At 44.7% G+C, this 111,881-nt stretch carries 122 protein-coding genes, 4 tRNA genes and 1 pseudogene (1 of these 127 running past the window's edge); 82 read left to right on the forward strand and 45 right to left on the reverse strand.

Features of this window, described 5'->3' with window-relative positions; genetic code table 11:
• The 3 genes from ACHKAR_RS11055 to ACHKAR_RS11065 form a co-directional block, all read left to right on the forward strand.
• The coding region (locus ACHKAR_RS11055; RefSeq protein WP_395417470.1) for a PKD domain-containing protein at positions 1–2,452 on the forward strand (2,452 nt) is incomplete at its 5' end.
• A gap of 109 nt (positions 2,453–2,561) precedes the next feature.
• Positions 2,562–3,050: an Lrp/AsnC family transcriptional regulator gene (locus tag ACHKAR_RS11060; RefSeq protein ID WP_159585235.1), complete on the forward strand. Its 489-nt coding sequence runs from the start codon at positions 2,562–2,564 to the stop codon at positions 3,048–3,050.
• Positions 3,047–3,553, forward strand: coding sequence for a phosphoribosyltransferase family protein (locus ACHKAR_RS11065; RefSeq protein WP_395417471.1), 507 nt, complete (start codon positions 3,047–3,049; stop codon positions 3,551–3,553). Before ACHKAR_RS11060 ends, ACHKAR_RS11065 begins: the two co-directional genes overlap by 4 nt.
• Positions 3,554–3,567: 14 nt before the next feature.
• On the opposite strand, the gene ACHKAR_RS11070 is transcribed toward ACHKAR_RS11065, so the two are convergent.
• The 8 genes from ACHKAR_RS11070 to ACHKAR_RS11105 form a co-directional block, all read right to left on the reverse strand.
• Positions 3,568–4,611: a hypothetical protein gene (locus ACHKAR_RS11070; protein WP_395417472.1), complete on the reverse strand. Its 1,044-nt coding sequence runs from the start codon at positions 4,609–4,611 to the stop codon at positions 3,568–3,570.
• Entirely contained in the window at positions 4,611–5,684 is a 1,074-nt protein-coding gene (locus tag ACHKAR_RS11075) for a glycosyltransferase family protein (RefSeq protein WP_395417473.1), read from the reverse strand. Before ACHKAR_RS11075 ends, ACHKAR_RS11070 begins: the two co-directional genes overlap by 1 nt.
• Positions 5,685–5,716: 32 nt before the next feature.
• On the reverse strand, positions 5,717–7,090 hold the full coding sequence (locus ACHKAR_RS11080; RefSeq protein WP_395417474.1) for a sensor histidine kinase: 1,374 nt from the start codon (positions 7,088–7,090) through the stop codon (positions 5,717–5,719).
• Complete coding sequence (locus ACHKAR_RS11085; protein ID WP_159585230.1) at positions 7,080–8,459, reverse strand: sigma-54-dependent transcriptional regulator; 1,380 nt, start codon at positions 8,457–8,459, stop codon at positions 7,080–7,082. Before ACHKAR_RS11085 ends, ACHKAR_RS11080 begins: the two co-directional genes overlap by 11 nt.
• Positions 8,460–8,610: 151 nt before the next feature.
• Positions 8,611–10,044 carry a TolC family protein gene (locus ACHKAR_RS11090; RefSeq protein ID WP_395417475.1) on the reverse strand — a complete coding sequence of 478 codons (1,434 nt, stop codon included), beginning with the start codon at positions 10,042–10,044 and terminating at the stop codon, positions 8,611–8,613.
• Positions 10,041–11,393, reverse strand: a complete 1,353-nt coding sequence (locus ACHKAR_RS11095) for an HlyD family secretion protein (RefSeq protein ID WP_395417476.1) — start codon at positions 11,391–11,393, stop codon at positions 10,041–10,043. Before ACHKAR_RS11095 ends, ACHKAR_RS11090 begins: the two co-directional genes overlap by 4 nt.
• 1 nt (position 11,394) lies before the next feature.
• On the reverse strand, positions 11,395–13,569 hold the full coding sequence (locus ACHKAR_RS11100) for a peptidase domain-containing ABC transporter (RefSeq protein WP_395417477.1): 2,175 nt from the start codon (positions 13,567–13,569) through the stop codon (positions 11,395–11,397).
• The gene (locus tag ACHKAR_RS11105) at positions 13,566–14,240 is read right to left on the reverse strand and encodes a TetR/AcrR family transcriptional regulator (RefSeq protein WP_159585226.1); all 675 of its coding nucleotides are present in this window, start codon (positions 14,238–14,240) and stop codon (positions 13,566–13,568) included. The genes ACHKAR_RS11100 and ACHKAR_RS11105 overlap by 4 nt, the downstream gene beginning before the upstream one ends.
• Before the next feature lie 318 nt (positions 14,241–14,558).
• Between ACHKAR_RS11105 and ACHKAR_RS11110 the strand changes: the two genes are divergently transcribed.
• The 3 genes from ACHKAR_RS11110 to ACHKAR_RS11120 all read left to right on the forward strand — a co-directional run bounded on the left by ACHKAR_RS11110 (position 14,559) and on the right by ACHKAR_RS11120 (position 17,976).
• Entirely contained in the window at positions 14,559–15,809 is a 1,251-nt protein-coding gene (locus ACHKAR_RS11110; protein WP_159585225.1) for an efflux RND transporter periplasmic adaptor subunit, read from the forward strand.
• A 36-nt stretch (positions 15,810–15,845) separates the two neighbouring features.
• The gene (locus ACHKAR_RS11115) at positions 15,846–16,559 is read left to right on the forward strand and encodes an ABC transporter ATP-binding protein (protein ID WP_159585224.1); all 714 of its coding nucleotides are present in this window, start codon (positions 15,846–15,848) and stop codon (positions 16,557–16,559) included.
• A 67-nt stretch (positions 16,560–16,626) separates the two neighbouring features.
• Complete coding sequence (locus ACHKAR_RS11120; protein ID WP_395417478.1) at positions 16,627–17,976, forward strand: TolC family protein; 1,350 nt, start codon at positions 16,627–16,629, stop codon at positions 17,974–17,976.
• On the opposite strand, the gene ACHKAR_RS11125 is transcribed toward ACHKAR_RS11120, so the two are convergent.
• Genes ACHKAR_RS11125 through rsfS form a run of 4 tightly spaced genes read right to left on the reverse strand, consistent with a single transcriptional unit; the run spans position 17,971 to position 22,129 of the window.
• Positions 17,971–18,768 (reverse strand): hypothetical protein, encoded by a 798-nt coding sequence (locus ACHKAR_RS11125; RefSeq protein WP_395417479.1) that lies wholly within the window; start codon positions 18,766–18,768, stop codon positions 17,971–17,973. The genes ACHKAR_RS11120 and ACHKAR_RS11125 overlap by 6 nt on opposite strands.
• Complete coding sequence (locus tag ACHKAR_RS11130; protein ID WP_395417480.1) at positions 18,758–19,522, reverse strand: UDP-2,3-diacylglucosamine diphosphatase; 765 nt, start codon at positions 19,520–19,522, stop codon at positions 18,758–18,760. The genes ACHKAR_RS11125 and ACHKAR_RS11130 overlap by 11 nt, the downstream gene beginning before the upstream one ends.
• Before the next feature lie 51 nt (positions 19,523–19,573).
• Positions 19,574–21,703 (reverse strand): ATP-dependent zinc metalloprotease FtsH, encoded by a 2,130-nt coding sequence (gene ftsH / locus ACHKAR_RS11135; RefSeq protein WP_159585220.1) that lies wholly within the window; start codon positions 21,701–21,703, stop codon positions 19,574–19,576.
• 45 nt (positions 21,704–21,748) lie between these two features.
• Positions 21,749–22,129, reverse strand: a complete 381-nt coding sequence (rsfS, locus tag ACHKAR_RS11140; RefSeq protein WP_159585219.1) for a ribosome silencing factor — start codon at positions 22,127–22,129, stop codon at positions 21,749–21,751.
• Between the two features lie 86 nt (positions 22,130–22,215).
• Here rsfS and ACHKAR_RS11145 point away from each other — a divergent pair, with 86 nt between their 5' ends.
• From ACHKAR_RS11145 to ACHKAR_RS11155, 3 genes are all read left to right on the forward strand, one after another.
• Positions 22,216–22,935: a biotin--[acetyl-CoA-carboxylase] ligase gene (locus tag ACHKAR_RS11145; RefSeq protein WP_395417481.1), complete on the forward strand. Its 720-nt coding sequence runs from the start codon at positions 22,216–22,218 to the stop codon at positions 22,933–22,935.
• A gap of 49 nt (positions 22,936–22,984) precedes the next feature.
• Positions 22,985–24,292 carry an adenosylhomocysteinase gene (gene ahcY / locus ACHKAR_RS11150; protein WP_159585217.1) on the forward strand — a complete coding sequence of 436 codons (1,308 nt, stop codon included), beginning with the start codon at positions 22,985–22,987 and terminating at the stop codon, positions 24,290–24,292.
• 63 nt (positions 24,293–24,355) lie between these two features.
• Complete coding sequence (locus ACHKAR_RS11155) at positions 24,356–25,429, forward strand: glycosyltransferase family 4 protein (protein ID WP_395417482.1); 1,074 nt, start codon at positions 24,356–24,358, stop codon at positions 25,427–25,429.
• Here ACHKAR_RS11155 and ACHKAR_RS11160 read toward each other — a convergent pair.
• Positions 25,426–26,184: a glycosyltransferase family 2 protein gene (locus ACHKAR_RS11160; protein WP_395417483.1), complete on the reverse strand. Its 759-nt coding sequence runs from the start codon at positions 26,182–26,184 to the stop codon at positions 25,426–25,428. The genes ACHKAR_RS11155 and ACHKAR_RS11160 overlap by 4 nt on opposite strands.
• Positions 26,185–26,418: 234 nt before the next feature.
• On the opposite strand from ACHKAR_RS11160, the gene ACHKAR_RS11165 reads away from it, so the two are divergent.
• The 4 genes from ACHKAR_RS11165 to nadD are packed head-to-tail and all read left to right on the forward strand — an operon-like array spanning position 26,419 to position 28,450.
• A complete protein-coding gene (locus ACHKAR_RS11165) occupies positions 26,419–27,003 on the forward strand; it encodes a sigma-70 family RNA polymerase sigma factor (protein WP_159585214.1) in 585 nt (194 codons plus the stop codon).
• A 37-nt stretch (positions 27,004–27,040) separates the two neighbouring features.
• Positions 27,041–27,307 (forward strand): anti-sigma factor, encoded by a 267-nt coding sequence (locus ACHKAR_RS11170; protein WP_159585213.1) that lies wholly within the window; start codon positions 27,041–27,043, stop codon positions 27,305–27,307.
• 4 nt (positions 27,308–27,311) lie between these two features.
• Entirely contained in the window at positions 27,312–27,881 is a 570-nt protein-coding gene (gene gmk, locus ACHKAR_RS11175; protein WP_395417484.1) for a guanylate kinase, read from the forward strand.
• Entirely contained in the window at positions 27,878–28,450 is a 573-nt protein-coding gene (gene nadD, locus ACHKAR_RS11180; protein ID WP_395417485.1) for a nicotinate (nicotinamide) nucleotide adenylyltransferase, read from the forward strand. The genes gmk and nadD overlap by 4 nt, the downstream gene beginning before the upstream one ends.
• A gap of 8 nt (positions 28,451–28,458) precedes the next feature.
• On the opposite strand, the gene frr is transcribed toward nadD, so the two are convergent.
• From frr to ACHKAR_RS11195, 3 genes are all read right to left on the reverse strand, one after another.
• Positions 28,459–29,019: a ribosome recycling factor gene (frr, locus tag ACHKAR_RS11185; RefSeq protein ID WP_159585210.1), complete on the reverse strand. Its 561-nt coding sequence runs from the start codon at positions 29,017–29,019 to the stop codon at positions 28,459–28,461.
• A 4-nt stretch (positions 29,020–29,023) separates the two neighbouring features.
• On the reverse strand, positions 29,024–29,728 hold the full coding sequence (gene pyrH, locus ACHKAR_RS11190; RefSeq protein ID WP_159585209.1) for a UMP kinase: 705 nt from the start codon (positions 29,726–29,728) through the stop codon (positions 29,024–29,026).
• A 75-nt stretch (positions 29,729–29,803) separates the two neighbouring features.
• A complete protein-coding gene (locus ACHKAR_RS11195; protein WP_221413416.1) occupies positions 29,804–30,385 on the reverse strand; it encodes a biotin/lipoyl-containing protein in 582 nt (193 codons plus the stop codon).
• Positions 30,386–30,514: 129 nt separating this feature from the next.
• On the opposite strand from ACHKAR_RS11195, the gene ACHKAR_RS11200 reads away from it, so the two are divergent.
• The 50 genes from ACHKAR_RS11200 (at position 30,515) to ACHKAR_RS11445 (ending at position 64,404) form a co-directional block, all read left to right on the forward strand.
• A tRNA-Tyr gene (locus ACHKAR_RS11200) sits at positions 30,515–30,597 on the forward strand.
• Positions 30,598–30,611: 14 nt separating this feature from the next.
• Positions 30,612–30,684 (forward strand) — tRNA-Gly (locus ACHKAR_RS11205).
• 29 nt (positions 30,685–30,713) lie between these two features.
• Positions 30,714–30,785, forward strand: a tRNA-Thr gene (locus ACHKAR_RS11210).
• Between the two features lie 95 nt (positions 30,786–30,880).
• Complete coding sequence (gene tuf / locus ACHKAR_RS11215; RefSeq protein ID WP_159585207.1) at positions 30,881–32,068, forward strand: elongation factor Tu; 1,188 nt, start codon at positions 30,881–30,883, stop codon at positions 32,066–32,068.
• 105 nt (positions 32,069–32,173) lie between these two features.
• Positions 32,174–32,246 (forward strand) — tRNA-Trp (locus tag ACHKAR_RS11220).
• 18 nt (positions 32,247–32,264) lie between these two features.
• Entirely contained in the window at positions 32,265–32,456 is a 192-nt protein-coding gene (gene secE, locus ACHKAR_RS11225) for a preprotein translocase subunit SecE (RefSeq protein ID WP_159585206.1), read from the forward strand.
• Between the two features lie 3 nt (positions 32,457–32,459).
• A complete protein-coding gene (nusG, locus tag ACHKAR_RS11230; RefSeq protein WP_159585205.1) occupies positions 32,460–33,017 on the forward strand; it encodes a transcription termination/antitermination protein NusG in 558 nt (185 codons plus the stop codon).
• 4 nt (positions 33,018–33,021) lie between these two features.
• Entirely contained in the window at positions 33,022–33,465 is a 444-nt protein-coding gene (rplK, locus tag ACHKAR_RS11235; protein WP_159585204.1) for a 50S ribosomal protein L11, read from the forward strand.
• A gap of 8 nt (positions 33,466–33,473) precedes the next feature.
• Positions 33,474–34,172 carry a 50S ribosomal protein L1 gene (gene rplA, locus ACHKAR_RS11240; protein WP_395417486.1) on the forward strand — a complete coding sequence of 233 codons (699 nt, stop codon included), beginning with the start codon at positions 33,474–33,476 and terminating at the stop codon, positions 34,170–34,172.
• Positions 34,173–34,178: 6 nt separating this feature from the next.
• Positions 34,179–34,706 carry a 50S ribosomal protein L10 gene (gene rplJ / locus ACHKAR_RS11245; protein ID WP_159585202.1) on the forward strand — a complete coding sequence of 176 codons (528 nt, stop codon included), beginning with the start codon at positions 34,179–34,181 and terminating at the stop codon, positions 34,704–34,706.
• A 30-nt stretch (positions 34,707–34,736) separates the two neighbouring features.
• Positions 34,737–35,114 (forward strand): 50S ribosomal protein L7/L12, encoded by a 378-nt coding sequence (gene rplL, locus ACHKAR_RS11250; RefSeq protein ID WP_159585201.1) that lies wholly within the window; start codon positions 34,737–34,739, stop codon positions 35,112–35,114.
• A gap of 133 nt (positions 35,115–35,247) precedes the next feature.
• Positions 35,248–39,117, forward strand: a complete 3,870-nt coding sequence (gene rpoB / locus ACHKAR_RS11255) for a DNA-directed RNA polymerase subunit beta (protein WP_159585200.1) — start codon at positions 35,248–35,250, stop codon at positions 39,115–39,117.
• Between the two features lie 51 nt (positions 39,118–39,168).
• Positions 39,169–43,473 (forward strand): DNA-directed RNA polymerase subunit beta', encoded by a 4,305-nt coding sequence (rpoC, locus tag ACHKAR_RS11260; RefSeq protein ID WP_159585199.1) that lies wholly within the window; start codon positions 39,169–39,171, stop codon positions 43,471–43,473.
• A gap of 2 nt (positions 43,474–43,475) precedes the next feature.
• Entirely contained in the window at positions 43,476–43,811 is a 336-nt protein-coding gene (locus ACHKAR_RS11265; protein WP_159585198.1) for a DUF3467 domain-containing protein, read from the forward strand.
• A gap of 97 nt (positions 43,812–43,908) precedes the next feature.
• Entirely contained in the window at positions 43,909–44,289 is a 381-nt protein-coding gene (rpsL, locus tag ACHKAR_RS11270; RefSeq protein ID WP_159585197.1) for a 30S ribosomal protein S12, read from the forward strand.
• A 10-nt stretch (positions 44,290–44,299) separates the two neighbouring features.
• Positions 44,300–44,767, forward strand: a complete 468-nt coding sequence (rpsG, locus tag ACHKAR_RS11275) for a 30S ribosomal protein S7 (RefSeq protein ID WP_159585196.1) — start codon at positions 44,300–44,302, stop codon at positions 44,765–44,767.
• 15 nt (positions 44,768–44,782) lie between these two features.
• Positions 44,783–46,888 carry an elongation factor G gene (fusA, locus tag ACHKAR_RS11280; protein ID WP_159585195.1) on the forward strand — a complete coding sequence of 702 codons (2,106 nt, stop codon included), beginning with the start codon at positions 44,783–44,785 and terminating at the stop codon, positions 46,886–46,888.
• 12 nt (positions 46,889–46,900) lie between these two features.
• A complete protein-coding gene (gene rpsJ / locus ACHKAR_RS11285; RefSeq protein WP_159585194.1) occupies positions 46,901–47,206 on the forward strand; it encodes a 30S ribosomal protein S10 in 306 nt (101 codons plus the stop codon).
• Between the two features lie 168 nt (positions 47,207–47,374).
• Positions 47,375–48,007 (forward strand): 50S ribosomal protein L3, encoded by a 633-nt coding sequence (gene rplC / locus ACHKAR_RS11290; RefSeq protein ID WP_159585193.1) that lies wholly within the window; start codon positions 47,375–47,377, stop codon positions 48,005–48,007.
• A gap of 2 nt (positions 48,008–48,009) precedes the next feature.
• Positions 48,010–48,636, forward strand: coding sequence for a 50S ribosomal protein L4 (gene rplD / locus ACHKAR_RS11295; RefSeq protein ID WP_159585192.1), 627 nt, complete (start codon positions 48,010–48,012; stop codon positions 48,634–48,636).
• Position 48,637: 1 nt separating this feature from the next.
• Positions 48,638–48,925 carry a 50S ribosomal protein L23 gene (rplW, locus tag ACHKAR_RS11300; protein ID WP_159585191.1) on the forward strand — a complete coding sequence of 96 codons (288 nt, stop codon included), beginning with the start codon at positions 48,638–48,640 and terminating at the stop codon, positions 48,923–48,925.
• A 13-nt stretch (positions 48,926–48,938) separates the two neighbouring features.
• Complete coding sequence (gene rplB / locus ACHKAR_RS11305) at positions 48,939–49,760, forward strand: 50S ribosomal protein L2 (protein ID WP_159585190.1); 822 nt, start codon at positions 48,939–48,941, stop codon at positions 49,758–49,760.
• Entirely contained in the window at positions 49,760–50,038 is a 279-nt protein-coding gene (gene rpsS, locus ACHKAR_RS11310; RefSeq protein WP_159585189.1) for a 30S ribosomal protein S19, read from the forward strand. Before rplB ends, rpsS begins: the two co-directional genes overlap by 1 nt.
• Positions 50,039–50,157: 119 nt before the next feature.
• Positions 50,158–50,517 carry a 50S ribosomal protein L22 gene (gene rplV, locus ACHKAR_RS11315; protein WP_370519088.1) on the forward strand — a complete coding sequence of 120 codons (360 nt, stop codon included), beginning with the start codon at positions 50,158–50,160 and terminating at the stop codon, positions 50,515–50,517.
• A complete protein-coding gene (rpsC, locus tag ACHKAR_RS11320) occupies positions 50,518–51,279 on the forward strand; it encodes a 30S ribosomal protein S3 (protein WP_159585187.1) in 762 nt (253 codons plus the stop codon).
• A gap of 21 nt (positions 51,280–51,300) precedes the next feature.
• Positions 51,301–51,723 carry a 50S ribosomal protein L16 gene (rplP, locus tag ACHKAR_RS11325; protein WP_159585186.1) on the forward strand — a complete coding sequence of 141 codons (423 nt, stop codon included), beginning with the start codon at positions 51,301–51,303 and terminating at the stop codon, positions 51,721–51,723.
• Positions 51,720–51,914, forward strand: a complete 195-nt coding sequence (rpmC, locus tag ACHKAR_RS11330; RefSeq protein ID WP_159585185.1) for a 50S ribosomal protein L29 — start codon at positions 51,720–51,722, stop codon at positions 51,912–51,914. Before rplP ends, rpmC begins: the two co-directional genes overlap by 4 nt.
• 7 nt (positions 51,915–51,921) lie before the next feature.
• Positions 51,922–52,176, forward strand: coding sequence for a 30S ribosomal protein S17 (gene rpsQ / locus ACHKAR_RS11335; protein ID WP_159585184.1), 255 nt, complete (start codon positions 51,922–51,924; stop codon positions 52,174–52,176).
• Between the two features lies 1 nt (position 52,177).
• Positions 52,178–52,546 carry a 50S ribosomal protein L14 gene (gene rplN / locus ACHKAR_RS11340; RefSeq protein ID WP_159585183.1) on the forward strand — a complete coding sequence of 123 codons (369 nt, stop codon included), beginning with the start codon at positions 52,178–52,180 and terminating at the stop codon, positions 52,544–52,546.
• On the forward strand, positions 52,546–52,890 hold the full coding sequence (gene rplX / locus ACHKAR_RS11345) for a 50S ribosomal protein L24 (RefSeq protein ID WP_370519087.1): 345 nt from the start codon (positions 52,546–52,548) through the stop codon (positions 52,888–52,890). Before rplN ends, rplX begins: the two co-directional genes overlap by 1 nt.
• Positions 52,883–53,437 (forward strand): 50S ribosomal protein L5, encoded by a 555-nt coding sequence (gene rplE, locus ACHKAR_RS11350; RefSeq protein ID WP_159585182.1) that lies wholly within the window; start codon positions 52,883–52,885, stop codon positions 53,435–53,437. The genes rplX and rplE overlap by 8 nt, the downstream gene beginning before the upstream one ends.
• Before the next feature lie 5 nt (positions 53,438–53,442).
• Positions 53,443–53,712, forward strand: a complete 270-nt coding sequence (gene rpsN / locus ACHKAR_RS11355) for a 30S ribosomal protein S14 (protein ID WP_159585181.1) — start codon at positions 53,443–53,445, stop codon at positions 53,710–53,712.
• Between the two features lie 85 nt (positions 53,713–53,797).
• On the forward strand, positions 53,798–54,196 hold the full coding sequence (gene rpsH / locus ACHKAR_RS11360) for a 30S ribosomal protein S8 (RefSeq protein ID WP_159585180.1): 399 nt from the start codon (positions 53,798–53,800) through the stop codon (positions 54,194–54,196).
• A gap of 14 nt (positions 54,197–54,210) precedes the next feature.
• Entirely contained in the window at positions 54,211–54,762 is a 552-nt protein-coding gene (gene rplF / locus ACHKAR_RS11365) for a 50S ribosomal protein L6 (protein WP_159585179.1), read from the forward strand.
• An 8-nt stretch (positions 54,763–54,770) separates the two neighbouring features.
• Positions 54,771–55,118 (forward strand): 50S ribosomal protein L18, encoded by a 348-nt coding sequence (gene rplR, locus ACHKAR_RS11370; RefSeq protein WP_159585178.1) that lies wholly within the window; start codon positions 54,771–54,773, stop codon positions 55,116–55,118.
• A gap of 8 nt (positions 55,119–55,126) precedes the next feature.
• Positions 55,127–55,645 (forward strand): 30S ribosomal protein S5, encoded by a 519-nt coding sequence (rpsE, locus tag ACHKAR_RS11375; RefSeq protein WP_159585177.1) that lies wholly within the window; start codon positions 55,127–55,129, stop codon positions 55,643–55,645.
• Between the two features lie 4 nt (positions 55,646–55,649).
• A complete protein-coding gene (gene rpmD / locus ACHKAR_RS11380) occupies positions 55,650–55,829 on the forward strand; it encodes a 50S ribosomal protein L30 (protein WP_159585176.1) in 180 nt (59 codons plus the stop codon).
• A gap of 1 nt (position 55,830) precedes the next feature.
• On the forward strand, positions 55,831–56,280 hold the full coding sequence (rplO, locus tag ACHKAR_RS11385) for a 50S ribosomal protein L15 (RefSeq protein WP_159585175.1): 450 nt from the start codon (positions 55,831–55,833) through the stop codon (positions 56,278–56,280).
• A 3-nt stretch (positions 56,281–56,283) separates the two neighbouring features.
• Positions 56,284–57,606 carry a preprotein translocase subunit SecY gene (gene secY / locus ACHKAR_RS11390; RefSeq protein WP_159585174.1) on the forward strand — a complete coding sequence of 441 codons (1,323 nt, stop codon included), beginning with the start codon at positions 56,284–56,286 and terminating at the stop codon, positions 57,604–57,606.
• Positions 57,606–57,824, forward strand: a complete 219-nt coding sequence (infA, locus tag ACHKAR_RS11395) for a translation initiation factor IF-1 (protein ID WP_159585173.1) — start codon at positions 57,606–57,608, stop codon at positions 57,822–57,824. The genes secY and infA overlap by 1 nt, the downstream gene beginning before the upstream one ends.
• Before the next feature lie 5 nt (positions 57,825–57,829).
• The gene (rpmJ, locus tag ACHKAR_RS11400) at positions 57,830–57,946 is read left to right on the forward strand and encodes a 50S ribosomal protein L36 (RefSeq protein WP_009034194.1); all 117 of its coding nucleotides are present in this window, start codon (positions 57,830–57,832) and stop codon (positions 57,944–57,946) included.
• 3 nt (positions 57,947–57,949) lie between these two features.
• Positions 57,950–58,327: a 30S ribosomal protein S13 gene (gene rpsM / locus ACHKAR_RS11405; protein ID WP_159585172.1), complete on the forward strand. Its 378-nt coding sequence runs from the start codon at positions 57,950–57,952 to the stop codon at positions 58,325–58,327.
• A 9-nt stretch (positions 58,328–58,336) separates the two neighbouring features.
• On the forward strand, positions 58,337–58,729 hold the full coding sequence (gene rpsK / locus ACHKAR_RS11410; protein WP_159585171.1) for a 30S ribosomal protein S11: 393 nt from the start codon (positions 58,337–58,339) through the stop codon (positions 58,727–58,729).
• Positions 58,730–58,751: 22 nt separating this feature from the next.
• Positions 58,752–59,354: a 30S ribosomal protein S4 gene (rpsD, locus tag ACHKAR_RS11415; RefSeq protein WP_159585170.1), complete on the forward strand. Its 603-nt coding sequence runs from the start codon at positions 58,752–58,754 to the stop codon at positions 59,352–59,354.
• A gap of 27 nt (positions 59,355–59,381) precedes the next feature.
• A complete protein-coding gene (locus ACHKAR_RS11420; RefSeq protein WP_159585169.1) occupies positions 59,382–60,371 on the forward strand; it encodes a DNA-directed RNA polymerase subunit alpha in 990 nt (329 codons plus the stop codon).
• Entirely contained in the window at positions 60,371–60,970 is a 600-nt protein-coding gene (rplQ, locus tag ACHKAR_RS11425; protein WP_395417487.1) for a 50S ribosomal protein L17, read from the forward strand. The genes ACHKAR_RS11420 and rplQ overlap by 1 nt, the downstream gene beginning before the upstream one ends.
• Positions 60,971–61,063: 93 nt before the next feature.
• Positions 61,064–62,173, forward strand: coding sequence for a glutamine-hydrolyzing carbamoyl-phosphate synthase small subunit (gene carA, locus ACHKAR_RS11430; RefSeq protein ID WP_395417488.1), 1,110 nt, complete (start codon positions 61,064–61,066; stop codon positions 62,171–62,173).
• Positions 62,170–63,450: a phosphopyruvate hydratase gene (eno, locus tag ACHKAR_RS11435; RefSeq protein WP_159585166.1), complete on the forward strand. Its 1,281-nt coding sequence runs from the start codon at positions 62,170–62,172 to the stop codon at positions 63,448–63,450. The genes carA and eno overlap by 4 nt, the downstream gene beginning before the upstream one ends.
• Positions 63,451–63,565: 115 nt before the next feature.
• Positions 63,566–63,868, forward strand: a complete 303-nt coding sequence (locus ACHKAR_RS11440; RefSeq protein WP_159585165.1) for an FtsB family cell division protein — start codon at positions 63,566–63,568, stop codon at positions 63,866–63,868.
• Positions 63,865–64,404, forward strand: coding sequence for a hypothetical protein (locus tag ACHKAR_RS11445; protein WP_395417489.1), 540 nt, complete (start codon positions 63,865–63,867; stop codon positions 64,402–64,404). Before ACHKAR_RS11440 ends, ACHKAR_RS11445 begins: the two co-directional genes overlap by 4 nt.
• On the opposite strand, the gene ACHKAR_RS11450 is transcribed toward ACHKAR_RS11445, so the two are convergent.
• Complete coding sequence (locus ACHKAR_RS11450; RefSeq protein WP_395417490.1) at positions 64,401–66,119, reverse strand: helix-turn-helix domain-containing protein; 1,719 nt, start codon at positions 66,117–66,119, stop codon at positions 64,401–64,403. The genes ACHKAR_RS11445 and ACHKAR_RS11450 overlap by 4 nt on opposite strands.
• A 5-nt stretch (positions 66,120–66,124) precedes the next feature.
• The gene (locus ACHKAR_RS11455) at positions 66,125–67,207 is read right to left on the reverse strand and encodes an Ldh family oxidoreductase (protein ID WP_395417491.1); all 1,083 of its coding nucleotides are present in this window, start codon (positions 67,205–67,207) and stop codon (positions 66,125–66,127) included.
• A gap of 136 nt (positions 67,208–67,343) precedes the next feature.
• On the opposite strand from ACHKAR_RS11455, the gene ACHKAR_RS11460 reads away from it, so the two are divergent.
• Entirely contained in the window at positions 67,344–68,924 is a 1,581-nt protein-coding gene (locus tag ACHKAR_RS11460) for a mucoidy inhibitor MuiA family protein (RefSeq protein ID WP_395417492.1), read from the forward strand.
• Here ACHKAR_RS11460 and ACHKAR_RS11465 read toward each other — a convergent pair.
• A complete protein-coding gene (locus ACHKAR_RS11465) occupies positions 68,919–69,860 on the reverse strand; it encodes a Ppx/GppA phosphatase family protein (RefSeq protein ID WP_395417493.1) in 942 nt (313 codons plus the stop codon). The genes ACHKAR_RS11460 and ACHKAR_RS11465 overlap by 6 nt on opposite strands.
• A gap of 172 nt (positions 69,861–70,032) precedes the next feature.
• Between ACHKAR_RS11465 and ACHKAR_RS11470 the strand changes: the two genes are divergently transcribed.
• The 4 genes and pseudogenes from ACHKAR_RS11470 to ACHKAR_RS11485 all read left to right on the forward strand — a co-directional run bounded on the left by ACHKAR_RS11470 (position 70,033) and on the right by ACHKAR_RS11485 (position 73,980).
• Positions 70,033–71,619 (forward strand): acyl-CoA carboxylase subunit beta, encoded by a 1,587-nt coding sequence (locus ACHKAR_RS11470; RefSeq protein WP_159585160.1) that lies wholly within the window; start codon positions 70,033–70,035, stop codon positions 71,617–71,619.
• A gap of 86 nt (positions 71,620–71,705) precedes the next feature.
• Positions 71,706–72,773 (forward strand): M42 family metallopeptidase, encoded by a 1,068-nt coding sequence (locus tag ACHKAR_RS11475; RefSeq protein ID WP_159585159.1) that lies wholly within the window; start codon positions 71,706–71,708, stop codon positions 72,771–72,773.
• 116 nt (positions 72,774–72,889) lie between these two features.
• Positions 72,890–73,530: pseudogene (locus tag ACHKAR_RS11480) on the forward strand (helical backbone metal receptor).
• Between the two features lie 105 nt (positions 73,531–73,635).
• Positions 73,636–73,980, forward strand: a complete 345-nt coding sequence (locus tag ACHKAR_RS11485) for a hypothetical protein (protein WP_395417494.1) — start codon at positions 73,636–73,638, stop codon at positions 73,978–73,980.
• 240 nt (positions 73,981–74,220) lie between these two features.
• On the opposite strand, the gene ACHKAR_RS11490 is transcribed toward ACHKAR_RS11485, so the two are convergent.
• The 11 genes from ACHKAR_RS11490 to ACHKAR_RS11540 form a co-directional block, all read right to left on the reverse strand.
• Positions 74,221–75,048, reverse strand: coding sequence for an ABC transporter permease (locus ACHKAR_RS11490; protein ID WP_159585156.1), 828 nt, complete (start codon positions 75,046–75,048; stop codon positions 74,221–74,223).
• Positions 75,045–75,938, reverse strand: a complete 894-nt coding sequence (locus tag ACHKAR_RS11495; RefSeq protein ID WP_395417495.1) for an ABC transporter ATP-binding protein — start codon at positions 75,936–75,938, stop codon at positions 75,045–75,047. The genes ACHKAR_RS11490 and ACHKAR_RS11495 overlap by 4 nt, the downstream gene beginning before the upstream one ends.
• On the reverse strand, positions 75,935–76,444 hold the full coding sequence (locus tag ACHKAR_RS11500; RefSeq protein ID WP_395417496.1) for a hypothetical protein: 510 nt from the start codon (positions 76,442–76,444) through the stop codon (positions 75,935–75,937). Before ACHKAR_RS11500 ends, ACHKAR_RS11495 begins: the two co-directional genes overlap by 4 nt.
• Entirely contained in the window at positions 76,434–76,952 is a 519-nt protein-coding gene (locus ACHKAR_RS11505; protein WP_159585153.1) for a DUF4252 domain-containing protein, read from the reverse strand. Before ACHKAR_RS11505 ends, ACHKAR_RS11500 begins: the two co-directional genes overlap by 11 nt.
• Before the next feature lie 36 nt (positions 76,953–76,988).
• Positions 76,989–77,411, reverse strand: a complete 423-nt coding sequence (locus tag ACHKAR_RS11510) for a hypothetical protein (protein ID WP_159585152.1) — start codon at positions 77,409–77,411, stop codon at positions 76,989–76,991.
• Complete coding sequence (locus ACHKAR_RS11515) at positions 77,395–77,907, reverse strand: RNA polymerase sigma factor (protein WP_159585151.1); 513 nt, start codon at positions 77,905–77,907, stop codon at positions 77,395–77,397. The genes ACHKAR_RS11510 and ACHKAR_RS11515 overlap by 17 nt, the downstream gene beginning before the upstream one ends.
• Positions 77,908–78,076: 169 nt before the next feature.
• Complete coding sequence (locus ACHKAR_RS11520) at positions 78,077–78,664, reverse strand: hypothetical protein (RefSeq protein ID WP_395417497.1); 588 nt, start codon at positions 78,662–78,664, stop codon at positions 78,077–78,079.
• Between the two features lie 148 nt (positions 78,665–78,812).
• The gene (locus tag ACHKAR_RS11525) at positions 78,813–79,436 is read right to left on the reverse strand and encodes a hypothetical protein (RefSeq protein WP_395417498.1); all 624 of its coding nucleotides are present in this window, start codon (positions 79,434–79,436) and stop codon (positions 78,813–78,815) included.
• Positions 79,437–79,483: 47 nt separating this feature from the next.
• A complete protein-coding gene (locus ACHKAR_RS11530) occupies positions 79,484–79,918 on the reverse strand; it encodes a GNAT family N-acetyltransferase (RefSeq protein ID WP_395417499.1) in 435 nt (144 codons plus the stop codon).
• 119 nt (positions 79,919–80,037) lie between these two features.
• Positions 80,038–82,482, reverse strand: a complete 2,445-nt coding sequence (locus tag ACHKAR_RS11535; protein ID WP_395417500.1) for a PspC domain-containing protein — start codon at positions 82,480–82,482, stop codon at positions 80,038–80,040.
• Between the two features lie 5 nt (positions 82,483–82,487).
• Positions 82,488–82,829 carry a PadR family transcriptional regulator gene (locus tag ACHKAR_RS11540; RefSeq protein WP_159585147.1) on the reverse strand — a complete coding sequence of 114 codons (342 nt, stop codon included), beginning with the start codon at positions 82,827–82,829 and terminating at the stop codon, positions 82,488–82,490.
• A 240-nt stretch (positions 82,830–83,069) separates the two neighbouring features.
• On the opposite strand from ACHKAR_RS11540, the gene ACHKAR_RS11545 reads away from it, so the two are divergent.
• Positions 83,070–84,149, forward strand: a complete 1,080-nt coding sequence (locus tag ACHKAR_RS11545) for a putative type IX sorting system protein PorV2 (RefSeq protein ID WP_395417501.1) — start codon at positions 83,070–83,072, stop codon at positions 84,147–84,149.
• Positions 84,136–89,133, forward strand: a complete 4,998-nt coding sequence (gene porU2 / locus ACHKAR_RS11550) for a putative type IX secretion system sortase PorU2 (RefSeq protein WP_395417502.1) — start codon at positions 84,136–84,138, stop codon at positions 89,131–89,133. The genes ACHKAR_RS11545 and porU2 overlap by 14 nt, the downstream gene beginning before the upstream one ends.
• A 16-nt stretch (positions 89,134–89,149) precedes the next feature.
• On the opposite strand, the gene ACHKAR_RS11555 is transcribed toward porU2, so the two are convergent.
• The 3 genes from ACHKAR_RS11555 to ACHKAR_RS11565 all read right to left on the reverse strand — a co-directional run bounded on the left by ACHKAR_RS11555 (position 89,150) and on the right by ACHKAR_RS11565 (position 91,910).
• The gene (locus ACHKAR_RS11555) at positions 89,150–89,446 is read right to left on the reverse strand and encodes an SCP2 sterol-binding domain-containing protein (RefSeq protein WP_159585143.1); all 297 of its coding nucleotides are present in this window, start codon (positions 89,444–89,446) and stop codon (positions 89,150–89,152) included.
• Between the two features lie 15 nt (positions 89,447–89,461).
• The gene (locus ACHKAR_RS11560; protein WP_395417503.1) at positions 89,462–90,529 is read right to left on the reverse strand and encodes a glutaminyl-peptide cyclotransferase; all 1,068 of its coding nucleotides are present in this window, start codon (positions 90,527–90,529) and stop codon (positions 89,462–89,464) included.
• 109 nt (positions 90,530–90,638) lie between these two features.
• Positions 90,639–91,910, reverse strand: coding sequence for a cation:proton antiporter (locus ACHKAR_RS11565; protein WP_159585141.1), 1,272 nt, complete (start codon positions 91,908–91,910; stop codon positions 90,639–90,641).
• Positions 91,911–92,157: 247 nt separating this feature from the next.
• Here ACHKAR_RS11565 and ACHKAR_RS11570 point away from each other — a divergent pair, with 247 nt between their 5' ends.
• The 5 genes from ACHKAR_RS11570 (at position 92,158) to ACHKAR_RS11590 (ending at position 95,532) form a co-directional block, all read left to right on the forward strand.
• On the forward strand, positions 92,158–92,688 hold the full coding sequence (locus ACHKAR_RS11570; RefSeq protein ID WP_395417504.1) for a DinB family protein: 531 nt from the start codon (positions 92,158–92,160) through the stop codon (positions 92,686–92,688).
• Between the two features lie 151 nt (positions 92,689–92,839).
• Positions 92,840–93,466, forward strand: a complete 627-nt coding sequence (locus ACHKAR_RS11575; RefSeq protein WP_395417505.1) for an ABC transporter ATP-binding protein — start codon at positions 92,840–92,842, stop codon at positions 93,464–93,466.
• Positions 93,463–94,698, forward strand: coding sequence for an ABC transporter permease (locus tag ACHKAR_RS11580; RefSeq protein WP_395417506.1), 1,236 nt, complete (start codon positions 93,463–93,465; stop codon positions 94,696–94,698). The genes ACHKAR_RS11575 and ACHKAR_RS11580 overlap by 4 nt, the downstream gene beginning before the upstream one ends.
• A gap of 2 nt (positions 94,699–94,700) precedes the next feature.
• Entirely contained in the window at positions 94,701–95,135 is a 435-nt protein-coding gene (locus tag ACHKAR_RS11585; RefSeq protein WP_395417507.1) for a hypothetical protein, read from the forward strand.
• A gap of 4 nt (positions 95,136–95,139) precedes the next feature.
• On the forward strand, positions 95,140–95,532 hold the full coding sequence (locus tag ACHKAR_RS11590) for a hypothetical protein (protein ID WP_395417508.1): 393 nt from the start codon (positions 95,140–95,142) through the stop codon (positions 95,530–95,532).
• On the opposite strand, the gene ACHKAR_RS11595 is transcribed toward ACHKAR_RS11590, so the two are convergent.
• From ACHKAR_RS11595 to ACHKAR_RS11605, 3 genes are read right to left on the reverse strand one after another with little or no spacing between them, the layout of a single operon-like run.
• Positions 95,529–95,993 carry a c-type cytochrome gene (locus ACHKAR_RS11595; protein ID WP_395417509.1) on the reverse strand — a complete coding sequence of 155 codons (465 nt, stop codon included), beginning with the start codon at positions 95,991–95,993 and terminating at the stop codon, positions 95,529–95,531. The genes ACHKAR_RS11590 and ACHKAR_RS11595 overlap by 4 nt on opposite strands.
• The gene (locus ACHKAR_RS11600; RefSeq protein ID WP_395417510.1) at positions 95,980–96,633 is read right to left on the reverse strand and encodes an SCO family protein; all 654 of its coding nucleotides are present in this window, start codon (positions 96,631–96,633) and stop codon (positions 95,980–95,982) included. Before ACHKAR_RS11600 ends, ACHKAR_RS11595 begins: the two co-directional genes overlap by 14 nt.
• Complete coding sequence (locus ACHKAR_RS11605) at positions 96,630–97,169, reverse strand: CopD family protein (RefSeq protein ID WP_159585133.1); 540 nt, start codon at positions 97,167–97,169, stop codon at positions 96,630–96,632. The genes ACHKAR_RS11600 and ACHKAR_RS11605 overlap by 4 nt, the downstream gene beginning before the upstream one ends.
• A 122-nt stretch (positions 97,170–97,291) precedes the next feature.
• On the opposite strand from ACHKAR_RS11605, the gene ACHKAR_RS11610 reads away from it, so the two are divergent.
• Positions 97,292–97,972: a Crp/Fnr family transcriptional regulator gene (locus ACHKAR_RS11610; RefSeq protein ID WP_159585132.1), complete on the forward strand. Its 681-nt coding sequence runs from the start codon at positions 97,292–97,294 to the stop codon at positions 97,970–97,972.
• A gap of 9 nt (positions 97,973–97,981) precedes the next feature.
• Here ACHKAR_RS11610 and ACHKAR_RS11615 read toward each other — a convergent pair whose 3' ends face one another.
• From ACHKAR_RS11615 to ACHKAR_RS11640, 6 genes are read right to left on the reverse strand one after another with little or no spacing between them, the layout of a single operon-like run.
• Positions 97,982–98,854 (reverse strand): hypothetical protein, encoded by an 873-nt coding sequence (locus ACHKAR_RS11615; RefSeq protein ID WP_395417511.1) that lies wholly within the window; start codon positions 98,852–98,854, stop codon positions 97,982–97,984.
• Positions 98,838–99,473, reverse strand: a complete 636-nt coding sequence (locus tag ACHKAR_RS11620) for a TIGR04282 family arsenosugar biosynthesis glycosyltransferase (protein ID WP_159585130.1) — start codon at positions 99,471–99,473, stop codon at positions 98,838–98,840. Before ACHKAR_RS11620 ends, ACHKAR_RS11615 begins: the two co-directional genes overlap by 17 nt.
• Positions 99,466–99,969, reverse strand: a complete 504-nt coding sequence (locus ACHKAR_RS11625; protein ID WP_395417512.1) for a rhodanese-like domain-containing protein — start codon at positions 99,967–99,969, stop codon at positions 99,466–99,468. Before ACHKAR_RS11625 ends, ACHKAR_RS11620 begins: the two co-directional genes overlap by 8 nt.
• Positions 99,953–101,257 (reverse strand): glycosyltransferase 87 family protein, encoded by a 1,305-nt coding sequence (locus ACHKAR_RS11630; protein ID WP_395417513.1) that lies wholly within the window; start codon positions 101,255–101,257, stop codon positions 99,953–99,955. The genes ACHKAR_RS11625 and ACHKAR_RS11630 overlap by 17 nt, the downstream gene beginning before the upstream one ends.
• Positions 101,238–102,695: a cellulose synthase family protein gene (locus tag ACHKAR_RS11635; RefSeq protein WP_395417514.1), complete on the reverse strand. Its 1,458-nt coding sequence runs from the start codon at positions 102,693–102,695 to the stop codon at positions 101,238–101,240. The genes ACHKAR_RS11630 and ACHKAR_RS11635 overlap by 20 nt, the downstream gene beginning before the upstream one ends.
• A gap of 14 nt (positions 102,696–102,709) precedes the next feature.
• A complete protein-coding gene (locus ACHKAR_RS11640) occupies positions 102,710–103,399 on the reverse strand; it encodes a glycosyltransferase family 2 protein (protein ID WP_395417515.1) in 690 nt (229 codons plus the stop codon).
• A 163-nt stretch (positions 103,400–103,562) separates the two neighbouring features.
• Here ACHKAR_RS11640 and ACHKAR_RS11645 point away from each other — a divergent pair, with 163 nt between their 5' ends.
• The 3 genes from ACHKAR_RS11645 to ACHKAR_RS11655 all read left to right on the forward strand — a co-directional run bounded on the left by ACHKAR_RS11645 (position 103,563) and on the right by ACHKAR_RS11655 (position 106,633).
• Positions 103,563–104,651 (forward strand): PQQ-dependent sugar dehydrogenase, encoded by a 1,089-nt coding sequence (locus ACHKAR_RS11645; RefSeq protein WP_395417516.1) that lies wholly within the window; start codon positions 103,563–103,565, stop codon positions 104,649–104,651.
• Positions 104,652–104,661: 10 nt separating this feature from the next.
• Positions 104,662–105,012 (forward strand): arsenate reductase family protein, encoded by a 351-nt coding sequence (locus tag ACHKAR_RS11650; RefSeq protein ID WP_395417517.1) that lies wholly within the window; start codon positions 104,662–104,664, stop codon positions 105,010–105,012.
• A 106-nt stretch (positions 105,013–105,118) separates the two neighbouring features.
• Positions 105,119–106,633 (forward strand): FMN-binding glutamate synthase family protein, encoded by a 1,515-nt coding sequence (locus tag ACHKAR_RS11655; protein WP_395417518.1) that lies wholly within the window; start codon positions 105,119–105,121, stop codon positions 106,631–106,633.
• 47 nt (positions 106,634–106,680) lie between these two features.
• Here ACHKAR_RS11655 and ACHKAR_RS11660 read toward each other — a convergent pair whose 3' ends face one another.
• Positions 106,681–107,388 carry a VOC family protein gene (locus tag ACHKAR_RS11660; protein WP_395417519.1) on the reverse strand — a complete coding sequence of 236 codons (708 nt, stop codon included), beginning with the start codon at positions 107,386–107,388 and terminating at the stop codon, positions 106,681–106,683.
• Positions 107,385–107,894: an SRPBCC family protein gene (locus ACHKAR_RS11665; protein ID WP_395417520.1), complete on the reverse strand. Its 510-nt coding sequence runs from the start codon at positions 107,892–107,894 to the stop codon at positions 107,385–107,387. Before ACHKAR_RS11665 ends, ACHKAR_RS11660 begins: the two co-directional genes overlap by 4 nt.
• Before the next feature lie 93 nt (positions 107,895–107,987).
• Between ACHKAR_RS11665 and mltB the strand changes: the two genes are divergently transcribed.
• Positions 107,988–108,995: a lytic murein transglycosylase B gene (mltB, locus tag ACHKAR_RS11670; RefSeq protein WP_395417521.1), complete on the forward strand. Its 1,008-nt coding sequence runs from the start codon at positions 107,988–107,990 to the stop codon at positions 108,993–108,995.
• Between the two features lie 29 nt (positions 108,996–109,024).
• Here mltB and ACHKAR_RS11675 read toward each other — a convergent pair whose 3' ends face one another.
• Complete coding sequence (locus tag ACHKAR_RS11675; protein WP_395417522.1) at positions 109,025–109,414, reverse strand: hypothetical protein; 390 nt, start codon at positions 109,412–109,414, stop codon at positions 109,025–109,027.
• 86 nt (positions 109,415–109,500) lie between these two features.
• Between ACHKAR_RS11675 and ACHKAR_RS11680 the strand changes: the two genes are divergently transcribed.
• The gene (locus tag ACHKAR_RS11680; protein WP_395417523.1) at positions 109,501–110,013 is read left to right on the forward strand and encodes a D-glycero-alpha-D-manno-heptose-1,7-bisphosphate 7-phosphatase; all 513 of its coding nucleotides are present in this window, start codon (positions 109,501–109,503) and stop codon (positions 110,011–110,013) included.
• Between the two features lie 174 nt (positions 110,014–110,187).
• Positions 110,188–111,881, forward strand: partial view of a SusC/RagA family TonB-linked outer membrane protein gene (locus tag ACHKAR_RS11685; RefSeq protein WP_395417524.1) — the 5' portion only. It continues 1,258 nt past the right edge of the window; only the first 1,694 of its 2,952 coding nucleotides appear in the window; the start codon lies at positions 110,188–110,190; its stop codon lies beyond the right edge, outside the window.

Consider the following 111,881-nt stretch of genomic DNA (forward strand, 5'->3'; position numbering starts at 1 on the left):
TTTCGATAATGGATGTAGTTCTACGATAAAAGAGAGCACCTCGTATGAGCCAATCGAGGTGAGTTACGGATCTTCAGGGACTTATTATGTGAGTTTGGCTGCCATAGATGAGTCAGGAAATGTATCATATGATGTAGATACAGTTACGGTGACCGGAGATGTAGCTCCGGACATCAGCTTCACAGTAGATGAAAACCGCTGTATAGCGAATGCGAATACCTTTACCTCAGTGAGTAGTACTCCAGAGGACATAGTGAGCTATAGCTGGGATTTTAATGGGGATGGCATAGAGGACAGTAGCGAGCCTAATCCTACTTATCAGTATATAATTGCGGGTGAGTATAGGGTCATACTTACCATCGGAGATAGTTCCTCTTGTGGCAATACAGCGAAGAAAACTATTACAATTTATCCAGGACCACCTGAGCCTGACTTCTCCACAGACCAAACCACCTACTGTGTGGGAGACGGGGTTTTTATTACCAATCTGGCAGATGATTCGGATTACGGGGACGGAGTAAGTTACTACTGGTCTACAGAGCTCGGGGATACGGTCTCCACATCTCCGGTGTTCAACTTTGATCAGCCAGGGGAGAAGACCATATCACTGTATTCATCTATTCCCGGGTGTGACTCGGAGATTATTACCAAAACCGTAACTATCCTTCCTTTACCAGAGATCGCCTTTCAGGCGGATACCGCCTGCCATGGAGAGTTTACTGAGTTTACCAATTTTTCAGAAGGGACTTCATTTGCATGGACGTTTGGGGATGGATTTATCAGTAAAGCCGAAAACCCAGAGCATTTTTATACCGAACCTGGCTTATATGATGTGACTGTCTCCAATGTTGACGAGAATGGATGCGAAAATTTCCTTACCAAACAGGTAATAGTGGGAGCCATTCCTGAGCCAGAGTTCGAATATGATATAGCTTGCCAGGGTGATGAGACCATATTGTCCGACGTGTCTATCGTCAATGGTGCCGACATTGTGGAGTGGGAGTGGTACATTGAAGATATACCGGTTTCGCAAGATAAAAATCCGGGCGTGTACTTTGACCGGGAGGGTTCACAAACCGTGACGATGACAGTTTTTTCCTCCAATGGTTGCTCTGCTACTTATAGCGAGTCTATCGAAGTACTGGGTCAGCCTCAAGTCGATTTTTCCATAACAAAGGCCTGCCAGGGAGACTTCTCTTCGTTTGTAGATCAAACCAAGAACCCTGATCAGATTATCAGCCGAACCTGGCAGATCAATGGAGTGACTCAAGCCTCTGACGATGACACTTTGACCTATGCTTTTGTGGAGCCGGGCCTCTATGAAGTGAGCCTGATGGTGAATAACAGGAGCCTTTGCACAGCAGAACAAGTCAAAACTCTAGAGATACTGGCATTGCCAGAGCTGGATTTCCTCATCGATGGAGTGTGTGAGAATGAGGTCATTACGGTATCTGACCAGTCTGTAGCAATAAACGATGCGATTATCTCGAGGAGATGGCTTTTGAACGGAGGGTTTGTGGGCAATGGACGTAAAATCGAAATACCTGCAGATGTCAGTGGTCTGCATGATGTGACATTAGAAGTGGAGACCGCATTTGGCTGTATGGTTTCCCACACGGAGACTTTGGAGGTTTACGCCAAACCTGAGGTGGCTTTCACTCCTGCCAATGACTTTGGGGTGCCGCCATTTTCTTTGGTTTTTGAAAACGAAACGGTGAATGGACAGACCTACAAATGGTATGTGAATGGAGAGCTCACCTCTGAAGAGATGACCCCATCGCTGAGCTTTGGGACAGAAGGCTTGCAAACGGTGAAATTAGTAGCCACAAATGAGAATGGCTGTAGGGACAGTGTGAGCACTCAGATTGAATCTATTTTGCCTGTTGTAGATTTGGTGGTAAATGAAATACAGCTCATAGAAGACGGAGGCCTCCAGAAAATCCTGCTGGATGTGAGCAATAAAAGTAACCTGCCTGTTGAGCTGTTTGAGGTGCAAATTACCCTTGAAAATGAATTTACCCTTTCGGAAAATGTAACCAAACGGATCAATAAAGGGAAAGATGCGATCATTGGTTTAAGTGTCAGCCTTCCATCAGTGTCCAAACTAGGGTACCTGTGTGTGAGCCTGGTGGCTCCGTATAATGTGCCGGATCAAATACCAGAGAATAACGAAGGGTGTATTAACCTGGAAGCCCGAACGATTTTTGAGCCTGCGTTTCCAAACCCGGCAACAGAGCGTACACATATCCGGATGATTTTGCCTTTGGATGGTGATGTAGAACTGACCATACTCGATCTTTCCGGACAGGTGAAACAACAGAAAACCCTCTATAACCGCCCTTCAGGGCTAACTACCTTCACCATAAACCTTCAGACCTTACAGTCTGGCACCTATTTTATTTCGATCAAATATAATGGTGGAACCCATCGGGCACGTGTAATCAAGCAATAATCGCTGCTTTTAGGGGAAACGGCAAATCGATTGTTTATTCGAAGAGAATTAGTCGAAAGAATCCAAATATTTATAATTATTATTACCTTTGCAGCAAATAAAATTTGGAATGAAGTTAAATTCACTGCACTTAAAGCTAGACGAAATAGACAGGAAGATTTTAGAGATTTTACAATCAAACGCTAAGATCACCAACGCCCAATTATCAAAAGATATAGGCCTGTCCCCAGCCCCAACGCTGGAAAGAGTGAAAAAGTTGGAAAATTCAGGTATTATCAAGAGTTACCATGCCAAACTGGATACAGAGCGCATAGGCCTTGGTGTTCACACTTTTGTACAGGTTACTTTGAAGGGCCATAACAAAAAGAACATCGATATCTTTTTGGCTGAGATCAATCAGATTCCTGAAGTGATCGAGTGCCATCACATCACGGGCTCTGGAGATTTTATTTTAAAGGTTATTTCTAAAGATATTACCTCCTATCAGCGCCTCATGCTGGAAAAAGTAAGTGAGATCGATGTGGTAGACAGCTTGCAGTCTATGGTGATTCTTTCTACTTTCAAGGACAGCAAAGTGATGCCTGTGCCATTGTCATGATAGCTACACAAAATCTTATTTTATCTGAAGTACAAGTCAATCAAATCATCAGGCGGATAGCCTTTGAGATTTATGAAAACAACTTTGATGAAAAGAACATCGTGGTTGTGGGCATTTATGACAAAGGCTATTTACTTGCTGAAAGGATTGTGCGTGAGCTCTCGGCGATAGCGGAAGGCGTAAAGATCAGCTTGATCAAGCTTGAGATAAATAAAGAGAAGCCACTTTCTTCGGAGGTCACACTGGATGTGCCCTCCAAAAACCTGAAAGGGAAAGTGATCATCCTGGTAGATGATGTGCTCAATACCGGCAAAACCATGGCGCATAGTATGAGCGCATTGCTGGAAGTGGAAGTCAAGAAGCTTCAGATTGCAGTGTTGGTCAATAGAAGCCACAAACAGTTTCCCCTTTCTGCCAACTACAAAGGATATGAGCTATCCACTACCATAGACGAACACGTGGATGTGAAGCTGGAAGATCCAGTAGGCGTGTTCCTGTATTAAAAGACCTATGCCCTTTAGTAATCTTTATAGAGTTCGGGCTTTTTGATGAGCATTTCCAGACTCATTTCCACCAATTCACCCATGTTCTTGCAGTGAATGAATTCCGTTTCTTCATAAAATTCTGCTAACTCTTCCCCAAGCCGAGCCACGTTCCCGGGTTTAGATATCCGGTCATGGGTCATAGCGCTAAGCAGGTCGTCCACTCTGATCTTCTCTACTTTCACCCTATTGGCGATCAGCGAACGCTCCTCCCGCTGGTACTGACGCACGGTTTCGGGTGTCAGAGACTTCAGTCCAATTTTAATGATGGGGTTATTTTGCTTAAAATACTGCGGTAAATAGATCGCTCGACGCCCTTCATAGGACTGTTGATCAAAATCTATGGCCCTCAGGCGGTAGTCTACCTCTTCAAAATCAGGGGTGATATCAATCACAAAATTGCTGGAGTGCATGTCTCCAAGGAGCCTTACAAAGCACCGTTCGTTGAACTTCACAAATTCTTTGGCCAGCCTGGTCTCATTCAGGTTAGGGTCTTTGAGGTGATTTTTGATAAACTGTTCAGCTGGGATGCCCACAATGTGTTCTTCTATCAGTGTGTCTTTATAGACCACATAACTGATTTTATTGGGGGAGAGCAAGTGCTCCAGCTCCAGCCCGTAGAGACGGGAAGCATCAGCATTTTTGATATAGAAATAGTCAAAGTTGTCGTTGATGCGATTGACAATCCTCACTCTAAAGGGTTGTGTATTGCCGTAGACGCACAGATCCACCCGGTCAATGAAAAGGTGGTCCATGACTCCCACGTCACCATCTGCTTTCATGATCGAGTAAATCTTTTTCAGCGCAAAATAAATATCCGCCATATCATCTTGCGGATATAGCACGGTCTCCCACAGGGTATCGTTACCATTTCTGTCATACAAGGGTATGGAATTGTCATACCTCAGGAGTGAGTCATATGCGATGGGCAAGGCAATTTCCCGGTCATACTTATTCAGATATGCCCTCAGCCTAGTGCTGATCTTATAGGGAATTTTTTTCTTGCTGATGATGGCCATTACTTCAGGTGTTTGGGAAACATTTCGGTTGCCTGGTCTGCCCATTGCTGGAATGGCCGACTAATATCGACATGATTGGGTAGATATTGATACAGCTTTTCAATATTAAAAGATTCACTGAAAGTACCTGCCCCGGCCTTCATGGCATCCACGGCATTGCAGGCCTGCTCATAGTGGCCTTGCACAGGCACCATCAGTACAGGCTTACCCATATACATAGCCTCACATACTGATTCGAAGCCCGCGGTGGTGACGTATCCTTTTGCGCTGGCCATTTTAGAGATGAATTTCTCATCATTGAGCTGGTGATAGGTAAGGGTGGCATCTATTTGGTGCTCTTCGGGCATTTCTTTTTTGTCCCAAAAGCAATGCAGGGCCTGCTCTGGGTAAGTTTGATGAAAGTTTTCTACCTCGGCTGAGTACCCGGGGTTAACCATATAGACCAAAAAATGATCTCCGCTGGTTACCTGCGCCTCTTTTACCTCATCCCTGAGCAATGGGGGCACTACATACAGCTTTTTCTTTGGTACATCCTGAAACAGCTGAAAGGAGAGCGCCAATATCTTGTTGGCACCCAGGCTGGTGATTTTATTTCCCATTTGTAGAGAGAGTTTATCCAGCTTTCTCTTTGGAGGAAAATCAAATTTCGGATGACTAATGAGGTACTGGTGCGCAATACAGATAAACAACGCCTTAGGTCGCCGCGAAAAATTATAAAGCCCACCCAGGAAATCGTAAAAATTGACAATTACATCAGGCTGATCTTCACGCACGATCTCATCCATCCGATCCATTGATTTCTTGTAAATGGGAGCTTTGAGCAGGGAATAGACTATCGTCCGAAAGGGTTTTACGGACTTCTGCTGCTTGTCTGTGACAAAGTTTGGGCTTTCCAGTGGCACCACCTCGGTGCCAATTTTGTCAGTGAAGAACTGTGGAATGGATCTGCGCTCACTTTTGCCCACAATTACCCTGGTAATTTCATGGCCATGATGCCTGAGTATTTTAGCGAGTGAAAGTGCCTGGGTCATGTGACCTCTGCCTTCGCCTTGTATGATGAAGATGTATTTCAATTGGTTTCGGATTGAGAAATTAAGATAGTGATTTACTGAGAAAATTTCAGGGTAAACTCTGTACCGTCATTGATCACAGAGCGTACAGCTATGGACCCACGGTGATTTCTCATGATCTGTTTGGAAAGACTTAGCCCAATTCCGGATCCACTTTTCTTGGTGGTGTAGAATGGGATGAAAATCTTTTTGAGTGCTTCCTCTTCGATGCCAGGCCCATTGTCTCTGATGGAAATGAGTGCGCCGCCCTCGGGCCGCTCAGAAGCTTTGATCCACAGGGTTTTTTGGATGCCTTCATCGTCTACTTCTCCAAGTGCCTGAATGGCATTTTTCACAATATTGATGACTACCTGCTCTATTTGCTGTTCGTCTATCTGAATGCAAAGCGAATCAGGTACGTCCTGCACCAACTGCACCCCGGTTTGCTGAAAATCGTGTTTGAGTAGCGAAACCACATGCCCTATCAGCTCTTTGATACATACCTGAGACAGGTTGGGGAGCGTGATATGGGTCATATTTCTAAAATCACCCACAAATTTGATCAGACTCTCACTTCTCCTGTGGATGGTGTGTAGGGCAGTGTGGAAGTCACTAATCTGCTCATTGTTGATCTGATTGATGTCCTGCCCATTATCGAGCCACTCCTCCATCTCCGATTCTATGGTGCGTGCCAGTGAGGAGATCGGAGTGACAGAATTCATAATTTCATGGGTGAGTACCCTGATCAGATTTTGCCAGGCTTCCATTTCCTTTTCTTCCAGCTCACTTTGGATGTTTTGGAGGGAGATCAGCTTGAATTCTTTACCTCGCAGGGACAATTCAATCGCATAGATGGCCAGCTGTATTTCGTCCTCATCCGTTTTGGAGATTTTCACCAGATCCCTTCCTCCGGTGCGAAGCTCCCGAAGCGTTGTTACCAGTTCCTCGTTGATAACCTTTAGCTGTTTGATATTTTTGAGGTGTTTTACACCCAAAAGGGTGCGCGCCGTGGTGTTGATGATCTGCACTTCGCCCTGAGCATCAAATGTAACAATGCCTATCCCCACATGCTGAACGATGGTTTTGAGGTACTGATAGCTGGCCTCCTTTTCGGCTCTTATTTCTCTGAATTTTTTGATTACAGCGTTGAACTCATTGTAAAGTTCATCAATGCTCGACCCCTCCTTTCGCTCCGGATAAGTGTGCGAGAAGTCGTCCCATTTGATGCTTTGTAAAAAACCAATGATTTCCCTATTGGACTTTTCCAGAGAATAAAAGAGGTAATACCCCTGCACACAAATGAGCAGGAATATGAGAATTTTACTGAATGTATAACTCTCGGTATAAAAGAGATTGGCAAACAGAAAGATGGTGAGGCCGAGCAGGATTACCCGGCCGATTAGTTGATATCGAAATTTGTTATAACCCATATTTCTCCAGCCTTCTGTAGAGTGAGGCTCTGGTCAGACCCAGTTCTTTTGCTGCTTTCGAGATGTTCCCATTGTGCTTGTTCACAGCCCGCTGAATCACATTTTTTTCTACCTCATCCAGATTGAAATTATCAGCTTCTACGGTGTTATTATTTTCTGGCTTTTGGGCCAAAAAGAAGAAATCATCCGGGCTTAGGACTTCCGTGTCACTCATGATGATCGCTCGCTCAATGGCATGCTGGAGTTCCCTGATGTTACCGGGCCAGCTGTATTTTTGGAGTTTTTTGATCGTATTTGGAGCAATCTTGGAAATGTTCTTTCGATACTTCTGATTGTAGGTTTCCAGAAAATGATTAGCCAGCAAAGGGATGTCATCCAACCGATCTCTCAATGGGGGCAAATGGATCTCTACGGTATTGATACGATAAAGTAAATCCTGTCTGAAGGTGCTTTCTCCCACCATTTCATAGATGGGCATGTTGGTGGCACAGATGAGTCGGATGTCTATGGGCAGCGACTGGTTGCTGCCGATCCGTGTGACTTCACGCTTCTGCAGAGCGGTGAGTAGTTTGGACTGGAGCGGCATATTCAGGTTGCCAATCTCGTCCAGAAAAAGGGTGCCATTGTTGGCGATCTCAAACCGCCCTGCACGATCCTCTTTGGCATCTGTATAGGCCCCTTTTTTATGACCGAACAACTCGCTTTCGAATAAACTTTCGGTGATGGCACCCATGTCTACCCCAATGAATACATTGTCTTTTCTCAAAGATTTTTGGTGAATAGCTCTGGCGATAAGCTCCTTACCGGTACCGTTCTCACCCAGGATCAAAATGTTAGCATCCGTTCCAGCTACCTTATCGATGATTTTGAAGACTTCTTTGATTTCGTTGCTCTCACCTATGATGTTCTTGAAAGCCAAGTTGCTGTCTTCCTGCAGCTGCTTGCTGGTTTGCTTGAGTTGTGAAACCTCCTTATAAGACTCCTTTAGTTTGGCGGCACTATTGAGTGTGGCGATCAATTTTTCATTTTGCCATGGCTTGAGCACAAAATCAGTGGCACCAGCCTTCAGGGCCCTCACAGCCATTTCCACATCGCCAAAAGCTGTAATGAGCACCACTACGGCCTGTGGGTCTTTATCCAAAATCTGCTCCAACCAGTAAAAACCTTCCTTTCCACTAGTGATGTCCTTGCTGAAGTTCATATCCAGCAAAATCAGGTCATAAGTGTCGTTGTTGAGCAGAAAAGGGATTTTCTTTGGGTTCTTTTCTATCAGGACTTCTTTGGCATGTTTCTTCAGAAGCATTTTGGCTGCCAACAGCACATCCTCATCATCATCGATTATTAAAATTTTACCTAGTTCTTTATCCACGGGTAGCAGTGTTTTGTGTATTGATTTGAAAATTACACCGAATGAAAGCCAGAAACTATGCCAACTAAGAAAAAGTGATCAGCTTTGGTTGCAAGGCTATTTTCGGAGTTTTTGCTTGTCCGTAAATGTACACTTATTTCATGAGGTGTCCTTATTCGTACAGTGCTTGATAGGAAAGATAGGGTAGCCCTACCTCGTAAGGCAGCTGGTACCTCATTTTTTCAAACTTCACCAAAGCTTCAAGGGCTTTGATCTGGGCACCGATGTATTTTTCCTGCTGGATGTTCAATTTGAAGAGATCGCTTTCTCCGCTTTCCAGATTAAAGATCTCCGCTTCAAATAGCTGCCGATACCCTTGGGACATATTTGAAAATTGTTGAGCAAGGGTCTGGTTCGTCTTGAGTTCAGCATAAGTGCTTTGGAGCTGGTTGCTGAGGGTCAGTCTGGTTTGAGACATTTCAAATTCAATTTGCTCCTGGTACACTCTGTTTTTTTGTATTTTCCCACGTTCTTTTCTGAGCAAGATGGGGATGCTAAAATCCACACCAAGTTTATAGTTGTTCTCCCAGTCTGGGGACTCGAATCCGTCGGCATTGAACGGGGCATCGATTAGCGAATAGCTCAAATTCAGCTCTGGCTTCAGACTTTCTTTGTTCCACCTTTGCTCTACTTCGAGTTGGTCTCTTTTGGTACTGAGCTTTTGCAGGTCCGGGTGGTTATTGAGTGCCCATTCTACCAGTGTTTGAAAGCCTGAATCTGATGGCACCATGAAATCCGAATCTTCTGAGACCGGGAAGGAGCCGCTTGAAAGCTCCAGTGGAATCCCCTCTTCACTCCAGAGGTGAATCGAAAGTGCCAACTGCGACTGTAAGAGCTCTAACTTGGCCTTTTCAAAATCGGTTTGACGACCTTGATAAGTTATTTTGGCCTGAATGGTGTCCACTACTGCCGCCTCTCCAAACCCATAATCCAGTTGAGTCCTCGCCAACACCTCGCGGGCTATTTCAATGGCAGATGAAGTGAGCTCATATTTTTTGTAAGCCAAATACCAGTCCCAGTAGGACTTGGATATGGTAAGTAGGGTCTTGTTGATAAGCTTTATCTTTTCGGCTTGAGCCAGCCCGGAGTAGAGTCGGGCCTGAGTCACCAGCATTCTTCTTTCATCTATAAAGAGTCCTTTTCCAATGGGTAAGCTTACACCAGCGGCGACTTGCCAGTAGTCCTGGCTGCTGCTCACATAGCTCTCCGGGTTCAGATATGCTCCCTGATTTCTGTAAACTTCTATTTTCGGATCAAGTGGAAACCAGGTGGGTATTTTCAGTGCGTTATTAAACTTTTGGTAGTACTCCGTTCCGTTAAGGTTTTTGACATTGTAATTGGATTGAACCTTCGGGTCAAATTGTCCTTTCGTATACAGGAGTTCAGCTACGGCCATGTCATCTTGCAATTTCGCTTGCCTGATGATGGGGTGGTTGGCCTTGGCTAGCGCGAAAATATCGCCCAGGCTGAGTGCCACCGAATCAGGCACCTGAGAAAACCCTGTGAAAGCTGGCAGCAGGAAGAGAATGATCCATTTAACCCTCATTTTTTGGAAGTATTTGTCGTGGTTTGCTGATTTTCATAGATGCTGGGAGGGAAGCCATTGAGTTGCCTCCATAGCTCAAACCAGATGGGTACGTCGTTGAGCATGACCCAGCCCTTTATTCCGGATCCCATCCGAATTTGCTCGGGCCAGGCTTCATCCTCAGGGTCTGGGGCTACAAGTATTCTAAAGGATCCCGGTTTGCTGTCTACCCGATCGATGACACTTACTATTCCTCCAAAAGTCCCCACCGATGCATTGGGCCAACCAGAAAACTGTAGTGATGGCCAGCCGTCAAACTCGATCCTCACCTTACGCCCGGTGCTGATGAATGGCAGATCCATCGCTCTTACATGCATTTCGGCTGCCAGGTCGTCGCTATCAGGAATGATGGTCGCCACAGCTTCACCCTCTTTGATGGTTTCTCCAATTCCAGCTTTGAGGGCCCGTACAATGTAGCCCGTTTGGGGCGCAATAATTTGATACTGCTGATTTCGAATTTCCATATTGGAAAATTCGTTTTTGATTTTGGCGATCTCTCCCTCTGTGGCATGTATATCCGCTAGCGTTTCACTTACTGTGGACTGAGCCTTGCTGATCTTATCCAGGTATTCTGCTTCGGTACCTGCTATGCTGATGCGGTAGTTGATAAGTTCGGTTTTGCTTTGAAGCCATTTATTTTCTGCTGAGATCAATTTGGCTCTGCTGGCCTGAAACTTGGATTCTATTTCCTGAAATTTTGTGAGCGTGATGTTGCCTGCCTGGTAGCGTTTTTGGTTTCGATCGAAAGTATTCTCGGAGTTGGCGAATTGAATTTTTTCAGATTCAAAAGCGATACTGTCAATTTCCAACTTAAGAATGCTTTGCTGGAAATAGTTTCTGGCCTGGCGCAGCTTGATAGCGCGAGTCTCTTGCAGGGCGATGATTTGCCTTTCCAGAGCTTCTTTTTTGGACATTTTGGCGGCAAGTCCCTGTTCCTTGGCTTCCAGCTGCTGGCTAAGCCGTGTCAGTAGATTTGGGTCAAAGTACTTATCCTTTACCTCCGATAGGGTAAGGATGGTGTCCCCTTGGGTTACATGCTGACCTTCACTTATTTTCCAGACTTTTATTCTTCCTGAGATTGCGCTTTCAATGGTTTGAGGCCGATTTTGAGGGTTGAGTGCGGTCACTTTGCCTGAGCCCCGAATGTTTTGCTGCCAAGGTAAAAACAGGAAAAGACAGGCGGATACCACTAAGGTCAGGCTGACCTTCGCCAGAAGACGCCCCATACCTGGTGTTTTTAGGGTATGGAGGGAGTAAAAATCCCCTTCCTCCAACATATCGTCTATTTTATCGTCAGTTATATTCAGCATCTCAGTAGATATTTTTAAGAATATTTTCGTTTTTCAAGACGTTTTCAAAAGTGTCATCAGCGATGATTTTACCTGCGTCCATATAGATCACCCTGTCCATTGCGGCCATAATGAGGGGATCGTTTGATACCACTATGAGTGTTCGCTTTATTTCCGGATTGGTGAGTATTTCTATTAGTTTGAGTCGTTCATGTTTTTGTGCGCTATTGAAGAAGTCGTTGAGGATGAGAAGGGAGGGCTGCTTGGCCAGACAGCGGGCCAGTATCAGTTTGTTGATAAAAGAACTACTAAACCCTTTCCCGGCACTTCGAATAGGGGTGTTGAATCCTTCCGGCCATTCATGGATTTGGTCCATGAGCCCAACTTTGTCCATAGCTTCCATGGCCATACTCATATTAGAAAAGGGCTTACCTACCAGGATATTATCAAGTATGGTTCCTTCAAAGATGTCTTCCTGAGATACATTTTTACCAATCTGATCTCTCAGATGGGTTCTGTCAAGATCCTTCAGATTATAACGGTTGTAGGTGATCACTCCTTCGTATTTGGTGTGTATGCCGGCGATCACATTGGTGAGGGTGGTTTTGCCAGAGTTGCCCCCTCCCGAGATACAAATTTTTTCGCCTGGAGCTATACTGAGATTGATGTCTGAGATCGAAGGATGATCTCTGTCTGGGTAGGTATATTGAAGGTTTTTTATTTCTACCGAAAGCCCTTTTTCATTGAGTTGGCTCGCGGGAATGTCAATTCCCCCTGAAGGCTCCAGAGGTAAGTCTGTTACCTGGGCAATTTTATCAACAGCCGTGAGCATGTCATAGACCACATCCATGTACATGATGATTTTCTCCACCGAATTGATAATCAGGATAATGATCACCTCTGAAGCCACAAATTGGCCCAAAGTGATCTCCCGATTGATGACGAGGATAGTTCCAATAATCAGGAGCCCACCTGTCACTACCACCTTAAAGAGTAGAATGAAGGAGTATTGTTTGATCAGTACTTTGAAGTGAGCACTCCGATGTTTGAGGTAGCTGTTTACATTCAAATCGGTGTTTTTGATCGGAAGGTTAGTGTTACCTGACAGCTTGAAAGAATATAAGGTGCGAGCCATTTCTTCCAGCCAATAGACGACTTTGTATTTATACTTAGACTCTACAATGCTTGATTTCAGTCCCTGCGGACCTGTGAGATAGAAGATACTGAATAGAGTGCCCAAAAGCCCCAGACCAAAAAACACAAAAAAGGGATGGTAAAATGACAGCAAGATCAGTCCGAATATGATTTGAATGATACCAGTGGATAGATCGATTAGCAGCTTTGGTAGACCTTTTTGAAGAGTGATCACATCAAAGAACCTGTTCATCAATTCAGGCATGTGGAGATTTAGCACAGACTCCATCTGTATTCGAGGCACTCTGAATGCAAACTCAAAAGCTGCTTTGGTAAATACCCTTCTTTGCAGGTATTCCACAATGGTGATTTGAAATACCTGCAGCACCCCCGTGGCAATGACACCCAGGATGATGAATGCTATGAGCACATAGACTGAACTAAAGAGCACGCCCCCACTGATCAGTTCTATTGCGGCTTGTATACCAAGAGGCAGACTTAATCCCAGTAGTCCTATGAGAGCGGCATAGATGTAGACATACAGGATATCCTGACGTTCAGCGGCGAGTAGCTTGTAGAGTCGGTAGACAGCAGAGACCGGGGTCTTATCCAGATAATCCTTGTCTGAGCTCACCAAACTTTGATGATCAAAAATGGCCAGAAAAATGACTTCAAGTTTTTCTGTACAGGCCATGTCCAGTGCTGTCAGATCATCCCCTTCCCACTTTTCCACTCCCTCTTCCCGTATTTTTGTGAAGAGGTATTTTTTTCCTTTTCGAGTGATGAGGACCGGAGCCAGCTCATCGTCTTTGGCAAATACCATGACCGGAGCACTGTGGCTACTCATGGATTTCAGAAAAAGGGATTCTTTGAGGTGCTTCTCCAGGAAAATAATGCCGCAATCATTTCCCGACTCCACCGTATCCCGAATGAACTCAATGAGATCGAGGTTATCATACTCCCTGAAGTTCCTCTCCAGAGATTGAACAACATCACTTGACACTTCTAGATTTAAGTAACCTGCACACTCCTGGATTACTTTGATGATCTGATGATTATTCATGCTTCAATAGTTTGAAAGATCATTGATTTCAGAAATTCGTAATTGGCCATATATGGATCGTCCTCTTTACTAAGCTCAGTGAGTGAAGGCAGGTGTTCCGCAAAGAATATTTGCTGATTGGCCACCATCATTGCCGTGCTTACAATGGTACTGGGGTACGGGTAAGACGGATTTATTTCTGTGATAAACTCAGCGATCTTTTTACATAGAGACTTGTATCCTCTGAAAAAACCGTCTTTATTATCCTCATCCACCTGCTTGGCAAGATATATTTTGTGCGACTCGGCAATCACAATTTTATGCAGCGCTTCCTCATTGATATCAGGAAAGGCTGGATCTTTCATCTTTTTCTCGGTAATGATCCGTAGCGCACGGCTGAGTTTTGTCTTTGGATCTTCCAGATTATGCGTTTCATATTCGATCCGATAGTCCAACCACGCCCAATACCAGGTGATGAGATAAACTAAAAGTCGGTGCTTATTTTCAAAGTATCTGTACACGGAAGCTTCGGTGCAATCTATCCTGTCAGAAAGCTTTTTAAAGGTGAACCCTTCGAATCCCAGTTGGTGGATCATTTCTATACTGTGCTCGGTAATCCGTTGCCCCAATTCTGAAGACTGGGGATCTTTTGAATAGAGATTTTTATTGAGTACCAATTGTAATACCACCATACTAAGTTTTTTTACTTATAAATATAATAGTAATACTATCAACTTTTCCTATGACACTTTGTTTAAAACTTTGAATTGTCATAAAAAAGGTTATTTTTGATATCTATTAGTTCTTTTATTTTGAGTTTTTGACCTTTAGGTTCAGTCCGGGAGCGGATTGAACCTTTTTTTATGCCCGCTTGCGGACAGTTTCCTGTTCCATTTTGTACAAGCGCACAGATGCTTCATAATCCCATAATCCCCTAACTCGTTATATTTCAGCAATTTACAATCATTGGCACTTTAATTGGCATAGGGGGGACAGACTAGACAAAGAATATGGACCGAAAGATTCAAAAGAAAAAGTGGACGTTAAAGCGTATCGCTACCTGGGGTGGAGCCAGTGTGTTCGTCATCTTCATTTTATACAGTTTCATTTTTGCCGATGGAGGCTCCCGCCTGAATGTGGAACGTGAGAAAGTGAACATTGCCACTGTGATGGAGGGTGAATTCAGAGAGTTTATTCCTGTGGATGGCTCGGTGATGCCCATCAAAACGATTCGCCTGGATGCGATAGAAGGTGGCGTGGTAGAGAAGAAATATTACGAAGGTGGGATATTGGTGGACAAAGGTGACACTATTCTGAAGCTTTCAAACAATGACCTCTTGCAAAACTTCGTGCGGGAAGAGACTCAGGCATTTATCCTGATGAACAGCCTGGAAAACACCAAGTTGAGCCTGAAGAGGAACCAGTTTGAACTGAAACGCAACCTTATAGAGCTTGATTACCAGATCGATGAAGCTAAAGATGCGTATGTCAGAGGACAGGAGCTCTATGACGAAAAGATCATTTCTGAACAAGAGTATCTGAATTTGAAGCGGGCTTATGATCGACTGATTGACAGTAAGGTTATTCAGATAGAGTCAGCCAAGTTTGATTCACTGAATGCCCGACTGCAGATAGCACAGGCCGAATCTACCCTCAATCGGACCAGAGATAATCTGGAAATGATCAAGAAGAATCTGGATAACCTGTACTTCAAAGCACCTATATCAGGGAGCCTGAGTACTGTGAATGCGGAAGTGGGCGAATCCATCTCTCCTGGACAGAACATTGGGCAGATCGACGACCTGAATGGCTTCAAAGTAAGGGCAGCGATAGACGAACACTACATTGCCAGAATTTATCAGGGTCTTTCAGGTACTTTTGATTTCGCGGGAGGTTCTTATACGCTGCAGATTTCGAAAGTATACCCTGAAGTGGCTAATGGTCTGTTTTCTGTGGATATGGTATTTACTGACACCATCCCTCAGGGTATCAGAAGAGGCCAGACCCTGCAGATCAGGTTGCAGTTGAGTGAAAATATTACCGCAGTACAGATACCAAGAGGAAGCTTCTATCAAACCACCGGAGGCAATTGGATTTTCGTGCTGACCGCTGATGAATCAGAGGCCGTAAGAAGACAAATCAGGCTGGGCAGACAGAACCCAAGATATTATGAAGTCATAGAAGGCTTGCAACCTGGGGAGAAAGTAGTAGTCTCTTCTTACGAAGGCTACGACGACAAAGACAAACTAGTATTTAAATAATAAACCTAATCGACATACAAAATAAAATTTTAGACAATGGAAAACTCTGAAGCGTTAATCAAAACTGTGGGACTGAAGAAGTTCTACTATACAGACGAAATAGAAACAACAGCCCTGGCTGGTGTGAACCTGGAGGTCAAAAAAGGTGAATTTGTGGCCATAATGGGCCCGTCTGGTTGTGGTAAATCCACTTTGCTCAACATTGTGGGCTTATTGGACAACCCATCTGAAGGGGAGTTTCATTTTACAGATCAGGAAATCTCAACCTACTCTGAGCGTAAAAGAGCGGAGCTTAGAAAAGCCAATATCGGCTTTGTGTTCCAGAGCTTCAATTTGATTGATGAATTGACGGTTTATGAAAACATTGAGCTGCCGCTTATTTACCTGAAATACTCATCTTCTGAGCGCAAGAAGCGGGTGGAAGAAGTGATGGAGCAGATGAAGATCATGCACCGTAGAAATCACTTCCCACAGCAGTTATCTGGTGGTCAGCAGCAGCGTGTGGCCATTTCGCGAGCTGTGGTGGCCAAGCCTAAACTGATTCTGGCGGATGAGCCAACAGGTAATCTGGATTCTGCCAACGGACAGGAGGTAATGAACCTACTGACCGAACTGAATGAAAACGGGACCACCGTAGTAATGGTGACACACTCTCCGTTGGATGCTGAGTACGCACACAGGGTTATTCACTTGTTTGACGGACAGATCGTTTCTGAAAACATGAATGCCAAAGACAACGCTTTAGTTTAATTCACTTTTTGTATACTCAAGGCCGATCCTCTTTGGACGGCCTTTTTTTGATCTAAATAAACTGAAAATGAGGAAGACTTTGATTTTCATGATGATTACTATGTCTGTACTGGCCCATGCACAGGATACAGAAGAGGTGACCGTCCTCACGCTGGATGACTGCATCCAGACCGCACTGGAGAGAAACATTCAGTTGAAGCAGGCGCGCAATAGTCAGCTCATGGCTGAATCTAATCGGCTACAATCCATCATGAATTTTTTCCCTTCGCTATCAGCAGGGGTGAATTATGACTATTTCTTCGGTAACTTCTTTGATCCCAATGCGGCTCGCCAGGTATCTGAGACCACAAGCAGTTCGGCTCCCAATATTTCTTCCAATATGGTCTTGTTCAATGGTTTTTCAAACCATTTTCAATTGAGTCAGCGTAAACATGAGTTGGTTGCTGCATCAGAGACCATTAAGAATACAGAGATCAATGTAGAAAGTAATATTCTGGCTTACTACCTCAGTGTGATCCTGGACAAAGAGAACATTAAAATAGCCAGAGAACGTGTGGAGTTATTGGAAGCACAACTGGAAAGAGAGAAGAAAAGAGAATCTGTGGGGGTGGGTAATCTGGAGTCAGTATATAATTTTCAAGGGCAGCTGGCCAATCAAAAACTGACGCTCAACAATCTGGAAAATACCCTGAGAAGAGATTTGCTTACTCTGTTTCAGTCCATGCAGCTCAACCCCAATGATGGAGAGGTGGAAGTGCAGGCTTATGATGTGCAGGAGGAAGAGCTTCTGCTCGAGGCAGATCCGTTTGAGGTAGTGTTGGAAGAAACGCTGAGCAGTAGCCCGGCACTGAAAGCGGCAAGCTCTTCCTACGAAGCGTCGAGGTATCAGTTTAAGTCTGCCAAAGCCCAATTGTACCCTACGATTACGGCTTTCGGAAGAATAGGATCTAACTATTCATCTAACGGAGCCCGAAACCCCACCAATGGTGACTTTGAACCTGACGCCAGTTTTTCCAGACAAATGGAGTTTAACGAATTTGAGTATGTGAATTTTTCACTAAATATCCCCATCTTTTCCAGATACCAAACCAGCAATAATATTCAGATTGCCAAAGTGCGAATGGCCAATGCTGAATTGGGGGTATCGCAGGCTATGAACACGATCACCAACCTGGTACAAACTGCTTACCTGGATTTGGTTTCGGCCCAGAACACCTACATTTCTGCTAAGGAAAACCTGGCGGCTACCACACAGACCTTCGAGTTTATGAAAAAGCGGTTTGAGACGGGGAATACTGATTTTTATACTTATTTGGAAAGCCTGAATAATAAGAATAGGGCCGAACTGGAGCTCATCAACTCCAAGTACAGCATCGTTTTTAGAAAGAAAATTTTGGAATTGTACAGAGGGTCATAACCTAAGTTGGTAGATCAATACCTGATCTTTTCCGATAAAGTAATATCGATCCCCCCATTTCAGCACATTATTAAAGCCCCCTGGTGGGGCTTTTATTTTGGTGATGTTTCCTGGGCGAAAAACATCAATTGTAGTAATCCATGCTCCGGCCAAAAAGACCAATTGGTCATTGACCACTTGAAAATAGGAGACACCTTTTTCGGGATGGCTGAACTGTAAATTCCCATACTGATCGAAAAAATGAATGCCCTGCTGCGTATCACTGATGAGCACCAGATTTTGATAGGCTTGCATGTAACTAGCGTTACTCAGGTTTATTTGTAAGGGATTACTCAGGAGTACATTGGAGTTTTGAATGTTGTATTTTCTCAGTTCATTGTAGTCTGCTGACAGTGCCCATACGCTATTGTCAATGCCGGGAGCACAAAGGGTTACCAGGGGACGCTGATAGTCTGCAAGCGAATAGGTGATGGGAGAAGTGCTGAAGCGGTCCAAGAAAATGAATTGTTGAGGACTTTTTAAAAAAAGAAATACCTTAAATCGGTTCCAGGCGCTGATCAGTGTCACAGGGAAATTACCAACAGCAGAGTAGAGCTCAGTCTCGTTTCCATCCTGATCATAGCGAAGCATATCTCCGGCCATCGTACCGAGGTATATCTTCCCGTCCGTATCTACAGACTGTGCAGTGATTTCATTTTTGAGCTTTATGGTTTTGACATGCGTCCACTCCTGAGCGAGACAGCATATGCTCGCTTGTAATAATAGAGTGCAGATCAGGAGTTTAGTTTTCAAAGGTTTTTAAGATTGCGTTGTCCCGGGTCATTTCAAGGTAGGTGCTTCCGTTGATCCATTCTCCTAGGTTGAAATAAGTAGAATGGGTGCTGATGGGTGCTTCTATGGCCAGGTGTCTGTGTCCAAAAATGTAAAAATCATGATGAGTCTTGGCTTCTACTTCCTTGCAATATTGGATGAGCCATTCCTCGTCTCCCTTAAAAGGGGGATCGGAGCAGGTATCTCTGCTGTGGTCAGACCATTTGTTGGCAAGCCAGATGCCCAGGTCAGGGTGGAGCCATCTAAAGGCCCATTGGGCCAGGCCATTGGTGAATATTTTCTTGAAAAATTTGAATTTCTCATCTCCGGGACCCAGACCGTCTCCATGGCCAATATGCACGATATGAGGGCCGATCTGGAAAGACTGAGGTTGGTGAATGATGGGAATGTTCAGCTCCCGGGTAAGGTAGTCCGCCATCCACAGGTCATGATTACCGGTGAAAATGATGATCGGGATACCCTTGTCTTTGATTTCGGCGAGTTTACCCAGAAACCTCAAATACCCTTTGGGGACTACATGCTTGTACTCAAACCAGAAGTCAAACAGGTCTCCGGCCAGGAAGATACCAGCAGCGTGTGAGCTCACTTCAGTGAGCCATCGCACGATTTTCTTCTCCCGCTCCATGCTGGATATCCTATCTGGAGCTCCCAGGTGAAAATCACTGGCGAAGTATATTTTTTTTTGAGGGTCTAAATCAGAAAACTGTAAGTCCATAAAAAAAGGGAGCCTTTTAGGGCTCCCAATTTAAGCAATGTATTTATGTTTTTAGGACTGCTTTTTGTCCTCCAGTTCTTCCTCTGTTTCGGTGTCTACCGCACCATCTTCTTTTTGTACCTCCTGGATTACGTTGCTTTTCAGCTTAGCCAGCTCTTCTTGCTTCGCTTTTTCAGCCTCTAGCTTTTCAAGTGCCTCTTGTTCATCCCTTTCGTCGTTTACATTTTTATTATTAGTAAACCGCTCATAGGTAGTTTGATTCTCAAAAGGACGCTTACCAATCAGCCTGTCAAGATCACCCTGAAAAATAATCTCTTTTTCAAGCAGCTCCTTCGCTATGATCTCCAGTTCCTTGCCTTTTTCTTTAAGCAGCTCCTTGGTGCGGGCGTAGGCCTGATCTATGAGGCTCTTCACTTCCTTATCTATCAGCTCAGCCGTGGCATCAGAATATGGTTTGGTGAAATTATATTCTGATTGTTTACTGTCGTAAAACGAGACGTTCCCGATCTTATCATTCATACCGTACACAGTGACGATGCTGTAGGCCAGTTTGGTGATCCTTTCGAGATCGCTGAGCGCGCCAGTAGAGATTTTTCCGAAAACCAAATCCTCTGCCACTCTGCCACCCAGTGCCATACACATCTCATCCATGAGCTGCTCAGTCTGATAGAGAAACTGCTCTTTGGGTAGATACTGCGCATATCCCAGCGCGGCTACACCACGTGGCACGATACTCACTTTCACCAAGGGGTCTGCATGCTCCAGAAACCAACCCGCCACCGCGTGACCTGCTTCGTGATATGCCACGATTTTTTTCTCTTCAGGAGAGATGATTTTATTCTTTTTCTCCAGTCCACCAATGACTCTGTCAATAGCATCCTGAAAATCGGCCATATCAACGGCCTTTTTGTCACGTCGGGCAGCGATGAGTGCTGCTTCGTTACATACATTGGCGATTTCAGCTCCTGCAAACCCGGGGGTCTGTGCTGCCAGTTTTTTAGCATCCACATTTTCGTGCTGCTTGATTGGCTTCAGGTGTACTTTGAAAATAGCTTCTCTGCCGATAATATCTGGTTTGTCAATACTGATTTGTCTGTCAAATCTACCAGGTCTCAGCAGGGCAGAATCCAGTACATCAGGACGGTTAGTTGCCGCCAGTATGATTACTCCCGAGTCTGTGGAAAAGCCGTCCATCTCCACCAACAGGGAGTTGAGGGTGTTTTCTCGCTCATCGTTGGAGCCTGGCATTTGCCCCTTTCCACGGGATCTGCCGATGGCATCTATTTCATCAATAAAGACAATACAAGGTGCTTTTTCTTTGGCTTGCTTAAAGAGGTCCCTTACCCTGGCAGCACCCACACCCACAAACATTTCCACGAAATCAGATCCTGAAAGTGTGAAGAAAGGCACGCCGGCTTCACCAGCCACCGCTTTGGCAAGTAAGGTTTTACCTGTTCCGGGAGGGCCTACAAGTAAGGCTCCTTTCGGAATTTTACCACCCAGCGTGGTGAATTTCCCTGGGTTTTGAAGGAAGTCAACAATCTCTTTGATTTCCTCCTTGGCCTCTTCAAGACCGGCGGCATCATTGAATGTGATTTTGACTTTATTTTCAGCATCGAAAAGTGCCGCTTTTGATTTCCCGATATTGAAAATCTGACCACCGGGGCCACCACCACCTGTCATTCTTCTCATCAGAAACCAGAACCCGAAGATGATCAGGAATAGGAATCCCCAGTTGAAGATAAAAGTGGTAAAGTCCTGTCGTTCGTCTACTTCATACCCGATCTGCTGATCCTTGGGCAGTTTATCCATCAACTCATTAAACTTCTGATTGAAGATTGTTGGGTCTACAATTTTGAATTTATAATGAGGTCCGCTATTGGTAGAAAACGGGGATTGTTCCTCTAACTCTATTTTGTATTTGGTGTTCTGCAGGGCCTCTGGTTTCAGTGTGACCTCCACCTCATCCTGATTTTTGATGAGAACGACCTTTTTCACATCGTTAGCTAAGACCATCTGCTCAAATCGCTTATCAGAGATTGAAACTGTGGTGTTGCTACGGCTGAAATATGTAAATCCAAAAACCACAGTAATCAAGCCTACTATGATCAGTAGTTGATAGTTGGGTTTATTTGGCTTTCCACCCATTAGTGGGTTTTTCTGTCTCGGTTTATCCGCCATTATCTATTTGTAAAAGTTTAATTCGTACAACGCTCAGAAGGTGATTTAGTTCTCTTTGTCTATTTGGGTGACTTTAGCATCGCCCCATAGCTCCTCCAGACCGTAAAATTTCCTCTTTTCTTTATTGAAAACATGAGCGACTACATCTACATAATCAATGATGATCCACTCTCTGCTTTCTTTTCCTTCTCTTTTCCAGGGATTTTGAGTAGAATGCTTAAAGACCTCATCCTCTATAGAATCGGCAATTGCATCTATTTGAGTGTCAGAATTTCCAGAACAGATGATAAAGTAATCCGCTACAGCGTTTTTCACTTCCCGAAGATCCATCACCACTACATCAGAAGCCTTCTTCTCCACCATACCCTGCGCCACCAGTTCACTTAATTTACTGGAATTAATTGCTTCTTTTGTTTTTACCTGCATTCAATCATTTTTTAGTCTTACTTTATCTTCAAAAATACTAATATACTTTGCATAAATACTTTGCCAAACCGCTATTTCTAGGCAAAATGCTCGAATTCCTGCCAGAATGTCACAGTACCAATGAGGAGCTGCTGCTAAGAATCCGTCTCGAAACCCTTAATGAGGGCTATGTATTACACACCGGACACCAAATAGCTGGAAAAGGACAACGAGGCAACGCCTGGCTGAGCGAACCCGGTAAAAACCTTCTTTTTTCCATTTATCTGACACCAAAAGTACTCTTGCCCAAACAGGCATATCTATTAAATATCATCTCAGGATTGGCGGTGGTAGATGCCTTAGCCCCAAGGGTAAGTGACAAAGTTGAATTGAAGTGGCCAAATGATGTCTATGTGGGTGATAAAAAAATCTCGGGCATTTTGGTAGAGACCATGATTGAAGGTGGTGTGATAGCAGATGCGGTAGTAGGAATAGGCGTAAATGTCAATCAATCCCACTTTCCTCTTGCAACCGCCACTTCCATTCTGATGGAAAGTGGTGTGACTTGCGAACTAGAGGAGTTACTGGAGCAGATCATTCAGCAGTTGGAAAAGTATTACCTGAAATTGAAATCAGGAGATACCAGAGGCCTTCTTGGGGCCTATTACAAGCTGATGAGGTGGCGTGGAGAAATCCACTCTTTCCGGGATAAAGAAGGGACATTTGATGGCGAAATTATTGGCATTGACGATACTGGCAGGCTTACAGTCAAAACAAACAATATCGTCAGGCGTTTCGATGTGAAGGAAATAGCATTCCTCTATTAACAACCCAATACTTTTAATTTATTAATTTTGCGCTTGTAAAAATTGAGTCATGATTGAAGAAAAGCTGAACTACAAAGTAAAAGACATTAACCTGGCCGAATATGGCCGGAACGAAATAAGGTTGGCAGAGGCTGAAATGCCTGGTCTGATGGCCTTACGAGAAGAATACGGACCTTCAAAAATACTGAAGGGAGCCCGCATAGCAGGTTGTTTGCATATGACCATACAAACGGCCGTTTTGATAGAAACCCTCGTGGAGTTGGGAGCTGAAGTATCCTGGTCTTCATGTAATATATTTTCAACACAAGATCACGCCGCTGCGGCGATTGCTAAGGCTGGTGTGCCGGTATTTGCATGGAAAGGCCTCAATGAGGAGGAATTTGACTGGTGCATAGAGCAAACACTATTCGCGTTTGAGGGTGGTAAGCCTCTGAACATGATTTTGGATGATGGTGGAGACCTTACCAATATGGTTTTGGATAGATACCCTGAGTTGGTAGAAGGGATCAATGGCCTTTCTGAAGAGACTACCACTGGTGTCCATAGGCTTTATGAGCGCATGAGAAAAGGGACACTACCAATGCCTGCTATCAACGTAAACGATTCGGTTACCAAGTCGAAGTTTGATAACAAATATGGCTGTAAGGAGTCTTTGGTAGATGCGATCAGAAGAGCTACAGACATCATGCTGGCGGGTAAAGTAGCCGTGGTTGCCGGGTATGGCGATGTAGGGAAAGGCTCAGCAGCTTCGTTGCGTGGTGCTGGAGTGAGAGTGATCGTGACTGAAATAGACCCAATCTGTGCGCTGCAGGCAGCGATGGACGGCTATGAAGTAAAGAGAATGGTGGATGCTGTGCCTAGAGCAGATATTATTGTTACTGCCACTGGTAACAAAGACATCATCCGCGGAGAGCATTTTAAACTCATGCATGACAAAACGATCGTTTGCAACATCGGCCATTTTGACAATGAGATTGATGTAGCCTGGTTGAATGGAAACTACGGAAGTACCAAGGTGGAGATTAAGCCTCAGGTAGATTTGTATAATATTGATGGTAAGGAAATCATTCTTCTGGCAGAAGGCAGACTGGTGAATCTCGGATGCGCTACCGGACACCCTTCTTTTGTGATGAGTAATTCATTCACCAACCAGACACTGGCTCAGATAGAGCTGTGGACCAACGTGAAGAATTATGAAAATGCCGTTTATACGCTTCCTAAGCATTTGGACGAGAAAGTAGCAGCGCTTCACCTTGCCAAAATAGGAGTGGAGCTTGAAACCCTATCTCAGGAGCAGGCAGAGTACATTGGAGTGACAGTGGCCGGGCCATTTAAACCGGATACTTACCGATATTAATCGCTCAACTTTAAATACCTTAGAAGGCGGCTTTTCTTAGTGGAAGGCCGCCTTTTTTATGCCATGAAAATACTCTTCACCACATGCCAGGGCGGAGTAGCCGGATCTACCCATTCTATTTATTATCTCGTTAGAGGCCTTGTCCAAAAAGGGCATGAGGTTCATCTGGCCTGTAGGAGGGGCTCTTTACTTTGGGATTTGGTCCAGAGACTGGGAAGTGTTGAATGTCATGATGTGCCTTTTGCGTCCTATATGGATTTGGGCTCAGTCCGGGCAGTTGGTCGCATCGTCAGAAAGCATCAGATCGACCTCATCAATGCACAGGGCGGGAAAGACCGCAACCTCACCATCCTTGCTAAGTGGGCATTCGCATTGGATGTGAAAATTGTTTTCACCAGAAGGCAAAGGCCACGAAATGAGCCGTGGATCAAACGATGGTTTCATACGGCCGGGACTTCAGGTATTGTGATGGTAAGCAAAGGATTGAGAGATATTTTTTTGGCGAAAGGCTATAGTGAAGCTCACCTGAAAGTAATATTCAACGGCGTTCCAGAGGATCTTTTGCTGAATGTAAAGAAGGAAAACGTGGAGGAGCTCAGGAGGGTACATGGCCTGACCGGTAAGGTCATTTGTTGTATCAGTAGGAAAAAACTGCAAGGAGAAATCATTAGCGCACTGAAATACCTTCCGGAGGATTACAGTATTTTGTTTGTAGGAATTAATGAGGGCGATTTTGCCGAATGGCTAGCCAGGGAAAGCCCTAAACAACGCATCCTATTTACAGGCGTGGTGAGCCATGAGGAGGCACTTCATTACCTGCAGTTGGCCGATGTGAAGGTGTTGCCCTCTCATATGGATGGGTTCGGCCTGGCACTGGTAGAGGCCATGCTCAGCAGGGTTCCGGTGATTGGTTCCAGATTCGGTGGGATTCCCGATCTTATACAAGATGGAGTGAATGGTTTCCTTTTTAACAATGGGGACTCTCAGGATTTGGCTGTGAAAATTCAGCGGCTGGCGGAGGATGAGGCTTTGCGAGAGCAATTTGTGAATAGGGCCTATAAAGATGCCATTGAAAAGTTTTTAGTAGAAAGAACAGTCACAGAGTATGAAGCGTACTTTACGGAGCTTATTGGCTAATGCTTTATTTTTTGAAGTTGATGAAGCTTCTTGTATTTTAAATATTTCTCCATCATAGCCAGTCTGATGATTTGCCAGCCGTGTCGGCCGTCTAAAAAACCAGCCTTAAAAAGATAACTTTTCACAAAGGAAGTGATGGGGCTCAGGATCATGCGGGCAAGTGCAAATTTTCTATTGCTGCCAAAGTATGTGGTGGCACTGATCTCTGCATACTTTTTGACCTGCCTTTGATGCTCCTGGAGCGTTGAAAAAGTGAAATGAAGCAGGTCCCCTTTAAGTTTTTTAGGTTTAATCCCTTTCCTTGGAAAAACCCTGTCATGCGGATTGCTCCCACCCCAGTGCGCCTCATGCTTATTCCATAACCGCACTTTCCAATCGGGGTACCAGTCACCATGTCTTATCCACTTCCCACAATAGAACGATAGCCTGTTGAGTAAATAGGCCTGGTCCGGGAACCCCAGATCTTTTTCATGAAGTATACTGCCTGCCAGTTCCTCACTGAGGGCTTCGTCACCATCCAGTGAAAGCACATGATCGTATTGCGCCAGGGCGAGGACATGATTTTTCTGATCAATTTGGTTTAAGTAAGCTTTTTGCTCAAAACGTACACCGAGGCTTCTGCAAATGTCTGGTGTACGATCCGTAGAGAACGAATCAAGGATCACCACTTCATCAGATACTTGCTGCAAACTCCGAATGCAACGCTCGATGTTTGGGGCTTCGTTGTAGGTAATGATGATGGTGGAGAGCTTCATTTTATTCCTTTCAGAAATCCAGAGGGTACGTCGGGTCGTAAATACAGAGAACGCAAATTAATGAGTACCGAGGTAACTCCGTTTTGTTGGGTAAATAAGTTCATTCTTATTTAGAATAAGTATAAACTATTTGAAGAGTGTAATCGTAAAAAGGTGTAGGTACATTGAAATGACCTTAAACAAATTGGTGTAGAGTTCGATTTTATTATTAGGCAAACAGAGGAGACTAAAGAAATGAGCGAGGAACAAGTAATCAGGCGTAAGTATTCCGATAAAGAACGAAAAAACATTTTCGACAATGAGTTTCTGCCTCATTTAGATGCTATGTACAATTTCGCCTACAGGCTCACCTTCGACCAGGACGATGCAAAAGACCTGGTTCAGGATACTTTCATGAAGGCATATCGGTTTATCAACTCTTTTCAGCAAGGCACCAATGCCAAGGCGTGGCTGTATAGAATTCTCAAAAATAGCTTCATCAATGATTTCAGAAAGCGGAGTAAACAACCTGCCAAAGTAGATTATCAGGAAGTAGAGAACTTCTACAATTCGGAAGATGTTGATGAAAGCAGAACAGTAGACCTGAGGATAGATGCGGTGAAGGATATGATCGGGGATGAGGTGTCCAATGCGCTCAATGCATTGGCCGTTGATTTCCGGACGGTAATTATTCTCTGCGATCTGGAGGGGTTTACTTATGAGGAAATGGCGAAGATTCTGGACATTCCGATAGGTACTGTGAGGTCCAGATTGCACAGGGCCAGAAACCTTCTGAAGGAGAAACTGAAGTCATATGCCTTAACAATGGGCTACAAATAATATTTATTTATTTAGTTTGTGAAATAATTGCATCACCATGTCAGACAACTCTGAGAAGAAAGGATCGAATGATTGTAATGAGTTTGCGAAATGCCTCCAGTATCTCCATCTAATGTTGGACAATGAAGCCACTGAGGAGCAGGAGATTTATCTGAAAAACCATATTCATAAGTGCATGGTTTGCTTCGAGCAGTACGAAGTAGAGAAACAAATCAGAGAACTATTGCGAAGTAAACTTACCAATCAAAAAGTACCGGCTGACCTGGCGCAAGCTATAAGAAATAAAGTTTTTCAATCAGCCTGATCATATGAGCCGAGGCAAGGCAGTAATTTTCTGCGCACCATCAGGTGCCGGTAAGACCACCATTGTAAAGCATCTCATCGAGACCATTCCCAATTTGAAATTTTCGATTTCCGCGACTACACGTGCCAAAAGGGCTGGTGTGGAAGAAGACGGAAAAGATTATTATTTCCTTTCGCAGGCAGACTTTCGCAAGAAGCTTGAGGCAGGAGAGCTGTATGAGTGGCAGGAGGTGTACCCCGGGGTATTCTACGGTACGCTCAAAGCTGAGGTAGAGCGTCTTTGGGCAGAAGGTCATCATGTAATTTTTGATGTGGATGTCATTGGAGGGGTCAATCTGAAGGAAGCACTTGGAGACAGGGCACTATCTGTTTTCGTAAATGCTGAAAGTGTGGATGTGCTTCGCGAGCGTTTGGAGAAGAGACAAACAGAAACCAAAGAATCGTTGGAGCGTAGGGTCGGCAAAGCAGAGGCTGAAATGCAATACGCTGAGAAATTCGATTATGAGCTGATCAATAGAGATTTGAAGACCGCTTTCAGGGAAGCTGAGCAGGTTGTAAATGATTTCCTCAAATGAAAGTTGGACTCTTTTTCGGATCTTTCAATCCTATCCATGTTGGGCATTTGATTATTGCCAATGTGGCTCATCAGTCCACGGAGCTGGATCAGGTGTGGTTTATCGTATCACCTCAAAATCCATTCAAAAAAAATAAGAACCTCTTACACGAGTTTGATCGATATGATTTGGTACAAGCCGCCATTGAGGATGACTACCATTTCAGGGTGAATGATGTGGAGTTTCAGATGCCCAGGCCCAGCTACACAGTGGACACCCTGGCCGTATTGACTGAAAAGCATCCCGATCATAGCTTTACTCTGATCATCGGGGAGGATAACCTGGGCTCGTTCACCAAGTGGAAGAATCATCAAGTAATTTTAGATCACTATGGGCTGATTGTTTACCCCAGGCCCAATGCTCAGAAATCAGATTTGACGGAGCATGCAAATGTGCGGTTGATAGAAGCGCCGGAGATGGACATATCGGCTACCCTTATCAGGAAAATGATAAGAGCAAACCGATCTATCAAATATTTGGTACCAGCACGTGTGGAAGAAATAATTCAGGCACGTAAACTGTTTATTTGACCGTCAATTTAGAGGGTCATTATATCCTTCTCCTTCAGCTCCAGTAGGTCATCCAGCTTTTTGGTGTGGAGATCTGTGATCTTCTGCACTTCCTCTTCAGCTCCTTTTATGGCATCTTCAGAGGCTCCGTCTTTTAAGAGCTTCTTGAGCGAATCCATTACCTCTTTGCGCACATTTCGCACACTGATTTTGCCGTTTTCAGTCTCTGATTTGGCTTGCTTCACCAATGAGATTCTGCGCTCTTCGGTAAGGGGCGGTATGTTGATCCTGATTAATTCACCGTCATTCTGAGGGTTGAAACCAAGGTTAGAATTGATGATGGCTTTTTCTATTTCAGGGATCATCTTCTTTTCCCAGGGCTTAATACTCAAAGTTCTGGCATCCGGTGTGGTCACTGAGGCTACTTGCTGTAGCGGAGTGCTTGCTCCGTAATATTCCACAGTGATTCCATCCAGCATGTTAGGCATGGCCTTACCAGCTCTTATTTTGGCCAGTTCGGAGTTGCAGTGGCTCACTGCTTTGTCCATCATTTCTTGTGAGTGATCTAAATAAAAGTCGATTTCCTCCATTGTGTTAATTGATTAAAGTACCCACCTCTTTTCCATCTATGATATCAAATAGATTTCCAGGCTTATTCATGTCAAATACGATAATTGGGAGATTGTTTTCCATGCAAAGGGTAAAAGCCGTCATGTCCATGATGCTCAGTCCTTTTTCGTAGGCCTCCTGAAAAGACACGTGAGTGTATTTGGTCGCGGTAGGATCTTTCTCAGGGTCAGCCGTGTAGACTCCATCAACGCGTGTGCCCTTTAGTACCACGTCAGCTTCAGTTTCGATGGCCCGAAGACTGGCAGTAGAGTCAGTGGTGAAGTAGGGGTTACCTATACCAGCGCCAAAGATGACAATCCTGTTTTTCTCCAAATGTCGAATCGCTCTTCGTCGGATGAAAGGCTCACATACCTGTTCCATTTTCAGTCCTGACATCAGTCGGGTGTACATTCCGTGCTTTTCCAGCGTACTTTGCAGCGCCATGGCGTTGATGACAGTGGCCAGCATACCCATGTAGTCTCCCTGTACCCTGTCTATTCCTGACTTCTCTCCATCCACTCCTCTGAAGATGTTTCCTCCTCCAATCACTATGGCCAGTTCAAGGCCTTTTTCATGGACTCGTTTGATTTCCATAGCATATTGTTCCAGTCTGTTGGGGTCTATGCCATGTTGATTTTCTCCCATGAGGGCTTCGCCGCTAAGTTTGAGGAGTATCCTTTTATATTTCATGCAGGGCTATATAATTGTTTGTTGATTAAAATTTCACAAAAGTATAAAGATTACCATATCAAGCGCCCATGATCCTTAAAAAGATACCAGAACTTGATTTTTTTCCACGTTTTGACCTTTTCCAATGTGTATTTTCTGAATCGTGGCATTCACAGGAGATTTAATGATGTTCTCCATTTTCATGGCTTCCAGGATTAGAATGGTATCTCCTTCCTGAATCTCCTGACCCTCAGATACCGCTATATCGATGATGGTGCCTGGCATTGGAGCATTGATTTCATTGATTACCTCGTTGGTGATCACGTCCATTCCCAGGTCTTCCAGGATTTGGGCAATGTGATCTTTGGTGCTTACGCTGAATTCCTCTCCATTAATATTTAAGGTCAAGGTGCTGTCATGTGACTCCACTACCGAGATCTGATAGACGTGTTGATTTTGGTAAAGGAGAAATTCATTAGAAGACTTCTTGTGTAGGCTATAAGATGTTTCTTCGCCATTGATGAATGCCCCCCCTTCACGTTCCGCAATTTGAAACTCATTGCGCCCATTTACTTCTACTTTTAGTTTCATATCGGTCATATCATTTTCCAGGCCACTATAATAATGAAAATCAATGAACCTGGGCTGCGAAAAAGGGCCTCGGAAGGTTAAAAACATGCTTTGAAAAAATGATTCCAGATTTAACGGTAAAAATTTGATTAAAATAAAAAAGCGTATAATTTTGCATTCCCTTTTTCAAGGAGAACCGAAAAAGGGGAGTACTTTGATAGAGTATAAATGTTAGTTGGGGGGATACCAAAGCGGCCAACTGGGACGGACTGTAAATCCGTTGACTTATGTCTTCGAAGGTTCGAATCCTTCTCCCCCCACAAAATGTTAAAAAGCGGGTGTAGCTCAGTTGGTAGAGCGACAGCCTTCCAAGCTGTAGGTCGCCGGTTCGAACCTGGTCACCCGCTCGAATTATCAACCTTTTGAAATTCCCAAAGCCGATGTAGCTCAGGGGTAGAGTGCTTCCTTGGTAAGGAAGAGGTCACGGGTTCAAATCCCGTCATTGGCTCTTGTATCCTCAAGGGGAACACCATTTGGTTGGTGATATTTGGAATATTTTATTTTGACTTATTTATTTAATATTTAAACCGAGGATTATCAGACATGGCTAAAGCAACCTTTGATCGTTCAAAACCGCACGTTAATATCGGTACTATTGGTCACGTTGACCATGGTAAAACCACATTAACTGCTGCTATTTCTTCTGTACTTGCCTCAAAAGGCCTTGCAGAAATGAAAGACTTTTCTTCAATTGACAATGCACCTGAAGAAAAAGAAAGAGGTATTACTATTAATACTTCACACATTGAGTATCAGACAGAAAAAAGACACTACGCGCACGTGGATTGTCCTGGTCACGCTGACTATGTTAAGAACATGGTTACTGGTGCGGCCCAGATGGACGGAGCTATCATTGTGGTAGCAGCGACTGACGGTCCTATGCCACAGACAAGAGAGCACATCCTTCTTTCTCGTCAGGTAGGTGTTCCTGCTTTGGTTGTTTTCATGAACAAAGTGGATTTGGTTGATGATCCTGAGCTTCTTGAGCTTGTGGAAATGGAAATCAGAGAGCTTCTTTCTGATTATGATTTCCCAGGTGATGACATTCCAGTTATCCAGGGTTCTGCTCTTGGTGCACTTAACGGTGAGCCTAAGTGGGTAGAAAAAGTAGAAGAACTGATGAATGCAGTGGATGAGTTTATTCCACTTCCTCCTAGAGCAGTTGATAAAGAATTCTTGATGCCTGTAGAGGATGTATTCTCAATCACTGGTCGTGGTACTGTAGCTACTGGTAGAATCGAAAGAGGTGTAATCAACTCTGGAGATCCAGTTGACATCATCGGTATGGGTGCTGAAGGTCTTAAGTCTACCATCACTGGTGTGGAGATGTTCAGAAAGATATTGGACAGAGGTGAAGCTGGCGATAACGTTGGTTTGCTTTTGAGAGGTATTGAGAAGAGCGAAATCAGAAGAGGTATGATTATTTGTAAGCCTGGTTCTGTGACTCCTCACGCTAAATTTAATGCTGAGGTATACGTTCTTTCTAAAGAAGAAGGTGGTCGTCACACTCCTTTCTTCAACAAATACCGTCCTCAGTTCTACGTAAGAACAACAGACGTAACTGGTGAGATCATGCTTCCTGCGAATGTGGAAATGGTAATGCCAGGCGATAACGTAACTATCGAAGTAAATTTGATCAACCCTATCGCTCTTGAAAAAGGTCTGCGATTTGCGATCAGAGAAGGTGGTAGAACTGTTGGTTCTGGTCAGGTTACTGAGATCCTTGACTAATTGAATTTCAAAACATTGCCATCTGGAAATTAATTTCAGATGGCATTTGTTTATAAATATTGATTCATCTAACTTTGCAGTCCTTTTGGGCTGCATGGTTTTTTTACGGGTGTAGCTCAATTGGTAGAGTAGTGGTCTCCAAAACCATTGGTTGGGGGTTCGAGTCCCTCCTCCCGTGCAATCTTTAAACATAACGATGGATAAGGTAATATCTTTTTTTAAAGAGGCTTACGATGAGTTGCTTCACAAAGTAACCTGGCCTAAATACGCTGATCTGCAAAACAGTAGCATCCTCGTTTTGGTCGCTTCTTTGATTTTCGCTCTGATGATAGGGCTTTTCGACTTTGGATTCGAAAATGCCATGAAATGGTTTTATAACGAATTTTAAGGGATGTCTGAGTTCAAATGGTACGTAGTACGGGCTATTAGTGGCCGTGAGAAGAAGGTAAAGGGTTACCTGGAACAAGAGATCGCTAGAAATGGCATTGAGCAGCTGGTAACCCAGGTGCTGATTCCGTCTGAGAAAGTATACGAAATGAGAAATGGAAAGAAGCGTGTACGTGAGCGCAACTTTTTTCCAGGATATATCCTCATACAAGCTGATTTGAGCAATGGCGAGACTCAGCATATTATTACCAATACACCAGATGTTATTGGTTTTCTTGGTGAAGGTTCTACCAGCGCTTCCAAGGATCCTGTTCCACTTCGTCAAAATGAGGTGAACAGAATTTTAGGTAGAGTCGATGAAGCCGAGGAGTACGAAGAGAAACTTGATACACCTTTTATAGTGGGTGAGTCGGTAAAAGTTATGGATGGTCCATTCAGTGGCTTTACCGGTACTGTAGAAGAGGTATTTGAGGATCGAAAGAAGTTAAATGTTACAGTTAAAATTTTTGGAAGAAACACTCCTGTAGAGTTGAATTACATACAGGTAGAAAAACAAGAATAATCTAATGGCTAAAGAGATAACAGGTTATTTGAAACTCCAGGTTAGGGGAGGGGCGGCAAATCCTTCTCCTCCAGTAGGACCAGCACTTGGTTCTAAGGGACTAAATATCATGGAGTTTTGTAAACAGTTCAATGCAAGAACTCAAGATAAGCAGGGTCAATTGCTCCCGGTAGTTGTTGCGATCTATACTGACAAGTCTTTCGATTTTGTAATTAAAACACCTCCAGCTCCAATATTGATTATGGAAGCTGCTAAGTTGAAAAAAGGTTCTGCTGAGCCAAACCGTGCGAAAGTAGGTTCTATCAGCTGGGATCAGGTGAAGGAAATTGCCGAATTGAAAATGCAGGATTTGAATGCTTTTCAAATTGAAGCAGCGATGCGTCAGGTAGCTGGTACAGCAAGAAGTATGGGAGTAAGAGTTTCTGGTAAAGCGCCTTGGGCTAACTAAATAGTACAATGGGAAAGATTACGAAAAATCAGAAAAAAGCTGCAGAGCTTGTTGACGTAAATAAGGAATACTCTATCGAAGAGGCTGCTCAATTGGTAAAGGATATTACCTTTTCCAAATTCGATGCGTCTGTTGATATTGATATTAGACTGGGTGTAGACCCACGTAAAGCGGACCAGATGGTTCGTGGAGTGGTGGCTCTGCCTAACGGGATTGGCAAGGAAGTGAAGGTGCTAGTGCTTTGTACTCCAGATAAGGAGGAAGAGGCTAAGGCAGCTGGAGCGGACTATGTAGGTCTTGACGACTTCATCACCAAAATAGAAGGTGGATGGACAGCGATCGATGTGATCATCACAATGCCAACAGTAATGGCTAAAGTGGGTAAGTTAGGTAGAGTACTCGGACCAAGAGGATTGATGCCTAACCCTAAGTCAGGTACTGTAACCATGGATATTGCTCAGGCGGTAACCGAGGTAAAGGCAGGTAAGATCGACTTCAAAGTTGATAAAACAGGAATTATTCATACAAGCATTGGTAAGATCTCCTTTGATCCAGAGAAGATCATGCAAAATGCAGTAGAGATGATTCAAACTGTGGCGAAGTTGAAACCTTCTTCAGCCAAGGGTACATATTTTAAATCAATCACACTATCCAGTACGATGAGTAAGGGAATAGCTGTTGATAAAAATAGCATAGCTGGACTATAAGACGTTATGACTAGAGAAGAAAAAGCACAAGTGATTGCTGGTTTAACAGAAAAATTTCAGCAAACAGACCACTTCTACATCACTGACACATCAGGACTTACTGTTGAGCAAATCAACAAGTTCAGAGAGATGTGCTTCAAGAAAGGCGTGGAGTATAAGGTTGTGAAAAATACTTTGATCAAGAAAGCTCTTGAAAATCTTGACAATGACTATTCATCATTGGATAGTACACTTAAAGGATTCTCAGGGATCATGTTTGTGAATGAAAACGCAAACATACCTGCCAGAGTCATTAAAGACTTCAAGAAGGAAGATAAAGATCAGAGACCTAAGTTTAAGGCTGCTTCCATAGATTCAGATATTTTCATCGGTGAAGACCAGTTAGAGATTTTGAGTAAGCTCAAGTCTAAACAGGAACTTATTGGTGAGGTTATTTCATTACTTCAGTCGCCTGCTAAGAATGTTATTTCCGCTCTACAGAGTGGTCAGCATACAATAGCCGGACTGGTAAAAACACTTTCAGAAAGAGAATAAGATTTTTAACAAAATTAATTGACAATTAAAATGGCAGATTTAAAAGAATTCGCTGAGCAACTAGTAAACCTTTCAGTAAAAGAGGTAAGTGAACTAGCTACAATCCTTAAAGATGAGTATGGTATTGAGCCTGCAGCCGCAGCAGCTCCTGTAATGGTAGCTGGTGGTGGTGATGGTGGAAGTGCTGCTGAAGAAAAATCATCTTTTGATGTTGTACTTAAGTCAGCTGGTGCCGCTAAGCTTGCAGTTGTGAAACTAGTAAAAGAACTTACAGGTCTTGGACTGAAAGAAGCTAAGGAATTAGTGGACGGTGCTCCAAGTAACGTAAAAGAAGGCGTAGCTAAAGATGAAGCTGAGGCGCTGAAAAAGCAGCTTGAAGAAGCTGGTGCCGAGGTTGAGCTAAAATAATTTGATTTTCATCAACTAAGGTTTAGGCCTGGCTCCCATCCCGATATCCATCGGGATAAGGATCAGGTCTTTTCCTGTTTGTATCTACCACATATTGTTCTTGATCCTTATTTTGAACTAAACAGATAAAGCTTTGGCTAAAAATACATCTGAGAGAGTTAATTTCTCTTCTATAAAATCTGTAATCGATTATCCTGATTTCCTTGACGTACAGCTAAAGTCATTCGTTGACTTTTTCCAGCTGGACACTCCTTCTGAAAAAAGAAATTCCGAAGGACTGTATAAAGTGTTCATGGAGAACTTTCCTATCAGTGATTCCAGAGAAAATTTCGTGCTGGAATTTGTCGATTATACTGTTGACCCTCCAAAGTACTCAGTTGATGAGAGCATCGAGAGAGGTTTGACGCACTCTGTTCCCCTCAAAGCTAAGCTTCGTTTGCTTTGCAATGATGAGGAGAATGAAGATTTTGAGACCATTGAGCAGGAAGTCTTTTTGGGGAATATCCCATATATGACCGCTAAGGGGTCTTTCGTAATCAATGGAGCCGAACGAGTGATCGTTTCGCAGTTGCACAGGTCACCAGGTGTGTTCTTTGCTCAAAGCAAGCATACAAATGGTACCCACCTGTATTCTGCAAGGATTATTCCTTTCAAAGGATCCTGGATCGAATTTGCTACGGACGTTAACAATGTGATGTATGCCTATATCGATCGAAAAAAGAAGTTTCCTATTACCACACTTCTGCGATCAATAGGATATGGATCTGATAAAAAAATATTGGACCTTTTCGGCCTGTCCGAAGAGATCGACGCTACTGAAAAGGAGCTTAAGAAAGTAATTGGCCGTAGACTGGCTGCCAGAGTACTGCGTACCTGGACTGAGGATTTTGTGGATGAAGATACCGGAGAGGTTGTATCTATTGACAGAAATGAAGTGATTCTCGAAAGAGATGGTATTATTTCTGAAGATGATATAGAGACAATTCTGGAATCGGGCAGTAAGTCAATTGTCCTTCACAGAAAGGATGTTAACATCACGGATTACTCTATTATATATAACACCCTTCAGAAGGATAACTCAAACTCCGAGAAGGAGGCTGTTGAGCAGATCTATCGTCAACTGAGAAACACAGATGCTCCGGATGAGCAGACTGCACGGGATATTATTCAAAACCTCTTCTTCAGTGACAAACGTTACGATCTGGGAGAGGTAGGTCGATACAGAATCAACAAGAAGCTTGGTTTGGATATAGGGTACGATAAGAGAACCCTTACTACAGAGGATATTATCCTTATTGTGAAGTACCTGATCGGGTTGATCAATAGCAAGGCTGTTGTCGATGATATTGACCACTTGAGTAATAGAAGGGTAAGAACTGTGGGCGAACAATTGTACGCTCAATTTGGTGTGGGCCTTGCCAGAATGGCCAGAACGATCCGCGAACGAATGAATGTTCGTGACAATGAGGACTTCAAGCCAGTTGATCTGATCAACGCTCGTACATTGTCTTCTGTGATCAACTCATTCTTTGGTACTAACCAGCTGTCTCAGTTCATGGATCAAACCAATCCACTGGCTGAGATTACGCATAAGAGAAGAATGTCTGCACTCGGACCAGGTGGTCTTTCGAGAGAAAGAGCAGGTTTCGAAGTACGTGACGTTCACTACACTCACTACGGTAGACTTTGTACGATTGAAACTCCTGAGGGACCAAACATTGGTTTGATCTCTTCACTTTGCGTACACGCCAAAGTGAACCAGATGGGTTTCATCGAAACACCTTATAGGGATGTGGTAGAAGGCACTGTGGATATGACAGGTAGTGTAAACTACCTCACTGCAGAGGAAGAAGATACTTATAATATTGCTCAGGCCAATGCGCCTTTGGATGATAAAGGTAACTTCCTCAACGATAAAGTAAAGGCGCGTTTCGAAGGGGATTTCCCGGTAGTGGACCCCAAAGATTTGAAATACATGGATGTGGCTCCGAATCAGATTGTATCGGTAGCGGCCTCTATGATTCCGTTCCTTGAGCATGATGATGCCAACCGTGCATTGATGGGCTCTAACATGCAGCGCCAGGCAGTTCCATTGTTGAAGCCACAGGCTCCAATCGTTGGAACTGGTTTGGAGAAGCGTGTAGCCATTGACTCACGAGCGTTGGTGATTGCTGAAGGTGATGGTGAGATTGAATATGTAGACGCTAAGAAAATAGTTGTCAGATATGAGCGTACAGAAGAAGATTTGCTCATCTCTTTCAATAGTCCAAGTGTTACTTATGAACTGATTAAGTTCAGAAGAACTAACCAGGATACTTGTATCAACCTGAAGCCAATTGTGACTAAGGGAGATAAGGTAACCAAAGGCCAACCTCTGTGTGAAGGTTTTGCTACTGAGAACGGCGAGCTGGCCCTTGGAAGAAATCTGATGGTGGCATACATGCCATGGCAAGGATACAACTTTGAGGATGCAATTGTAATTTCTGAAAAAGTGGTAAGAGAGGATATATTCACCTCTATCCACATTGATGAATACGATCTCGAAGTAAGGGATACCAAAAGAGGTGAAGAGGAACTTACCTCGGAGATTCCAAACGTGAGTGAGGAAGCCGTTAAGAACCTTGATGAAAATGGTATTATCCGAATCGGTGCTGAAATCAAAGAAGGTGATATCCTGATTGGTAAAATCACACCAAAAGGTGAGACTGATCCTACTCCGGAAGAAAAACTATTGCGCGCCATCTTTGGAGACAAAGCCGGTGACGTAAAAGATGCTTCATTGAAAGCTTCTCCTTCATTGAGAGGTGTGGTGATTGACACTAAACTCTTCTCAAGACCTAAGAAAGATAAAGATCTTAGATCAAGAACGAAGAAAGAAGTAGAGATGCTGAAAAACCGCTACAGCGGAGAGCTTACTGAGATCAGAAATCAAATGATCGATAAGTTGGCAAAGCTTCTCGAAGGGAAAACATGCCAGGGAATCAAACATAAGTTTGGTGAAGAGGTCATGTCTAAGGGGACTAAGTTCAACAGAAAGAACATCGAGGCAAATCTTTTCCCACCTAAGAATGCTTATAGGGATGAGAGTAACTACAATGTACCTGAAGAAGCCAATTTGATTTCAGATTTGATCATCGAAGATTGGGCAACCGATCAGCATACCAATGATCTGATCTTCAAAATGGTGAAGAATTATATCAATGCTAGAAACGAAGTGTCGGGAATCTTCAAAAGAGAGCGTTTTACGCTTGAGGTTGGGGATGAGCTTCCTGCAGGCATTGTTCAGTTGGCCAAAGTCTACGTGGCTAAAAAGCGTAAACTGAAAGTTGGTGATAAGATGGCTGGTCGTCATGGTAACAAGGGTGTTGTAGCCAAAATTGTTCGTGATGAAGACATGCCTTTCATGGAAGACGGAACTCCGGTGGATATTGTATTGAACCCGCTTGGTGTACCTTCTCGTATGAACATCGGTCAGATTTATGAAACAGTTCTTGGATGGGCTGGACTAAGGTTGGGTAAGAAATATGCCACTCCAATTTTTGACGGTGCTACTGAGGATGAAGTTCAGAATGAACTGAAAGAAGCAGGGTTGCCCTCATTTGGTCGTACTTATCTATACGATGGTTTGAGTGGAGTTCGCTTTGATCAGCCTGTTACAGTAGGTGTGGCATATATGCTGAAACTTGGTCACCTGGTAGATGATAAGATGCACGCAAGAAGCATCGGACCATACTCACTCATCACTCAGCAACCACTTGGTGGTAAAGCGCAGTTTGGTGGTCAGAGATTTGGAGAGATGGAGGTATGGGCACTTGAGGCATTTGGTGCCGCCCATGTTTTGCAAGAGATCCTTACCATTAAGTCGGATGACGTGATTGGTAGAGCAAAAGCCTACGAGGCAATTGTGAAAGGTGAGAATATGCAGAAGCCAAACATCCCTGAATCGTTCAACGTATTGGTTCACGAGCTTCGTGGATTGGCACTTGAAATTACCTTAGACTAATAAATTGGATAACAGCCCCGCTCTGCGGGGCTATACATAGATCATTTAATTATGGCGTTCAGAAAAAATAAAAAACTGTCTAACGATTTTTCTAAAGTAACGATTAGTCTGGCATCACCAGAGTCGATTTTAGAAAGCTCGCATGGTGAAGTTACTCAGCCTGAAACGATTAACTACAGAACCTACAAGCCTGAAATGGGTGGATTGTTCTGCGAGCGAATCTTTGGTCCCGTTAAAGACTGGGAATGTCATTGTGGAAAATATAAGCGAATCCGATACAAAGGAATTATTTGCGACCGTTGTGGAGTAGAGGTGACGGAGAAGAAGGTCCGTAGAGAGCGAATGGGTCATATCGAATTGGTGGTACCTGTTGCACATATCTGGTATTTCCGATCACTTCCTAACAAAATAGGTTATCTCCTGGGTCTTCCTACGAAGAAGCTGGATCAAATCATATACTACGAGCGATATGTAGTGATCCAGTCAGGTATCAAAGAGGAAGATGGAATCAATGAGATGGATTTCCTTACAGAAGAGGAGTATCTCGATATTCTGGATAAACTTCCACGAGAAAATCAACTGCTGGATGATGATGATCCTCAGAAGTTCATTGCAAAAATGGGTGCTGAGGCTTTGGAAATGCTTTTGTCGAGAATTGAACTTGACGAGCTTTCTTATCAGCTTCGTCATCAGGCAGCTACTGATACCTCACAGCAAAGAAAAGCTGAGGCACTTAAGAGACTAAGGGTGGTTGAAGCCTTCAGAGATGCCAAAACCAGAATTGAGAATAAGCCAGAATGGATGATCATTAAAATGGTTCCGGTGATACCACCAGAGCTACGTCCTTTGGTACCTCTTGATGGTGGAAGATTTGCTACCTCGGATTTGAACGACCTTTACAGAAGGGTAATTATCCGTAACAATCGTCTGAAGAGATTGATCGACATCAAAGCACCAGAAGTAATCCTTAGAAATGAGAAGAGGATGCTTCAGGAAGCTGTGGATTCACTGTTTGATAACTCTAGAAAGGTGAATGCTGTAAGGTCTGATGGAAACAGAGCGCTGAAGTCTTTGAGTGATATGCTCAAAGGAAAGCAAGGTCGATTCCGTCAAAACCTGTTGGGTAAAAGGGTTGACTACTCTGGGCGTTCGGTAATTGTGGTTGGACCGGAGCTGAAAATGCACGAGTGTGGTCTTCCTAAGGATATGGCCGCTGAGCTTTTCAAGCCTTTTGTGATCAGAAAGCTGATCGAGAGAGGTATTGTAAAGACCGTGAAGTCCGCTAAGAAGATAGTTGACAGAAAGGATCCGGTAGTTTGGGATATCCTGGAGAATGTATTGAAAGGGCACCCTGTTCTTCTTAACCGGGCTCCTACACTTCACAGGTTGGGTATTCAGGCTTTCCAGCCTAAGTTGATTGAAGGAAAAGCGATTCAGCTACACCCTCTGGTTTGTACAGCATTCAACGCCGATTTTGACGGTGACCAGATGGCTGTTCACGTTCCACTTGGACACGAGGCGGTTTTGGAAGCGTCATTGTTGATGCTTTCTTCCCACAATATTCTAAACCCTGCCAATGGAGCTCCTATTGCGGTGCCTTCACAGGACATGGTATTGGGACTCTATTATATCACCAAGGGACGAAGAAGCACTCCTGAAAAGCCGGTAATTGGTGAAGGACTTTCTTTCTACAGTGCAGAGGAAGTGATCATTGCCATCAATGAAGGCAAAGTTTCTCAGCATGCTTACGTGAAAGTAAGAACAAAAGTGAGAAATGAGAATGGCGAGCTTGAGACCAAGGTCATTGAGACGGTGGCAGGACGAGTATTGTTCAATTTGCACGTACCAGAAGAGGTTGGTTTCGTGGATGAACTTCTTACTAAGAAAAAACTACAGAAGATTATATCTACTGTATTCAAAATCACAGGAATGGCTAAGACAGCTCATTTCCTTGATGATATTAAGGAATTAGGATTCCAGACAGCCTACAAAGGTGGACTGTCAATGGGTCTTGATAACATTCAGATTCCAGCAGAAAAAGAAGCACTCGTGGCGCAGGCCAAAGAGGAAGTGGAAGCTGTATGGAATAACTATTTGATGGGTCTGATCACAGACAATGAGCGTTACAATCAGGTAATTGATATCTGGACGAGAACGAACACATTGCTGACTAACACGCTGATGCAGCAGTTGGAAGAAGATGATCAGGGATTCAACTCTATCTACATGATGATGCACTCTGGAGCCCGAGGTTCAAGAGAGCAGATTCGTCAGTTGGGGGGAATGAGAGGACTGATGGCCAAGCCTCAAAAGAATCTTCAGGGTTCTGTAGGTGAGATCATCGAAAACCCTATTCTTTCTAACTTCAAAGAAGGACTGGATGTAATTGAGTACTTCATCTCTACTCACGGTGCGAGAAAAGGTCTTGCGGATACGGCTTTGAAAACAGCGGATGCTGGTTACCTCACCAGACGATTGGTGGATGTGGCACAGGACATGGTTGTGAACGAAGAAGATTGCGGTACTTTGAGAGGCTTGTCAGTACAGGCATTGAAAGACAATGAGGAGATAGTCGAATCACTTTTCGAAAGAATCCTTGGTAGGGTTTCAGTACACGATATCTATGATCCGATTACCGAAGAACTCATCGTTGAGTCTGGAGCGGAGATCACTGAGGAAGTGGCTGTAAAAATTGACGAAACAAGCATCGAAGAAGTTGAAATCAGGTCTGTATTGACTTGTGAGACTAAGCAAGGTGTGTGTGCAAAATGTTATGGACGTAACCTGGCAAGTGGTCGTATGGCCAATATGGGTGAGTCTGTGGGTGTTATTGCTGCACAGTCTATTGGAGAGCCTGGTACTCAGCTTACCTTGAGAACTTTCCACGTTGGGGGTACTGCCTCGAACATTGCGGTGGATGCCAACATCAAAGCTAAGTTTGATGGATTTATCGAGTATGATGAGCTGCGAACTGTGGATTCTGAAGATGAAGAAGGCAACAAGGTGAAGAAGGTGATGGGCCGTTCTGGAGAGATCAAGATCCTTGACAATAAGAAGGAAAGAGTATTGATTACAAACCATGTGCCTTATGGTGCCATCCTGAAAGTAAGTGATGGAGATAAGATTGCCAAGGGTGACGAAATCTGTAACTGGGATCCATACAATGCCGTGATCATGGCGGAGTTTGATGGTAAGGCAGAGTTTGATTCCATCATTGAGGGCGTGACCTACAAAGAGGAGTCTGACGAGCAGACAGGACACAGAGAGAAAGTAATTATAGATACTAAAGATAAAACCAAGAACCCGGCTGTTGTGGTCGCGGGTAAGGATGAGTCCAAAGGGTATAACATACCAGTGGGCGCTCACCTTGCTGTGGATATTGGTGATAAGATCAAAGCGGGTCAGGTATTGGCTAAGATTCCTAGAAAAACAGGTAAGTCGAGAGACATCACCGGGGGTCTTCCTAGGGTTACAGAGCTTTTCGAAGCACGAAACCCATCTAATCCGGCAGTAGTAAGTGAAATCGATGGAGTGGTGACTTATGGAGGGATCAAGCGTGGTAATCGTGAGATCTTCATCGAGTCAAAAGATGGCGTGAAGAAGAGATATCTCGTGCCTTTGTCTAAGCACATCCTTGTACAGGATAATGACTTTATCCGTGCAGGTGATGCACTCTCAGACGGAGCGATTACACCAGCCGATATCTTATCGATTAGCGGACCTACAGCAGTTCAGGAATACCTCGTGAATGAAATTCAGGAAGTATACAGACTCCAGGGTGTGAAAATCAACGATAAGCACATTGAGGTAATCGTGAGACAGATGATGCAAAAGGTTATTATCATCGATGCCGGTGACACTAGCTTCTTGACCAATCAATCGGTTGATAGATTCGCTTTCATGGAGGAAAATGATAATATCCTTGACAAGAAGGTGGTTATGGATCCAGGAGATTCAGAAACCTTGAAAGCAGGGATGATCATTACCAGCAGAAAGCTGCGTGATGAGAATTCTAACCTGAAAAGAAGGGACATGAAGATTGTTGAGGTACGAAATGCCGAGGCAGCCGTTTCTAAGCCTATTCTTCAGGGGATTACCCAAGCTTCGCTTGGAACCGAAAGTTTCATCTCTGCGGCTTCATTCCAGGAGACAACCAAGGTACTTAGTGAGGCCTCTATTAGAGGTAAAGCAGATTACTTGAGCGGACTTAAGGAGAATGTGATTGTAGGACATCTGATTCCAGCAGGAACCGGAAACAGAAACTTCCTGAACCACATAGTAACCTCTAACGAGGATTATGAAAATCTGGTAGCAGCTAAAGAACAGTTTGCGAATTCAAAAGAACTGGAGTCTTAAGTATGGATCCTAAAGATGAAAAAAAGGGAGGCAATAAGCCGTCCAATCAAATCAATATTGAATTGTCCGAGGAAACAGCCGAGGGCGTTTATGCAAATTTGGCGATGATAGCTCACTCTAGTAGTGAGTTTGTCATCGATTTTATTCGGCTCATGCCGGGTGTGCCAAAGGCAAAGGTGAAGTCACGAATTGTGATTACTCCCGAACATGCAAAACGCCTCTTAAAGGCCCTGGAAGACAATATCAATAAGTTCGAAAGCTCATATGGAGACATCAAAAGTGTGGAAGAAACACCAAAGTTTCCAATGAATTTCGGAGGAACTATGGGAGAAGCATAAAATTCTCTACGATAATTCGCATTTGGATTGTGATATAATACCAACTATTTCTATCTTTGCGTTCCCAAAAAATTTGGATAATAAGAAATAAAGCATAATGCCAACTATTCAGCAATTAGTAAGAAAAGGCAGAAAGAAGTTAACTTCTAAATCAAAGTCTCCTGCTCTGGATTCATGTCCACAGCGAAGGGGGGTGTGCACAAGAGTGTATACTACCACGCCTAAGAAGCCTAACTCTGCCATGAGAAAAGTAGCCAGAGTTAGACTAACTAACGGAAAAGAAGTAAATGCCTATATCCCTGGCGAGGGTCATAACTTGCAGGAACACTCTATCGTGCTTATACGAGGTGGAAGGGTGAAGGATTTACCTGGTGTGAGATATCACATTATTCGTGGAGCTTTGGATACTGCCGGAGTGAATGGGCGAACACAAAGAAGATCTAAATACGGAGCTAAAAGGCCTAAGGATAAAAAGTAAAATCTGAGAAATGAGAAAAGCTAAGCCAAAGAAGAGGTACATCCTTCCTGATCCTATTTATCAGGATACCTTGGTGACTAAATTTGTTAATAACCTCATGTTGAGTGGGAAGAAGAGTATAGCCTATTCTATTTTCTACGATGCCATCAAATTAGTTGAATCCAAAACCAAAGAGAATGGAATTGAGACTTGGAAAACTGCATTGAATAATGTTTGCCCAGGTGTGGAAGTAAAAAGCCGACGAGTGGGTGGGGCTACTTTCCAGGTGCCGATTGAGGTTCGTCCCGAAAGGAAACTTTCTTTGGGTATCAAATGGATGATCAAATACGCCAGACTTAGAGGAGAGAAGACGATGATGGAGCGTTTGGCAGGTGAAATTATTGCTGCATCGAAAGGTGAGGGTGCTTCTATCAAAAAGAAGGACGATACTCACAGAATGGCCGAGGCTAACAAGGCGTTCTCACATTTCAGATTCTAAAAATCAAAATCACTAATGGCTAGAGATTTAAAATACACAAGGAATATAGGTATCGCTGCGCACATTGATGCGGGTAAGACCACTACAACTGAACGTATCCTGTTTTATACTGGGGTAACTCACAAGATTGGTGAGGTTCATGATGGAGCGGCTACCATGGACTGGATGGAGCAGGAGCAAGAGCGAGGTATTACTATTACCTCTGCAGCTACCACTGTATTCTGGAAATATAAGAACGACGATTACCATATTAATATTATTGATACTCCGGGTCACGTGGATTTCACCGTTGAGGTGAACAGGTCTTTGAGAGTATTGGATGGTTTGGTATTCCTTTTTAGTGCGGTAGATGGTGTAGAGCCACAGTCGGAGACTAACTGGAGACTTGCTGACAATTACAAAGTAGCTCGAATTGGATTCGTCAATAAGATGGACCGACAGGGTGCAGACTTTTTGAATGTTTGTCGACAGGTGAAGGAGATGCTTGGAACCAAAGCAGTTCCGTTGCAATTGCCAATCGGATCAGAGGATAAATTCCAGGGTGTTGTTGATTTGGTTTCAAACACAGGGATGGTTTGGAACGAAGAAGACTTTGGAATGACTTGGAGTGAGGTGCCGATTCCTGAAGACATGTTGGATGAGGTGGCTGAGTACAGACAAGCGCTTCTGGAGGCAGTTGCAGACTATGATGAGACCCTTCTTGAGAAGTATTTCGAAGATCCAGAGTCCATTACTGAAGACGAAATTATAGCTGCACTTCGTGCCGCTACTATTGACCTGGCCTTTGTGCCAATGCTTTGTGGTTCTGCTTTCAAGAACAAAGGAGTACAAACGATGCTCAACTATGTGATGGAATTACTTCCTTCACCGCTTGATAGAGACAACATTACCGGAACAGATCCGGACACAGAAGAGAAGATTTCAAGAAAGCCTTCTGAGAGCGAGCCATTTGCTGCGCTAGCTTTCAAAATTGCTACCGATCCATTTGTGGGCAGATTGTGTTTTATCAGATCCTATTCAGGATTGCTTAATTCAGGTTCATATGTTCACAACATGCGTACGGATAAGAAGGAGCGTATCTCCCGTATTTTCCAGATGCATGCTAATAAGCAGAATCAAATTGATGCCTTGCATTGTGGAGATATTGGAGCGGTAGTTGGGTTTAAAGATATTAAGACCGGTGACACCCTTTGTGATGAGAAGCATCAAATCATATTGGAGTCAATGGTATTCCCAGAACCAGTTATTGGTTATGCTATTGAGCCTAAACAACAGGCGGATGTAGATAAGTTGGGAATGGCGATCTCTAAGTTGGTAGAAGAGGATCCTACCTTGCAGGTGGAGACGGATCAGGAGACTGGTCAGACCATCCTGAGAGGAATGGGTGAGCTTCACCTTGATATCATCATCGATAGACTTAAGAGAGAGTTTAAAGTAGAGATCAATCAGGGAGCTCCTCAGGTGGCTTACAAGGAGGCGATCAATACTACTGTTGAGCACAAGGAGGTTTATAAGAAACAAACTGGTGGTCGAGGTAAGTTTGCAGATATCGTATTCGAACTAGGGCCTGTGGATGAAGACTTCACTGGTGAAGGTCTACAGTTTCAGAATGACATTGTAGGTGGTGTGATTCCTAGAGAATTCATCCCGGCGATTGAAAAAGGATTTAAGGAAGCTATGAAAAACGGTCCTTTGGCCGGTTTCCCTCTGGATTCTATGAAGGTAAGACTTTTCCATGGTTCTTTCCACGATGTGGATTCCGATGCACTATCTTTTGAATTGGCTGCAAGAGCCGGTTTCAGAGCCGCAGCGAGCAAGGCTAAGCCTGCTCTTCTTGAGCCTATCATGGCTGTAGATGCAGTGACGCCAGATGAGTACACAGGATCCATCACAGGCGATTTGAATAGAAGAAGAGGAATGATGAAAGGAATGGATACAAAAGGTACTTCACAGGTTGTGAAGGCGGATGTACCTCTGTCAGAACTCTTTGGATATGTTACTGACCTTAGAACGATGAGTTCGGGTAGGGCCACAGCGTCACTCACCTTTGCTCATTATGCTCAGGTGCCTGCTGGTATTGCAGATGCAGTTATCAAAAAGACAAAAGGAGAAGCGGTTTAATTAACACAGATCATGAACCAAAAAATTAGAATAAAACTGAAATCGTACGATCACAATTTGGTGGATAAGTCCTCTGAAAAGATAGTGCGCGCTGTAAAGACTACAGGAGCTGTGGTAAGCGGACCGATTCCCTTGCCAACTGTGAAAGAGAAGTTTACAGTTTTGAGATCGCCCCACGTGAACAAGAAGGCTCGTGAGCAGTTTCAGCTTTGTACCTACAAAAGACTGGTAGATATTTACTCTAACAGTGCTAAGACTGTGGATGCATTAATGAAGCTTGAGCTTCCTAGTGGAGTTGACGTAGAGATTAAGGTATAGTTACTTTTATAGTAAAAGAAGAAGAACCAATAGCTGTGGTGTTATTGGTTCTTTTTTTGTCTCAAAAATTGAATTAAATCTTTTGTTCGGATCATGGAATTGCTATCTTTGCAGTCCTTTTTACGAAAAGTTTATCCGGAAACGGTAAAAGAATAAATATTAAGCAAAATGCCTGGAATAATTGGTAGAAAAATCGGGATGACTAGCGTTTACAATGAGGAGGGTAAGAATCTTGCCTGTACGCTCATTGAAGCTGGTCCTTGTGTAGTGACACAAGTAAAAGATAAAGAGTCTGACGGATATCGTGCAGTTCAATTGGCTTATGGTGAGCGCAAGGAAAAGAATACACCTAAAGCATTGAAAGGACATTTTGCAAAGGCCAAGACGACTCCTAAAAGTAAGTTGTTTGAATTCAGAGATTTCAGAGCTGAGTTTGACGATAAGGTGAAGCTTGGAAATACCATCAAGATCGAAGACGTGTTCGTAGAGCAGGACTTTGTGGATGTTGTTGGTACATCTAAAGGTAAGGGCTTCCAGGGTGTTGTTAAGAGACACGGTTTCGGTGGGGTAGGACAAGCCACTCACGGTCAGCATAACAGACTTAGAGCGCCTGGGTCTATCGGAGCATGCTCGTTCCCATCCAGAGTGTTTAAAGGTCTTAAAATGGCTGGTAGAACAGGTGGAGACAGGGTGAAAGTAATGAACCTTAAGGTGGTGAAGATTTATCCTGAGAAAAACCTTGTGCTTGTCAGTGGACCAGTACCTGGTGCTAAGAATTCTTATCTAATACTAGAGAAATAAAGATGAAACTGTCAGTTTTCAATATCAAAGGAGAAGATACCGGAAGGGAAGTAACCCTGAGCAAGGATGTGTTTGGTATCGAACCAAATCAACATGCTGTCTACCTTGAGGTGAAGCAGTATTTGGCGAACCAGAGGCAAGGTACTCACAAAGTAAAGACTAGAAATGAGATCTCCGGATCTACTAGAAAGATAAAGAAGCAGAAGGGTACAGGAACGGCCAGAGCGGGTAGTATCAAGTCACCTGTTTTCAGAGGTGGTGGTACCATGTTTGGTCCTGAGCCAAGAGACTATAGCTTTAAGTTGAATAAGAAAGTAAAGCACTTGGCTAAGAAGTCTGCTTTCTCTTCAAAAGCGAAAGACAAGCAAATCAAAATATTGGAAGATTTCTCATTTGAGAATCCAAAGACTCAGGAATTTGCTGGCATTCTTGCTAACCTGGAGTTGAACAATAAGAAATCATTGCTCATACTGAGTGAAGCAAATAAGAACGTGTTCTTATCATCTCGCAACCTGAAGAATACTAAGGTATCTACAGCCAACGAGATAAGCACTTATGACTTGGTGAACGCTGAGTTGGTAGTGCTGTTGGAGAGTTCAGTAGAGGTAATTCAAAATACATTAAACTGAGATGGGAGTATTAATAAAACCTTTGGTAACTGAGAAGGCTTCAGCCCTCAACGAGCACGGAAAATACGGCTTTGTGGTGGACAAAAAGGCCAACAAGGTTCAAATTAAGAAAGAGGTGGAAAAAACCTACGGTGTTACAGTAGAAAGTGTAAACACTATGGTTCACCCCGGAAAATCAAAATCCAGGTATTCAAAGTCTGGAGTGATTGAAGGAAAGACACCATCTCAGAAGAGAGCTATTGTGAAGGTAGCTGATGGTGATATCATTGATTTTTATAGCGGAATATAAAATAAACAGATAGATGGCTGTTAAGAAACTTAGACCCGTTACACCCGGACAGAGATTTAGAGTAGCACCGGTTTTCGATAAGATTACCAAAACTACTCCTGAGAAGTCTCTTCTAACCTCCAAAGGAAAAAAGGGAGGTAGAAACAATCAGGGTCGGATGACGATAAGAAACGTAGGAGGAGGACATAAGCAGAAGCTTAGAACCATTGATTTCAAGAGAGATAAAGAGGGGATTCCTGCTACAGTTAAGGCAATTGAATACGATCCGGGAAGAACTGCTAGAATAGCCTTGCTTTTCTACGCTGACGGGGAGAAGAGATACATCATTGCTCCTGCAAATCTTGAGGTTGGCACTGAGATTATCTCAGGACCTGGCGTACCTCCTGAAGTAGGTAATGCATTGCCACTATCTGATATTCCACTTGGTACTATCGTACATAATATAGAGCTGAAGCCTGGTAAGGGTGGAGCTATTACAAGGAGTGCAGGTACTTATGCGCAGCTAGTAGCCAGAGAAGGTAAATACGCCACGTTGAAGCTTCCTTCCGGGGAGATGAGAATGGTTTTGATCACTTGCTATGCGACTATCGGGATTGTTTCAAACAATGATCACATGAATGTGCGCTTGGGTAAGGCTGGTAGAAACAGATGGAAAGGTAGAAGACCTAGAGTAAGAGGGGTGGTAATGAACCCTGTAGATCACCCGATGGGTGGTGGTGAAGGTAGATCATCTGGTGGTCACCCGAGATCCAGAAACGGACTCTATACCAAAGGAAAGAAAACAAGAAAGCCGAATAAATATTCTGATAAGCTGATTATAACTAAGAGAAAATAATGGCAAGATCACTAAAAAAAGGACCTTATATAGACTTCAGACTTGAGAAGAAGGTAGACGCCATGAATGAGTCTGGAAAAAAATCAGTCATCAAAACATGGTCTCGGAGATCGATGATCTCGCCGGATTTTGTTGGTCAGACATTCGCAGTACATAATGGTAATAAGTTTATCCCTGTTTTCGTCACTGAAAACATGGTGGGACACAAGCTTGGTGAGTTTGCTCCTACCAGAAACTTTAGAGGCCATATTGCTAAAAAAGATAAAGGTAGAAGATAATAAAGATGGAAACTGCAGAAAAGAAAGTTAAGAAATCAGTCAGGATTCGTCTTCAAAAGGAAGCGATCAAGAAGCACAAAGAAGAAAACGCTGGCAAGTTAGGCGCTGTAAAATCTTCTTTGAAAAATGTACCAACATCACCTCGTAAGATGAGGTTGATCGCGGACATGATCAGAGGCCAGAAAGTTAATGTGGCCCTCAACCTTTTGAAATTTGACAATAAGCATGCTTCCCTTACGATGGAGAAATTGCTCATGACAGCTATCGCTGATTGGCAAGCCAGTAATGGGGATGTGAATATTGAAGACGCCGAGCTAGTGGTGAAGGAAGTGTTTGTAGACGGAGGCCGGATGCTAAAGAGATTGCGACCAGCTCCTCAGGGACGGGCGCACAGGATTAGAAAAAGATCTAATCATATCACCATTATCGTGAGTGATGTAAATGAGAGTAATCAGTCTGAAGAAAAAGAAACTAAATAAATGGGACAGAAGGTAAATCCAGTTGGATTCAGATTAGGAATCGTTAAAGGATGGGATTCTGCGTGGTTTGGCGGCAAAGATTTTTCCGATAAAATCGTTGAAGACCACAAAATCAGAGAGTACATCAGTGCCCGTATTCCTAAGGGTGGTATTTCTAAAGTCATTATTGAGCGTACGCTTAAAAGAATTACTCTTACTGTACACACTGCTCGTCCGGGCGTGGTGATTGGTAAAGGTGGATCTGAAGTGGACAAAATCAAAGAAGAGCTCAAGAAGCTGACTGGGAAAGACCTTCAGATCAATATTTTTGAAATCAAAAGACCTGAGTTGGATGCCAAGTTGGTGGGTGAGTCAATTGCTCAGCAGTTACAGGCGAGAATCTCTTACAGAAGAGCGATGAAGCAGGCTATAGCCTCTGCAATGCGAGTAGGAGCTCAGGGAATTAAGGTAAAGGTGTCTGGTCGTCTTGGAGGAGCTGAGATGGCACGTTCTGAGCAGTATAAAGAAGGTAGAATTCCTTTGCATACACTTAGAGCTGATATAGACTATGCGATCTCTGAAGCAGCTACTGTATACGGTAAAATCGGTATAAAAGTATGGATCTTCAAAGGAGAAGTATTCGGTAAGAGAGACCTTTCTCCGAATGTGGGCCAGGCAAGTACAGGTGGTGGCAATAGCAACGCACCAGGACAGCCAGGAGGACCAAGAAGAAGAAGAGGTGGAGCCAATGAAGGCCCTAAGAGGAGACGTGATCGCAAATAATCTCATAAACGCTAAGTAGAAATGTTACAGCCAAAGAGAACCAAATTTAGAAAAAAGCAGAAGGGCCGGGTTAAAGGTATAGCTCAGAGAGGTCATAGATTGTCTTTCGGAAACTTCGGAATAAAATCAATGGAAGCCGGATGGATTACCTCCAGACAGATTGAGGCCTCACGTATCGCGGTTACTAGAGCGATGAAGAGAGAAGGTCAGGTTTGGATCAGGATTTTCCCAGACAAGCCGATCACCAAGAAGCCTGCAGAGGTGAGGATGGGTAAAGGTAAAGGAGCACCGGAATATTGGGTAGCTGTAGTTAAGCCAGGTACCATCATATTCGAAGCATCAGGTATATCTACTGAGCTGGCGAAAGAAGCGTTGAGATTGGCACAGCAGAAGCTTCCGATCAAAACTAAATTTGTTGTAAGAAGAGACTATACTGGAGAATGAAAAATTCAGAACTAAGAGGTTTGAGCCTGGATGAGCTTAAAAATAAGCTCGTTGCTGAGAAAGATAATTATGGCAAATTGAAATTTGCCCACAGCATCACGCCGATCGAGAATCCTATGAAGATCAGAGAAAGCAGAAAGCTGGTGGCGAGGATTCAAACAGAAATAACAGCCAAAGAAATAAGTAAATAACGCATCGATGGAAAGAAATTTGCGAAAAGAGCGTGTCGGACAAGTGGTGAGCAATAAAATGCAGAAGACCATTACCATCAAAGTAGATAGAAAGGTAAAACATCCTATCTACGGTAAGTTTATCCGAAAAACGACAAAATTTTCTGCGCATGATGAGAACAATGATTGCAATATCGGTGATACCGTACGCATCATGGAAACTCGTCCGCTGAGCAAGAACAAAAGGTGGAGATTAGTAGAAATACTCGAACGAGCTAAGTAAAATGATACAGCAGGAATCAAGGCTAAATGTAGCAGATAACAGTGGTGCAAAGGAAGTACTTTGTATCAGAGTTTTAGGAGGCACGGGGAAACGTTACGCCTCAGTGGGAGATACTATTGTTGTGACTGTAAAATCAGCGATCTCTTCCAGTAGTTTAAAGAAAGGGACAGTTTCTAAAGCTGTGATCGTTCGAACCAAAAAAGAGGTAAGAAGAAAAGACGGATCTTACATCCGTTTTGAAGATAATGCTGCAGTTCTTCTCAATGCCAACAATGAGCCTAGAGGTACCCGTATCTTCGGTCCTGTGGCTAGAGAGTTGAGAGAGCGTCAGTACATGAGAATTGTGTCATTAGCACCTGAAGTACTTTAATGATGAATAACCACAAAGCAAATAAGTTTCACATCAGAAAAGGCGATACCGTAAAGGTATTGGCTGGAAACGATAAGGATAAAACTGGTAAGGTCCTGGAGGTCATATCAGAAAAATACAGAGCGATTGTTGAAGGTGTCAACATCGTGACCAAGCACAAGAAGCCTTCTGCTACTTCTCCTGAGGGTGGAAGAGAGCAAACTGAGGCTCCAGTGCACATGAGTAATCTTATGGTAGTAGATCCTGCTACCGGAGAGGCTACTCGATCTGGCAGGAAGCTCAACGAGAGTGGAAAATTGCAGAGATATTCTAAAAAAACAGGAGAATTTATCACTAATGGCTAGACCTAGATTAAAAGAAAAGTATATCCAAGAGATTGCACCTGCATTGAAAGAAAAGTTTCAATACAAGTCAGTGATGCAAGTACCTAAGCTTGTTAAAATCTCTGTGAATAAAGGAATTGGAGCCGCTGTTGCTGATAAAAAGCTTGTGGATGTGGGGGTTGAAGAACTAACCACCATCACAGGACAGAAAGCGGTACCTACTGTTGCTAAACTTTCTATCTCGAACTTTAAGTTGAGAGAAGGTATGCCTATCGGAGCTCGTGTCACCCTAAGAGGAGACAAAATGTATGAGTTTCTTGACAGACTCATGACAGTGGCCCTGCCACGTGTTCGTGACTTCAAAGGCATTAAGCAAAAGGGATTTGATGGCCACGGTAACTATAGCCTTGGTATCGAAGAGCAGATCATCTTCCCTGAGATCAGTATTGATAAGATTAACAGAATCACCGGTATGGACATCACGTTTGTGACCACCGCAGAGACTGATGAAGAAAGTTTAGCACTACTCAAAGCATTCGGAATGCCGTTTGTAGCGGGTAAAAAATAAAAGACATGGCTAAAGAATCGATAAAAGCAAGAGAAAGAAAAAGAGAGAAGCTAGTAGCTCGATATGCAAATAAGCGTGCAGCTTTGAAAGAAGCTGGTGATTATGAAGCATTGGATAAACTTCCAAGAAACTCGTCTAAAGTAAGATTACACAACAGATGTAAGCTTACCGGAAGACCTAAAGGTTACATGAGGAAGTTTGGTATTTCCAGGGTTACCTTCAGAGAAATGGCCAATGATGGCAAGATCCCTGGAGTGACAAAAGCTAGCTGGTAATCTTTATTTCGTCTTAGCTTAGATTTTTAAAAATATTCATTTAATTTTGCACCCCGTTTTCGGGGTATTTAATTGTATAAAGATAATGGTAACAGATCCGATTGCAGATTACTTAACAAGGATCAGAAATGCGATAAAAGCAAACCATCGCATTTTAGTGATACCTGCTTCTAATTTGAAGAAGGAAGTAACAAAGGTTTTGCACGAGAAAGGGTTCATCCAGAACTACAAGTTTGAGGATGATGATAAGCAAGGGATCATCAAGATCGCTTTGAAGTATAACCCTCAGACTAAACAGTCTGCAATTACTAGCCTGGAAAGGATAAGTAAGCCTGGTTTAAGAAAATATGCTGATGCAGAAAACCTTCCAAGAGTACTAAATGGCCTGGGAATAGCCATTTTGTCTACTTCAAAAGGTGTGCTTTCAGATAAAGAAGCCAGAAAAGAGCATGTCGGAGGCGAAGTGCTGTGTTACGTATATTAAAAAATTGATTTAAAATGTCAAGGATAGGCAAAGCACCCATTTCAATACCTGCAGGAATCAGCATTACCGTGGACAAAACCGTGGTAACAGTGAAAGGTCCTAAGGGAGAGTTGAAGCAAGAAATTCACCCGGATATGAAGGTGAATATTGAAGGAGATACATTAACTGTAGAAAGACCTACTGAGCAGAAGCGTCATAAAGCTATGCACGGACTTTACAGATCACTAATCAACAACATGGTGGTGGGTGTATCTGAAGGTTATAAAAGAGAGTTGGAGCTTGTGGGTGTAGGGTATAAAGCCGCAGTACAAGATAATATTCTTGAATTGAACCTTGGTTATTCACATAATATTTTCCTTGCCGTACCAGGTGAAATCAACGTAGGAGCTGAAACTGCTAAGGGTCAAAACCCTAAGGTAACGGTAGAGGGTATCGATAAGCAATTGGTTGGTCAGGTAGCTGCAAAGATCAAATCCTTAAGAAAGGTAGAGCCTTACAAAGGAAAAGGTATCAGGTTTGTTGGTGAAATAGTAAGAAGAAAAGCTGGTAAAACCGCTTCTAAATAATAAATAAGATGGCCGTAACTAAACTAGAGAGAAGAAAGAGAATTAAGCTCGGTATCCGTAGGAAAATCAGCGGTACTGGCACCAGACCAAGGGTGTCTGTCTTCAGAAGCAACAAGGCTATTTATGGTCAGATCATTGACGATGTGAAAGGGGTTACATTGGCCTACGCATCATCTCTTGAACTGGGCAAAGAGCAAATTAACGTAGAGGTATCCAAAGAGGTTGGAAAGAAGCTCGCTGAGAAGGCAAGTGCTGCTGGCATTCAGAGTGTAATCTTCGACAGAAACGGTTACCCATACCATGGTAAAGTGAAGGCGTTTGCCGAAGGAGCACGTGAAGGTGGGCTTAAATTTTAAATAAGATTATGTCACAAAGTAATATAAAAGCAGTAAAAGCCAGCGAAATCGACCTTAAAGAGAAGGTGGTTGCTATCAAGCGAGTAGCTAAGGTTGTAAAAGGTGGTCGAAGATTCAGCTTTTCAGCAATCGTAGTTGTAGGTGATGGTAGTGGTGTAGTGGGATACGGTCTTGGTAAAGCAAACGAGGTGACTGACGCCATTACAAAAGGAGTGGACGATGCAAAGAAAAATCTCGTAAGGGTTCCTTTGTTCAAAACCACAGTACCTCACGAAGCTATTGGTAAATTCGGTGGCGGTTTGGTATTACTTAAGCCTGCAGCTCCTGGTACAGGAGTAATTGCTGGTGGTGCGATGCGTGCTGTTTTGGAGAGTGCTGGGATCCATGATGTATTGGCTAAGTCCAAAGGGTCATCTAACCCACACAACGTGGTAAAGGCTACATTTGATGCCTTGAACAGGATGAGAGATCCTTATGCAGTAGCAAAACAAAGAGGAGTTACGTTAGATAAAGTCTTTAACGGTTAAGAAAATGGCTAAAGTAATAATTACACAGACCAGAAGTATTGTGAAGCGTCCACAACGTCAGAAGAGGACTATCCAGGCTTTGGGTTTAGGCAAAATCAACAGAAGTGTAGAGAAGGAATTGACTCCACAGATTTCTGGTATGATAAATAAGGTTCAGCATTTAATCGAAGTAAAAGAGCTTTAAGATGAAATTAGAATCACTTAAGCCTGCTAGTGGGGCTACTAAAAATAGAAAGAAGATTGCAAGGGGTCAGGGTTCCGGAAAAGGTGGTACTGCCACCAGAGGTCACAAAGGAGCTCAGTCACGTTCTGGTTATTCTCGAAAAATCGGTTTTGAAGGTGGTCAGATGCCACTTCAAAGACGAGTGCCTAAGTTTGGCTTCAAGAATAACAACAAGATCGTAATGAAGCCGCTCAATCTGGATGATTTGCAGGCACTTAGTGAAGCAAAGAAGTTGACCGAGATCACTCCTGAAATACTTAGAGAGAACGGACTGGCTCAAAAGAGCGATAAAATTAAAGTGTTGGGAAGAGGTGAGTTGAAAGCTAAATTGACGGTTAAGGCCCATAAGTTTTCCAAAACAGCTCAAGAAGCTATTGAGAAGGCCGGTGGTACTGCATCTGTAGAAAAATAATAGATGAAGAAGTTTATACAGACGATAAAGAACATTTTTTCCATTGAGGAACTGCGGATTAGAATTCTGAATACTATTGGATTCTTGATTATTTTCCGATTAGGATCTTTTGTGGTTCTTCCTGGTGTGGACCCTGCTCAACTTACTGGTGATGCAGGTGGTATTTTTGGACTCTTAAACACCTTCCTTGGAGGAGCTTTTAGTAGAGCTTCAGTTTTCGGATTGGGTATTATGCCATACATTTCTGCATCCATCGTGTTGCAGCTGATGACTGTGGCTGTTCCTTATTTTCAGAAGCTTCAAAAAGAGGGAGATAGTGGACGTAAGAAGATCAGCCAAATTACCAGAGTTCTTACCATATTTATCTGTCTGGCACAATCTATCGGATATTTAACAGCAACTATTCCTTCTGAAGCGATTGTTTTAGAGAATCAGTTTTTGTTTCAAATCTCTTCAATGGTGATTCTGACAGCCGGTACAATATTTTGTATGTGGTTGGGTGAAAAAATCACCGACAAAGGTATCGGTAATGGTATTTCCATGCTGATCATGATAGGTATTATATCAAGACTTCCTGCATCTCTATGGTATGAGGTGGTAGAAGTAAAAGGATTGCCAGGAGCACTGCTTTCTATCTTAGAATTGGTTGCGTTATTCCTGGTAGTAATGGCTACAGTGGCACTTGTGCAGGCAACCAGAAGGATTCCTGTTCAGTATGCCAAGCAAGTGGTGGGGAACAAGGTATACGGCGGACAGCGTCAGTATATTCCTTTGAAGGTGAACTCATCAGGAGTTATGCCAATCATTTTCGCTCAGTCGCTGATGTTTTTGCCAGCTCTTTTGGCAGGTATATGGAGTCAGGATAGCGACATTGCACAGTACATTGGTACTACTTTCTCAGATATTCAATCCTGGCAATACAACCTGTTGTTTGCCACTTTGATCATATTGTTTACATTCTTCTACACAGCTATTACGATTAATCCTAATCAGATAGCCGATGACATGAAGAGGAACGGAGGCTTTGTTCCTGGTATTAAGCCAGGTAAACAGACTTCAGACTTTATAGATAATGTATTGACCCGTATCACTTTGCCGGGTTCAGTATTCCTTGCAGTGATCGCTATCTTGCCGGCTTTTGCCATGATGGCAGGTGTGAGCACTACTTTTGCTCAGTTTTATGGAGGTACCTCCCTGTTGATTATGGTAGGGGTGATCCTTGATACTTTGCAGCAAATAGAGAGCTATCTCTTGATGAGACATTACGAAGGAATGATGAAGTCAGGTAGAGTGAAAGGACGAACTCAAAATACGGCAGTAGCATAATGGCAAAGCAATCATCCATAGAGCAGGACGGTACTATTGTTGAGGCATTATCAAATGCAATGTTTAGAGTAGAGCTTGAAAATGGCCATCAATTGATCGCACATATTTCAGGTAAAATGAGAATGAACTATATCAAGATTTTACCTGGAGACAAGGTGAAGCTTGAGATGTCACCATACGATTTGACTAAAGGAAGAATAGTATATCGCTATAAATAGAAATTATGAAAGTTAAAGCATCCATAAAGAAGCGTAGCGTTGATTGCAAAGTGATCCGAAGAAAAGGAAAGCTTTATGTGATCAATAAGAAGAACCCTAAGTTTAAACAAAGACAAGGATAAGAAATGGCTAGAATTGCAGGAGTTGATATACCCGACAATAAAAGAGGTGAGATTGCTCTTACCTATATTTTTGGAATCGGAAAGAGTTCGGCACAAGGTATTTTGGCCGAGGCTGGTGTAGATCCAAACAAGAAAGTTCAGGATTGGAACGATGATGAGTCAGGTGCCATCAGAACGATCATTGCTGAAAATTTCAAAGTGGAGGGTGTATTGAAATCAGAAGTGCAGCTTAACATTAAGCGCTTGTTGGATATTGGATGCTACCGTGGACTTAGGCATAGAAAAGGTCTTCCTGTGAGGGGTCAAAAGACTAAAAACAATGCCCGAACAAGAAAAGGTAAACGTAAAACTGTAGCTAACAAGAAGAAGGCTGTTAAGTAATCAATAGACATGGCTCAGAAAAGAAAAGATAAGGCAAAAAAGAGAGTAGTAGCAGTAGATGCATTGGGTCAGGCCCACATCCAGGCTACTTTTAACAACATCATTATTTCTTTGACCAACGGTCAGGGACAAGTGATCTCTTGGGCTTCGGCCGGTAAAATGGGTTTTAAAGGTTCTAAGAAGAACACTCCATATGCAGCGCAGGTTGCAGCCCAGGACTGTTCAGCTAAAGCTTACGAGCAGGGACTTAGGAAGGTTGAGGTCTTTGTAAAGGGACCAGGTGCAGGTAGAGAGTCCGCAATCAGAACCATCCAGAACAGTGGTATTGAAGTAACTATCATTAAGGATGTTACGCCGATGCCTCACAACGGATGTCGTCCACCGAAAAGAAGAAGAGTTTAATAGCTAAAAATACTGGGATAAAATGGCAAGATATACAGGGCCTAAAACAAAAATATCTAGGAAGTTCGGAGAACCTATCTTCGGAGCCAGCAAGGCTTTGCAGAAGAAGAACTATCCTCCTGGACAGCACGGTAGAGGTAGAAGAAGAAAGCAGTCTGAATACGCAATTCAGCTTGCTGAAAAGCAGAAGGCAAAATATACCTACGGAGTGTTGGAGAAGCAATTCTCTAATATTTTCGAAAAAGCTTCACGTAAAAGTGGAATTACTGGTGAGATCCTTTTGCAACTCCTTGAGGCGCGTTTGGATAACACAGTATTCAGATTGGGCATTGCTCCTACAAGAAGAGCAGCTCGTCAGCTAGTAGGTCATAAGCATATTACCGTGAATGGTGATATCGTAAACATTCCTTCATTCACACTGAAAGAAGGTGATCTTATCGGAGTAAGAGAGAAGTCAAAATCACTTGAAGCCATATCTGATAGTCTTTCTGGCAATGCCAAAAGATACTCTTGGCTGGAGTGGGATGCCTCTGGCATGGTAGGGAAGTTTTTGAATTCTCCAACCAGAGAAGAGATACCAGAGAACATCAAGGAGCAGTTGATCGTTGAATTGTACTCTAAGTAAGATTTTTCAATAAATAAAGAAAAGAATATGTCAATTCTAGCATTTCAAATGCCGGAGAAAGTGGTGATGGAGAAGGCCGATGATTTTCACGGCTTGTTCACCTTCAAACCTCTCGAAAAGGGCTACGGCGTTACAGTAGGTAATGCCTTGAGAAGAATACTTCTCTCATCTTTGGAGGGTTACGCGATCACCGCCATTAAGATACCTGGAGTTTTGCATGAGTTTTCTACTATCGAAGGGGTAGTGGAAGATGTCAGCGAAATCATCCTGAATCTTAAAATGGTAAGATTTAAGAAAATCTCAGATGTAGCTGATACTACAATCACTGTATCTGTTTCTAATACAAGACAGTTCACTGCTGGAGACATTGCTAAGGGTACCACTTCATTCGAAATCCTTAACCCGGATTTGGTGATTTGTAATCTTGACGAAAAAGCTCAGTTCGAAATTGAAATCAGCGTAGAAAAGGGAAGAGGCTATGTGGCTGCTGATGATAACAAACCTGCTGATCAGAACTTCGGATACATTGCGATCGACTCTATCTTTACGCCTATTAAGAATGTAAAGTATAGTGTAGAGAACACAAGGGTAGAGCAGAAAACTGACTATGAGCAGTTGATTCTTGATATTGAGACCGATGGTTCTATACATCCAGAGAATGCTTTGAAAGGTGCCGCTAATATTCTTATTAAGCACTTCATGCTTTTCTCTGATCAGAACATGATCCTGGAATCTCAGGAGCAGGGAGAGCCTGAGCAGGTCGATGAAGAGCTGCTTCACATGAGGAAGTTGTTGAAAACATCACTTAATGACCTTGATCTGTCAGTAAGAGCATACAATTGCTTGAAAGCTGCAGATGTGAGAACATTAGGAGATTTGGTGAATCTTGAAATATCTGATATGATGAAGTTTAGGAATTTCGGAAAGAAATCCCTGGCGGAACTAGAGCAGCTTGTGGCTGACAAAGGACTAACTTTTGGTATGGATCTTTCGAAATATAAATTGGAAGAAGAATAATGAGACACGGAAAGAAATTTAATCATCTTGGAAGAACAGCATCTCACAGAAAGGCGATGTTGTCGAATATGGCTTCTTCCTTGATTCTGCATAAGCGAATCAACACCACTGTAGCGAAAGCAAAAGCTTTGAGAAAGTATGTGGAGCCTTTGATCACAAAAGCAAAGACCGATACTACTCACTCCAGAAGGATTGCTTTTTCATACCTACAGGATAAAGTATCTGTACAGGAGCTTTTCGGCCCTATTGCAGAGAAGATTTCTTCAAGACCGGGTGGATACACCAGAATCATCAAAACCGGTATCAGACTGGGTGATAATGCAGAGATGTGCATGATGGAGCTGGTAGACTTCAACGAGTTGTTGCTTCAGGACTCTGATGCTGCAAAAGCTAAGACCAGAAGATCAAGAAGAGGAGGTAAGAAAGGTGGAGAGTCTGTTGAAGCTGCGGCTGTAGAAGAAGCAGTAGTGGTAGAGGAGCCGGTGGCCGAAGCTGCGGTAGCAGAAGAGGTGATCGAGGAAGCTGCTGCTGAGTCTACTCAAGAAGAGCCTTCTAACGAGGCTTCTGATGACACAGAAGAAAAAGAGAAAAGTGAATAACTTAAGTTAAGAGATATAAAAGGGATTGGGTGTTGACCTAATCCCTTTTTTTATGTCTGATTTGTGAACGATAATTTCTTATTTTTGCAAGCCATGAAGCAACCAGAAAGAAAAAAAGCCCTCCTGCTATTAGAGGACGGTTCTCTCTTTGAAGGATATTCGATAGGGAAAACCGGTACTTCCGGAGGCGAAATATGTTTTAACACAGGAATGACCGGTTATCAGGAGATCTACACAGATCCTTCCTACTACGGTCAGATCATTGTGAATACCACACCACACATAGGAAACTATGGAGTTCATGTAGATGAAGATGAGTCTGCGCACCCGATGATCAAGGGATTGGTGGTGAATGACTTCACCCATCAATATAGCCGCAAGACAGCTTCTGAAGGTCTCCATGAATATCTGGAAAAGCACAACACTGTTGGTATCACAGATGTGGATACAAGAATGTTGGTAAGACATATTCGCACCAAGGGCGCCATGAATGCAGTGATCACCTCAGAGATTTTTGATCTGGATGCGTTGAAAACGAAGCTGAGTGAGGTGCCTAGCATGGAATCGTTGGAGCTTTCCAGCGTGGTAACCACCAAAGCGCCTTATGAAGTCGGTCAGGAAAATACAGGCTTGCGAATTGCCGTCATGGATTTCGGGATCAAAAGATCCATTCTGAAGAATTTTGTAGAGCGTGATTGTCATTGCAAGGTATTTCCTGCGAATGCTACCCTCTCTGAAATGGAAGCGTGGAACCCTGACGGTTACTTTCTGTCTAATGGCCCTGGAGATCCTGCGGCTATGGACTACGCCGTGGAGACTGTGAAAGGCATATTGGCGAAAGATTACCCCATTTTTGGTATATGTCTGGGCAATCAGCTTCTGGCCAGGGCGGTGGATATAGATACCTTTAAAATGCACCATGGCCACAGAGGACTTAACCATCCCGTGAAAAATTTGCAAACAGGAAAGAGCGAAGTGACTTCACAGAATCACGGTTTTTCGGTGAACATGGACTCTTTAAAAAACTCAACAACAGCAGAACTTACCCATCTCGATCTAAATGATAATACTGTAGAAGGACTAAGGTTGGTCAATAAGCCAGCTTTCTCCGTGCAGTATCATCCAGAATCATCCCCAGGACCCCATGATTCTGCCTATCTATTTGACGATTTTATACAACTAATTAAAGATCAGAAATCATGAGTATTATTGAAAGTGTACATGCAAGACAGATTCTAGACTCCAGAGGTAATCCTACGGTGGAAGTAGACGTCTATACGGAAAATGGTTTTATGGGCCGTGCAGCTGTTCCTTCTGGAGCATCTACGGGCGAGCATGAGGCTGTCGAGTTACGCGATGGGGATAAGTCCAAGTATTTGGGAAAAGGTGTTTTGAAGGCAGTGGAAAATGTGAATGAGCACATTGCCCCTGAGATTGTAGGCATCTCGGTATTTGAGCAGAAGCTGATAGATGATGTGATGATTGAGCTGGATGGCACGCATAACAAGAGTAAGCTGGGAGCTAATGCTATCCTTGGTGTTTCTTTGGCTGTAGCCAAAGCGGCAGCTGAGGAGTCTGGGCAGTCACTTTATCGTTATTTGGGAGGGGTGAATGCACACGTTCTTCCTGTACCTATGATGAACATCATCAATGGTGGATCGCACTCGGATGCACCGATTGCATTTCAGGAATTTATGATCCGACCTGTAGGAGCTCCTTCTTTCAGCGAAGCTTTGCGAATGGGTGCTGAGGTATTCCACAACCTGAAAAGCATCATTAAGGATAAAGGATTGAGTACTGCTGTGGGTGATGAGGGTGGATTTGCACCTAATTTCTCAGGTGGTACAGAGGAAGCATTGGATGCTGTATTGAAGGCGATTGATAAAGCTGGTTACAAGGCTGGTAAAGACATCACTATTGCGATGGACTGTGCTTCTTCAGAGTTTTTTGAAGGTGGAAAATACAACTACGCCAAGTTTGAAGGAGAGAGCGGTAAAGTGCGTACCAGCGCTGAGCAGGTAGACTACCTGGCCTCTTTGGTAGAGAAGTATCCAATCGACAGTATCGAGGATGGATGTGATGAAAACGACTGGGAAGGCTGGAAACTCCTCACTGAGAAAATTGGTAGCAAGTGCCAGTTGGTAGGTGATGATCTATTGGTTACCAATGTGAAATTTCTTGAAAAAGGAATCAAGGAGAAGGCTGCCAATTCTATCCTGATTAAAGTAAATCAGATTGGAACTTTGTCAGAAACTTTCGCAGCAATTGAAATGGCTCATAAAGCCGGATGGACTGCAGTGGTTTCTCACAGATCAGGAGAGACAGAAGACAACACCATCGCTGACATTTCCGTGGCATTGAACACTGGCCAGATCAAAACAGGATCTATGTCAAGGTCTGACAGAATGGCTAAGTACAATCAGTTGTTGAGAATAGAAGAGGAACTGGGCGAGATGGCCAAGTACCCAACAGCTAAATAAACATAGATGAGTGGGCCTTTGAGCCCCTTTCTGACATTCAAAAACTAAAAGAGTTGAACTGCCGTTCTTTATGAAGGATGGAATTCAGCTCTTTTTTTTATCTTTAAGTCCAACTATGAAGCGCTTCTACGAAAAAGTACCCCGGATATTCAAGAACTTCTATTTCTTATCTGCGTTATTCTTCCTCATCTGGATGCTTTTTTTTGATTCCAACGACATTATTACTCAAATCAAACTAGGGCATAAGCAAGCCGAGTTAGAGAATGCAAAGGAGTTTTATGAGCACAAAATCGTGGAAGTGAAAAATGATCGTGAGGCACTCCTCAATAACAAGGAGCTGCTTGAAAAGCTGGCCCGCGAAAAGTATCTGATGAAAAAAGAGTCTGAGGATCTATACATCATTGTAGAGGAAGAATGAAGATTAAATTTTACCTGGGTTTTTTCTTACTATTAGGGATTACCCTATCACACGCCCAGTATCGGCAGTCGAGCCGTAGTGGCGGATTATCTGATAAAATTTATTTTGGTGGCGGAGGTGGTTTCAGTGGGGGTACGCAATACCTCAATTTGAGTGTTTCACCCCTGGTTGGTTACAAATTCACTGAGCAGTTTTCTGCCGGCCTTCAGATTACTTACCAGTACACCAAATTCGGTCCGGCCACGGCATCCAATTACGGAGGTGGACCTTTCTTGAGGTATAACTTTTCCCCTAAATTTTTTGGGTATACACAGTATGAGTACCTGAATTTTGGACTTCTTATACCTGGGGCCTCTGAGCCGGAACGTTACCATTTCAATAGTTGGTTTGTGGGAATAGGGTATACTGAGCCCCTCGGGCGAAATATGGCTTTTAATATTACTGCGCTTTATAACCTACTCTATCAGGATGGTTCAAACTCACCCTATAATAGTCCTTTGCAGTTTAGGGTAGGGATCGTGGCAGGGTTATTTTAATCCACAAATAACCTGGTGAGGCGGATGGTCTCGTAGTCCATTTGCCCATTCATGGCTTTGAAGATGAAGCCAAGTTTCACTCTGCCATCCTTGTCGTAAAACTCTTCCTGATTTTGATCTTTCAGTTTTTGGATGATCTTTTCCACTTTGGCGACTGTCTTGTCGTCAGGCTTAAACTTGCTCATGTCAATCTCTTTTTCCTCTTCAGCTATTCGTTCCAGGTGCCCTACAATGGTGCCGAGAGAGAGTTCTCGTTCAAAGGCAATTTCCTCAAGTGTTTTACCTTCTCCGATGAGCTTGAGTGTTTTTTGATAGGTGCTTTCTTTCTTTTCCTTCGTGTGGTACTTCTTTTCTCTTTTCAGGTTGGCTTGGATGGTCTCCTCATCATTGGTTCCGTTGGAGCGGCTAATAAAGTCCAGAAAAGCAATATTTAACTCATCTTCCGGAATGTGGTTTAGCCAGTCTTCGCTCTCTTCTGAGAGTTCCTGAAACCTGTTGTCAGCTTTAACAGCCAGAGGGTCCAGTTCCATCGAAATGCGGTTAATACCCCCAAGAACCAGACCTTTCCAGCTTTTCAGACGAGAGAGTGCTACATAGCCTTGCCCGGCTTCAAAAGTTTTAGATAGATCCATTTCAGCATTATCCAGGGTCATTCCCTGGCTTTTGTGCACAGTAATGGCCCAGGCCAGACGCAGGGGTATTTGCTTGTAGGAAGCAAGGATGGTCTCTTTTTCATCACTCACGGTCCATTCTTCGGGTTTGGCTACCACAGTTCTGCCCGAGTCCATATTCACAATTGGATAGCCCTCTTCACGGTCAAAGCCCATCACTGTTCCGGTGCTGCCGTTGAAATACCCTTTTTCTGGATTATTCTTGACAAACATCACCCGGGCATCTTCCTTAAGCTCCAGTGCCGGGGCAGCCAGCACAGATTGCTTCAGTCCCTCCAGGATTTTTGATTTGCCTTTAGTCTCGGCATAAAATACCTGAATAGGGTTTGGATTTTCTTCCAACCGTTTGGCATTCATGGCATCTACATCTGCATTGTGGGTGTAGAGCCGCAGGGCATCGGGAATGGTCTGAGTGTCTTCCAGTTTTTCACGCAGCTTTTCCAACGAATCATCCGAAACGTCCTGACTTCTGATTTCTGAAAGGAGAAAGGAAAGGGTATCCTGACCTTGACGAAATTGTTGCTTCAGGTAGCAGATTTTTAATTTTGCTTCTACCCACACCGGAGCCATAAAGGCAAACTTTTCCCGGTTGGTCATGGGTGTTCTGCTCACCGGAGGAAGCTGAAAGAAGTCACCCGAGAGGATTACCTGTACCCCTCCGAAAGGAGCTTTACTTTTGCGAAAATGTTTGAGGATGTCACTGATGCCCGTAAGTACTTTACCAGAGAGCATCGAGATTTCATCAATGATGAGCACGTGCACAGCCTTGATTCTGGTGACTGTTTGTCTGTTTTTGGCAATTTGATCCAGGTCTTTTGGGGTAATTTCTTCGCGAATCCCAATCCCGGACCAGGAATGGATGGTCTGTCCCCCGATGTGTGTGGCTGCGATGCCCGTAGAAGCTGTGATGGCCAGGGGTACTTCCCGTACCCTTAGGTATTCGATGTATTGATTGATCAGGTAGGTCTTACCGGTTCCTGCAGAACCTGTGAGGTACACGTTCTGTCCTGTTTTTAATATGGCAAGAGCGGTTTCCTGATTCACGGAATTTATATTTCACCTGGGAACTCCACCCCAAACCTGTCGGAGAGCCCCTTTAGGTCATTTACAACAGCATCTAATAGCGGTATCCCATCTTTTCTGCGTTCATGTTCCAGCTTTCGCTCCGGATCACCCGGGATCAGCACGTCATGACCTTTCATGATTGGTTCAGCATTTCGGAATCGACCGATCCAGTTGTCCATGTGGGATTTAAATTCTCCAGATGGTCTAAATCCATCAATGCGCATCGCGCCAAAAAAATGACCTATGCCTTTACCTACGGGATCCGCAGCTGGTTCCATGAAAGCCACAAAAGGTGGGACCCAGGGACCGTAGTTGGCACCTGAGAGTACCGCAGACAGTATATCTACAACTGACGAAAGCCCGTACCCTTTATGCGAACCGTGTTCACGATCGCCGCCCAAAGGCAACAATGCGCCACCGTCTTTCACCCCGTTAGGGTCAGTAGTGCTTTGGCCGGAGGCATCCTGTATCCATCCGGTTGGTGCTTGTTTATTCTTGCGTTGCAGTATTTCCAATTTACCGTTGGCAGCAGTGGTGGTAGCCATGTCGAGTACGAAAGGGGGTTCCTTATCCGCCGGTATGGCTACGGCAATGGGGTTGGTGCCCAGCAGTCGTTCTTTGCTGAAGGTGGGCGCGACCAGGGGGCTTGCATTGGTCATGGCAATGCCTATGCAGTCATCTTTCAGTGCCAGCATAGCATGATACCCCGCTATGCCATAGTGGTTGGAGTTTCTTACAGCTACCCATCCCGAACCCACCTGTTTGGCTTTGTCAATGGCCAGGTTCATGGCTTCAGGGCCCACTACAAGGCCGAGTCCTGCATCACCGTCAATAACACCCGTACTAGGCGTTTCATGAACAATTTTCACATCAGGCCGGGTATTTACTCTGTTTTTATCAATCAAACGCACATAACCAACCAAGCGGGCAACCCCATGTGAGTCTACCCCTCGGAGATCCGCACTCAGTAACACCTGCGCGCCCAATCGGGCATCCTTTTCGGGACATCCAGCGGCTTCCAATATAGATTTTGTAAATTGAAATAATGAGTCGTGCGCTACTACCATTCAGTTATCATTAAGTAAAACATTATATCCTTGGCAAGATAATTGGTCGGCAAATTACTACAGAATAAATTAAGCATAAAGCAAGCTTCAATTTAGCTGTTGAAAAAGTAAAATCTTAATCGTTAATCCCAACTTTATGAAATTTATTATCGTGTGTTTTTTGAGTTTCGGCCTATGGTCGGTCTCTGCAAAGGGCATTGATTCAAAAGTAGAAAGTGTCACTATTTTTCTCAATCAGGCGCAGGTTTCCAGGTCATCCAATATTGCCATTGGACCAGAAACGAAACAGCTGGTTTTTACGGGTTTATCCTCCATGCTCGACCCCAATTCTGTGCAGGTGAAGGGGCAGGGTGATTTTATAATTATGGGAACCACGTTCAGGCAAAATTATCTCACAGAGGAGAATCTTCCTGACGCTGTGAAATCACTCAAGGACAAAATCGAACTGCTGGAGGGTGAAATTGCCAATGTGGACAATCAGCAATGGGCGCTGAAGTCTGAAGAAGAAATGCTCAAAGCCAATCAGGTCATTAAAGGAGCTAATCAGAACCTTGGGGTGAATGAGTTAAAAGCCATGACGGAATACTACCGCATCCGAATTCAGGCCATAAAGGACAAGGATTATGAGTTGCAGCTGGAAAGAAGAGAATTGGATAAAGCGCTGAAAAAAGTCAAAAATCAGCTGGAGGAACAGCATGCCAGGGAGCAAATGGTCTCTGGGGAAGTGGTGGTAGATATCAATACATCCAAGACGCAAATGGTTCATTTGGATCTCTCTTATGTAGTATCGGGTGCATACTGGAACCCTACCTATGATCTTCGGGCCACTTCGTCTGCTCAAAAAATTGACCTGCTGTATAAGGCAAATGTGTATCAAAACAGCGGGGAGAACTGGGAGAATGTGAAGTTGACGCTGAGCACTTCCAATCCTTCTATTGGGGGGTGGTTGCCCACAGTACGACCTTGGTACCTCGATTTTTTTAGTGCTGCACTGTATCAAAATAAATTGGCTATGCCGGCAGCCAGGTCTGAGGCCTTTGAGCCTATGCCTATGGAGGAAGAGGTTCTGATGGAGTCGGTAGCAGATTATACACAAATGAGCGAAGGGCTTACCTCTGTCAACTATGAGATAGCACTTCCTGTGACTGTTCTGTCAGGAGGAAAAGAAGTTACGGTGGCGATCAGGGAAGAACGGGTTGAGGTGGAATTTCTTTACCAATCTACCCCGAAATTGTCGGAGCGGGTGTACCTGGTGGCGAAGACCAAGAATTGGCAGCGTTTAGACTTACTGCCAGGGGAGATGAGTGTTTTCTATGAAGGAGGTTTTGTCAATAAGACCTATCTGAATCCTGAAGGAGAGCTGGAGGGATTGAATATTTCTTTAGGGGTGGACCAGGGTGTGCAGATCAGCCGCAAGCCTGTGCGGGACCTTACCAATGATCAACTGATAGGGAACAAGAGACGTATCAGCTACCAATATGAAATAAAAGTGAAAAACAACAGATCCAAATCCATCGACATAGAGGTATTCGATCAGCTTCCATTGAGCAAAAATACGGATATAGAGATTGGTGAGATTGCGTTGGGTGGAGCTCAGCGAAACGAAAAGACTGGCTTACTCACCTGGAGTTTTACGCTGGAGCCCACCATGGAAAAAAGCATGAAGTTTGGGTATGAAGTGAAATACCCCAAGGATAAACGGGTGTCCGGTCTATGATGCCGATTCTTTTTTCAGGGAGTGGAGTGTGCTGAGCAGCACTCCCTCTTTGAGGGCATAGGCGGAGACACGAATGTTCTCTAAACTAAGTTGGCTAATGATAAAGTCTATCAGCACACAAGCCACCACGATCATGTCTACACGCAGGGGAATCATGCCAGGGATTTCCAGGCGTTGTGCTCTGGTTTTAATGAGCAGGTCACTGTAGATGAGTTCAAAGGCTTCTAAGGTCAGGGGATACTCTGTTTCTTCCTCTGCTTTTTCTATTCCGTTGGTCAGTCTGTAGATATCACTGAGTGTATCAAAGGTACCCGATGAACCTATCAGCGTTTTAGGATGGAAAGTCGTACAGGCCTCGAATAATTCTTCAAGGTTTTCTTCCAGATAGCCTTTTAGAGAAGCGATTTGTTCATTTGTGATGGGATCGCTTTTCTGAAATTTCTCGACCATCCGCTGACCGCCAATCTCAAAGCTTTGCTTCCAGAGTATTTCGCTATCTGTACCAATAATGAACTCAATACTTCCACCTCCAATGTCCATAATCAGAGCTGGCATCTTGCCGATGGGGAGTGCTCTTTTTACGCCATAATAGATGTATTCAGCTTCTTGTAATCCTGAGATGATGCGAGTTTCGATGCCTGTTTGGTCCTTGATCTTTTGCACCAGGTCATTGCCATTTCGGGCATTTCGGATGGCGCTGGTGGCTGTAGCAAATACCTGATCTGCTTTTTCCTTTTCTATGATCTCCTTGAAATGCCCCAGTGTTTTTAGCGCCCTGTCTATAGCATCATCAGTGATCATTCCATGATTGATTCCCTTCTCACCGATTTTTACGGCTACTTTTTCTCGGAATACGATTCGGAAATCATCATTTGCCACTTCCACCAAGATCAGGTGGAAGGTATTGGTACCCATGTCTATTACGGCGATTCTCATTTTCCATCAGAATTTCAGGGCGCAAGATACTATAATCTCCAAATACTCACTTGCGGATATCTTTGGTAACAAATTAATCACCTACATAATCCTGAGATAAATCAGGTTTTATTTGAACCCCTGCATTGATTAACTTGCCCGTGAAAACTTAAACTGCATTAAACCCCAAAATATGAGTTCAGAAAAGCCAAAAACGGCATCTTTCGTCAAATCAACTCACCAGAAAATCGAGGAACTGGAGCAAATGAATGAGCAGGCAATGCTCGGTGGAGGCCAGTCCCGAATAGATAAGCAGCATGAAAAAGGCAAACTCACTGCCAGAGAGCGAATAGATCTATTACTTGATCCGGGCTCTTTTCAGGAGATAGGAAAGTTTGTGGTGCATAGAGGGAGAGATTTTGGTATTGACAAACAGAAATTTCTTGGAGATGGTGTTGTGACCGGATATGGTACTGTCAATGGGCGCCTGATCTACGTTTTCAGTCAGGATTTCACGGTTTTTGGTGGATCTCTGTCGGAGACCTTTGCCGAAAAGATTGTGAAGATCATGGACATGGCCATGAAGAACGGTGCGCCGGTGATTGGACTGAATGACTCTGGCGGGGCCAGAATCCAGGAAGGTGTTGTTTCTTTGGGTGGATATGCGGATATTTTTTACAGAAATACGCGAGCCTCGGGTGTTGTACCCCAAATTTCTGCCATCATGGGACCCTGCGCCGGAGGAGCGGTCTATTCACCCGCCATTACGGATTTTATCTTCATGGTGGAGCAGACCAGCTACATGTTTGTGACAGGCCCCAATGTGGTGAAGACGGTAACCCAGGAGGATGTTACCTCCGAGGAATTAGGTGGTGCCAGTGCACACAGTGTGAAGAGTGGAGTCACCCACTTCTCTTCCAAAAATGAGGCCGCGTGCATTTTAGATATTAAGAGACTTCTCACCTATATCCCTTCAAACTGTGAAGAGGAGCCACCAAGGCTACCTTATGAGATGAATGGAGATGAGGTTATTCCGGCACTGGATGATATCCTGCCTGATAACCCCAACCAACCTTACGATATCAAGGATGTGATCAAAGGTGTGGTGGATAAGGGGTCATTCTTTGAGGTGCATGAAAAGTTTGCGGATAATATTGTTGTCGGGTTCGCACATTTGGCCGGACGCAGTATTGGGATAGTAGCCAATCAGCCAATGAGTATGGCGGGTGTGCTGGATAATGACTGTAGTAAAAAAGCTGCAAGATTCGTGCGCTTCTGTGATGCGTTTAATATCCCGCTGCTGGTGCTGGTGGATGTGCCGGGATTCTTACCAGGGACTGATCAGGAGTGGAATGGGATCATCATGAATGGCGCCAAGCTTCTTTATGCTTTCAGTGAAGCCACTGTCCCAAGGATTTCCGTGATCACCAGAAAGGCCTACGGTGGTGCTTATGACGTAATGAACTCAAAGCACATTGGGTCTGATATGAATTTTGCCTGGCCTACCGCTGAGATTGCTGTGATGGGCGCTCAGGGTGCTTCGGAGATTATTTTCAAGAGGGAAATAGACAAGGCTGAGGATCCGCATCAGAAGCTGCAGGAGAAAATCGATGAATACACTGAGAAGTTTGCCAACCCCTATAAGGCGGCTGAGAGAGGATTTATTGATGAGGTGATTTTGCCACACAATACCCGTTCGAAGTTGATAAGGGCGTTTAGCATGCTCGAAAACAAGGTAGACAATATGCCCAAAAGAAAACACGGTAATATTCCCTTGTAAGAGCGGACTGTTTTCAAAAACATATTAACCTTTCGTCGCTTACTAACTAAACAGAGGACGAGAGATATATTTTTTCAAACTAACATATGGATAGCAAGAGTAAAGATTTTTTATTCAAATATTTAAATAATGCATCACCTACGGGTTTTGAGACCAGCGGCCAGGAGATTTGGCTGGACTATATCAGGCCGTATATCGATGACTACTTCACGGATACTTATGGGTCTGTGGCAGCCATCATCAATCCCGAAGCGAAGTACAAAGTAGTCATAGAGGCACATGCCGATGAGATCAGCTGGTTTGTTAACTACATCACTGATCAGGGCTATATCTACGTGGTGCGCAATGGTGGCTCCGATCATCAAATTGCCCCTTCCAAACGTGTCAATATTCATACGAAGAATGGGGTGGTGAAAGGGATTTTCGGCTGGCCGGCTATTCATGTGAGAAAGGACAAAGAAGATTCTCCGACCTTGAAGAATATTTTCATAGATGTGGGAGCCAGCTCCAAGAAAGAGGTGGAGGATATGGGCATTCATGTCGGATCGGTGATCACTTTTGATGATGAGCTGATGGAACTCAACGATAAATACCTGGTGGGTCGTGCTTTGGACAATCGCATCGGTGGTTTTATGATTGCGGAAGTAGCACGCCGGATTAAGGAAAATGGGATAGAGCTTCCTTTTGGCCTTTATGTAGTCAACGCTGTGCAGGAGGAAATAGGACTTAGGGGTGCAGAAATGATCGCTCACAGGATCAAGCCCAACCTGGCCATCATTACCGACGTGACACACGACACCAATTCTCCTATGTATGATAAAATCACGAGTGGAGACATCAGCTGTGGTGACGGTCCGGCGGTTTGTTATGGTCCTGCGGTGCAAAACAACGTGCTGGACATGATCATTGGTATTGCTGAAAAGGAGCAGATTCCCTTTCAGAGAAGAGCAGCCTCACGCTCCACGGGTACGGATACAGATGCATTTGCCTACAGCAACGAAGGTGTGGCCTCAGCTTTGATTTCAATTCCGCTGAAGTATATGCACACTACGGTGGAAACTTGTGCCAAGGATGATCTCGAAAATACCATTCAGCTGATTTACGAAACTGTCATTCAGGTAAAGGATGGTCAGGATTTTCGATACATGAAATAACATTGGGCACCCAAAAGCTCATAGTTCACGATCAAATGGGGAGGAGTGTAGAAATCAACTTTCCTCCCCGTAGGGTCATCTCACTGGTTCCTTCTATTACCGAATTACTCATCGATATGGGGGTGGATGTGGTAGGGAGAACTAAGTTTTGTATCCACCCGGAGGACAAAGCAACATCTATTCCTATCGTAGGGGGCACCAAGAATTTTCGCTTTGAGGTCATTGATGATTTGAAGCCGGACCTGATAGTAGGGAATAAGGAAGAAAACTACAAGGCAGGGGTCACAAGGCTTTCTGAGCACTACCCTGTCTGGATGAGCGACATCACTCAGCTCAATGAAGCTCTGGAAATGATCAGACTGCTTGCTAAAGTGACGGACAGGGAGCCGGAGGGGGATCTCATCCGGTACCAATTGGCAGTCAAATTGGAGGCGTTGCAAAATTCAAGATCAGGAAGTGTAATGTACATGATCTGGAAAAAGCCCTGATGGTGGCAGGTAGGGAGACGTATGTTCACCATTTTCTTGAGCACCTGGGGTATCGCAATGTGGTGCAGGCTGCCAGGTATCCTGAGCTGAGCGAAAATGATATGGCCGAGCTGTCACCAGATCACATACTTCTAAGCTCCGAACCCTATCCATTTCAGGAGGGCGATCGGGAGGCTCTTCAGGCCGTTTTTCCCACTTCGAGCATTGAACTCGTGGATGGAGAACCTTATAGCTGGTATGGTTCGCGACTCCTCAGGATAGATCCGTAGACCGTTTTTTATTATTCATCGATGTGTGGACCATGGTCGGCTAATAACATTCTGTTTTCAGATAGCAGAAAGATAGATTTGATTAGGTGCTAATTGAATCAGCGGATGTCAAATACAGGTGATAATTTTCGAACAGATATTGATGAGGGTAGGGATTATTTTAAAGGCATACTTAATGCTTTTGTTAGGGAGATGCCCGAAAAATTGAGATTTCTAGCCCTGGCTTCCCAGCATGGAGACTTTGCGGAAGTAGGCTTCATCGCTCATCATATTGCAGCCAGGTGTGAGGTGATCGCTGCCAACGAGATTTCGGCCACTGCCAGACAGCTGGAAGTAGAAGCCAACAGCCACTCATCGAATGTCAGCCACAGCGTGCGATCCCTCGTGAATGATATGCAGAAGCTCATGCAGCAAATGGGCTACGACATGGCCGATCAAAGTCACTCCTGAAACAGACGTAATTCCTCCATTCCCCCTGCCAAGGGAGCTCATTCACTCGCTGAAAGTAATTGAAATTAAAGCTTAGAGATAAGTTCCATGTGCTCTCCACTTACCAAGTAAGCAGTAGCCACAAGAACGACAATCAGAATTGCCAAGTTTCTGATGAGTCTTTTCGATTGGGTACTCATACGGTTGCGATTAGGTTGTTGGTATCTCAAATCTATAAAAAAGGATTGAGAAAAGAAATCACTACTTGAGGTCTCTCCTGTTCAGTAGAAAGAGAATCCCACTCAGATAGATGACCAACCAACCCGTAGCGATGAGGAGTGCCTTTATGGGTACGTTATCCACTATTTCCATGAATACGTACTTTGGGAAAGGCACTGGAATAAGTCCATTGAGTGCTTTGATGGGTAGGAAAGGGGCTATCTCAGCCCAAAAAGTCCCCTTGAACCATGGAGATTCTTCCAGAATGAGCGCCAAAATGGGCTCGAACATCAGGGTGTATAGAAAGAGTAGCACGATCACAAAACCGGACTTCTTGATGATCAGTGAAAGTAGAAAGGCAAGTGAGCAGTACACCACGATATCAAAAAAGTAGGCGGCCAGAAATTCCAGTTCGTCCAGGATGTACTGACTCCCCCACACATGAGAATAGATGGCCCCATTGATCATTCCTGATAGGAAGAGAAACAGGGTACTGATCAGGGCCAGAGCGGCGATAAAAAGTAATTTGCTAGCCAGGTATTCTTTTTTGCTGATTCCGTCAATCACATTTTGCCGAAGGGTATTGTAGGCCTGATCATTATTCACAGAGATGATCACAATGAAGGCGAGAAGGACCTTAAGAAATGATCCCAGATAGGTGGTGTTTTGCCAGATGTCCGGAAAGTCGTAGATGGGTAAGATGGTTGGGTCTATCCCGTTAAAATCCGCACCTTTGGATTTCAAATACTCCAGCAAAAACATGCCGCCAAAGCAGATGACCAATAGTGCCAACACGTACATTCCTAAAAGAACCCAGAAGGTTTTGTAGTCCCTTATTTTAAGCCATTCCAGTTTGAGTGCCCTGATCATTTTTCTTTGAGTATTTTTAGAAATTCCTGCTCCAGAGAGCGGGTCTTGGTGAGTAGTTTTTTCAGTGTGATCCCCTGCTCAAAGCAATATTGGTTAATATCTGCGCTCTTTATCTGATCTGTGACTGTCAGGGTCAACTGACCATTGGCTCTGGTGACCTTGGTGATGTGGGTGTTACCTGCCAGAAGTGCTTCCAGCTTCTCCAGGTCTTCGGCTACCACTTCTATTTCATTGGTTTCACCCAGTATTTCGTCCACACTCCCCTCATGAAGCTTGTGACCTCTGCGGAGCACGCAGAAATGTGTGCACACTTTCTGTACTTCGTCGAGTAGGTGGCTGGCCATAATGATGGTCTTTCCTTCTGCCGCTATATGATGAATCAGTTGCCTGATTTCTGCAATTCCCTGAGGATCGAGTCCGTTGGTAGGCTCATCCAGGATGAGCACCGGAGGATCTGCCAGGAGGGCTGCAGCAATGGACAGGCGCTGCTTCATACCCAGACTATAGTTTTTGAATCGGTCATCTTTGCGCTCGTAGAGCCCTACCTGCTCCAGCACCTGCTCTATCCTTGAGTCAGGGCACTGCTTGATGTGGGCAGTGATTCGCAGGTTTTGTACCGCAGTGAGGTAAGGATAAAAGCAAGGGGTTTCCAGGATGGCTCCAATTTGTTTTCTGGCGTCAATGGGAGACATGCCGCCGAACCATTTGTAGTGACCGGAAGTAGGGGCTACCACATCCAGTATCATCCCCAGGGTGGTGGTTTTTCCACTTCCGTTGGGGCCAAGGATGCCATAGACCTGTCCTTCTTCGATGGTGAGGTTGAGGTCAGAAACGGCCACAAATTTTCCGAAGAGCTTGGTCAGTCCGCTTATTTCGAGAGTGTTGCTCAATGTTCTTGGCTTGTGGGGTCTAAAAAATTAAAAAGGTCTTCCTTTCTTAAGGTGTTGAGCAGCGTGGGGATTTTCTGCCAGGCGATGGTGCCACTCAGATAAAACGCCACCGCCAGTTCATCCTGTATCAGGTACCCAACGAAGGTGTTGGTACTGGCTTGCTCAGATCCGAGGATAGCCAGGGAAAGATCTCCGCCATAGGCCATGGCATACTCATCATACCCTAGCCGGGTATAGCCTTCTGCGATTTTGCGATAGCCTTTGTCGGCCCGGATGGCACTGTCCAGCATGTAGATGTACAGCTTGCTTACATCCTTCACCAACTCGTTGTATTCCTGATTTTTGGTGAGGTTGATCATCCGGAGTGTGCTGGGGTAGAAGACATATTTATGGTCGGTTCGGTCCTCTACCAGCGTTTTCAGAATGTTTTCCTGCGCAAAAAGGGGCTGAGTAGTCAGCCCCATGAGGATCATCAGGATCAAGTACTTCCCTGATTTATTTTTCATCTATTTTGCTAAGGTTTTCCAGGCCATCTACTTTCATCGATTTGGCTATTTTAGAAATGCTTTTCAGATCGATCTCCCCATAGAGGCTGAGTAGGACGAATCGTTTTTTGCCTCCCACTACCATGAGCAGTTCTTCTATTTTTCCGGCTTTCTCTTTGATGGAGAATTTCATGTTTTCCTCTGCATCTTTCACGGACATGAGCTCTTCGTATCCGGCATTTTGAATATCGATCAGTACTTTGTTGTACATCTTGGCTGCATTGCCAATGCTATCCGCTACGATTATCTTGAGGCCTTTGAGTTTGCTCACCGCCTTGAGAAATTCATCCTCCGTGGCACTGCCCGTTTCCAGGTCTGTGAATAGAGAGAACATTTTACTACTCACTGAGACTTTGGTGAATGCTTCGTCATCGGCCAGTTCTGTAAAATACTTATTGACCACCGTGCCTTGAGCCATGAGGCTTACAGAAAACACGCTCAGAATGATTATTAATAGTCCTTTTTTCATGATTTGAGTATTAAAGTTTTTGAATGGCAGATATGCTTAGTTCTCACGAATGAGCTCTTCTGCTTTGTTGAGATTGTTAATTTCAGTCGAATAGGTTTTGCCTTCATTGAGTCCTGAGGAAACCATCAGCAGTGCTTTTCGGGTGATCTCAAAGGCTTCTTTGGGGTCCTCCACGGCAAATTCACTTTGCTTACGGGCATCCTGTATCACCAGTACGGCGGCCATCAGCCCGATGGTCACCACTGCAGCCACTGACCATCTGGCTTTCCTTCCGGCGCGTCCCGGATGTGTGAATTTCACTTCCGGGTCTGCTTTCAGTCGGTTGAGCTCACGAAAGTAGGAACCCTCAGAAGTGAGAGACGGGTTTTCACGAAAGTGCTCCTTGAGCTCCGTTTCTTCCTGTATGGAAGTCTCACCGGCCCAGTACTTTTCAAGTAATCCTTTAATTCGCGACTCCATATGACTCTATTTTTTCCATTGAAGACCTGATTTTCGTTCGAGCTCGGTGTAGGGAAACCTTCACCTCACTGAGATTCAGGGAAAGTACCTCAGCAATTTCCTGATATGGCATCTCCTCTATCTCCCGAAGGTGATAAATTTCACGCTGCTTCGGAGAGAGAGTGTCGAGTACCTTTTCCAGCCAATGCATTTGATCAGTCATCAAAGCCTGATAGTCTGCACTGTCATTGTTGGGTTGGTCCATTTCCTGATCCGAAATCACGGTAAACCGATTCGTTTTTACCCAGTCGTAACACTGGTTTCGGGTAATGCGCATTGCCCATGCCTCCGGGCTCTGGACACCTTCGAGCATTTGCCTTTTGGTCCAGATTTTAGCCAAACACTCCTGCACGACATCCTGTGCCAGCTCCGTCTCTTTCAAGATGGACTTAGCGTACCTGAACATTTTGCCAGTAGCCGGAATTATGTGCGTTTCGAAGAGTTGGTTTGGTGACATTCAAAAAGGAGACGCCCTGTTGAACCTAAAGTTACAGCGGATGGAAATAAAAAATGGAAACCTGTGAGAATGGGGGAGAACCTGATGGGAAGGTAGTCAGGTGAAGAAGTCGGCTTAAAAAAAAGCCGCTCCTGGTTGAAGGGAGCGGCCTGTAACTGATTCTTAATATCTAGTAAAGTGGCACCAATTGCTCTAATTTGTCAATACCATCCTGCACAATTTGTACCCTGATTTCATAACCGTCAAACTGTGACATGTCTATGTTTTTGGTCATCATGCGATCATTGGGTTCCCAATACATCATTTTCAGTAACTTATTATAATTGTCATAGATGAAGATGTTCATTGGGTTCATATTGTATGAGGACACATTCACCATGAGGGTGGGGTAGTCTCTTTTCAAGGTGATGCTGGCATCCATGATTTCCTTTTCACTTCTCAGCGCAATAGGTTCGGAGACAGACGTGCCATCATATGAAATCACAAATTCGTATTCTCCGTTTTTCAGTTCTGTAAGTCCAAAAGGTTTTGAAAAGCCTTTGGCGGTAAATGACTCTTCTATGAGTGTGGCTCCTCGTTTGTCCTGCAGGCTCACCTTTACCGTTCTGACCAGCGTATCGGCGAAGAATACAGTGTAGACTTTTTCAAGGTCATTTTTGTAGACCTTGATCATGGGCATTCTTGTCTGTTTTTCGGGATCGCTGGCAGATAGGCGCACAGTCACCAGCACAAGTATGGCGTAAAGTAAACTCTTCATTCTATTAGGTGGTTGGGCTGCAAAGAAATACAATAACCGCATGCTTATGGTTATTCCGGCGGGTCAACTTGCGTTTAAATTGAAGAGTGGGAATAATGCAGCGGTGGATAGGAATCCCTATTGGGTGCCGCCAAAACCGGATTTACTATTAAATATTCGCTTCTGCCTGATCTAGTAGGTATTTATAAGCTGAGAGTTCTTCCACCAGCTGGATTTCTGCCTGTGCCGAATCCTTAAAGATGAGGTACTTGATGAGCACTTCTTCCTGATCCCATTTCATTTGGAAACGGTTGAGGTGTTCGTTGATTCGCGCGCTGCCATTAGTTTTCAATACAATTTTCTCTGATTTCGAAATGTCCCTTGTGGAATCATTGAGTGCTTTGAATTTGAAACTGCCATATGACTTCATGAGTTCCTGGCTGATGTCGCTTTCCAGATCGTATTTCTTTTTGCAAAGCATACCGTCTATGAAGTAGAGTGTGAGTCGGTTGACCTGCGAGTTTGAGACATAGAGCTCAGGGTTTTCCACAATATAAAACTCTGCCCGGTCTCCAAAGAATTTTCCATAGAGGTGTTCTTCCGCCACATTTACCTGACTTTTAGGAGTGCCGATCTCCACTGTGATAAGGCTGTAGGTAATGGCTTTGTCGTGATTGGCTTTTTTTCCTCGCTCTGTGAGTCCCTGACGAAGGGGTTCTCTGGAGGTTTCAGGCTTGGAGCAGGACGTCAAAAGTATAATGATAACAGAGATTGAGGTGACAGTGAGTCTCATTGAGTCGAGGTTGGTAGCCTATAAATTTACTAAAAGAGTAATTTGAATCACTCATGGCTGGCTACAAAACCATGGCGCTCATAAAACCTGATGGCATCCGGGCGTTTCTTGTCGGAGGTGAGCTGGAGCATTTTTACCCCTTTGCTTTTCGAGCGGTCTATGGCCCAGAGGATGATTTTTTCACCAATTTTTTGTCCCCGTTTGTCTTTTCTCACCCGCACGGACTCGATCATGGATCTACTACCGCCCTGATAGTTGAGGTATTGTATAAATGTCATCTGGAAAGTGCCGATGATTTCTTCTGCTTCTACCACCACCATGAGTTCCTGATTGGGATCCTGATCTATGACCTCAAAGGCCTGATAATAGGACTGTGGCAGAGGATCGGAGGGTTGTTCTCTTAGCTGGCCCAGTGGGTCATCGGCCAGTAATTGAATGATGACGGGTAAATCTGTTTGGGTAGCTTGTCTGAAGGAAATCATGTGCTCGGTTTTCTTGTTGGAGGAAAAATAGTGATTTCAAAAAAGAAAAGCCCCACAGCTAGACATCTGTGGGGCCAAAACAAACCGAAAGACTGTAATGATTCTATTTGTTTTTAGTCTTAGTCTCTATCTACAGAGCTAATGCCGTCTTCGTCGATTTTCACATTGCGGGTGCCTCTGTATTTGACCTTACTCACTCCCGCTGCATCTATTTCGATTTCTTCACTGCCATTCACTTCAGCTTTGGAGGCGCCGATGGCGCTTACTTCCACCCGCCGGGCTAAGAAGTCAAAGGCTTCTAGTCGGGAAGCTCCCACGAGATCAGCATTAAGTTCTGCTGCCTCACCTCTCAGCTCCATGGTGGAGGCTCCTGTGAGTTGCACTTCGAGTCTTCGGGGAGTTACATTTACATACAAATCGCAGGCTCCTGTAAGCTCCATGGTGATCTCATCATCATCAAAGCCTTTTACCTCGCCATCGGTATCCCCAATAACTTCGAGGTACTCAAGGTTGGGCATGGTGATAAAAATGCCCACTTTATTAGATCGTTTATCCTTCCACCATTCCCAGCTGTCCTCTTTGAATTTCACCTCCAGCCGATCGCCTACCTGATTGAGATATACTTCGTCCAGGTCATCGTCATTACCTTTTACGGTCACCTGCCATTCGTCACCCTGTCTGATATCCACATCAAAGAAGGAAGCTATTTTCACTTCATCAAAATCTTCGAAAGGATAGTCTATTTTCTCAGATCCGGAGTATGAGGCACTTTTTTCGCTTCTGTTCATCTCCTTGTCAAAGCTCTTAGAGGATCGGTCGGGACAGGTCAGACATTTAATCCCATCTTGCTCAAACACCCAGTTATTGCCCTCCATCTGATATGGTCGGTATCCATTGATGTGGAGTGTGTTGATCAGGATTTCTTCCAGGTCTTCTTCCATTCTAAAGGTTTTCCCAAAAGGAATGTAGAAGTAAGCCTTAACATTTTGAAATCTGTACGGTGTCTCATTCGGGAAGGTGATTTTGGAATCAAAATAAAAATCATCTCCTTTTTGTTCCACTTTGTATTCAATGGTCTGAGCATTGGCCTGGGCATCACGTTTGCTTTTGCCCCGGCTTTCTATGTTAAGGAGTAGCTGGTAGGTACTATCCTCATGCCCTCTCAGGCGCAGATCCACCGCATCAAAAGTATCAAGGCCTAAATCATTCAGTCGCAGGGTGGGAGTGGCAGCGGTTACCGGATAGGTTTTGTCTACCCTCAGGTCATCTTCCACCGCAAATTCCTGAACAAATCTTGGTACAGTAAAGGCTGCAAAAATGAGTGCTACAATCCACAATGTGAACAATGACCAGCCCACGTAAGCATTAGCAACCCTTCTTTTCAAAATAATCACTAATCCCAATAGACTCACTGCAAGTGCCGGAATGAACATTACGATAAAGACTGAACCGATGGACCATCCATCCAGGGATCTTTGAATAAGTTCTATGGGAAAGTCCGAAATGCGGACATAGTTTTCCCAGCCGCCAATGCCCAGAATCCCGAAGATGGCCACTATGAATCCGATCATTGTAGAAACCCCGATGATAACCAACAACACCCCAAAGGCGATGCGGATGAGTTCGGCCAGAAAGCGAAGCACCGGCCCCAATACCCGACCAATGCCACTGATAATCAGGGCAATCAGACGGAAAGGGAATAACAGCACCTTCACCAATGGGCTTTCTTCACCCTCTTTTACATTGAGACCTTTTTTTACGTTTTCCTCAATATTGGAGAGGGTGACGGGTTCTCCCTGCATCTGCATTTTCTCGGTGATGGTTTTGGCTTCAGGCGAAATGATCCATAAGATGATGTATGCGACTATACCCGCCCCACCAAGAAATATAGAAAGCACGAATAAGAGCCTGATCACCGTGGTGTCTGTGCCAAAGTAGGAAGCGATACCACTGGCCACACCCCCTAAGACTCGTTCATCTGAATTTCTGAACAGTTTTTTTACTTTCTGATCTTCCTCCAGTGTTTCATTGGGGGGTAATACAATCCACAAAATGATATAGGCCAAAAAGGTGGCCCCGCTGAGTCCGCCAAGGAATACATTGATGAACAGCAGTACGATCAGCAGTCTGATCCATAGGGGGTCGATCCGGAAGTAATGTGCAATACCGGCAGCTACACCACCCAGGATTTTTCTTTTTGTATCCCGGTAGAGTCTCTTAGAGCCAGAAGGGGCAGGTTCTTCTGCCTTGGGCTCTTCCTGAGCTGAGGAGGATTTTGATTCTTCGGGCTCTGCTTCTATGGTGGCTTCAAAGTCGCGGGTGGTACCCATGGTGGCTATCAGTTCTTCCACATCTTCCAGATTGACCGTCTGGCGGCCATCCGCAAGTTTGGAAAGAAAGATCTCTGCGATCCGGCTTTCTATATCAGCAATGATTTCACCACTGTCCTCAAAAGTGGAGAAGTACCTATTGACAGAATCAAGATAATTTTTCAGTTTATCATAGCCATCTTCCTCTATGTGAAAGATGATGCTACCGATGTTTATGCTTACAGTCTTCTTCATGATTTTTATTTTGAGTTCTTGTTCACAGAGATGATTCGTCCTGTGGATGATACCAGTTCTTCCCAGGTCTGATCCAGGCCACTTAGAAAGGAGGTGCCTTCTTCAGTGAGGGTATAGTATTTTCGGGGTGGTCCGGAGTTGGACTCCACCCATTTATAGTCTACCAGGCCGGCCTTCCTGAGCCGGGTGAGTAGCGGATAGAGGGTACCTTCCACTACCATGATTTTTGCTGAGGTAAGCTCTTCGAGCATATCAGAGGCGTATACCTCACCTCGTGCGATGATATGGAGAATGCAAAACTCCAGAATCCCCTTTCGCATCTGTACTTGTGTGTTTTCAATGTTCATTTTCCATGAGTTTATGAGTTTCCCGCGTCACGACTGATAGTGTATACGGAAAGGTACTATGCATGGCCGAGTACCTAGTAAGAAATATTACCGAACCCTGCGATATTCTTCAAAAAAATATATTTCAACTTGGAAAAATTATATTTCGTCGAAATTATGGGTGTTTAACTCAGAGTATTGTCACCTTTGTCTTCAGGAAGCTCAAGTCTTCATCTAAATTAGAGGAACAAATAACGGTCAATGGGAAAAGGCGTTTTCGTTTTTATTTTTGCTATGCTTTGCAGCATCGTTTTACCTGCTCAGGATAACACGCCTAAATACAGCAATGAGTTTTTGAACATAGGAGTGGATGCGCGGGCTTTTGGTCTCGGGTTGAGCATGGTATCACACACCGCTGATGCATCCTCAGGTTATTGGAATCCTGCCGGACTCTCCAAAATGGAACCTGATCATCAACTAGTGCTCATGCACTCAGCTTACTTTGCGGGTATTTCCAACTACGATTACGGGGCTTTTGCCACCCGCCTGGATGATAGTTCTGCACTGAGTGTTTCGGTCATTCGGTTTGCTGTAGACGACATTGCTGATACCCGACTTCTTTTTGATGCCAACGGGTCAGTGAACTATGATAACATCCGGTTTTTTTCAGCGGCAGACTATGCTTTTTTGATCTCTTACAGTCGGCGGCTTAGGGTGCTAGGAGGGTTGGATGTAGGGGGGAGTGTTAAAGTCATTCGTCGGATTGTTGGTGATTTTGCAGGATCCTGGGGGTTTGGAATGGACGTGGGCTTACAGAAAACCTGGAAATCATGGAATTTTGGATTGATGGGACGTGATCTTTTTGGCACGTTCAACAGTTGGTCTATAGCAGATGAGGAATTGGCTGAGGTCTATGCCCAGACCGGAAATGAACTTTATAGCAGATCGCTGGAGGTGACATTGCCCAGGGTGATATTGGGGGCATCCAGAACACTTAGTTTTCTGGATCAATTTTCATTGATGACCTCTCTGGATCTGGTCACTACTACGGACGGGAAAAGAAACACATTGATCAGAACGGAGTCCTTTTCGGTAGATCCGTCACTGGGCGTGGAACTGGGGTATGAGCAGCTGGCGTTTTTGAGGGGTGGGATAGGACAGTTTCAGCAGATCAAAGATTTTGATGGTAGCCAGTCGTGGACATTTCAACCGAACGTAGGCATTGGACTTAAAATACAGGAAGTGGCCATTGATTACGCATTCACAGATATCGGTGATCAGGCAGCAGGACTTTATTCACATGTTTTTTCAATCAAAGTGGACTTCAATGTGGTGGACTAGAGTTTTTTTGTTGGGGGGGTGCATCTTGTTGGGCTTGGCGGTAAACGCACAGACCTTTGGCAATGAATGGATCAATTACGAGCAGAGCTACTACAAAATCAAAATAGCCAAGGACGGGGTGTATAAGGTTACAGCTGATGAGCTGGCCATTGCAGGTGTGCCTGTTGCCAATATTGCCGTGAATAGATATCAGCTCTTTCGCCGTGGCGAAGAAGTGGCCATAGCCACTCAGGACACCAACAACGATGGGAGGTTAGATTCCTTTGAGTTTTATGGTAAGAAAAGCGATGGAAAGGCAGATACAGAGCTCTATGTGTCTCCAGAGGCACAACCACATACCTATTACAATTTATTTTCAGATACAGCGACTTACTTTCTCACCTGGCATCTGACCAATACAAGTGGGAAGCGAATGGAATTCTCAAGTATCAAAGACGCCACAGGTCTAACTGCTGCGCCCTATCATACTGATAGCCAGTTGAAACTTCAGGTAGGCACGTACGCCACGGGCTTGCGCTATGGCTCTACCAATGAGATCCTCTCAGCCAGGTATGATTACGGAGAAGGATGGACAGGTAGTAATATTTCGAAGAATGCTTCTAATACGTTCAACTATACTCTGAGCAATGTGGAAACCACTGGCCCCAAGCCAGTGCTCGAACTGGTACTTACAGGGGTCAGTAGTTTTGAGCATGTAGTGGACATTCGTGTGGGTAGAAACACCAATAATTTGAGAACCCTTGCCACGGTAACTTTTGATGCCAGGTATCACAAATATTACAGTGGAGCCCTTGAGTGGAGTGATGTGGGTGCATCAGGAGAGTTGATGGTTCAGGTTACTCCCAAAGGGCTGTCAGGACAAACTGATGTCATCAGTGTGTCATACGTCAAAGTAGACTATGCTCAGAAATTCAATCACACCAGTGGCGCTAAAACATACAACATTGGGTCAACCGGTGCTCAAAGGGGGTATGTGAAAGTACCCACAAGTGTGGCGTCCTCTCTTCGTGTGTTTGATATTACCAACCCTGTAGCACCAAAGTCCCTGGCCACCACTGCCTTTTCAGACAGGCTGGAGTTTGTTTTTCCAGACCTCACCATCGATCGGGTGTTGCATGCGTTTGAAGCTCCGTCCGCTGTGCCTTCCATTTCAAAGGCCACTCTCACCCCATTAGGAGTTACCAGTGCCAACTATCTACTGGTCACACATCCTAAGCTCGATCAGCTGGTGGATGGTGTGAATCCGGTGACCGCTTATGTCAACTATCGTAAAAGTTCGGCCGGAGGCGGCTATGATGTACTGAAAGTAGAGATCTCCAATCTTTTTGATCAGTTTAATTATGGGGACCCCTCTCCATTAGCGATCAGAAATTTTGTGGGATATGCCCTCAATTCTGGAGCCCCACAGTACCTCTTTCTGATCGGAAAGGGAACCACTGTCAACCATAAGTACTATCGCAATAACCCCCAAACGACAACTCTGACTCACTATGTGCCCACTTTTGGCTATCCGGGGTCTGACCTGCTCTTCAGTGTAGATACTCAAGCTGGAAACCTGGCTCCTCAGGTGGCCACCGGGCGTTTGAATGCCCTGAATAGTGGAGATGTGAAGGCCTATCTCGATAAAGTAATGGAAATGGAAGCTGTTCCATATGATCAGTTGTGGCGGAAGAATCTGATCCACCTAAGTGGGGGACAGACAGCAGGGGAGTTGAGATCATTCGAAAACTATATTCTCAACTTCAAATCGATTGCCGAGCGAGATTTTCTTGGAGGCAAGGCGTCCAACATTAATAAAAACAGCACGGATGCGGTGAAAGTCATCAACGTGGCTCAGGAAGTCAATCAGGGGGTAAGTTTGATTACCTTTTTCGGACACTCCAGTAGCATCGTTACGGACATAGAGATCGGCAGGGCCTCCAACCCGGCAGATGGATATACCAATAAAGGAAAATATCCGGTGATCCTGGTCAATGGTTGCAATGCGGGCGAGATCTTCACCACCAGCCTCACTTTTGGAGAAGATTGGATGAGAACACCGAATGCCGGGGCTCTCGCAGTGATGGCCAATTCAGATTTTGCACTTTCTTCCAGCCTCAAACGATGGTCTGATCTTTTCTATCAATTTGCTTTTGCAACTGACGAAACATTTGGACGATCTCTGGGAGAACTGACGAAACTGGTTTCCGAGAGGTTTTTGGAGGTTTACGGGACGGGAGGCACTGAGCAGTCTCAGGTGTACCAAAACGTATTGCAGGGTGATCCGGCAGTGAAAGTGTTTGGCGCCCAGTCGCCAGACTATGAAATTCAAACCTTAGAGACTTTTGCTTCAGCATTTGGCCAGGAGAGAGTACTGTCCAATGCCGATAGCTTTCAGATTAATATCCCGGTGAGAAACTACGGGCGTTCTGTCAGAGATTCGCTGAAGATCACGATCCAAAGGACTTTTCCGGACGGCTCTCAGGAGACTGTAAGTCGCTATTTCGAAAGGGTATTGAGGCAGGATACCCTCAGTTTTACCCTCTACAACGATCTGGAGAGCTCCAATGAGGGCACGAATACTTTTCTTATTCAGCTGGATCCGGATAATGATGTGACCGAACTCAATGAAGGGAATAATATGTCCAATTTTGAGCTGTTTATCCCCAAAGGGAATACAATTCCACTATATCCCGTCGACTATTCTATTATCGCCGAGCCTGTGATCAGGTTGCTTTGGCAGTCGGCCAATCAGCTGGAGCAAAACCGTGTGTATTCATTGATGGTGGATACTACTGCCACCTATAATAGCCCTTTTCTGAAAAATGAATCGCTTGAAGGAGGGTTGTTGATGAGCTATCCGCTGGATCTTACTTCAGCTCCTGATAGCACCACGGTCTACTGGCGCACGAGGTTTTCGGAAGCACGAGATAATGAAGACACCTCGTGGGTGGAGTCGTCATTTACGCTGGTGAATGATGCCGCGGAGGGCTGGGCCCAGGTGGGAGCCTATCAGTTTGAGAAGGATCCATTACATGGGGTTAGTTATGATGTGAATAGTAAGAAACTAAGTTTTCAGGAGACAAAAACGGGCATTCAAATCAATACACATGGTGTCGACAGCCCCAATGAGTACGTGGATTATCAGGTGATTGTGGATGGAATCAATCTGCTCCTCACAGACAATGCCGCCGACCCTACCTGCAAAAGACTGAACGCCATTAATGCGGTGGTATTTGATAAGGAGTCTGCGCAGCCATATAGGCCGTTTGGTTTCCTTGGTACAGATGTTTATGATGACCTGGTCTGCGGACGTCTGCCACAAATGATTCATAATTTTAATGAAAGTCAGGTGTTGGGTAGTACCCGATACCTTGACAGCATTGTCTCTGTGATTGACAATGGAGACGTGGTGTTGCTGTTTTCTTTTGACTATGTAGCGTTTTCCAAATGGGATGCACAGATAAAATCTTCTCTGAACAACATTGGTATTGCCAATGCCACTATTGAAGGATTAACCGACGGACAGCCGGTCATCTTTCTGGGTAGGAAAGGAGACCCTGTCGGAAGTGCCGTGGTGGTGACTTCTGATGGAAGTGCCGTGCCGTTAAAATCTCAGGCGATAGAGCTGGTGGGGCTGGTGACCGGAAAGTTTACTTCAGGAAACCTCAGTTCCACGCTGATAGGCCCTGCCAAAAGGTGGCAGAGCTTTCATTATGAGGTAGATGGCGAACCAAACGATAGTTGGCAGTTCAGTGTGACGGGCGTATCACCCACTGGTCAGAAGGATTTGATTTTTTCTGGCAGCAGGTCCACAGAGATAGATGTCTCCGAATTGGATGCAGATCTTTATCCTTATATGACGCTTAATTTTGCATTTGCAGATGATGCTGACCAAACCCCACCTAACCTAAAAAGCTGGGGGGTCAACTACGAATATCCGGCAGAGGGGATTTTGGTACCTGAGGATTATGAGATTAAAGAGGTGGCTGAAGGCGCTGGTTTTAGCAGAAATTATTTGTTCACCAATATATCCAATGCTGAGTTTACAGATTCACTGAATGTGCAGGTGGCGGTGACCAATGTGACCAGTGGAAATCGTGAGTCTGAAAATTACCGTGTGGCGGCACCGGCACCTGGAGATACCACCAGGATAGAGGTGACAAAAAATACGCGTGGCAGAACGGGTTATAATAACGTCCTTGTGAGTGTGCAAGCCCCTGAAACGGAGCTCTACACTGTGAATAATATGGTGAATCAGCTGAATGCCCTTCTGGTGACTGAGGATGAGATCAATCCGGTGCTCGATGTGACCTTTGATGGGGGGTATATTTTGGATGGCGATATCGTGTCGCCTACACCAAGTATTCTGATTCGGTTCAAGGACGACAATGAGTTTTTGTATAAGGATGATACCTCCGGGATCACCATTGAGCTGAAGTCTCCATGTGAGGCCTGCGATTACGAGCGGGTGAGCTTTGCCAACCCCAAAGTGACTTATTCCCCGGCCAGTGAGTCTGAAGATTTCGAAATCAACTATACGCCAGGTCCACTGGAGGATGGGGTTTATGCCCTTCGGGTGCAGGGAACGGATGAGAGTGGCAATCAGTCAGGTGAGTACCCATATGAGATCTCGTTTGAGGTGATCAATGAGTCTACCATCACACATTTCTACCCTTACCCCAATCCCTTTTCTACCCAGACCAGGTTTGTTTTTACCCTTACGGGCAGCACTATGCCCGACCGTATCAAAATTCAAATCATGACGGTGACAGGCAGGGTGGTGCGTGAAATCACCCAAGATGAAATAGGCCCCTTACGAATAGGAAATAACATCACCCAATACGCCTGGGATGGACGGGATGAGTATGGTGATCAGCTAGCCAATGGAGTCTACCTCTACAAGGTGTTCATTCGCCAGAACGGAGAGCAGATAGAGCACAGAAATACCAATGCCGACCGGGCTTTTAAGCACGGTTTTGGCAAGCTTTATATTTTGAGGTAATTCGTTTAGAGGATTATCAAAACAATGAGGCCAGTTTCATGGCCACACCTTTATCGCCATCAATTTTCATTTTTCCACCCATAAAGGCCATCATCGGATTGAGGTTTCCGTGCATCATTTTATCAAAGTTTTCCAGAGATAATTTGATGGTGCAGGAAGCGTCGAGCTCCTCATTGGACACCATGGTGGGGCTTACAGTGTCATCGAGGTGGATCAAACCCTCGTCAAATTTGAAGTTAATTTTGGCTTTTACTTTTCCACCATTGTTGGCGGCCAGTTTCTTTACTTTTTCGGTAGCTTCTGATAGGGTCATGTTGTGTTGTTAAGATTAGTTCTTTGGTTTAAAGGTAACTTCAAAAAGTTTAGGCCAGAGCTTGCCAGTCACATATGTACGCCCTGTCGCCGCATGATGTGCAATACCATTCAGTGCATCGATCTCCCGGGGATTAAACTGACTCGACAGACCTGTCATATCTATATTTCGTAGCACTTTGCCTGTTTTTGGATCAATCACCACAATGAGGTCTTCCATATATACGTTGGCATAGATAAGACCATCAATAATTTCCAATTCATTGAGGTTCACTATTTTTTCATCATGTGTATACACCTCAAGTCGTCCGGTTTCTGAGAAGTCCCTGGGGTCTAGCAGGTGAAGGACCTCGGTGCCATCACTTACCACCAGAGTATTGTTCAGGGTGGTAACTCCCCAACCTTCATGGGTATAATGAAAGGTGTTGGTCTGCTCCAGCGCCCGGTTGTACACAAAGCCCACTTGAGAAGTCCAGGTGAGCTGAATGATCTGATTTTCCCAAACGGTACTTCCTTCGCCAAAGTATTGACTGGAGAGGTTCACTGTTTGATATTTCTCAGCGGTGAGTAGGTTGGTTTTACTCAGCCTGGAGAGTCCTTCTCGCCCTGTGCTCTCCACCAGGGTGTCATCCAAGAAAAACAGGCCCTGTACATAGGCTTCCGGGTCGTGGGGGAGTTCGCGGATCACTTCGTAGGTGTAGGCCTCAGGTTGCGTATCTGAAAAGAAGCGAATTTTTGGATAGTGAGTTTCCGTGATGCCATTGGCGTACACAGTCACCCGAAGTTTTTGGGTGCCGGTTTTGGCCTGATCGGCGGTCCATTGAAAGGTCGGCTCCTGATAGATCTTGGCTTGTCCTTCGTAGTCCAGCACGATGGAGTCGATCGTTTCTTTTGATTCTATCGAAAAATTTACTGCATCACCCAGGATGTATTCGGAGTTCACTTTGGGAGCCACCAGTTTGCTGTGCTTTTTGATTCGGGGGGAGCCATGACTGGCCTCCGCATTTTCCTTTTCTCCGCTACAGGAAAACAAGCTTAAGAGTAAGGCCAAGGCGAATGCTATGAATGTGTGGGTCTTTTTCATGAGCCGGTAAAATTAGTATAATTACCCAATAAATGCGGAAGGCAGGACGGACTACAAGAACAAACGAACCTGAAGGTATTTAGATACTGAAAAGGCGACGTTATCAGGCCTAGTGCCCGTGGACTTTGCGCTCTTTCTTTTCGGTAAAGTTCATTTTCATCAACAAAGGTACCGTAAGGCCCTGGTAGAGCACGGAGCAGGCCACCACAATGTAGGTCATGGTGACGATGATGTCCTTGCCATGAAAATCTGACAATGAAAGCGAGAGTGCAATGGGCAGACCTCCCCTGAGGGCGCCCCAGGTGAGCACCGGGATTGTACTGGGCGAAAAGGACCGCTTGACTGACATCAGCTTGATTGGGATATAAACACTGATCCATCTTCCCAGTAGTACAATATTGACAGCAAAGAACCCCGCTGAGAAATAATCCAGCCTTCGCGGGATCACCAGCATTTCCAGCCCGATCAGTACAAAGAGCATCGCCGCCAGCGACTCCTCCATCAGGTTCCAGAATTTAAAAACATAATCTCCTGCCGCACTGGTTACGTGCTCACCTCGCCCTTCATTACCAATGACCAGTCCCATGACCACTGCCGCTTGCTTGGACGACACGTGTATAAAATCCGCGAGAAATGAACCCGCCATGACGATGGCCAGAGTAATAAGAATTTCTACCTCTACTGCATCGTTGTCTACATATTTCAGTAGTCTGTATCCCAGATAACCCAAGAAAAGCCCGATGAAGATTCCTCCACCAATGTCGGCACCAATGATATATACAGTTTCAAATACCGAGAGGGCATGATCTTCGCCCGCATGGGCTATGTCCAGCAGGGTAAGCGCCAGTACCACGGCCATACCATCATTGAAGAGGGACTCCCCGGCAATTTTGATTTCAAGCTCTTTATCCAGGTTGAACCTTCTGATAGTTTTGGTTACCGCTATGGGGTCTGTTGGGGAAATTAATGCTCCGAATACCAGACAGTAGAGATAATGCAGTTCGATGCCCACAAACTCGAGCATGTAGAAGACTAGGGTTCCAATGACAAAAGTGGAAATCAAAACACCCGTGGTAGCCAGTATCAGTACGGGGGTGCGTTGTTTGGATAGCTTCTTGAAATCTATGTTTAAGGCCCCAGAGAACAGCATGAAGGAGAGTACCACATGATAGAGCACTTCTGCGTAATCGTACTCTTCGAGCTCTACAGCGCCAATCTGAAGGCTGGGAAAAATCAAACCCACAATCAAAATGATCACAGACAGCACGATCGCCATGATCATAAGACCTATGGAAGACGGTAATTTCAGGAAGTAGGTATTGACAAATATGAAGAGCCCTGCGAGAAATATGAAAAGGGCAATAATATCAAATACGTGCATAAGTGTTGCCGATTAATCGTTTAGGCGTTAGGTACCGCAAAGTTATTTTATTATTCGTCATATTACATAGGATCAACAGGCTACAATTGACCCTGCTCACAATTTAATGCTGAGCAACGGCTTTGGGTGGTTTATCGACATTCAGCACGAAAGTCATGCCGAAGATACTTTTTTTTGCCATTTATTGCAAGATTGGCCCGTCCCCAATGGGGTATTGATTTGGTCTGTTTTGTATAATTTGCGGACTATGAATAGGAAAATTCAAGTGCACTATGATCGGCTTCAGGCGGGGAAGGAATCCCTTTTTCGGCAGCTTCAACCCTGTAGTGAAGATCAGCTCCGGTGGAAGCCGACGGGGAATCAGTGGTCGGTTTTGCAGGTGTTGGATCATCTGCATTTTGCGGAAAGCGGATCCCTTAATTATTGTAAGAAAAAGCTACTCGCGGGAGATCAAATGCCGGGAGCTTCCCTATTCAATTCAGTGAGGATGGAAGTGTATGATATTATCCTTTATTCAAGAATCAAGATAAAAGCGCCTGCAGTGGTGATCAGTCCGTCTAATGAGCGGAATTTAGAAGAAATGAAATCCTTATTCGACCAAACAAGTGATGACCTGAAGGCGTTTCTGGATGAGTACCCTGATGAGTTTCTGAATAAGGGCATTTATAAACATCCAATGGCCGGGCGAATTACTTTACCCGCTATGGTGAAGTTTTTCAATGCACACCTGATTCATCATAGGCATCAGATCAACCGGCTACTTCATCAACAGGCTTGATGCTTTTTTTAAGTCTGCCTTTGAATGAATAGTATAGGAAAAGCACGACGACAACAGGAAAGAATAGTAAGGTCATATTAGCTGGTCTTTTGAGAATACTCAGTTAAAGTAATAAATATTTTACAAAATATTATTAAAATAGTCATATTAATTGTTAGTCACTAAAAACTTAAAGTTTGCCTATGACGAGGCAGCAGCCCTCAACTTCCCGGACTGGGAGGTTGCTTCGGGTGATCATGCGTTGATCCTGGGCCCATCGGGTTGTGGAAAAACCACCTTGCTTCACCTACTATCCGGATTGCTACGACCTACTTCAGGTTCGGTGGTGATAGAAGGCACTCACCTGGAAGCTTTGTCCTCATCTGCACTGGATCGATACAGAGGGCAGCACATTGGTTTTGTGTTTCAGAAGCCCCACCTCATCGGGTCGCTTACGGTGGAAGAAAACATCAGATTGGCCACATTTTTTGGTCACAAGCCAAAACGAAACAAGGAGATCAATCAGGTATTGGAGGACTTGCAGATTCGTGATCTTGCGCATCGGAAGGTTTATGAAGTAAGCCAGGGGCAGGCTCAGCGTGTGGCCATTGCCCGATCAGTCATCAACCAGCCAGCGGTGATTTTTGGTGATGAGCCCACTGCCAGCCTCGATGACGAGAGCTGTACCGCGGTGGTTCAGTTGCTGAAGAGCCAGGCTGAGGCCTGCGGGGCCACCCTGATCATCGCCACGCATGACCATCGGGTAAAAAGTGAGTTTCCAAACCAGTTGACATTATGAATATCCCATACTTGAGTCTGCGAAGTATCCTGGCCAAGCCACTCAGCAGTTTTCTGAGCTGGCTCCTGTTGGCTTTCGGGGTGACAGTGGTGCTGTTGATTCTGCTGGTTTCCAAGGAGCTTGAAAACGAAATTTCTAAAAACACCAAAGGAGTGGACCTGGTGATTGGTGCCAAAGGAAGCCCCCTCCAGCTGATTCTGGCCAATATCTTTCATGTGGATTTTCCCACAGGGAATATCAACCTCAAGGAAGCTGTGGAGGTGAGCCACAGCAGGTACATCGGCGAGGTGATTCCCCTTTCTCTGGGCGACAGCTACGCTGGCTACAGGATTGTGGGCACCACAGATGCGTATGCTGCCTTGTATGGAGCTGAACTGACGATGGGCGAGTGGTTTCATGAGCCCATGCAGGTGGTTGTAGGTGCTCTGGCAGCCGAAAAGCTGAACCTTCGTTTGGGTGACACTTTTGAGAGTCAGCATGGTTTGTCTGAAGATGGAGAAGCCCACGAAAGTGAGCCATTTGTGGTGGCGGGGATCATGTCGCTCTCCAACACTGTGCTGGACAAGCTGATCCTGACGGGGGTGGCGAGCATCTGGCAGGTGCATGGCCATGAAGAGGTGCATGAATTACACGAAGAAGACTCACTGGTCTCCATCGATCATTGGGGGCTTACGGTCACTCAGGAGCAGTATGAGGAGGAGCAGATCACGGCACTTCTGGTAAAGTACCGTTCTCCTATGGGTGCGGTGATGCTGCCACGAGCCATCAATGGAGAGAGTAGCATGCAGGCTGCTTCCCCCGCTTTTGAAACTGCCAGGTTGTTTAACATCATAGGGGTGGGCATTCAGGTATTAAATATTTTGGGTGTGATGATCATCGCTATATCAGCAGTGAGTGTGTTCATTGCCTTGCTCAACTCCCTGAAGGATCGAAAGTACGATATAGCCATAATGCGATCCATGGGGGCCACACGTAGCCAGATCTTACTCCACATTTTATTTGAGGGATTGATGATTACTTTTGTGGGGGCGATTTCAGGATTGCTCATTGCTCATGGAGTGGTGTATGCTATGGCATCATCATTGGAGGGGATTAATCCGCGCACTTTTTATTTCATCAATGAGGAATGGATTGTGCTCTTTGGTTGTTTACTTATTGGCCTTTTGGCCTCTGTGATTCCGGCGGTACTGGCCTATAAAACAGATATTTCAGAAACATTAGCAAAAGGATAAATATGCGTCTATTACTAAGCGGCTTGATGATCATTTTTGGTACTTGTGCGATGGCGCAGGGTACTTCGGCTGAGAACTGGAAAACCCTCAGCAAGATCGAATACGAAAAATCAAAGGACGAATACGGCGAAATATATGTTCCCAAGTTTGGTCCGGATATCAAAAGTATTGAAGGAAAAGAAATAGAGCTTTCGGGCTATATCATCCCTTTCGAAGGGATGTTTGAGCCGGATCATCTGATTATTTCATCTGTGCCCGTGGCTTCCTGTTTTTTTTGCGGGGGTGCTGGTCCTGAGTCTGTAGCCGAAATCTACCTTGACGAGTCTGTAAAGTATACAGCTAAGAAGGTGACCATTACTGGAAAGCTAAAATTAAATGATTCTGATGTAGACCAACTGATGTACATCCTGGAAGGAGCCAAACTACAACCTAATTAACCCTATGAAAAAAATACTCTTGATATGCCTGGTCTTAGCGGCGGCATGTAGCCAAACGAAAAAGGAGGACACCAAAGGACTGAAGGATCAGGTAATGGAAGTCCATGATGCGGTAATGCCCAAAATGGGTGAGCTAAGAATGACAGAAAAGCAACTACTGGTCATGGCTGACTCTGTGGCAGGGGATACCACGGCGGCTGCCCGCTATCGCGAACTGGCGGTGGCTGTGAGCTCCGCCAATAAATCTATGATGACCTGGATGCACGGCTTTGATCCCGATTTTGTCGGATCCGAAGAAGAGGTGAAGGCTTATCTTGAAGGTCAGTTGAAAGAGATAGAAGAGGTAAAGCGCCTCATGCTCAGCTCTCTGGAAGAGGGCCAGAAGGCCCTGAATTAATTCTCGGCCTGATTACAGTTTTTGAGCCACTGGGTGACATCTCGTGTAGCTGAGATGCCCGCTTCATTTCCCCAGGAGTTGCTGATATAGGTGACTATCTCAGCAATTTCAATGGGCGTAAGGTGAGTGTTGGCAGGCATCATTTGATTATAGCTGACACCATTTACTGTGATCTCACCAGTTTTTCCATTCTTAATGAGGCAGGCCACTTCTTTGAGGTCCGCCATCAAATAATCCGAACCAGCCAGCGGTGGGTATAACTTGCCCAGACCAGTGCCATCTGCCTGATGACAATTGGAGCAGTAGGTTTGGTAGAGCCCCTTCCCCTGCACCATGTATTGAGTGAGTCGGATTTCCGTGCGCCTGTCCACTGGCTTTTCATCTGCGGTTTTCTTGGGTGAGGTACCACAAGAGGTCAGGAAAATTACCAGAATGAGGAGTGTTGATTTAAAGTTTTTCATCGGTGTTTTTGGTAGTCAGTCGGGCAATGTCGTGGATCAGGATATCCACCTGCTCTGGCACAGTGCCATCATATACCCCCCTGATTCTTCTTTGCTGATCAATTAACAAAAAGGCGCCGCTGTGAATGAATCCACCGGGGGCGGTTTCGTCTTCATTGGCCACTACCATGTAGCTTTTCTCAGCTATATCGTAGATTTCGTCCTTATCTCCCGTTACGAAATGCCAGGTGTCTGAGGACACCCCCAGTCGCTCAGCAAAGTCATGGAGTAGTGCCACTGTGTCATATTCCGGGTCAATGGTGTGCGAGAGGATCGCCACTTCGGGATGGTCTTTGTATGCCTCATATACCCTCAGCATTTGCTGCTTCATCACCGGGCATATAGTAGGGCAGGAGGTGAAAAAGAAATCAGCCACATACACCTGCCCAGAGAAGGTTTCATTGGTGATGAGGCTGCTGTCCTGATCTACAAACTGGAAATCGGGTATGGTGTGATAGATGGTGTCATACACTGTTTCGCCATTGACGACCGATTCATTAATTTCCGATCGGCCGAGAATGGGGAGCTCGTAGTTGGACTTCACTTCTCCACAGCCATAAAGGGTTAGCCCTAGGAGGAATAACAGGTTAAACTTGTTCATCTTGATTGTTCTCTTATTCTTTTATAAAGTTTGATGGCCAGCATGAGTGCAAGGGCAAAAGTGAAAATGCCGATGGTGCCCCATATCCAGCTAATTTGATTTTTTACAACGATCAGAAATACGATGGCCACGAGAAATAATGTGGCTACTTCGTTCCAGATTCTTAATTGGTTGGAGGTGAATTTAGTTTCTCCTTTTTGTAATTTTTTGTAGAGGTAGTGGCAGCTAAAATGATAGAGGAACAGAAAAAACACAAAAGTGAGCTTGATGTGCATGAAAGATTGTTGAAGCCAGGCGGGCTGCAAAATAAGGAGCCACGAGCCGAAAATCAGGGTGAGAATGGCTGACGGCCAGGTAATACCAAGCCAAAGTCTGCGCGCCATAATGGCCAGTTGTTCACTCAAAATGGTCTTTTCCGGCTCTGGTTTAAGCTGCGCCTCAGTCTGATAAATGAAAAGCCTCACAATATAAAACAGCCCCGCAAACCAGGTGACAATGAAGATGATATGAAGCGCTTTTACATTTAAATAGTCCATCAATGAGACATTTTAAGCATTTATGTTGTTAGACTTACGTTGCGGCAAAAGTTGCACAAAAATGTAACTCCGTGGCACACTTAACAAACTTTTATCTATTCCTAACTATTTGAATTTAGCATATGAGTGATCAATCTAAGCTCTGGTATTTTGAAGACGTAGATTTATTTGAAATACTGTGTCCTGCGAAGACTCCCAGCATGGAGGAAAAGCACAGCCCCAATGTTTTCAAAAAGGATGAATTTATCTATTTCCCTGATCAGCCCTCCCTGAACATTTACATGATCGCCTCTGGACGGATAAAGATAGGGAGCTACACTGAGGAAGGTAAGGAGATTGTAAAAGCCATTCTTACCAAAGGAGAGGTTTTTGGAGAACTCGCATTGGCGGGAGAGGACAGACGGTCAGATTTTGCTCAGGCCATGGATGATGACACACGGGTCTGCCCGATGACCATAGAAGACCTGAAGGAATTGATGAAGGACAGTCAGGAACTCAGTCTTAAGATTTTCAAAATTTTGGGCTTTAGGCTTCGCAAGATGGAGCGCCGGATAGAATCGCTGGTCTTCAAGGATGCCAGGTCTAGGATCGTTGATTTTCTAAAGGAAATGGCGGAGGAAAAAGGTCAAAAAGTAGGTTTTGAAATGATGATTAAGAATCATCTTACCCACAAGGACATTGCCAGTCTTACGGGCACTTCCAGACAGACTGTCACCACGGTGATGAACGAGCTCCGGGAAGAAAACGTGATCAACTTTGATCGGAGAAGAATCCTCATTCGGGATATGGCCCGCCTGAGCTAGTCAGGTTACTTACTCGTGCTCCCAATAGGCATCTCTTATTAAACTCTTCATGGAAAGCTTGCGACCATCGGTGGCCTCCATTCGGAGCAGGTAGTTTGGGTACTCGCCATTGATCCAAAAGGAGAGATCAGGCCCTTCAGCCCTGCTCAAGTTCACTTTCCATGGGTTGAAGACAAAGGCCGGGTCAATGTCACTCAGGTCTTCTGCGTTGGCCTTGGTGACAGAAATGGTCGCTGTTTCTGCTTCCGGCAGGTTTGCCCGGCTGCTGATTTGCATGGGGTAGAGGAGGATGTCGAAAGTAATCCCCTCTTCAAAATTTAATGTTCGGAGCGTATAGCTTAGCTGATCCTCAAACCACGGCCCTTTTCTGAGCTTATCCGTGCCGTTGCCCTGGCCATCCCAGTAGCTCATGTATTGATACTTGTAGTTGTTTCCATCTTCCACAAAAGACTTGGCCGTATTACCGCACCATTCCTGTGAGGTGTTGGTCAGTTTATGTACCAGACTGGCATCATCTCTTTTCAGAAAAACCGAAGTGAGATAATGATACGGGTACTTCATGGTAGGAATCCTACAAAACTTATTGATTTTCATGACCTCATATAAGTCATTGCGGTCATAAGCATCGGTTTTTACCTGATACTCCTTATTAAAAGTTTCCTTGACGAGTACATAGGTATATTCAAATGTCCGGGATTTCCCGTAAACTACTCTCTCTGCATCGTAAGTTACCACTTCAGCCTTTCCGTCATCCCAGAGGGCGTTCTTAGCCCAGTCTTTTTGCAAGTATGGGTCTGCAGGCGAAGATGTACTCTGTGAGCAGGAGTTGGATACACCAGCGGCAAATACAAGGATCCAAAGGAGTTTAGAGGTCTGCATCATCCGGGTCTACAAATTCAAATTCTATGTCGGAGTCCTTCAGGTCCTGAAAGGTGTCAATGTCATTGAGTTCAGGTAGCAGGTGAAAACTGGCATTCATCTCTCCGATCTCAGTGAGTACATCCATCATTACTTTGTCGTGGCTGTACTTTTTGTCATGAAAAAGCTGCGGGTAGAGCTTATTCATCCCGATCAGATAATACCCTCCATCGGTGGCTGGTCCTATCACGATATCGTTTTTGTCCAATTGATCAAAGGCCTCTTCAATGTGTGTGCCTTTCAGCTCGAAACAATCAGACCCTATGATCACTACTTTTTTGAATTTCTTATCAAATCCATGCTTGAAGGCGTTCATCATCCTATCTCCCAGATCCGGGCCTTTTTGCACAAAGAGCTTGTATTTTTCTGTGTCCCAGGTGTCTTCTATTTCCACATACTCCGAATAAAACACCGCCTTTGCACAGTCCAGATCCTGTGTCACTTCAAAGGTGTGTTCTACAAGGTACTTGTAGACATCCAGTGCTCCATCTATCCCTATATCCTTAGCCAGGCGGGTTTTTACCGCTCCGGGGATCAGGTTCTTTACAAAAATGATCAGTAGGTTTTCGCTGTTGTCACTCATATACTTTTATGCCATTATAGAGCCACTGAGACCAGTTTTTATTGTACGTGTGCACACTGTCAGTGGGTAGGTTGTTTTTATTGATTATTGTATTTCCCTGGTTTTTCCAGTTGAAAATGCCTCCGTAAAGATTGCTGACATGCTGGTAGCCTGCAGCCAGTAGCTCTTCCCCGATCCGCTCGCTGCGGTAGCCCACAGAGCAGTAGACTACCACTTCTGCATCTTTGGGAATCTCCCGCACCATGGAGATTTTAAAGTTATCAAAATCTATCAAATGAGCCCCTGCAATATGGCTTACGCCAAATTCTTCGGGTGCCCGCGTGTCGAGTATGTATACTCCTTCTTTTGTTAGTTTGTCTTTCAGTTTATCAGCCTGTATGACCGGCACCGTATTGCGGTATAAACTTTCCATCTTTTCGTCAAAGGTCTTTTGCCCGCAGGCAGGAAGCCAAAGGATACTGAGCAAAAAGAAAAAAAAGTTACGCGCTTTTCTCATGAGATCTGATGAGTTCTATTGCAAAGGTGCTTAGCACCACACCATATTCCAAAACAACCCAAATGGCAGATAGTTCGAATCCGGCCTCCTGATAGCCAAAATAGGTAACGAAAATCATCAATGCCCAGGCAATGGGATAGTAAAACCCGGAAAGTAACCCAAGGGCGATAAGTGGCAAAATATACCAGGGATGTACAGTGGTAGCCAGCAGGAGATATAGCGAAAGGGAGAAGAGCATGGTTTTGTGCACGGGCCATTTTCTTCTTTGACCCCTCAGGGCCAGTCCCACTATGCCCAGTATGGTAATGCCCGAAAGGGCAGGGCCAAGTATGCCAATGATATTATACCCTTTCAGCCAAAAACCGACCTCTCGCAAAAGGAAATATACGCTTGCATTGAATTCAAATTTCTGAAAGTAAAGACCCAGGCTGGACTGCATGCCCGAAAGAATGGCTGAGTTGATAAACGGAATCAGGCCGATGCTGACCACCAGGCCAGCTACTATCCCCAGAGTGGCTCCATCCCTGAACCATTTTCTAATCACTATGGCAGGCAGGAAGATCAGTGGCAGGAGCTTGGTAGCGGCTGCCAGCCCTAGCCCAATGCCGCTGCTGATCATCCGGTTTTTTTCAAAGGCGTAAAGACCAAGCAAAAGGAAAAAGACGACCAATCCTTCAAAGTGTATGTTGCCAGTGGCTTCCAGAATCAACAAAGGATTGAGGAAAAACCAGCTGATGACAGAGAGGTCTTTTTGCTGTAATTGAAGTAATTGGAATAAAAAGTAAACGCTGCCCAGGTCAGCCATCAACAGTACCACCCTCAGTACGTTGGCTTGAGCCAGCCAGGAGGTACTCAAGGTAGCGCTGACCCAAAAAAACAGTTGATTGAGAGGTGGATACACTGAGTAGTACGGTTGAGAGTTCAGCTGATCGTACAATTGCTGATCCACACCTTGAATTCCCTGTGCGAGGTATTCTGCAGGCAACCGGGCATATGGCGAAAAGCCTTCGCGGAGGAGGGTGCCGTCCCATATGAACCGGTAGAGATCATCGGACAGTGAGGGAAGTCCCAGGAACAGGATGAGCCGGGCCGTCAGCCCTATGGCCAGGAGTTGGGGGAGTTTGATCTCGCTTTTGCAAAGCCAGAAGTAGGCAAAAAAGGCAGAGAAATACGCAAACAGTAGCATCCAGCCATGATGTCGGGGGATGAGAAGGCCGGTGGCAGAAATACCTGCAAAAAAGATAAAAACTGCCGCAAAGACAGCCGTTTTATCCTGCTTTGGCATCATTGAAAGGCTTGATCGAAAGGAAAAACACCGCTCCAAACCCCAGGGCGAGCATCGTGTGGAAAAGGAGGAGGCCAAAGTTCTGTATTTGGATGCCCGTCACCACCCCAAAAACAAAATATAGTGCCAGCAGGCCTTCCATGATGGTGAGTGGAGCAATTCCTTTGGTCAGGTAGCTATTCCCTTTCCAACTGTCTTTTTTGGATCTGATATTAAACTTTGGCGTACGAATGAAAGGTGATTTAATGCCCAGATAACCTTCTGTCACAGCGATGGCATTGTGCAGCGCCATACCCATGGAAAAGATCAGAAACAAAGGAAAATGAATCAGGTAATACTTCAGTGAAAAATGGGGAGTAGCCGCTCGTGCTGATACCCAGTAGAAGATAGTCATTCCCACAAAGCCGACGATAAACACTCCGCCCAGGTTAAAAATGATTTCGAAAACTGGCTGAGTGCTTTTGACGAACAAAACAGGGATCGACAAGACCGCTGCCAGAAGTAAGAAGAGGAAGACTGAGCTGTTGAACAAATGAAGCAGTGCATGCAGCTTCACCTGAAAGGACTGGCTCGACTTTAAGATACTCACACAATTCTTTCGGGCCGTTTCTGCCGCACCCTTGTTCCACCGATACTGCTGTGATTTGATGGCCGCGACCAATACAGGCAGTTCGGCAGGACTTGTCACATCTTCCAGGTATTGAAACTTCCACCCCTTGAGCTGTGCCCTGTAGCTGAGGTCCAGATCTTCGGTGAGTGTGTCGTGTTGCCAGCCGCCAGCTTCTTCTATGCACGTCTTTCGCCAGATGCCGGCGGTGCCGTTAAAGTTCATGAATTTACCAGAGGAGTTTCGCGCACCCTGCTCCACGGTAAAGTGTGCGTTCAGCCCGAAGGCTTGCATCCGAGTGAGAATGCTGTATTCCTGGTTGATATGGCCCCAGCGTGTCTGCACCATTCCTATGCCTTCTTCAAATGCGGGTAAAGTTTTCAGGAGAAAGTCGGAATCGGGGAGGAAGTCCGCATCAAATATGGCGATGTATTCACCCCTGGCTTCCTGCAGGCCATATTGGAGGGCCCCTGCTTTAAATCCAATGCGCTCTGAGCGAACCACCTGACGAATATTGATGCCTTTTTCAGTCCACTCGGCTATTTTGGCCACCACCAAATCACTGGTTTCATCTGTGGAGTCATCCAGCACCTGAATCTCCAATTTATCCTTGGGGTAGTCCAGGGCACACACACAGTCAATGAGTCGCTCGATGACGTATTTTTCATTGTATATAGGCAACTGCACGGTCACGAGCGGGAATTCGTGGAGAGGCTTGTGGACATGATTCTTTTTTCCTTTTCGGTAGAGAAAGGCCAGGTATAGCTGTTCCAGGCTGAAAAGACTAATAATCAGCAGGGCAAAAGAATATCCAAAAATAACGATCCACTCCATGTACTCAAATACGCTTACAGGTGTCTAAAAATGGTAAATATAATCTTATAACCAGCCATGATGGTGCCCTTTACCGTGCCCGAGACTTTCGAAACTCCTATGCGCTGGCGATAGTTCACGGGTACATCCAGGGTTCTGAGTTTGAGTTTGGCCGCCTTCAGTTGCATTTCCACTGTCCAACCATAGTTGGTGTCCGTCATACCTATAGCCATCAGACTGCTGTATCGCACCGCCCTGAAAGGCCCAAGATCCGTATAACTCACTCCGTAAAACCACCTGATGAGTGTAGTCGCCAGCCAGTTTCCAAATACCTGTTGTGGGGTCATTGATCCCTTTTCTTTCTGACCCAATGCGCGTGACCCAATGACCAGATCAACTTCTCCCGAGAGAATTGGCTGTACCAGCTCCGGTAGCTGTGCAGGGTAGTCGGAGTGGTCACCATCCAAAAACACCACAATGTCTGGCTGAGTGGTGCTGTTGGCTATATGCTCCATTCCTTTCAGGCAGGCCTGGCCATACCCGCGGCGATTCTCCCTCAGTGCGGTGGCACCGCTTCGCTCGGCTTGGGCAAATGTATCATCGCTAGACCCATTGTCCACCACGATGATTTCTGATACCCAATCTTTTGGAATTTCATCGACTACCAATCCTACGGCGTTTTGCTCATTGAAAGCGGGAATGATGACCCGGATGTCGTTTTTCAAGCCTTTGTGTTTTGCGCTTCAAATTTAGTGCATGTATGCTCCATGGAGGTGTCCCATCTCTGACAATTGAGGGCAATCTGATGGATAGAAAATTACGTATTGGTTATCGAAACAATGAATTACTGATTAGGTTTAAAACCTTAAACCAAACCCCATTTTCTGAATGAAGAATTTGATGTTCTCCTTTTTCTTTTTAATAACACTCCATGGTTGGTCACAGCCTGCCAATGAATTTTCATTTGGCACTGAGGTGGTGATCAGTGATATTAACATCCCATGGGGGATGGACTGGCTACCCAATGGGGATATGCTGGTGACCGACATATCGGGGACACTATATAGATGGAATGGCACCAAACTGCAAGCCATCAGCGGAACTCCGGAGGTGGTAGCGGCGGGGCAGGGTGGCCTCCTGGATGTGAAAGTGCATCCGGATTTTGGGAAAAACGGATGGGTTTATCTGTCTTATTCCAAGCCTATGGGTGGCAATCTGGCTACCACCGCAGTGATACGCGGCAAGCTGCAGGGCAACGCATTTGTGGAGTCCGCTGAAGTGTTTAGGGCGGAACCTGCCTCAGACACCCGGCATCATTACGGATCGCGCATTGTCTTTGACCAGGCAGGCTATATGTATGTTTCTGTGGGAGATCGTGGCAATAGGGATGAGAACCCTCAAAAACTGAACAACCATTGTGGGAAGATTCACAGAATGAATGATGATGGCAGTGTGCCCAGGGACAATCCTTTTGCGGGAAACCCCATTGCCATGCAGACCATCTATTCCTATGGACATAGAAACCCTCAAGGGCTGGTTGTACACCCCGAAACAGGTGAGGTATGGGAGCACGAGCATGGGCCTAAAGGCGGAGACGAAGTGAATATCATTAAGCCCAAGAAGAACTATGGCTGGCCAGTGATTTCTTATGGCATCAATTACAATGGCACCAAATTCACAGAGATTACCGCCAAAGATGGCATGGAGCAGCCGGAAGTTTACTGGGTGCCTTCTATTGCCCCTAGTGGGATGGATTTTGTGACCTCAGACAAGTACGGCAAGCTCAAGGGAGACCTCCTGGTTGGGTCATTAAAGTTTGGCTACCTCCACCGGTGCGATGTAGAGGAAAATAAGATAGTGAAGGAAGAAAAGTACCTGGAGGGGATCGGCCGGGTGAGAAGTGTAAGGCAGGGTCCTGATGGGTTTGTGTATCTTGGTGTGGAAGGAAAAGGTGTTTTAAGATTATTACCAGATTGATTTTTTGACTATGAAAAAAGTGTACTACTTATCCACGTGTTCTACTTGCACGCGGATCATGAAGGAGCTGGGAATTGGTGAGGAGTTCGTTACCCAGGACATTAAGAAAGAGCCCATTACGGAGGCCCAAATAGAGGAGATGCAGGCTTTGGCGGGTTCGTATGAAGTGCTGTTCTCCAGAGTGGCTATGAAATACAAAGCCTGGGGCCTAAAAGAGAAGAACCTCACGGAGGAGGATTACAAGCGTTACATCTTAGAAGAATACACTTTTTTGAAGCGCCCCGTTTTCATCATTGATGACCAGATCTTCATTGGCAACAGCAAGAAAAATGTAGAGCTGGTGAAGGATGCAATCGGATAAAAGATGCCCTGACTGTCTCATGTGTAACTTTTCTTGCAGAAGAAGGTGCTAAAGTGAATGAACTATCGAACAAGATTCGTACATTCAGTCAATCTTTAGACAACATATGAGACACACCTTTTATTTCCTTACACCCCTCATACTGATAGCCGTTGGTTTGGTGGGGTATTATTATAGCTCGGACTGGCTTTGGAGCTATACGGTATTAATCCCACTGGCTTTTATCGGCTTTTATAACCGGGTACAGAGAAGTCATACCATTTTAAGGAACTTTCCACTGCTGGGGTATTTCAGATACTTCTTTGAGATGATCTCTCCGGAGATACAGCAGTATTTCATAGAGCGAAGTACAGACGGCAAGCCTTATAGCCGGAACCACCGGGCGTTGGTCTATCGCCGGGCTAAGAATGTGAATGACACGCATCCGTTTGGTACCCAGATGGATATCAACAATGACCACTACGAAGCTCTGCGACATTCTATCTACGCTACACCACCGGTAAAGGAATTTCCCCGGGTGACCATAGGCAGTAGCAAGTGCGGCCAACCATACAGTGCCTCTATTCTCAATATTTCTGCCATGAGCTTTGGGGCTTTGAGTAAGAATGCTATCAGAGCCCTGAACGGAGGTGCGAAAAAGGGAGGCTTTTACCACAATACGGGCGAAGGAGGGGTATCAGACTATCACCTGGCAGAGGGCGGAGATCTTGTATGGCAAATCGGGACCGGTTATTTTGGATGCAGAACACCCGAGGGAGATTTTAGTCCAGAGCTTTTTGCAGAAAAAGCGGCCAATCCGGTGGTGAAAATGATAGAGCTGAAAATCTCTCAGGGAGCCAAGCCGGGGCACGGGGGTGTACTTCCGGCCATTAAGAACAATGAAGAAATTGCCAGGATCAGGGGTGTGGAGCCTCATACCATGATCATCTCCCCTCCGGGACATAAGAATATCCGTGGGCCAGAAGACTTACTTTACTTTATTCAGAACCTGAGAGAATTGTCCAAAGGGAAGCCTGTTGGCTTTAAGCTGTGCGTGGGTCGTACAGAGGAGTTTATCGCTTTGGTACAAAAGATGAAAGCACTGGAGATCTGGCCGGATTTTATTACCGTAGATGGAGCCGAGGGAGGCACAGGTGCTGCCCCGCTGGAGTTTTCTGATTCGGTGGGATTACCACTGGAGCCCGCACTCATATTTGTACACAGCACCCTGCTGAAGTACGGATTGCGAGACGAAGTGAAAGTGATTGCAAGTGGTAAGGTACTGACGGCCTTTTCTATACTGAGAATGAAAGCACTGGGCGCCGATATCTGCAATTCGGCCCGGGCATTTATGTTCAGTCTGGGCTGTATACAGGCACTGCGCTGCAATACCAACGACTGCCCTACAGGTGTGGCTACTCAAAATGCCATGCTCACCAAAGGACTGGTGGTGACTGACAAGATCGATAGGGTCTACTATTTTCATCGCAACACCATCCATGCAGTACTGGAGTTATTGGGTGCCTGCGGGCTCTCTCACACAGAGGAGATTACTATAGATATGTTTGTGAAAGGAGACGAGATGGTAGCACTGACCAATCGCTACTTCCCGGATTCGGTTTTGAACCGAGTGGATGAATAAAGCACCAACGCTATTCCGTAACCTTTGAGCAAAGTGGAGTACTGAGTTCAGAGGTTACTGATAATGTTGTTTCCATCCTTATCTTTTTCGAAAGGTGTACCAATGCCCCCGATTTCAAATTGATGAAATCCAGGCCCAAGCGTGCGCGGGGAAACCCGGTCATTGTTTTCGATAATTTCTATCGCAAAGTCCTCACCTTCCAATAGTCGGATGTAGATCTTCTTTTCCCTAAGGTCGAGATTGTGAGTTTTGGTAACCGGAAACCTCATTTGGTACCATTTTTCCGCTTCACCAATTGAAGGAGTGAGCAAAGCCAGAAAATAAGGCTGTAGCCCTCTTTGTTCCTTGGTTTCGAAAAACTGGATACGGTTACCATCAGGATCCTTGATTAGAAAGGAGCGCCTGGAGAGGTTGTTGTCTTTGAATATATCGCCCAGGAACTCCACCTGGCCCCGCTGAAGCGATTCGAAAAGGTCGTCAAATTCATCGGTGAGAAATCCAATCTTAAAAAAACCATGCCTGTAATCTGGCGCGTCTGCCATAAGTTCCTCCGGACTCTTGAAGTGGATCGTGAAGTCATCCCTAAGCAGGGATTGCTTGTGGACGGGCTCAAACCCAAGGTGCTCTGCATACCATTCATGCAAAACCTGAGGTTGGAGCGTATGAATCACCATGGACCGGAACTGTATCTCCTGACTCTCGCTGCAGGAGAAAAGAGAAATGAGCAATATGGTACTGATCAGGGTGCGCATCATAGATTTACAAAATCAGAGAAATCACTGCGGCCCATCATGTCAGGTGCTGTATGATGAAGGAGTACGTCATGTTCGAGATAAGCCTTCAGGTTGGCCAGCCAAAAAGTCCAGCCTGTACCACAGCCATAGTAGACATTCATCTTACTCCGATCATCTGTGGGGATATGGTGTTGCGTGAGCGTCACCAGGGTCACACCTTTGCTTTCTTCAAGATCAATAGTCACCTGGGCTCCAGAGAAGGAGAATGCCAGATGGGTTCTGCCATCTGCCTCGTTGATGATGCCTGATTCACCGTCGGCCCAGTTGTGCCAATACCACAGGTAGGTGTCTCCGGCCTGTGCGTGCTCTTCTCGGGCACGCTTCACCTCGCGGTTGTCTGTGTATTCACAACTTCTGAGAAACCACGTTTCCATTCCTTTACTCGTGGCCCAATGCCAATAGATTTTCCCGGAAGGGGCGTTGATGTAAATTTTGCGCCTGAAAGTACTCCACGTTTGATCAGCCATGACATAATTTACTAAAATCCTGAAATATGGACACCATCACACGTTATTCAATAACTTTTGAGGGTTTTTTATTGTCTTGTAAACAAACCACCTTTGAGGTGGAAAAAAGTGATGAAAATGGGTGTATTTAAGAAAACGATGGGTTTGGTGCTATTGGGATTGTCGATGGGTTTATCTGGTTTCGGGCAGGTCGATCAGGTGAAGGTGGCGGAGTTTGCCAGGAGTTTTTCTGATCGCAATGAGATGAGTCTGGAAGAGGTCACAGTGATTCTGAATAATGCCAGGTATCAGGAGAGTATTATTCGGAAAATGGAAAAACCTGCTGAAGGCACTATGACCTGGGGGCGTTACCGAAAGATTTTCATGACGGAAGATCGCATCTCTGCCGGTGTTGAATTTTGGAAAGAAAATAAAGCAGTAATCAATGATGTAAGCTCCAAAACCGGTGTGGCGCCAGAAATCATTGTTGGGATCATTGGTGTAGAGACGTTCTATGGTCAGCGACAAGGGAACTACAGAGTGCTGGATGCCCTTTACACCCTGGCTTTTGGGTTTCCTAAGCGATCGTCATTTTTCACCGCTGAACTAGAGAAATTCCTACTGCTGGTGAAGGAGGAGAACCTGAATATGTACGAGATCAAGGGATCCTATGCTGGGGCCATGGGCTTTGCGCAGTTTATGCCCAGTAGCTATCAGGCATACGCCAAGAGCTACGACGAAGGAGGTTCAAGAAATCTGATGCAGGCCGATGACGCCATTGCCAGTGTGGCAAACTACCTGAAAGAGCATAGATGGAAAGAAGGTGAATTGGTGGCCTTACCCATCAAAAACATGGTCAATCCTACCAAGCTTACCCCGGGAGTAAAACCCAATAATTCCTTGCGCTTTTACAGTGACAATGGATACATGCCATCTGGCAATTTATCGCCTGCTACCATGGCTGCTTTGATTGAGCTGGAGCAGGAGGATGGAATGGAGTATTGGTTTGGGTTCAACAATTTCTATGTAATCACCCGGTACAACCATAGCGAATTATACGCCATGGCTGTGTTTCAACTCGCTGAGGCCATCAGGGCTGATTATGAAGCAGTGAAGCAATAGGGAGATTTAATAATTGGAATTCAACCTTCTTACGATACGAGATAAGGCAACATAAGCTCGCGCATCTCTTCGCGGCTTACGTCCTTGTTTTTGATGAGGAAGGCCACTACGTCCTGATTAAAGCCCAGACGTGTAGCCATCTGCCGGGCAAAGTATTCTTCGGATGATGTGACCATGTCATCAGCGATCACCACCAGGATGCAGTCCATCATAAAATCCATCTTATCTATGAGGGTCATGGGTGCCAGGCTTTCTGCGGTGGCCGGAGAGTCAAATATTTCTGTCAGCTCTTCAGTAGTCGCTCCATATTTCTGACTGATTTTCCTGATCACCTCCTTTTCAGCATCTGCAAAATCTTCGTCTACCATGGCTATTTTCACCAGTATACTGAGCTGCTTTTTCTTTTGAAAATCTAACATATCTGTATTTTACGAAAAAAAGATGATTCCTGCACGTCTCGTCACATAGATTTGCCGGGAGTTTGTGCCAGAAACAATCACGGAAGATGAACAAATGTGTTTTTTTGGATCGCGATGGAGTGATCAATAAAGATTATGTGGATTATGCTTATTCCCTGGATCGGTTTACCATCCTCAAGGGTGTGCCGGAGGCTGTTACCTTGCTGAAGGAAGCGGGATATGTGCTGGTGGTAGTCACCAACCAATCAGGGATTGCCAAAGGAGTCTACACCCGTGCACAGATGCAGGAGTGTCACGACTATATGCAAGCCGAACTGAACCACCAGATCGATAAAATCTATTATGCTCCCGGCCATGAAACCTACTCCGAGTCCTTGATGAGAAAGCCCAATACCTTAATGTTTGAGCGAGCTGTGGCCAAATTCAATATCGACCTGTCACAGTCGTGGATGGTGGGAGACAAAAAGAGAGATCTCATCCCTGCTATCAAGATGGGACTGAAGACGATTCAGGTGGATGGTCATGATGACCAAATGGCCGATTTTGTCGAGCCAGATCTTTTGGCTGCAGCCAGGAGGATTTTGATGGAAAACGGTTAGTGGTTGTTGGCTTCCGGCTTTGGGTAGCTGCTATGATTATTATATTCACAAAATAATAATCTGTATTTACTTCATAAATACAAATATTGTAATTAATTGATCTTTTTTGGTGGTGATTTACAATTTTCTGAGATAGAAAATTGGTATATTATTCCGAACCAAAAATGAACATTTATGAAACAACATTACTCAAGATGTCTTTTGACATTTCTAGCATTACTCTGCCTGAATGTGGCAATGGCTCAGGAAATAGACGTGAGCGGAACCATAATGGGAGGCGAAAACGGTGAGCCACTTCCTGGTGCCACCGTGATGGTAAAGGGAACTACCAACGGAACCATCACAGATTTTGATGGGAAATTCAAACTTAAAGCGCCTGCAGGTGCCAGACTGCTGGTGACTTCAATCGGATTTAAGTCTGCCGAAGTAGATGCTTCATCTAATGTGACCCTCACACTGGAGGAGGATGTCACGCGTCTCAATGAGGTAGTGATATCTGGTCTTGCGTCTACCGTGAAGCGGGGAAACTTGGCGAACTCGGTGGCTTCCATTTCTGCTAAAGAGCTGACAACAATGAGTAATCAGTCCACAATGGATGGAGCACTCTATGGTAAGTTTAAAGGCGCCAACATCGTCTCAAATTCAGGAGCTCCTGGTGGAGGTATATCCATCAAGCTCAGAGGCCTTACTTCTATCAATGGATCCAATGAACCACTTTACATCATTGATGGGGTTTATTTGGACAATTCATCCATTTCGGCCGGTTTAAATGTGGTATCAGCAGCTGCTGGTGGAGGTAGTCAGTCCAATCAGGACAATCCTTCGAACCGTATTGCCGATATAGACCCGGAAGACATAGCCTCTATTGAAATTTTGAAAGGTGCCAGTGCGGCTGCCATCTATGGATCACGAGCATCTGGCGGTGTGGTGATCATCACCACCAAGCGCGGGGAGCGTGGAGAAACGGAGGTCACACTTTCACAAACCGTAGGAGTGACTCAAATTCTTAACCCGCTGGGTACGCGAGAGTGGGATGCGGCCAAGGTAGAAGCGGCTTTTGGTGCAGACGAGGTGGCCAACTTTCAAAGCGCCCAGGCCGCAGGTAATCTGCATGATTATGAAGATGAGCTTTATGGCAATAAGGGTTTTCTATCTACCTCCAGAGTGACCGCTACAGGCGGTAGTGATAAGACAAAGTTCTTTATGGGAATTACCCGGAAAGATGACGAAGGTATCGTGAAGAATACCGGCTACGAAAAAACTTCTTTCAGACTCAACCTTGATCAGAAGATCGCATCCTGGCTCGACCTGAAGGCATCTACTAATTACATTCATTCATCAGCTGACAGAGGGTTTTTCAACAATGACAACTCTGGAAACACCATGGGGATTGCCTTTGTGGCCACTCCTTCATGGGCGCAATTGGGAAAGGGAAGCAATGGACTATATCCGAATAATCCTTATGCCGCTTCCAACTTTTTGCAGACGAGAGACCTCATTACCAACAATGAAACGGTGAACAGGTTTCTGGTGGGTGGAACTGTGGTGGCCAGATTGATCACACAAGACAATCAGTCTCTGCGACTGAATGTGAATGGAGGGATTGATCAATACACACTTTCCACAACAGCTATTTTCCCTAACACACTGCAGTTTCAGAAAGATGGCAATGGCTTGAATGGAGTGAGTGTACAGGGAAATACAGTCACTCAAAACTCCAACGCATCGATATTCTTGATCCACGATTTTTTTCCAGGCTCATCAGGTTTTTCATTTACCTCTCAGGTAGGTTTGACGTTTATCGATTTTGATCAGAATAACATCATTGCAACGGCCTCCAATATGAATGGAACCCAGACCAATCTTGA

Source organism: Marinoscillum luteum (assembly GCF_044005705.1).
GTDB lineage: Bacteria > Bacteroidota > Bacteroidia > Cytophagales > Cyclobacteriaceae > Marinoscillum > Marinoscillum luteum.

Excerpts from the sequence above, each read along its gene's own strand:
- rpsL (WP_159585197.1), top strand. The coding sequence starts at position 43,909 with ATGCCAACTATTCAGCAATTAGTAAGAAAAGGCAGAAAGAAGTTAACT.
- ACHKAR_RS11145 (WP_395417481.1), top strand. The coding sequence starts at position 22,216 with ATGCTCGAATTCCTGCCAGAATGTCACAGTACCAATGAGGAGCTGCTG.
- ACHKAR_RS11165 (WP_159585214.1), top strand. The coding sequence starts at position 26,419 with ATGAGCGAGGAACAAGTAATCAGGCGTAAGTATTCCGATAAAGAACGA.
- ACHKAR_RS11615 (WP_395417511.1), bottom strand. The coding sequence starts at position 98,854 with ATGATGCAGACCTCTAAACTCCTTTGGATCCTTGTATTTGCCGCTGGT.
- ACHKAR_RS11515 (WP_159585151.1), bottom strand. The coding sequence starts at position 77,907 with ATGTCACCAAACCAACTCTTCGAAACGCACATAATTCCGGCTACTGGC.
- ACHKAR_RS11545 (WP_395417501.1), top strand. The coding sequence starts at position 83,070 with ATGGGAAAAGGCGTTTTCGTTTTTATTTTTGCTATGCTTTGCAGCATC.
- ACHKAR_RS11465 (WP_395417493.1), bottom strand. The coding sequence starts at position 69,860 with ATGAGAATCGCCGTAATAGACATGGGTACCAATACCTTCCACCTGATC.
- gmk (WP_395417484.1), top strand. The coding sequence starts at position 27,312 with ATGAGCCGAGGCAAGGCAGTAATTTTCTGCGCACCATCAGGTGCCGGT.
- pyrH (WP_159585209.1), bottom strand. The coding sequence starts at position 29,728 with ATGAAATATAAAAGGATACTCCTCAAACTTAGCGGCGAAGCCCTCATG.
- rpsD (WP_159585170.1), top strand. The coding sequence starts at position 58,752 with ATGGCAAGATATACAGGGCCTAAAACAAAAATATCTAGGAAGTTCGGA.
- ACHKAR_RS11080 (WP_395417474.1), bottom strand. The coding sequence starts at position 7,090 with ATGGGTTATAACAAATTTCGATATCAACTAATCGGCCGGGTAATCCTG.
- ACHKAR_RS11680 (WP_395417523.1), top strand. The coding sequence starts at position 109,501 with ATGAACAAATGTGTTTTTTTGGATCGCGATGGAGTGATCAATAAAGAT.
- ACHKAR_RS11665 (WP_395417520.1), bottom strand. The coding sequence starts at position 107,894 with ATGGCTGATCAAACGTGGAGTACTTTCAGGCGCAAAATTTACATCAAC.
- secY (WP_159585174.1), top strand. The coding sequence starts at position 56,284 with ATGAAGAAGTTTATACAGACGATAAAGAACATTTTTTCCATTGAGGAA.
- rplO (WP_159585175.1), top strand. The coding sequence starts at position 55,831 with ATGAAATTAGAATCACTTAAGCCTGCTAGTGGGGCTACTAAAAATAGA.
- ACHKAR_RS11580 (WP_395417506.1), top strand. The coding sequence starts at position 93,463 with ATGAATATCCCATACTTGAGTCTGCGAAGTATCCTGGCCAAGCCACTC.
- ACHKAR_RS11105 (WP_159585226.1), bottom strand. The coding sequence starts at position 14,240 with ATGGTGGTATTACAATTGGTACTCAATAAAAATCTCTATTCAAAAGAT.
- ACHKAR_RS11540 (WP_159585147.1), bottom strand. The coding sequence starts at position 82,829 with ATGAACATTGAAAACACACAAGTACAGATGCGAAAGGGGATTCTGGAG.
- rplF (WP_159585179.1), top strand. The coding sequence starts at position 54,211 with ATGTCAAGGATAGGCAAAGCACCCATTTCAATACCTGCAGGAATCAGC.
- ACHKAR_RS11460 (WP_395417492.1), top strand. The coding sequence starts at position 67,344 with ATGAAATTTATTATCGTGTGTTTTTTGAGTTTCGGCCTATGGTCGGTC.
- ACHKAR_RS11565 (WP_159585141.1), bottom strand. The coding sequence starts at position 91,910 with ATGCACGTATTTGATATTATTGCCCTTTTCATATTTCTCGCAGGGCTC.
- frr (WP_159585210.1), bottom strand. The coding sequence starts at position 29,019 with ATGGAGGAAATCGACTTTTATTTAGATCACTCACAAGAAATGATGGAC.
- rpsS (WP_159585189.1), top strand. The coding sequence starts at position 49,760 with ATGGCAAGATCACTAAAAAAAGGACCTTATATAGACTTCAGACTTGAG.
- ACHKAR_RS11070 (WP_395417472.1), bottom strand. The coding sequence starts at position 4,611 with ATGGCCATCATCAGCAAGAAAAAAATTCCCTATAAGATCAGCACTAGG.
- ACHKAR_RS11440 (WP_159585165.1), top strand. The coding sequence starts at position 63,566 with ATGAAGCGCTTCTACGAAAAAGTACCCCGGATATTCAAGAACTTCTAT.
- rplK (WP_159585204.1), top strand. The coding sequence starts at position 33,022 with ATGGCTAAAGAGATAACAGGTTATTTGAAACTCCAGGTTAGGGGAGGG.
- ACHKAR_RS11595 (WP_395417509.1), bottom strand. The coding sequence starts at position 95,993 with ATGAAAAACTTTAAATCAACACTCCTCATTCTGGTAATTTTCCTGACC.
- ACHKAR_RS11090 (WP_395417475.1), bottom strand. The coding sequence starts at position 10,044 with ATGAGGGTTAAATGGATCATTCTCTTCCTGCTGCCAGCTTTCACAGGG.
- ACHKAR_RS11655 (WP_395417518.1), top strand. The coding sequence starts at position 105,119 with ATGAGACACACCTTTTATTTCCTTACACCCCTCATACTGATAGCCGTT.
- rplX (WP_370519087.1), top strand. The coding sequence starts at position 52,546 with ATGATGAATAACCACAAAGCAAATAAGTTTCACATCAGAAAAGGCGAT.
- rpoC (WP_159585199.1), top strand. The coding sequence starts at position 39,169 with ATGGCGTTCAGAAAAAATAAAAAACTGTCTAACGATTTTTCTAAAGTA.
- ACHKAR_RS11265 (WP_159585198.1), top strand. The coding sequence starts at position 43,476 with ATGGATCCTAAAGATGAAAAAAAGGGAGGCAATAAGCCGTCCAATCAA.
- ACHKAR_RS11590 (WP_395417508.1), top strand. The coding sequence starts at position 95,140 with ATGAAAAAAATACTCTTGATATGCCTGGTCTTAGCGGCGGCATGTAGC.
- ahcY (WP_159585217.1), top strand. The coding sequence starts at position 22,985 with ATGATTGAAGAAAAGCTGAACTACAAAGTAAAAGACATTAACCTGGCC.
- infA (WP_159585173.1), top strand. The coding sequence starts at position 57,606 with ATGGCAAAGCAATCATCCATAGAGCAGGACGGTACTATTGTTGAGGCA.
- rplJ (WP_159585202.1), top strand. The coding sequence starts at position 34,179 with ATGACTAGAGAAGAAAAAGCACAAGTGATTGCTGGTTTAACAGAAAAA.
- ACHKAR_RS11115 (WP_159585224.1), top strand. The coding sequence starts at position 15,846 with ATGGAAAACTCTGAAGCGTTAATCAAAACTGTGGGACTGAAGAAGTTC.
- rpmJ (WP_009034194.1), top strand. The coding sequence starts at position 57,830 with ATGAAAGTTAAAGCATCCATAAAGAAGCGTAGCGTTGATTGCAAAGTG.
- ACHKAR_RS11530 (WP_395417499.1), bottom strand. The coding sequence starts at position 79,918 with ATGATTTCCTTCAGACAAGCTACCCAAACAGATTTACCCGTCATCATT.
- ACHKAR_RS11555 (WP_159585143.1), bottom strand. The coding sequence starts at position 89,446 with ATGACCCTATCAGAAGCTACCGAAAAAGTAAAGAAACTGGCCGCCAAC.
- ACHKAR_RS11645 (WP_395417516.1), top strand. The coding sequence starts at position 103,563 with ATGAAGAATTTGATGTTCTCCTTTTTCTTTTTAATAACACTCCATGGT.
- ACHKAR_RS11485 (WP_395417494.1), top strand. The coding sequence starts at position 73,636 with ATGTCAAATACAGGTGATAATTTTCGAACAGATATTGATGAGGGTAGG.
- nadD (WP_395417485.1), top strand. The coding sequence starts at position 27,878 with ATGAAAGTTGGACTCTTTTTCGGATCTTTCAATCCTATCCATGTTGGG.
- rpsE (WP_159585177.1), top strand. The coding sequence starts at position 55,127 with ATGTCACAAAGTAATATAAAAGCAGTAAAAGCCAGCGAAATCGACCTT.
- rplW (WP_159585191.1), top strand. The coding sequence starts at position 48,638 with ATGGGAGTATTAATAAAACCTTTGGTAACTGAGAAGGCTTCAGCCCTC.
- rplR (WP_159585178.1), top strand. The coding sequence starts at position 54,771 with ATGGCCGTAACTAAACTAGAGAGAAGAAAGAGAATTAAGCTCGGTATC.
- rplN (WP_159585183.1), top strand. The coding sequence starts at position 52,178 with ATGATACAGCAGGAATCAAGGCTAAATGTAGCAGATAACAGTGGTGCA.
- eno (WP_159585166.1), top strand. The coding sequence starts at position 62,170 with ATGAGTATTATTGAAAGTGTACATGCAAGACAGATTCTAGACTCCAGA.
- carA (WP_395417488.1), top strand. The coding sequence starts at position 61,064 with ATGAAGCAACCAGAAAGAAAAAAAGCCCTCCTGCTATTAGAGGACGGT.
- rplA (WP_395417486.1), top strand. The coding sequence starts at position 33,474 with ATGGGAAAGATTACGAAAAATCAGAAAAAAGCTGCAGAGCTTGTTGAC.
- ACHKAR_RS11560 (WP_395417503.1), bottom strand. The coding sequence starts at position 90,529 with ATGAAAAAGACCCACACATTCATAGCATTCGCCTTGGCCTTACTCTTA.
- ACHKAR_RS11520 (WP_395417497.1), bottom strand. The coding sequence starts at position 78,664 with ATGAAGAGTTTACTTTACGCCATACTTGTGCTGGTGACTGTGCGCCTA.
- ACHKAR_RS11100 (WP_395417477.1), bottom strand. The coding sequence starts at position 13,569 with ATGAATAATCATCAGATCATCAAAGTAATCCAGGAGTGTGCAGGTTAC.
- rplL (WP_159585201.1), top strand. The coding sequence starts at position 34,737 with ATGGCAGATTTAAAAGAATTCGCTGAGCAACTAGTAAACCTTTCAGTA.
- rpsK (WP_159585171.1), top strand. The coding sequence starts at position 58,337 with ATGGCTCAGAAAAGAAAAGATAAGGCAAAAAAGAGAGTAGTAGCAGTA.
- ACHKAR_RS11195 (WP_221413416.1), bottom strand. The coding sequence starts at position 30,385 with ATGTTTTTAACCTTCCGAGGCCCTTTTTCGCAGCCCAGGTTCATTGAT.
- rsfS (WP_159585219.1), bottom strand. The coding sequence starts at position 22,129 with ATGCAGGTAAAAACAAAAGAAGCAATTAATTCCAGTAAATTAAGTGAA.
- rpsJ (WP_159585194.1), top strand. The coding sequence starts at position 46,901 with ATGAACCAAAAAATTAGAATAAAACTGAAATCGTACGATCACAATTTG.
- rplC (WP_159585193.1), top strand. The coding sequence starts at position 47,375 with ATGCCTGGAATAATTGGTAGAAAAATCGGGATGACTAGCGTTTACAAT.
- fusA (WP_159585195.1), top strand. The coding sequence starts at position 44,783 with ATGGCTAGAGATTTAAAATACACAAGGAATATAGGTATCGCTGCGCAC.
- secE (WP_159585206.1), top strand. The coding sequence starts at position 32,265 with ATGGATAAGGTAATATCTTTTTTTAAAGAGGCTTACGATGAGTTGCTT.
- ACHKAR_RS11120 (WP_395417478.1), top strand. The coding sequence starts at position 16,627 with ATGAGGAAGACTTTGATTTTCATGATGATTACTATGTCTGTACTGGCC.
- ACHKAR_RS11630 (WP_395417513.1), bottom strand. The coding sequence starts at position 101,257 with ATGATGCCAAAGCAGGATAAAACGGCTGTCTTTGCGGCAGTTTTTATC.
- rplD (WP_159585192.1), top strand. The coding sequence starts at position 48,010 with ATGAAACTGTCAGTTTTCAATATCAAAGGAGAAGATACCGGAAGGGAA.
- rpmD (WP_159585176.1), top strand. The coding sequence starts at position 55,650 with ATGGCTAAAGTAATAATTACACAGACCAGAAGTATTGTGAAGCGTCCA.
- ACHKAR_RS11660 (WP_395417519.1), bottom strand. The coding sequence starts at position 107,388 with ATGATGCGCACCCTGATCAGTACCATATTGCTCATTTCTCTTTTCTCC.
- rplB (WP_159585190.1), top strand. The coding sequence starts at position 48,939 with ATGGCTGTTAAGAAACTTAGACCCGTTACACCCGGACAGAGATTTAGA.
- ACHKAR_RS11095 (WP_395417476.1), bottom strand. The coding sequence starts at position 11,393 with ATGCTGAATATAACTGACGATAAAATAGACGATATGTTGGAGGAAGGG.
- ACHKAR_RS11620 (WP_159585130.1), bottom strand. The coding sequence starts at position 99,473 with ATGAGTGACAACAGCGAAAACCTACTGATCATTTTTGTAAAGAACCTG.
- ACHKAR_RS11130 (WP_395417480.1), bottom strand. The coding sequence starts at position 19,522 with ATGGACTTACAGTTTTCTGATTTAGACCCTCAAAAAAAAATATACTTC.
- ACHKAR_RS11650 (WP_395417517.1), top strand. The coding sequence starts at position 104,662 with ATGAAAAAAGTGTACTACTTATCCACGTGTTCTACTTGCACGCGGATC.
- nusG (WP_159585205.1), top strand. The coding sequence starts at position 32,460 with ATGTCTGAGTTCAAATGGTACGTAGTACGGGCTATTAGTGGCCGTGAG.
- rpsG (WP_159585196.1), top strand. The coding sequence starts at position 44,300 with ATGAGAAAAGCTAAGCCAAAGAAGAGGTACATCCTTCCTGATCCTATT.
- ACHKAR_RS11675 (WP_395417522.1), bottom strand. The coding sequence starts at position 109,414 with ATGTTAGATTTTCAAAAGAAAAAGCAGCTCAGTATACTGGTGAAAATA.
- ACHKAR_RS11110 (WP_159585225.1), top strand. The coding sequence starts at position 14,559 with ATGGACCGAAAGATTCAAAAGAAAAAGTGGACGTTAAAGCGTATCGCT.
- ACHKAR_RS11160 (WP_395417483.1), bottom strand. The coding sequence starts at position 26,184 with ATGAAGCTCTCCACCATCATCATTACCTACAACGAAGCCCCAAACATC.
- ACHKAR_RS11635 (WP_395417514.1), bottom strand. The coding sequence starts at position 102,695 with ATGGAGTGGATCGTTATTTTTGGATATTCTTTTGCCCTGCTGATTATT.
- rpmC (WP_159585185.1), top strand. The coding sequence starts at position 51,720 with ATGAAAAATTCAGAACTAAGAGGTTTGAGCCTGGATGAGCTTAAAAAT.
- ACHKAR_RS11570 (WP_395417504.1), top strand. The coding sequence starts at position 92,158 with ATGAATAGGAAAATTCAAGTGCACTATGATCGGCTTCAGGCGGGGAAG.
- ACHKAR_RS11170 (WP_159585213.1), top strand. The coding sequence starts at position 27,041 with ATGTCAGACAACTCTGAGAAGAAAGGATCGAATGATTGTAATGAGTTT.
- ACHKAR_RS11065 (WP_395417471.1), top strand. The coding sequence starts at position 3,047 with ATGATAGCTACACAAAATCTTATTTTATCTGAAGTACAAGTCAATCAA.
- ACHKAR_RS11420 (WP_159585169.1), top strand. The coding sequence starts at position 59,382 with ATGTCAATTCTAGCATTTCAAATGCCGGAGAAAGTGGTGATGGAGAAG.
- rpsQ (WP_159585184.1), top strand. The coding sequence starts at position 51,922 with ATGGAAAGAAATTTGCGAAAAGAGCGTGTCGGACAAGTGGTGAGCAAT.
- ACHKAR_RS11475 (WP_159585159.1), top strand. The coding sequence starts at position 71,706 with ATGGATAGCAAGAGTAAAGATTTTTTATTCAAATATTTAAATAATGCA.
- rplQ (WP_395417487.1), top strand. The coding sequence starts at position 60,371 with ATGAGACACGGAAAGAAATTTAATCATCTTGGAAGAACAGCATCTCAC.
- ACHKAR_RS11060 (WP_159585235.1), top strand. The coding sequence starts at position 2,562 with ATGAAGTTAAATTCACTGCACTTAAAGCTAGACGAAATAGACAGGAAG.
- ACHKAR_RS11585 (WP_395417507.1), top strand. The coding sequence starts at position 94,701 with ATGCGTCTATTACTAAGCGGCTTGATGATCATTTTTGGTACTTGTGCG.
- rpsC (WP_159585187.1), top strand. The coding sequence starts at position 50,518 with ATGGGACAGAAGGTAAATCCAGTTGGATTCAGATTAGGAATCGTTAAA.
- ACHKAR_RS11155 (WP_395417482.1), top strand. The coding sequence starts at position 24,356 with ATGAAAATACTCTTCACCACATGCCAGGGCGGAGTAGCCGGATCTACC.
- ACHKAR_RS11510 (WP_159585152.1), bottom strand. The coding sequence starts at position 77,411 with ATGGAGTCGCGAATTAAAGGATTACTTGAAAAGTACTGGGCCGGTGAG.
- tuf (WP_159585207.1), top strand. The coding sequence starts at position 30,881 with ATGGCTAAAGCAACCTTTGATCGTTCAAAACCGCACGTTAATATCGGT.
- ACHKAR_RS11610 (WP_159585132.1), top strand. The coding sequence starts at position 97,292 with ATGAGTGATCAATCTAAGCTCTGGTATTTTGAAGACGTAGATTTATTT.
- rpsM (WP_159585172.1), top strand. The coding sequence starts at position 57,950 with ATGGCTAGAATTGCAGGAGTTGATATACCCGACAATAAAAGAGGTGAG.
- rplE (WP_159585182.1), top strand. The coding sequence starts at position 52,883 with ATGGCTAGACCTAGATTAAAAGAAAAGTATATCCAAGAGATTGCACCT.
- ACHKAR_RS11500 (WP_395417496.1), bottom strand. The coding sequence starts at position 76,444 with ATGAAAAATAAATCAGGGAAGTACTTGATCCTGATGATCCTCATGGGG.
- ACHKAR_RS11605 (WP_159585133.1), bottom strand. The coding sequence starts at position 97,169 with ATGGACTATTTAAATGTAAAAGCGCTTCATATCATCTTCATTGTCACC.
- ACHKAR_RS11535 (WP_395417500.1), bottom strand. The coding sequence starts at position 82,482 with ATGAAGAAGACTGTAAGCATAAACATCGGTAGCATCATCTTTCACATA.
- ftsH (WP_159585220.1), bottom strand. The coding sequence starts at position 21,703 with ATGGCGGATAAACCGAGACAGAAAAACCCACTAATGGGTGGAAAGCCA.
- ACHKAR_RS11625 (WP_395417512.1), bottom strand. The coding sequence starts at position 99,969 with ATGAGAAAAGCGCGTAACTTTTTTTTCTTTTTGCTCAGTATCCTTTGG.
- rpsN (WP_159585181.1), top strand. The coding sequence starts at position 53,443 with ATGGCTAAAGAATCGATAAAAGCAAGAGAAAGAAAAAGAGAGAAGCTA.
- ACHKAR_RS11525 (WP_395417498.1), bottom strand. The coding sequence starts at position 79,436 with ATGAGACTCACTGTCACCTCAATCTCTGTTATCATTATACTTTTGACG.
- ACHKAR_RS11470 (WP_159585160.1), top strand. The coding sequence starts at position 70,033 with ATGAGTTCAGAAAAGCCAAAAACGGCATCTTTCGTCAAATCAACTCAC.
- rpsH (WP_159585180.1), top strand. The coding sequence starts at position 53,798 with ATGGTAACAGATCCGATTGCAGATTACTTAACAAGGATCAGAAATGCG.
- ACHKAR_RS11445 (WP_395417489.1), top strand. The coding sequence starts at position 63,865 with ATGAAGATTAAATTTTACCTGGGTTTTTTCTTACTATTAGGGATTACC.
- ACHKAR_RS11600 (WP_395417510.1), bottom strand. The coding sequence starts at position 96,633 with ATGAACAAGTTTAACCTGTTATTCCTCCTAGGGCTAACCCTTTATGGC.
- ACHKAR_RS11505 (WP_159585153.1), bottom strand. The coding sequence starts at position 76,952 with ATGAAAAAAGGACTATTAATAATCATTCTGAGCGTGTTTTCTGTAAGC.
- porU2 (WP_395417502.1), top strand. The coding sequence starts at position 84,136 with ATGTGGTGGACTAGAGTTTTTTTGTTGGGGGGGTGCATCTTGTTGGGC.
- ACHKAR_RS11455 (WP_395417491.1), bottom strand. The coding sequence starts at position 67,207 with ATGGTAGTAGCGCACGACTCATTATTTCAATTTACAAAATCTATATTG.
- rplP (WP_159585186.1), top strand. The coding sequence starts at position 51,301 with ATGTTACAGCCAAAGAGAACCAAATTTAGAAAAAAGCAGAAGGGCCGG.
- ACHKAR_RS11490 (WP_159585156.1), bottom strand. The coding sequence starts at position 75,048 with ATGATCAGGGCACTCAAACTGGAATGGCTTAAAATAAGGGACTACAAA.